This is a genomic window from Cytobacillus gottheilii (assembly GCF_001636345.1).
Classification (GTDB): domain Bacteria; phylum Bacillota; class Bacilli; order Bacillales; family Cytobacillaceae; genus Cytobacillus; species Cytobacillus gottheilii.
Genome location: NZ_KV440945.1, coordinates 1,493,003 through 1,606,928, shown reverse-complemented (window position 1 = coordinate 1,606,928; position 113,926 = coordinate 1,493,003). Strand labels below are relative to the sequence as shown.

128 protein-coding genes, 1 other RNA gene, 1 pseudogene and 2 other annotated features (2 of these 132 cut by a window edge) are annotated in these 113,926 nt (G+C 40.3%); of the genes and pseudogenes, 20 read left to right on the top strand and 110 right to left on the bottom strand.

Translation table 11 applies throughout. The annotated features are described in order from the left end of the window. From A6754_RS07675 to A6754_RS07585, 23 genes are all read right to left on the bottom strand, one after another. Nucleotides 1-356, bottom strand: partial view of a zonular occludens toxin domain-containing protein gene (locus A6754_RS07675; protein ID WP_066443303.1) — the 5' portion only. The gene continues 271 nt to the left of window position 1, outside the view; 356 of the gene's 627 nt are visible here — the first part of the coding sequence; the start codon lies at nt 354-356; its stop codon lies beyond the left edge, outside the window. Beyond that, on the bottom strand, nt 356-721 hold the full coding sequence (locus A6754_RS07670; protein WP_082851643.1) for a hypothetical protein: 366 nt from the start codon (nt 719-721) through the stop codon (nt 356-358). Before A6754_RS07670 ends, A6754_RS07675 begins: the two co-directional genes overlap by 1 nt. 65 nt (nt 722-786) lie before the next feature. Beyond that, complete coding sequence (locus tag A6754_RS22715) at nt 787-957, bottom strand: hypothetical protein (RefSeq protein WP_156495725.1); 171 nt, start codon at nt 955-957, stop codon at nt 787-789. Nucleotides 958-970: 13 nt separating this feature from the next. Beyond that, a complete protein-coding gene (locus A6754_RS07665; protein ID WP_066443302.1) occupies nt 971-1,375 on the bottom strand; it encodes a hypothetical protein in 405 nt (134 codons plus the stop codon). Beyond that, nucleotides 1,376-1,516 (bottom strand): hypothetical protein, encoded by a 141-nt coding sequence (locus A6754_RS22925; RefSeq protein ID WP_180320198.1) that lies wholly within the window; start codon nt 1,514-1,516, stop codon nt 1,376-1,378. It lies immediately after the preceding gene. Nucleotides 1,517-1,529: 13 nt separating this feature from the next. Further along, nucleotides 1,530-1,811, bottom strand: coding sequence for a hypothetical protein (locus tag A6754_RS07660; RefSeq protein WP_066443299.1), 282 nt, complete (start codon nt 1,809-1,811; stop codon nt 1,530-1,532). Next, nucleotides 1,812-2,261, bottom strand: a complete 450-nt coding sequence (locus A6754_RS07655; RefSeq protein WP_066443297.1) for a hypothetical protein — start codon at nt 2,259-2,261, stop codon at nt 1,812-1,814. After that, nucleotides 2,261-2,431, bottom strand: coding sequence for a hypothetical protein (locus A6754_RS22710; protein ID WP_156495723.1), 171 nt, complete (start codon nt 2,429-2,431; stop codon nt 2,261-2,263). Before A6754_RS22710 ends, A6754_RS07655 begins: the two co-directional genes overlap by 1 nt. A 2-nt stretch (nt 2,432-2,433) precedes the next feature. Then, entirely contained in the window at nt 2,434-4,173 is a 1,740-nt protein-coding gene (locus tag A6754_RS07650) for a fibronectin type III domain-containing protein (RefSeq protein ID WP_066443295.1), read from the bottom strand. Nucleotides 4,174-4,190: 17 nt separating this feature from the next. Then, nucleotides 4,191-5,510, bottom strand: a complete 1,320-nt coding sequence (locus A6754_RS07645) for a hypothetical protein (protein ID WP_066443293.1) — start codon at nt 5,508-5,510, stop codon at nt 4,191-4,193. 77 nt (nt 5,511-5,587) lie between these two features. Beyond that, nucleotides 5,588-5,779: a hypothetical protein gene (locus A6754_RS07640; protein ID WP_066443288.1), complete on the bottom strand. Its 192-nt coding sequence runs from the start codon at nt 5,777-5,779 to the stop codon at nt 5,588-5,590. 60 nt (nt 5,780-5,839) lie between these two features. Then, nucleotides 5,840-6,058: a hypothetical protein gene (locus A6754_RS07635; RefSeq protein ID WP_066443285.1), complete on the bottom strand. Its 219-nt coding sequence runs from the start codon at nt 6,056-6,058 to the stop codon at nt 5,840-5,842. Between the two features lie 178 nt (nt 6,059-6,236). Then, nucleotides 6,237-6,374, bottom strand: a complete 138-nt coding sequence (locus A6754_RS22920; RefSeq protein ID WP_180320197.1) for a hypothetical protein — start codon at nt 6,372-6,374, stop codon at nt 6,237-6,239. Between the two features lie 139 nt (nt 6,375-6,513). Beyond that, nucleotides 6,514-6,804, bottom strand: coding sequence for a hypothetical protein (locus tag A6754_RS07630; RefSeq protein ID WP_082851640.1), 291 nt, complete (start codon nt 6,802-6,804; stop codon nt 6,514-6,516). A 234-nt stretch (nt 6,805-7,038) separates the two neighbouring features. After that, nucleotides 7,039-7,341, bottom strand: coding sequence for a hypothetical protein (locus tag A6754_RS07625; RefSeq protein ID WP_066443284.1), 303 nt, complete (start codon nt 7,339-7,341; stop codon nt 7,039-7,041). A 29-nt stretch (nt 7,342-7,370) separates the two neighbouring features. Further along, nucleotides 7,371-7,880 carry a tyrosine-type recombinase/integrase gene (locus A6754_RS07620; protein ID WP_066443282.1) on the bottom strand — a complete coding sequence of 170 codons (510 nt, stop codon included), beginning with the start codon at nt 7,878-7,880 and terminating at the stop codon, nt 7,371-7,373. Between the two features lie 13 nt (nt 7,881-7,893). Continuing rightward, the gene (locus A6754_RS07615; RefSeq protein ID WP_066443280.1) at nt 7,894-8,313 is read right to left on the bottom strand and encodes a GIY-YIG nuclease family protein; all 420 of its coding nucleotides are present in this window, start codon (nt 8,311-8,313) and stop codon (nt 7,894-7,896) included. Between the two features lie 103 nt (nt 8,314-8,416). Continuing rightward, nucleotides 8,417-8,842, bottom strand: coding sequence for a TubC N-terminal docking domain-related protein (locus A6754_RS07610; RefSeq protein WP_066443278.1), 426 nt, complete (start codon nt 8,840-8,842; stop codon nt 8,417-8,419). Beyond that, nucleotides 8,842-11,193, bottom strand: a complete 2,352-nt coding sequence (locus tag A6754_RS07605; protein WP_066443276.1) for a phage/plasmid primase, P4 family — start codon at nt 11,191-11,193, stop codon at nt 8,842-8,844. Before A6754_RS07605 ends, A6754_RS07610 begins: the two co-directional genes overlap by 1 nt. A gap of 106 nt (nt 11,194-11,299) precedes the next feature. Beyond that, complete coding sequence (locus tag A6754_RS07600) at nt 11,300-11,545, bottom strand: hypothetical protein (RefSeq protein WP_066443274.1); 246 nt, start codon at nt 11,543-11,545, stop codon at nt 11,300-11,302. Between the two features lie 66 nt (nt 11,546-11,611). Further along, nucleotides 11,612-11,908, bottom strand: coding sequence for a hypothetical protein (locus tag A6754_RS07595; RefSeq protein WP_156495721.1), 297 nt, complete (start codon nt 11,906-11,908; stop codon nt 11,612-11,614). A gap of 68 nt (nt 11,909-11,976) precedes the next feature. Further along, nucleotides 11,977-12,291, bottom strand: a complete 315-nt coding sequence (locus A6754_RS07590) for a hypothetical protein (protein WP_066443270.1) — start codon at nt 12,289-12,291, stop codon at nt 11,977-11,979. Between the two features lie 26 nt (nt 12,292-12,317). Continuing rightward, nucleotides 12,318-12,548 (bottom strand): helix-turn-helix domain-containing protein, encoded by a 231-nt coding sequence (locus A6754_RS07585; protein ID WP_082851639.1) that lies wholly within the window; start codon nt 12,546-12,548, stop codon nt 12,318-12,320. Between the two features lie 129 nt (nt 12,549-12,677). On the opposite strand from A6754_RS07585, the gene A6754_RS07580 reads away from it, so the two are divergent. Next, nucleotides 12,678-13,004 carry a helix-turn-helix domain-containing protein gene (locus tag A6754_RS07580; RefSeq protein WP_066443266.1) on the top strand — a complete coding sequence of 109 codons (327 nt, stop codon included), beginning with the start codon at nt 12,678-12,680 and terminating at the stop codon, nt 13,002-13,004. Then, the gene (locus A6754_RS07575; protein ID WP_066443263.1) at nt 13,004-13,705 is read left to right on the top strand and encodes a restriction endonuclease; all 702 of its coding nucleotides are present in this window, start codon (nt 13,004-13,006) and stop codon (nt 13,703-13,705) included. Before A6754_RS07580 ends, A6754_RS07575 begins: the two co-directional genes overlap by 1 nt. An 83-nt stretch (nt 13,706-13,788) precedes the next feature. On the opposite strand, the gene A6754_RS22705 is transcribed toward A6754_RS07575, so the two are convergent. Continuing rightward, on the bottom strand, nt 13,789-13,935 hold the full coding sequence (locus A6754_RS22705; RefSeq protein WP_156495719.1) for a hypothetical protein: 147 nt from the start codon (nt 13,933-13,935) through the stop codon (nt 13,789-13,791). 125 nt (nt 13,936-14,060) lie between these two features. Between A6754_RS22705 and istA the strand changes: the two genes are divergently transcribed. The 3 genes from istA to A6754_RS07560 are packed head-to-tail and all read left to right on the top strand — an operon-like array spanning nt 14,061 to nt 16,577. Next, nucleotides 14,061-15,611: an IS21 family transposase gene (gene istA / locus A6754_RS07570; RefSeq protein ID WP_066442658.1), complete on the top strand. Its 1,551-nt coding sequence runs from the start codon at nt 14,061-14,063 to the stop codon at nt 15,609-15,611. Then, complete coding sequence (gene istB / locus A6754_RS07565; RefSeq protein WP_180320196.1) at nt 15,608-16,357, top strand: IS21-like element helper ATPase IstB; 750 nt, start codon at nt 15,608-15,610, stop codon at nt 16,355-16,357. The genes istA and istB overlap by 4 nt, the downstream gene beginning before the upstream one ends. 7 nt (nt 16,358-16,364) lie before the next feature. Beyond that, complete coding sequence (locus A6754_RS07560) at nt 16,365-16,577, top strand: hypothetical protein (protein WP_066443262.1); 213 nt, start codon at nt 16,365-16,367, stop codon at nt 16,575-16,577. Nucleotides 16,578-16,627: 50 nt separating this feature from the next. Here A6754_RS07560 and A6754_RS07555 read toward each other — a convergent pair whose 3' ends face one another. From A6754_RS07555 to A6754_RS07545, 3 genes are read right to left on the bottom strand one after another with little or no spacing between them, the layout of a single operon-like run. Next, a complete protein-coding gene (locus A6754_RS07555) occupies nt 16,628-17,395 on the bottom strand; it encodes a hypothetical protein (protein ID WP_066443261.1) in 768 nt (255 codons plus the stop codon). Between the two features lie 12 nt (nt 17,396-17,407). Continuing rightward, nucleotides 17,408-17,725, bottom strand: coding sequence for a hypothetical protein (locus tag A6754_RS07550; RefSeq protein ID WP_066443259.1), 318 nt, complete (start codon nt 17,723-17,725; stop codon nt 17,408-17,410). Then, nucleotides 17,700-18,953: a hypothetical protein gene (locus A6754_RS07545; RefSeq protein ID WP_066443257.1), complete on the bottom strand. Its 1,254-nt coding sequence runs from the start codon at nt 18,951-18,953 to the stop codon at nt 17,700-17,702. Before A6754_RS07545 ends, A6754_RS07550 begins: the two co-directional genes overlap by 26 nt. A gap of 227 nt (nt 18,954-19,180) precedes the next feature. Between A6754_RS07545 and A6754_RS07540 the strand changes: the two genes are divergently transcribed. Further along, nucleotides 19,181-20,266: a hypothetical protein gene (locus A6754_RS07540; protein ID WP_066443256.1), complete on the top strand. Its 1,086-nt coding sequence runs from the start codon at nt 19,181-19,183 to the stop codon at nt 20,264-20,266. Further along, complete coding sequence (locus A6754_RS07535; RefSeq protein WP_066443255.1) at nt 20,250-20,537, top strand: hypothetical protein; 288 nt, start codon at nt 20,250-20,252, stop codon at nt 20,535-20,537. The genes A6754_RS07540 and A6754_RS07535 overlap by 17 nt, the downstream gene beginning before the upstream one ends. Here A6754_RS07535 and A6754_RS22700 read toward each other — a convergent pair. Next, nucleotides 20,534-20,677, bottom strand: coding sequence for a hypothetical protein (locus tag A6754_RS22700; protein ID WP_156495717.1), 144 nt, complete (start codon nt 20,675-20,677; stop codon nt 20,534-20,536). The two genes, A6754_RS07535 and A6754_RS22700, sit on opposite strands and share 4 nt — an antisense overlap. Nucleotides 20,678-20,901: 224 nt before the next feature. On the opposite strand from A6754_RS22700, the gene A6754_RS07530 reads away from it, so the two are divergent. Further along, entirely contained in the window at nt 20,902-21,465 is a 564-nt protein-coding gene (locus A6754_RS07530; RefSeq protein WP_066443254.1) for an ImmA/IrrE family metallo-endopeptidase, read from the top strand. After that, nucleotides 21,419-22,972: a recombinase family protein gene (locus tag A6754_RS07525; protein WP_066443253.1), complete on the top strand. Its 1,554-nt coding sequence runs from the start codon at nt 21,419-21,421 to the stop codon at nt 22,970-22,972. The genes A6754_RS07530 and A6754_RS07525 overlap by 47 nt, the downstream gene beginning before the upstream one ends. A 50-nt stretch (nt 22,973-23,022) precedes the next feature. Here the strand turns inward: A6754_RS07525 and sigK are convergent. Further along, nucleotides 23,023-23,457 (bottom strand): annotated as a pseudogene (gene sigK, locus A6754_RS07520) (RNA polymerase sporulation sigma factor SigK); the annotation flags it as partial. A gap of 295 nt (nt 23,458-23,752) precedes the next feature. On the opposite strand from sigK, the gene A6754_RS22695 reads away from it, so the two are divergent. Then, nucleotides 23,753-23,920: a hypothetical protein gene (locus A6754_RS22695; protein WP_156495715.1), complete on the top strand. Its 168-nt coding sequence runs from the start codon at nt 23,753-23,755 to the stop codon at nt 23,918-23,920. 396 nt (nt 23,921-24,316) lie between these two features. Here A6754_RS22695 and A6754_RS22320 read toward each other — a convergent pair whose 3' ends face one another. The 6 genes from A6754_RS22320 to A6754_RS07495 all read right to left on the bottom strand — a co-directional run bounded on the left by A6754_RS22320 (nt 24,317) and on the right by A6754_RS07495 (nt 28,888). Beyond that, a complete protein-coding gene (locus A6754_RS22320; RefSeq protein WP_082851638.1) occupies nt 24,317-24,457 on the bottom strand; it encodes a YrzI family small protein in 141 nt (46 codons plus the stop codon). Between the two features lie 553 nt (nt 24,458-25,010). Beyond that, the gene (locus tag A6754_RS07515) at nt 25,011-25,268 is read right to left on the bottom strand and encodes a YrhC family protein (RefSeq protein WP_066443250.1); all 258 of its coding nucleotides are present in this window, start codon (nt 25,266-25,268) and stop codon (nt 25,011-25,013) included. A 179-nt stretch (nt 25,269-25,447) separates the two neighbouring features. After that, entirely contained in the window at nt 25,448-26,584 is a 1,137-nt protein-coding gene (locus A6754_RS07510) for a bifunctional cystathionine gamma-lyase/homocysteine desulfhydrase (RefSeq protein ID WP_066443248.1), read from the bottom strand. After that, on the bottom strand, nt 26,585-27,508 hold the full coding sequence (locus A6754_RS07505) for a PLP-dependent cysteine synthase family protein (RefSeq protein WP_066443246.1): 924 nt from the start codon (nt 27,506-27,508) through the stop codon (nt 26,585-26,587). 18 nt (nt 27,509-27,526) lie between these two features. Beyond that, a complete protein-coding gene (gene mtnN, locus A6754_RS07500) occupies nt 27,527-28,231 on the bottom strand; it encodes a 5'-methylthioadenosine/S-adenosylhomocysteine nucleosidase (RefSeq protein WP_066443245.1) in 705 nt (234 codons plus the stop codon). An 18-nt stretch (nt 28,232-28,249) separates the two neighbouring features. Then, nucleotides 28,250-28,888, bottom strand: a complete 639-nt coding sequence (locus A6754_RS07495) for a class I SAM-dependent methyltransferase (RefSeq protein WP_066443244.1) — start codon at nt 28,886-28,888, stop codon at nt 28,250-28,252. Between the two features lie 175 nt (nt 28,889-29,063). Here A6754_RS07495 and A6754_RS07490 point away from each other — a divergent pair, with 175 nt between their 5' ends. Beyond that, the gene (locus A6754_RS07490; protein WP_066443243.1) at nt 29,064-29,267 is read left to right on the top strand and encodes a DUF2536 family protein; all 204 of its coding nucleotides are present in this window, start codon (nt 29,064-29,066) and stop codon (nt 29,265-29,267) included. Between the two features lie 237 nt (nt 29,268-29,504). Here A6754_RS07490 and A6754_RS07485 read toward each other — a convergent pair whose 3' ends face one another. The 24 genes from A6754_RS07485 to A6754_RS07380 form a co-directional block, all read right to left on the bottom strand. After that, a complete protein-coding gene (locus A6754_RS07485; protein WP_066443242.1) occupies nt 29,505-30,191 on the bottom strand; it encodes a YrrS family protein in 687 nt (228 codons plus the stop codon). Between the two features lie 207 nt (nt 30,192-30,398). Beyond that, entirely contained in the window at nt 30,399-32,168 is a 1,770-nt protein-coding gene (locus A6754_RS07480; protein ID WP_066443238.1) for a peptidoglycan D,D-transpeptidase FtsI family protein, read from the bottom strand. Nucleotides 32,169-32,238: 70 nt separating this feature from the next. Further along, complete coding sequence (gene greA / locus A6754_RS07475; RefSeq protein WP_066443236.1) at nt 32,239-32,715, bottom strand: transcription elongation factor GreA; 477 nt, start codon at nt 32,713-32,715, stop codon at nt 32,239-32,241. A gap of 200 nt (nt 32,716-32,915) precedes the next feature. Then, complete coding sequence (udk, locus tag A6754_RS07470; RefSeq protein WP_066443235.1) at nt 32,916-33,551, bottom strand: uridine kinase; 636 nt, start codon at nt 33,549-33,551, stop codon at nt 32,916-32,918. A 3-nt stretch (nt 33,552-33,554) separates the two neighbouring features. Next, a complete protein-coding gene (locus A6754_RS07465; RefSeq protein ID WP_066443234.1) occupies nt 33,555-34,823 on the bottom strand; it encodes a peptidase U32 family protein in 1,269 nt (422 codons plus the stop codon). A 19-nt stretch (nt 34,824-34,842) separates the two neighbouring features. Further along, nucleotides 34,843-35,772 (bottom strand): peptidase U32 family protein, encoded by a 930-nt coding sequence (locus tag A6754_RS07460; protein ID WP_066443233.1) that lies wholly within the window; start codon nt 35,770-35,772, stop codon nt 34,843-34,845. Between the two features lie 5 nt (nt 35,773-35,777). After that, a complete protein-coding gene (locus A6754_RS07455; RefSeq protein WP_257297427.1) occupies nt 35,778-36,416 on the bottom strand; it encodes an O-methyltransferase in 639 nt (212 codons plus the stop codon). Between the two features lie 304 nt (nt 36,417-36,720). Then, nucleotides 36,721-37,983, bottom strand: coding sequence for a group II intron reverse transcriptase/maturase (ltrA, locus tag A6754_RS07450; protein WP_066441994.1), 1,263 nt, complete (start codon nt 37,981-37,983; stop codon nt 36,721-36,723). Between the two features lie 592 nt (nt 37,984-38,575). Next, nucleotides 38,576-39,709: an endolytic transglycosylase MltG gene (mltG, locus tag A6754_RS07445; RefSeq protein ID WP_066443232.1), complete on the bottom strand. Its 1,134-nt coding sequence runs from the start codon at nt 39,707-39,709 to the stop codon at nt 38,576-38,578. A gap of 243 nt (nt 39,710-39,952) precedes the next feature. After that, nucleotides 39,953-40,237, bottom strand: a complete 285-nt coding sequence (locus tag A6754_RS07440) for a DUF1292 domain-containing protein (protein ID WP_066443231.1) — start codon at nt 40,235-40,237, stop codon at nt 39,953-39,955. 14 nt (nt 40,238-40,251) lie between these two features. Further along, entirely contained in the window at nt 40,252-40,668 is a 417-nt protein-coding gene (ruvX, locus tag A6754_RS07435; protein ID WP_066443229.1) for a Holliday junction resolvase RuvX, read from the bottom strand. Nucleotides 40,669-40,670: 2 nt separating this feature from the next. Next, nucleotides 40,671-40,937 carry an IreB family regulatory phosphoprotein gene (locus A6754_RS07430; protein WP_066443228.1) on the bottom strand — a complete coding sequence of 89 codons (267 nt, stop codon included), beginning with the start codon at nt 40,935-40,937 and terminating at the stop codon, nt 40,671-40,673. Between the two features lie 113 nt (nt 40,938-41,050). Further along, on the bottom strand, nt 41,051-43,684 hold the full coding sequence (gene alaS, locus A6754_RS07425) for an alanine--tRNA ligase (protein WP_066443227.1): 2,634 nt from the start codon (nt 43,682-43,684) through the stop codon (nt 41,051-41,053). A gap of 318 nt (nt 43,685-44,002) precedes the next feature. Continuing rightward, nucleotides 44,003-45,085, bottom strand: coding sequence for an AI-2E family transporter (locus tag A6754_RS07420; protein WP_066443226.1), 1,083 nt, complete (start codon nt 45,083-45,085; stop codon nt 44,003-44,005). A gap of 424 nt (nt 45,086-45,509) precedes the next feature. Then, nucleotides 45,510-45,644, bottom strand: coding sequence for a YrzQ family protein (locus tag A6754_RS22315; RefSeq protein ID WP_082851637.1), 135 nt, complete (start codon nt 45,642-45,644; stop codon nt 45,510-45,512). 29 nt (nt 45,645-45,673) lie between these two features. Then, on the bottom strand, nt 45,674-45,865 hold the full coding sequence (locus tag A6754_RS07415) for a YrzR-like zinc ribbon domain (RefSeq protein ID WP_066443225.1): 192 nt from the start codon (nt 45,863-45,865) through the stop codon (nt 45,674-45,676). A gap of 20 nt (nt 45,866-45,885) precedes the next feature. Beyond that, nucleotides 45,886-46,380, bottom strand: a complete 495-nt coding sequence (locus A6754_RS07410; protein WP_306806918.1) for a PRC-barrel domain-containing protein — start codon at nt 46,378-46,380, stop codon at nt 45,886-45,888. Nucleotides 46,381-46,414: 34 nt separating this feature from the next. After that, on the bottom strand, nt 46,415-46,564 hold the full coding sequence (locus tag A6754_RS22690; protein WP_156495713.1) for a hypothetical protein: 150 nt from the start codon (nt 46,562-46,564) through the stop codon (nt 46,415-46,417). Between the two features lie 72 nt (nt 46,565-46,636). After that, nucleotides 46,637-49,051 (bottom strand): SF1B family DNA helicase RecD2, encoded by a 2,415-nt coding sequence (gene recD2, locus A6754_RS07405; RefSeq protein WP_066443224.1) that lies wholly within the window; start codon nt 49,049-49,051, stop codon nt 46,637-46,639. Between the two features lie 63 nt (nt 49,052-49,114). Beyond that, a complete protein-coding gene (locus tag A6754_RS07400; RefSeq protein WP_066443223.1) occupies nt 49,115-49,765 on the bottom strand; it encodes a tetratricopeptide repeat protein in 651 nt (216 codons plus the stop codon). 302 nt (nt 49,766-50,067) lie between these two features. Then, nucleotides 50,068-51,183, bottom strand: a complete 1,116-nt coding sequence (gene mnmA, locus A6754_RS07395; protein ID WP_066443222.1) for a tRNA 2-thiouridine(34) synthase MnmA — start codon at nt 51,181-51,183, stop codon at nt 50,068-50,070. 188 nt (nt 51,184-51,371) lie between these two features. Next, nucleotides 51,372-52,511, bottom strand: a complete 1,140-nt coding sequence (locus tag A6754_RS07390) for a cysteine desulfurase family protein (RefSeq protein WP_066443220.1) — start codon at nt 52,509-52,511, stop codon at nt 51,372-51,374. 97 nt (nt 52,512-52,608) lie between these two features. Further along, nucleotides 52,609-53,028, bottom strand: coding sequence for a cysteine metabolism transcriptional regulator CymR (cymR, locus tag A6754_RS07385; RefSeq protein WP_066443218.1), 420 nt, complete (start codon nt 53,026-53,028; stop codon nt 52,609-52,611). Continuing rightward, complete coding sequence (locus A6754_RS07380; RefSeq protein WP_066443217.1) at nt 53,025-53,699, bottom strand: YczE/YyaS/YitT family protein; 675 nt, start codon at nt 53,697-53,699, stop codon at nt 53,025-53,027. The genes cymR and A6754_RS07380 overlap by 4 nt, the downstream gene beginning before the upstream one ends. 168 nt (nt 53,700-53,867) lie before the next feature. Here A6754_RS07380 and A6754_RS07375 point away from each other — a divergent pair, with 168 nt between their 5' ends. Continuing rightward, nucleotides 53,868-55,130 (top strand): replication-associated recombination protein A, encoded by a 1,263-nt coding sequence (locus A6754_RS07375; protein WP_066443216.1) that lies wholly within the window; start codon nt 53,868-53,870, stop codon nt 55,128-55,130. A 117-nt stretch (nt 55,131-55,247) separates the two neighbouring features. Here A6754_RS07375 and A6754_RS07370 read toward each other — a convergent pair whose 3' ends face one another. From A6754_RS07370 to A6754_RS07350, 5 genes are read right to left on the bottom strand one after another with little or no spacing between them, the layout of a single operon-like run. Then, nucleotides 55,248-56,207, bottom strand: coding sequence for an ABC transporter permease (locus A6754_RS07370; RefSeq protein WP_066443215.1), 960 nt, complete (start codon nt 56,205-56,207; stop codon nt 55,248-55,250). 3 nt (nt 56,208-56,210) lie between these two features. After that, on the bottom strand, nt 56,211-57,125 hold the full coding sequence (locus A6754_RS07365; RefSeq protein ID WP_066451470.1) for an ABC transporter ATP-binding protein: 915 nt from the start codon (nt 57,123-57,125) through the stop codon (nt 56,211-56,213). Between the two features lie 13 nt (nt 57,126-57,138). Beyond that, a complete protein-coding gene (locus A6754_RS07360; protein ID WP_066443214.1) occupies nt 57,139-57,852 on the bottom strand; it encodes an ABC transporter ATP-binding protein in 714 nt (237 codons plus the stop codon). Next, a complete protein-coding gene (locus A6754_RS07355) occupies nt 57,849-58,217 on the bottom strand; it encodes a GntR family transcriptional regulator (RefSeq protein WP_066443213.1) in 369 nt (122 codons plus the stop codon). The genes A6754_RS07360 and A6754_RS07355 overlap by 4 nt, the downstream gene beginning before the upstream one ends. Nucleotides 58,218-58,222: 5 nt before the next feature. Further along, on the bottom strand, nt 58,223-59,008 hold the full coding sequence (locus A6754_RS07350) for a hypothetical protein (protein ID WP_066443212.1): 786 nt from the start codon (nt 59,006-59,008) through the stop codon (nt 58,223-58,225). A gap of 145 nt (nt 59,009-59,153) precedes the next feature. Here A6754_RS07350 and A6754_RS07345 point away from each other — a divergent pair, with 145 nt between their 5' ends. Beyond that, entirely contained in the window at nt 59,154-59,582 is a 429-nt protein-coding gene (locus A6754_RS07345) for a hypothetical protein (RefSeq protein WP_066443211.1), read from the top strand. A 277-nt stretch (nt 59,583-59,859) separates the two neighbouring features. Here the strand turns inward: A6754_RS07345 and A6754_RS07340 are convergent, their stop codons facing one another. After that, nucleotides 59,860-60,627: a tRNA threonylcarbamoyladenosine dehydratase gene (locus A6754_RS07340; RefSeq protein WP_066443210.1), complete on the bottom strand. Its 768-nt coding sequence runs from the start codon at nt 60,625-60,627 to the stop codon at nt 59,860-59,862. Nucleotides 60,628-61,031: 404 nt separating this feature from the next. On the opposite strand from A6754_RS07340, the gene A6754_RS07335 reads away from it, so the two are divergent. Further along, nucleotides 61,032-61,259 carry a hypothetical protein gene (locus tag A6754_RS07335; protein WP_066443209.1) on the top strand — a complete coding sequence of 76 codons (228 nt, stop codon included), beginning with the start codon at nt 61,032-61,034 and terminating at the stop codon, nt 61,257-61,259. A 57-nt stretch (nt 61,260-61,316) separates the two neighbouring features. Beyond that, nucleotides 61,317-63,911, top strand: coding sequence for a bifunctional acetaldehyde-CoA/alcohol dehydrogenase (gene adhE / locus A6754_RS07330; RefSeq protein ID WP_066443208.1), 2,595 nt, complete (start codon nt 61,317-61,319; stop codon nt 63,909-63,911). A 591-nt stretch (nt 63,912-64,502) separates the two neighbouring features. Here the strand turns inward: adhE and A6754_RS07320 are convergent. The 6 genes from A6754_RS07320 to A6754_RS22915 all read right to left on the bottom strand — a co-directional run bounded on the left by A6754_RS07320 (nt 64,503) and on the right by A6754_RS22915 (nt 70,945). Then, nucleotides 64,503-64,955, bottom strand: coding sequence for an AraC family transcriptional regulator (locus tag A6754_RS07320; RefSeq protein ID WP_066443206.1), 453 nt, complete (start codon nt 64,953-64,955; stop codon nt 64,503-64,505). Between the two features lie 176 nt (nt 64,956-65,131). Next, entirely contained in the window at nt 65,132-66,391 is a 1,260-nt protein-coding gene (ltrA, locus tag A6754_RS07315) for a group II intron reverse transcriptase/maturase (RefSeq protein ID WP_066443205.1), read from the bottom strand. Nucleotides 66,392-66,996: 605 nt separating this feature from the next. Continuing rightward, nucleotides 66,997-67,185: non-coding RNA, 6S RNA (gene ssrS, locus A6754_RS07310), on the bottom strand. Between the two features lie 62 nt (nt 67,186-67,247). Then, nucleotides 67,248-69,023: an aspartate--tRNA ligase gene (aspS, locus tag A6754_RS07305; protein WP_066443204.1), complete on the bottom strand. Its 1,776-nt coding sequence runs from the start codon at nt 69,021-69,023 to the stop codon at nt 67,248-67,250. Between the two features lie 11 nt (nt 69,024-69,034). Continuing rightward, the gene (hisS, locus tag A6754_RS07300) at nt 69,035-70,309 is read right to left on the bottom strand and encodes a histidine--tRNA ligase (RefSeq protein ID WP_066443203.1); all 1,275 of its coding nucleotides are present in this window, start codon (nt 70,307-70,309) and stop codon (nt 69,035-69,037) included. 72 nt (nt 70,310-70,381) lie between these two features. Next, nucleotides 70,382-70,618 (bottom strand) — a binding site (T-box leader). A 150-nt stretch (nt 70,619-70,768) separates the two neighbouring features. Next, a complete protein-coding gene (locus tag A6754_RS22915; protein ID WP_176215121.1) occupies nt 70,769-70,945 on the bottom strand; it encodes a hypothetical protein in 177 nt (58 codons plus the stop codon). A gap of 262 nt (nt 70,946-71,207) precedes the next feature. Here A6754_RS22915 and A6754_RS07295 point away from each other — a divergent pair, with 262 nt between their 5' ends. Beyond that, nucleotides 71,208-72,950 carry an N-acetylmuramoyl-L-alanine amidase family protein gene (locus A6754_RS07295; protein ID WP_066443202.1) on the top strand — a complete coding sequence of 581 codons (1,743 nt, stop codon included), beginning with the start codon at nt 71,208-71,210 and terminating at the stop codon, nt 72,948-72,950. A gap of 33 nt (nt 72,951-72,983) precedes the next feature. On the opposite strand, the gene dtd is transcribed toward A6754_RS07295, so the two are convergent. The 7 genes from dtd to A6754_RS07260 all read right to left on the bottom strand — a co-directional run bounded on the left by dtd (nt 72,984) and on the right by A6754_RS07260 (nt 82,263). Continuing rightward, nucleotides 72,984-73,424 (bottom strand): D-aminoacyl-tRNA deacylase, encoded by a 441-nt coding sequence (gene dtd / locus A6754_RS07290; protein WP_066443201.1) that lies wholly within the window; start codon nt 73,422-73,424, stop codon nt 72,984-72,986. Between the two features lie 17 nt (nt 73,425-73,441). Continuing rightward, the gene (locus A6754_RS07285) at nt 73,442-75,637 is read right to left on the bottom strand and encodes a RelA/SpoT family protein (protein WP_066443200.1); all 2,196 of its coding nucleotides are present in this window, start codon (nt 75,635-75,637) and stop codon (nt 73,442-73,444) included. Between the two features lie 399 nt (nt 75,638-76,036). Further along, nucleotides 76,037-76,549, bottom strand: a complete 513-nt coding sequence (locus tag A6754_RS07280) for an adenine phosphoribosyltransferase (protein WP_066443199.1) — start codon at nt 76,547-76,549, stop codon at nt 76,037-76,039. Beyond that, nucleotides 76,518-78,911, bottom strand: coding sequence for a single-stranded-DNA-specific exonuclease RecJ (gene recJ, locus A6754_RS07275; RefSeq protein WP_066443198.1), 2,394 nt, complete (start codon nt 78,909-78,911; stop codon nt 76,518-76,520). The genes A6754_RS07280 and recJ overlap by 32 nt, the downstream gene beginning before the upstream one ends. 81 nt (nt 78,912-78,992) lie before the next feature. After that, on the bottom strand, nt 78,993-79,316 hold the full coding sequence (locus tag A6754_RS07270; protein WP_066443197.1) for a LapA family protein: 324 nt from the start codon (nt 79,314-79,316) through the stop codon (nt 78,993-78,995). A 141-nt stretch (nt 79,317-79,457) separates the two neighbouring features. Beyond that, on the bottom strand, nt 79,458-81,719 hold the full coding sequence (secDF, locus tag A6754_RS07265) for a protein translocase subunit SecDF (RefSeq protein ID WP_066443196.1): 2,262 nt from the start codon (nt 81,717-81,719) through the stop codon (nt 79,458-79,460). A gap of 250 nt (nt 81,720-81,969) precedes the next feature. Then, nucleotides 81,970-82,263 (bottom strand): post-transcriptional regulator, encoded by a 294-nt coding sequence (locus tag A6754_RS07260; protein WP_066443195.1) that lies wholly within the window; start codon nt 82,261-82,263, stop codon nt 81,970-81,972. Between the two features lie 184 nt (nt 82,264-82,447). On the opposite strand from A6754_RS07260, the gene spoVB reads away from it, so the two are divergent. Continuing rightward, a complete protein-coding gene (gene spoVB, locus A6754_RS07255; RefSeq protein WP_066443194.1) occupies nt 82,448-84,007 on the top strand; it encodes a stage V sporulation protein B in 1,560 nt (519 codons plus the stop codon). 675 nt (nt 84,008-84,682) lie between these two features. Here the strand turns inward: spoVB and A6754_RS07250 are convergent. Further along, a complete protein-coding gene (locus A6754_RS07250; protein ID WP_066443193.1) occupies nt 84,683-85,333 on the bottom strand; it encodes a DUF421 domain-containing protein in 651 nt (216 codons plus the stop codon). A gap of 227 nt (nt 85,334-85,560) precedes the next feature. Between A6754_RS07250 and A6754_RS07245 the strand changes: the two genes are divergently transcribed. Continuing rightward, complete coding sequence (locus A6754_RS07245) at nt 85,561-85,953, top strand: TIGR04086 family membrane protein (RefSeq protein ID WP_066443192.1); 393 nt, start codon at nt 85,561-85,563, stop codon at nt 85,951-85,953. A 37-nt stretch (nt 85,954-85,990) separates the two neighbouring features. On the opposite strand, the gene yajC is transcribed toward A6754_RS07245, so the two are convergent. The 12 genes from yajC to A6754_RS07185 all read right to left on the bottom strand — a co-directional run bounded on the left by yajC (nt 85,991) and on the right by A6754_RS07185 (nt 96,103). Then, entirely contained in the window at nt 85,991-86,275 is a 285-nt protein-coding gene (yajC, locus tag A6754_RS07240; protein WP_066443191.1) for a preprotein translocase subunit YajC, read from the bottom strand. Nucleotides 86,276-86,299: 24 nt separating this feature from the next. After that, nucleotides 86,300-87,439, bottom strand: a complete 1,140-nt coding sequence (tgt, locus tag A6754_RS07235; protein WP_066443190.1) for a tRNA guanosine(34) transglycosylase Tgt — start codon at nt 87,437-87,439, stop codon at nt 86,300-86,302. Nucleotides 87,440-87,501: 62 nt separating this feature from the next. Then, nucleotides 87,502-88,530, bottom strand: a complete 1,029-nt coding sequence (queA, locus tag A6754_RS07230) for a tRNA preQ1(34) S-adenosylmethionine ribosyltransferase-isomerase QueA (protein WP_066443189.1) — start codon at nt 88,528-88,530, stop codon at nt 87,502-87,504. A 33-nt stretch (nt 88,531-88,563) separates the two neighbouring features. Further along, nucleotides 88,564-89,565, bottom strand: a complete 1,002-nt coding sequence (gene ruvB, locus A6754_RS07225) for a Holliday junction branch migration DNA helicase RuvB (protein WP_066443188.1) — start codon at nt 89,563-89,565, stop codon at nt 88,564-88,566. A 42-nt stretch (nt 89,566-89,607) separates the two neighbouring features. Continuing rightward, a complete protein-coding gene (ruvA, locus tag A6754_RS07220) occupies nt 89,608-90,219 on the bottom strand; it encodes a Holliday junction branch migration protein RuvA (protein WP_066443187.1) in 612 nt (203 codons plus the stop codon). Nucleotides 90,220-90,324: 105 nt separating this feature from the next. Continuing rightward, on the bottom strand, nt 90,325-90,684 hold the full coding sequence (mnhG, locus tag A6754_RS07215) for a monovalent cation/H(+) antiporter subunit G (RefSeq protein WP_306806938.1): 360 nt from the start codon (nt 90,682-90,684) through the stop codon (nt 90,325-90,327). After that, complete coding sequence (locus A6754_RS07210; protein WP_066443185.1) at nt 90,668-90,952, bottom strand: Na(+)/H(+) antiporter subunit F1; 285 nt, start codon at nt 90,950-90,952, stop codon at nt 90,668-90,670. Before A6754_RS07210 ends, mnhG begins: the two co-directional genes overlap by 17 nt. Then, nucleotides 90,949-91,428: a Na+/H+ antiporter subunit E gene (locus A6754_RS07205; protein ID WP_066443184.1), complete on the bottom strand. Its 480-nt coding sequence runs from the start codon at nt 91,426-91,428 to the stop codon at nt 90,949-90,951. Before A6754_RS07205 ends, A6754_RS07210 begins: the two co-directional genes overlap by 4 nt. A 31-nt stretch (nt 91,429-91,459) precedes the next feature. Then, a complete protein-coding gene (locus A6754_RS07200) occupies nt 91,460-92,938 on the bottom strand; it encodes a Na+/H+ antiporter subunit D (RefSeq protein WP_066443183.1) in 1,479 nt (492 codons plus the stop codon). Next, the gene (locus A6754_RS07195; protein ID WP_066443182.1) at nt 92,931-93,269 is read right to left on the bottom strand and encodes a Na(+)/H(+) antiporter subunit C; all 339 of its coding nucleotides are present in this window, start codon (nt 93,267-93,269) and stop codon (nt 92,931-92,933) included. The genes A6754_RS07200 and A6754_RS07195 overlap by 8 nt, the downstream gene beginning before the upstream one ends. Nucleotide 93,270: 1 nt before the next feature. Next, nucleotides 93,271-93,696, bottom strand: coding sequence for a Na(+)/H(+) antiporter subunit B (locus A6754_RS07190; protein ID WP_066443181.1), 426 nt, complete (start codon nt 93,694-93,696; stop codon nt 93,271-93,273). Then, on the bottom strand, nt 93,680-96,103 hold the full coding sequence (locus tag A6754_RS07185) for a Na+/H+ antiporter subunit A (protein ID WP_066443180.1): 2,424 nt from the start codon (nt 96,101-96,103) through the stop codon (nt 93,680-93,682). Before A6754_RS07185 ends, A6754_RS07190 begins: the two co-directional genes overlap by 17 nt. Before the next feature lie 261 nt (nt 96,104-96,364). Between A6754_RS07185 and A6754_RS07180 the strand changes: the two genes are divergently transcribed. After that, nucleotides 96,365-97,051, top strand: coding sequence for a universal stress protein (locus tag A6754_RS07180; RefSeq protein WP_066443179.1), 687 nt, complete (start codon nt 96,365-96,367; stop codon nt 97,049-97,051). 61 nt (nt 97,052-97,112) lie between these two features. Here the strand turns inward: A6754_RS07180 and A6754_RS07175 are convergent, their stop codons facing one another. The 5 genes from A6754_RS07175 to safA all read right to left on the bottom strand — a co-directional run bounded on the left by A6754_RS07175 (nt 97,113) and on the right by safA (nt 101,676). Then, nucleotides 97,113-97,664, bottom strand: a complete 552-nt coding sequence (locus tag A6754_RS07175; RefSeq protein ID WP_066443178.1) for a tyrosine-type recombinase/integrase — start codon at nt 97,662-97,664, stop codon at nt 97,113-97,115. 138 nt (nt 97,665-97,802) lie between these two features. Continuing rightward, the gene (locus A6754_RS07170; RefSeq protein ID WP_082851635.1) at nt 97,803-98,321 is read right to left on the bottom strand and encodes an intercompartmental signaling factor BofC; all 519 of its coding nucleotides are present in this window, start codon (nt 98,319-98,321) and stop codon (nt 97,803-97,805) included. A gap of 140 nt (nt 98,322-98,461) precedes the next feature. Next, nucleotides 98,462-99,115 (bottom strand): YhcN/YlaJ family sporulation lipoprotein, encoded by a 654-nt coding sequence (locus A6754_RS07165; protein WP_066443177.1) that lies wholly within the window; start codon nt 99,113-99,115, stop codon nt 98,462-98,464. 97 nt (nt 99,116-99,212) lie between these two features. After that, on the bottom strand, nt 99,213-100,220 hold the full coding sequence (locus A6754_RS07160; RefSeq protein ID WP_257297426.1) for a phosphotransferase: 1,008 nt from the start codon (nt 100,218-100,220) through the stop codon (nt 99,213-99,215). After that, nucleotides 100,180-101,676 (bottom strand): SafA/ExsA family spore coat assembly protein, encoded by a 1,497-nt coding sequence (gene safA, locus A6754_RS07155; RefSeq protein WP_066443176.1) that lies wholly within the window; start codon nt 101,674-101,676, stop codon nt 100,180-100,182. Before safA ends, A6754_RS07160 begins: the two co-directional genes overlap by 41 nt. A gap of 338 nt (nt 101,677-102,014) precedes the next feature. Between safA and A6754_RS07150 the strand changes: the two genes are divergently transcribed. Beyond that, nucleotides 102,015-102,551, top strand: a complete 537-nt coding sequence (locus A6754_RS07150; RefSeq protein WP_066443175.1) for a transcription repressor NadR — start codon at nt 102,015-102,017, stop codon at nt 102,549-102,551. Nucleotides 102,552-103,022: 471 nt separating this feature from the next. Here A6754_RS07150 and pheA read toward each other — a convergent pair whose 3' ends face one another. The 14 genes from pheA to mreC all read right to left on the bottom strand — a co-directional run. After that, nucleotides 103,023-103,886, bottom strand: a complete 864-nt coding sequence (pheA, locus tag A6754_RS07145) for a prephenate dehydratase (RefSeq protein ID WP_066443174.1) — start codon at nt 103,884-103,886, stop codon at nt 103,023-103,025. 74 nt (nt 103,887-103,960) lie between these two features. Beyond that, nucleotides 103,961-104,416 (bottom strand): transcriptional regulator ThrR, encoded by a 456-nt coding sequence (gene thrR / locus A6754_RS07140; RefSeq protein ID WP_066443173.1) that lies wholly within the window; start codon nt 104,414-104,416, stop codon nt 103,961-103,963. A gap of 28 nt (nt 104,417-104,444) precedes the next feature. Continuing rightward, nucleotides 104,445-105,737: a GTPase ObgE gene (gene obgE, locus A6754_RS07135; RefSeq protein ID WP_066443172.1), complete on the bottom strand. Its 1,293-nt coding sequence runs from the start codon at nt 105,735-105,737 to the stop codon at nt 104,445-104,447. Nucleotides 105,738-105,840: 103 nt separating this feature from the next. After that, nucleotides 105,841-106,401 carry a sporulation initiation phosphotransferase B gene (locus A6754_RS07130; RefSeq protein WP_066443171.1) on the bottom strand — a complete coding sequence of 187 codons (561 nt, stop codon included), beginning with the start codon at nt 106,399-106,401 and terminating at the stop codon, nt 105,841-105,843. Nucleotides 106,402-106,612: 211 nt separating this feature from the next. Next, entirely contained in the window at nt 106,613-106,906 is a 294-nt protein-coding gene (gene rpmA / locus A6754_RS07125) for a 50S ribosomal protein L27 (protein ID WP_066443170.1), read from the bottom strand. Next, nucleotides 106,907-107,251, bottom strand: a complete 345-nt coding sequence (locus A6754_RS07120; RefSeq protein WP_066443169.1) for a ribosomal-processing cysteine protease Prp — start codon at nt 107,249-107,251, stop codon at nt 106,907-106,909. Nucleotides 107,252-107,263: 12 nt separating this feature from the next. Then, a complete protein-coding gene (gene rplU / locus A6754_RS07115; RefSeq protein WP_066443168.1) occupies nt 107,264-107,572 on the bottom strand; it encodes a 50S ribosomal protein L21 in 309 nt (102 codons plus the stop codon). A gap of 12 nt (nt 107,573-107,584) precedes the next feature. After that, nucleotides 107,585-107,665 (bottom strand) — a sequence feature (ribosomal protein L21 leader region). 49 nt (nt 107,666-107,714) lie between these two features. Next, entirely contained in the window at nt 107,715-109,181 is a 1,467-nt protein-coding gene (locus tag A6754_RS07110; RefSeq protein ID WP_066443167.1) for an Rne/Rng family ribonuclease, read from the bottom strand. A 23-nt stretch (nt 109,182-109,204) separates the two neighbouring features. Next, nucleotides 109,205-110,071 carry a M50 family metallopeptidase gene (locus A6754_RS07105; RefSeq protein ID WP_066443166.1) on the bottom strand — a complete coding sequence of 289 codons (867 nt, stop codon included), beginning with the start codon at nt 110,069-110,071 and terminating at the stop codon, nt 109,205-109,207. After that, complete coding sequence (locus A6754_RS07100; protein WP_066443165.1) at nt 110,064-110,846, bottom strand: M23 family metallopeptidase; 783 nt, start codon at nt 110,844-110,846, stop codon at nt 110,064-110,066. The genes A6754_RS07105 and A6754_RS07100 overlap by 8 nt, the downstream gene beginning before the upstream one ends. Before the next feature lie 140 nt (nt 110,847-110,986). Beyond that, complete coding sequence (gene minD, locus A6754_RS07095) at nt 110,987-111,790, bottom strand: septum site-determining protein MinD (protein WP_066443164.1); 804 nt, start codon at nt 111,788-111,790, stop codon at nt 110,987-110,989. A gap of 1 nt (nt 111,791) precedes the next feature. After that, on the bottom strand, nt 111,792-112,469 hold the full coding sequence (gene minC, locus A6754_RS07090) for a septum site-determining protein MinC (RefSeq protein WP_066443163.1): 678 nt from the start codon (nt 112,467-112,469) through the stop codon (nt 111,792-111,794). 277 nt (nt 112,470-112,746) lie between these two features. Continuing rightward, nucleotides 112,747-113,262 carry a rod shape-determining protein MreD gene (gene mreD, locus A6754_RS07085; protein ID WP_066443162.1) on the bottom strand — a complete coding sequence of 172 codons (516 nt, stop codon included), beginning with the start codon at nt 113,260-113,262 and terminating at the stop codon, nt 112,747-112,749. Continuing rightward, a protein-coding gene (gene mreC / locus A6754_RS07080) for a rod shape-determining protein MreC (RefSeq protein WP_066443161.1) crosses the window boundary here: on the bottom strand, nt 113,259-113,926 show its 3' portion. Its footprint extends 232 nt past the window's final position; 668 of the gene's 900 nt are visible here — the last part of the coding sequence; its start codon lies off the right edge, out of view — the gene reads right to left on this strand; its stop codon occupies nt 113,259-113,261. Before mreC ends, mreD begins: the two co-directional genes overlap by 4 nt.

Sequence of the window (113,926 nt, the reverse complement as noted above, 5' to 3'; positions counted from 1 at the left end):
CTGAGTCGTGTATCAACAAAACCAATAGAAGGAGAACAATAGATTTGTATAGATTTCATTTTTCTTGTCAGCATCATCACATCATTGAGAATGTTCTGACCATAGTTATTCCAGTTTCGATTGCTAAAAGCTGTGTAGCACTCGTCCCAAACGCATATGCTGCCTTGCGCTTCAGCGACTTTGTACCAATCAGTGTAATGAGTCATCGGTGTTGAATCATCTAACTCATAGTTAGAAAACAGCTCGATTTTTCCACCTTCTCTTTCTACTTTCAGCTTCCACCAATGGGCCAGGGTAGAAGCGATCAATGTCTTACCAGCTCCAAGGCTTCCTTGTACAAAGAAATGATGTGCCATTATTTCTTCATCCCCTTTTCAGCAAGTAATATCGGCTTAGGCGGTTTTGGTATTAATGCTTCGATTGTATCCAAGTAATAATTAGGATCTGCAATATGCACTTTACCTTTTTCTAAGATGTAGTTATAAAGCTCCTTGTATGGACTTCCTTCTGGATGAATGTACTTGTTTTCTCCAAGTCTCTTTAATAGAATAAGAGCTTTCATTTGTGGTTCTCTTATATTCTGTGCTAAGCCTTGCATTTCTTCGATGACTTGCTTTATATCCGATATGTGAGCAACTTTCGGGAAAAGATCATCGTTTATGGCTTGCTGAAGCTTATCTGCGTTATTTACATTAGGTTGTATTTCGTTCATATTTTGCATTTAGTGACCAACTCCCCGTGAAAATAAAATTAAATGCGCTGTAGAGCGTTTCTCCGACACTAGTTTTAAAGTGAAAGTTGCTTTTCTTGGACGATTTCAATAATTTCTTTCATTTTCACGTCTGCTTCTTCAATGAAAGGATTGTCATAAGCTCCATCATGTTCTGCTAATGTGTTCATCCCTTTAATGATTCCATTTAATTCAAAAATCTTATAAAAGAGTTTCATATTATCCATTTTCAGATTCTCCTTATGCCTGGCATCCAGTAATGCCTAGTACGATAAATGCAACAAAAATTAGTGCGAACAAAAATATTTTCGTTCCATCCAGGTTGTTTGGTGGTACAGGCGGTTTGTATGCTGTCACTTGCTCCAGGACTGTACTGATTTCTAATTGCGCCAAACGTTGCGTTTCCGTTATGGATTTTGAAGGAGCTCGGTAAAAGAAGTTACGCCCTTCTTTTCCTGTTGTAATCTCACAATCTTCTAATGGTACTTTGTACAGTCCTGCAACGATCACAGCATCCTCATTTACTGCTGTCACTCGGTTTATATCACTGATTTTCTTTTCATCATCAAAGACAATTAATAGATCGCTGGTTTCAAAGATATACTCATCATCTTCTTCTTTCTTTCTTCTGAATAAGCTAACCAATTAAAACGCCGCCTTTCGCTGTTGTTTTGCTTTTTTCTTTGATTGTTTGCTCCAGACCTTCCATCCGATAAAAGCCACCGTTCCGACTCCTGCTGCTGTTCCAGCACCGACTACATACATATACATAAAAGCTTCTGCCATTTTCTGATCCTCCTTACCACCATTTCACGCCTTCTTTAACGCTAAAATACATTCTCATGAGTGATCTAAATATTAAAAGTGATCCTAACAACACGACACTGAGCAAAAGAGAGGAGACCGCCACTTGCCATGAAGTGGGCAAATCTCCTAAAACCGATAAATACTGTCCTATATTGATCCCCTGGGCACTGATCATCTGCACTTCTTGCAGTTTTTCAATTGCCAGGTCAAGCACCTCAATAGGCGGGGAAAATATCTTATTTATAAAGCTTTTAATCGTATCTATAATGTTCAATTAATCCCCTCCTACTCGAATTGAGGAAATAAGTTTAATGGCAGCCACTGCCGTACCAAACCAAATGCCGAAACTTAAAATAACGGCAAAACTATTCAGTTGAAAAATACTCGCATATTCAAACAACTCGCCAAGCATGCTTGAATATCCATGTCCTGCGCCTGATCTTGGAGTATAAGCAATACTGCCAAGAGAACGGGCAAAACCTACGATCAAAGACCACAAGACCTTTAAAGCTTCAAACAATACTAAAAAGAACTTAACCGCAAGAACTCCGATCATATAGATAAGGTAAAGAACGCCCTCGATCAATTGATAGATCACTTGAAAGAACGCTATTAAAATATCAACTAACCCTTGAAAAAGGAGTTTGATAAGAGATCCGATCCATACGATCACATCCCATATGACACCGAATAACTTAAAAAACGCATCACCGATAATTCCCATCAATAACGGCTCCTTCTTCCTCCGTCATTGCTGCTAAATGCTGTATTAATCAAGCCGATCAATTGCTCTGCAAATACAATAGACATTAGAAGAAAGAGAAGGGGAGCTAAATAAAGCAAATGCCCTTTAAACACGATTTCAAATATGTGCTGTATGAACTCAACATCCATCTTTATTTCTCCCTTCTATATCCTCTTGGCTCCCTGGTAGATTCTCTTGATTCAGTTTCAGCCTGTTTTCCTGCTTGTCCTTTTCCGAATGCGGACATTATCAAATTCCGCACTTTTGGTACAAATCTAAATGCAAGCATGAGCAGCACGAAAGGAGCAACCACTGCCAGGAGCATCATTCCAGATGAAACAAACTCATTCGTTGTGAATGGCATTTCCACATTACTTAATGGAGTTCCAGAACTCCCGTCATTTGATGGTGGTTTAGTAGCCGATCCTTCTTTTCCGGAATCAGAAACGGGAACAAGTGTGACTTTTGGATTTTTCCATATGTCATACTTCATATCTTCTTTTGGAATGACAAACTCTTTTAATGAAGCATCCACCGTTTGATATTCTTCACCATCGACAAGAATTTTCACTTTCCCTGTGGTTGGTTGTGTCCATTCATAAAGGAAATCACCATTATCGGTTTCTGTATAACCGCCCCCTACTATTTCTGGGGCAGGCTCTTCTCCGGTAGTAGCCTCAATAATCGTTCCTTCAGACTCTACTTCAGCATCATTAACAGTGGTTAATTTGTAGCTGTAAGTCGTTTCCGGCTCTACAGTCAGATCATTCCAATATGATCCGTTCGTTTCAAACATTGGAGAAAAATCATCTGTTTCTGCTGCGCTAACTTTTAAAGGTTGGAAAAATTCTAATACACTAGCTGTTTCTTCTTGTCCTTCGACTTTTCTATAAATTTTTACATGGTTAAAAAATTCACTTTCAGGATTTTTCCAAGAGAGATTTACTTTTTCATATGTGGTGGAAACATTTAAATCTTTCACTTCTGGTACTAGAGGAACATCATCAGTTGATACGACCATAGATATACCATCGGTTTCAACTCCATCAAGATCAACAGCTTTTATCGTTAGTGTGTAAGTTTCAGATGGATTCAAATTAGTAAAAGTGAAACTTTCATCAGAGTAATTTGATTTAGTTATTTCTCCATTTTTATAAATGTTTAAATGAGAAAAATTTGATTCAGTTGGATTTTTCCAATTCAACGTTATTTCTGTGGGAGTTGTTTTTATCAGGGATAAGTCGGTTATGTCTGATAGTACAACTAATTCTTCAGTTGTTAATTTATAAGGATTTGATTTAGTTCCTACGCCACTTAATTCAAGACCAGGACTCAGATATATAGCAGGACGAACACTTAAAGACTGTGTTGGTCCAACCCTAGTGTCAACGCCAGTAGTGAATATTGCCCTCAATGCATTAAGTGAAGTCAAAGTTTCCCTATCCCTTGACCAAAAACTGTAAATAGGATTAGGTAGTAAACCATTTCCGTACTCAACAGAATACTTCTTCCAGTCTGCTACAGATATTAATCCCACTTTTGCTGTAACGTTTGTAGTAGTTCCCTTTCTAGTGTCATAAATCGCCCAAGATTTGTTGGGAATGTATTCCGATATTCCTCCAAGGTTATTTAAAAACGTTCGGTTTAGGTAGTAACCGACATTCGATGTGTCTGTAGTGCTATATAAATTCCCACCACTCGAAAATCTTCGGTTTTCCAAGTAACCGTCATAAAATAAATAATCTGTTGATGGATTTAACACAACAAATAGATATCCATTCAGTTCTACATAGTCCCCTTGCTTAAAATCATAATTAGATGCACTGGCTGTAATAGGAATGATCAAAACTGCAGCAAGTATAAACAATGTTGCAATTAATTTTTTCTTCAATTTTCTCCCTTCTTTCTTCACTGTCCAGGTATCGGAAATGTATCATCTGAATCACCTGGTATTGGTGCACTGTCTCCTGGATCTGTCGGCATTGGAGCATTCCCTCCGTCATCACTTGGAAGTGGTGCTGTTCCCCCTTGATCGCCTGGAATCGGTGCGTTACCACTGCTGTCATCTGGTATCGGCGCTACTCCGTCACCAACGTCTGGTGGTGTGGGAGGAGATCCGATATTATCTTCTGGTGCTGCTGGTGCTGGATTATCAAAATCCTCTGGCACGTTTTCTAAAAATTCTTCTTGTGATGGGAAGGTATCAATCGGGTTATTGATTTCAAACCCATCTGTAGTGTCTGGAACTTCTTCTATTACAGGCGCTTCATCTTTGATTGTTCCAAAATCTGTGTCACCTAGTCCTGGTGCTTCGCTTCCAGTGGGAGCACTATTTTTAAAACCTCCGTCATTAACTCCAGATGGCAAGGAAGGAGCTGCCGGTTTGCTCGGTGCGCTTCCTAATAAATCAGCCATGTCCTGCTTGATTTTCGGAGCAATCGAATCTCGGAATGTATCAGCTACATCTTTCCAGTTTGGCGCAGGAGGTATAGCGTTCTTAATGTCTTCCAGACCGCCCATATATTCATCCCAGCCAGGACATTCAAATACTTGGCAGCTGTCACACGATCCTGAACCACTATCACCGCCTGATCCTCCATCCGGATCAGTTCCTCCAGGATCAGTTCCTCCGTCACTTCCAGATCCGTCATCCCCTCCAGGTTCTGTACCGCCACCATCTGAACCACCATCATTGGAGCCAGGAGGGAGATAACCAGAATCCCCATCACCGCCTGATCCATCTGGTGTGTCAGGTTTCGTTAGTTTCGGCTTTGTTCCTCCGAACGTATCACTCTTATACTGATTAGCATCTTCATTAAAGTCTGAAAGCTTAATCACATCACCTGGCGCACAAGAACCTTCTTTTAAATTGCTTGAACTCTCTCCCCGAACATGGGAAGCAACAACCTCACCAGCTGCATCTAAGTAATGAAATACGGTTGGGCCCTTACAAGTCATGTCCATCCAGATGAAAGAATTCTCCTTCACATCCCATGTAACCGTGGTAATGACCGAATCGTCTGTCATAGGAACACCAGATTTATATTGAGTCATTCTCACTTTCTTTGTTCCATGGCTTATGTAAAGCTGATAGGACATTTTCTTTTGGTAGTAATCAGAATCGGCAGGAGGGTAATATTCACGTGACATTTGATTAGCAGCTACTGGACTAACAAAAATCTGAAACAGCAGCAACATGACAAAAAGTGAACTTGCTAACTTTCGCACTATATTAAACACCTCACGTTTTGACTAAGAAAAAAGGGCAAGAGCGTGTACACTCTCCCCCTTCGGTGTGTTGCTTATTAAGCTTTGTTTCCGCCACGGAAAGCTCCTAGAATCAAAGTAATGATTTTTGGAACGAACTTGAATGCAAGTGCAAGAAGTACGAAACCAGCAACCAATCCTAAAAGAGTCATCCCTGCTGTGGCCATGTCATTTACTGTAAAAGGTAGTGAAATTCCTGTTAAATCTAACATTGAAGTATTCTCCTCCATTTTTTAGTCCTCCTAAAAGGAAATTTTTTTATAATATCGGGGGGCTCCCGAACATTAACATTAATAATGCTTTACTTCATATTCGTCATTGTCATCATCATCTTTACTCGCTGCTTGCCTAAAGGCATTCACGATAATAACTAAGAGCATTCCAGCAGCAATGACCGCCACTGCCAGCAGCACCATTGGAGAAACAGCTGATAAAAGCTGTTTTACATATCCCCAAAACTCTAGCATCCTAGCTTCCGTAAAAAAGTTCATAGATGGCAGCTGGTTCATTATGATCCCCTACTTTGCTTTACAGCCTTTATAATGACGGAGATCAATAACCCCATTGCGATAATGGCAACAATGATCATGACGAAATTCGCTGAGGTTCTTAATAAAAACCCGAAACTATCCCAAAAGAACGACCAATCCCATACACCCGACAAATTCACAAGTTACATCGCCCCTTTCAGCCTGTTTTTCTAAATTCCACAACTGTTAGCACCAGCGATATAAAAACCGCCCAGGTGATCAAAGAGGTCATAATGTCCGGGTTTCCAAGGAAGTAGCTGAAAGCACTCGCCATCAATCCGCCTATTTCATTCATCCTCGTCTATCCCTCCAGTTTGTTGCTGCAGTGTAGATCAAGGAGATAATAGGAAAAGCCAGGGCACAAGCTGATAGAAACAAAACATATGTAAGAATTATTTCAGCAGGAGTTTGCTCGAAAACTTCATACATGTTCGCTACCTCCTAATGATCCGACTTAAAAATTGAAAGATGATCAATGCCATTAGCAGCGTAGAAACGATCAATTCACCGAACGTTATCTCATGAATAATAGCAACTTTGCCTTTTTCATTTTCAATGACCGTCATTTCTCGCACATCAACGGGAACTACAACCTGTGGATTATCCTGAGAAGCAGAATTCACCGTTGTATCCTCGTCTATGGATGTCTGATCAACACCAGGAGCTTGATCTGTTGTTTCTTCACTTTGAGAAGAATCAATAGGTTGGCCCGTTTCTGGTTCCATTGAGATCACCTCTTAATCAAACTATAAAAGGTTCTAGCTGAAGATAATATCCCAAAAGAATTTTTGGGTTATATTAAAAAAATGACAGGAAGAAAATATCTCTCCTGTCATTTTAGTTAAAATTTATTCTTCAAATGATTTATTGGGTTACGATCTAATATCCAATCTTTTTCTCTGTAAAATAATTATCAAAAAAATAGCTTTGCCGCGTAATTTTAATAATATATATTTATATTAATATACCGCACGTTTTTGTCTTGTAATTTTAAATTTCCTTCCGTTCTTTGTTATTCCAGTTTCTAATGTTTCAATCCATTCTTTTAGATCATTTTCTGTATATCCAAGTTCATTTAATTGCTCTGGAAACTCAGAGTCAAACTTACGCAGCCACCGTTTCATTTTTAACAAAGCAATTCGACTATTCCCAAATCCATATACATGTCTTTCTGTTTTCGCTGTATATGGCTGTCTACCGCAATATTCCGTTAAATATATGTATTGCTTTCCTCCGGAGCGTACCTGGCTTAAATAGGCCATTTCTTTACCTCCAAATCTTTTAAATAATTTCAGTTTTTACTAACATCAAGAAATTTTAAGGTTACATTAACTGAGGAATGATTAAATAGATATTGTAATAGTTCAATATCCTGTGTTTGTTGATAGAAATGGTATGCAAACGTACTTCTCAAAGTTTCAGGACCAAAGGAAGATACTCCTGCTTCTGTAGCTACTTTCTTTAAAATCTTATAGGCTTGTACACGTTTAATTGGTCTATCACTTCTATATGATTTAAATACATATGCTTCGTCATTCATTCCTGCAGTATAAATTTCTATATCATTTTTTAACTTTTCATTTATAAAAATTCGCTTTATCTTAGATGAATTATTTTCTTTTATTACTATATGAGTTTGATTTTTTATATCTTTAACTTTTAAATTTAGTAGCAAACTAATCTTAACCCCAACATTTATACCTAAGACAAATAAGAACCATTCCCGTTTACCCTCTTTTAATAACTGAGTCTTCATTAGCTCAATTGTCTCTAAATCTTTTATAGGGGGTAATTTATTCACATTATTTCTCTCCTTATAAGTAAAATTTCTTAAGTGCAGCATCTAACCTAGTTTGAAATTTAGTGTTTAACTCTTTAATTTCAAGGTTATATGAATTGTCATATCTACTTGTTTTATATGTTATAACCTTATCAAAGTTTAGAAGTGGTTTTAGAGTATTTATCATATAAGTTTCATATAGTTCTCTTGATAAATCATCTTCTTCAAAAATAACTTCAACCCACTTAAAATTATGATAAATACCACTAGATGTTTTGGTTTTAGGATTTAGATGTAATTTAATACGAGTTCTTAAATCTCTTGTCTGCCCTACGTACATTAGAACATTTTCATCATTGTAAAATAGATATAAACCTGCCATATTGTTCGGTATGTTATAAATACCAGATACACTAAAGGATAAATCAACATTTGGAATTGTTATGTTTATCAATCCTTAAACCCCTTTTTCTAATATATTTTTTGCATTTATAATAACATTCTACTAAAAAAGGAATTTAAATGGTTATTTTTCCCTAGAAATAGGCTTATTATTTTTATAATAGTAGACTATCTACTCTTTTTCCTCCCATCCACTCAACAAACCCCACCGCCTGCTCAAAAGCCTTCTCAAACAAAACATCATGAACAACCGTTTTCGTCTTATAAGCTTCTGCCTGCCCTGGCAAATAGTTTTCTCTCCAGGCGCTTGCTCGGCTATATGGGAGCCTTTGAATGTACAGGAAGGCTCCACGGCCGTATCTGTATTCGTAAAGCTCCCCATGATCATAAACAAGGAAGCCGAGTTTTCTAGCAGCTGCGTTTTCTGCCTGGCGCTGGATCAACTCCTGTTTATGTTTTTTTATTTGTGCTTTCAAACGATCATCAAGGAATCCAGTTTCATAGACTAGTTTTGTTTTACCGTTTATTTCTTCTAGTTTTATATTTAAGTGATACATTGTGTTAAGAAGTTGATAAATCATTAAATCTCCTCCTCAATTACTGTAGAGTTACTTTTTGCATTCAAAGTTACCCTTAGTGAGCTGTTTTCTAGGTTAGTCTCAAAATTTTTCTCTATAGGAGGTAAACTAGAAATTGCGTCACTTTGGGTAACTGAGTAACTATTAGGTAACTTGTCCTTGTAATCAGCCAGGAGTCCGATGCCGAAAAAGAAGGTGCGGTTGCCTGTAGACTTTCGTTTTGAGAAGCCACGCATTTGCAGACGGCTGCTGAATGCACGCTGCTTCATCGGGTATTCTCCGTTTTCCTCGGCCCACTTCATATATGTCTTGTGGATCTCATTAACAGCAACTTTTGCTTCTGGCATGATTACACAGTTTTCATCAAGGAAGTTTGATAAGAGATCCATTTCTTCCTTATATTCGTCTGTGGCTGCCTTCACTTCGTCTGGTTCTCCAAGTCCTTCTTCCTGCCATTTCAGACAACCTTCAACTGCCCATCGTAAAATGCCTGGAAGCTCTGCTCTTAATTTCTCTGGCAGCTGCTTGTCCACTTCTTCACGTGGAATTGTATGTGTGAAAGGAATCAGTCTGATTCTTCGCCAGATCCCCTCGTCATCACCTTTAACAATTGGCTTATGATTTGTCGTGAAAAAGATCTTAAATTCAGGGATAAACTCGAAAAACTCTTTTCTTAAAAATCTGGCCGTAATCGGCTCACCGCCTGTTAGCTGTTTAATTAGCGCTTCGGATAGTTTCTGCCCGTCCTCTGACTCCACAGCTGAAACAAATCTTGCCCCATGCAGCCGGGCAATATCATTGTTAATACCGTTATCATTCATCTTGCTCGTAAATGTATCACTGTTCGTTTGCTTGCCGTAATCGCCTAATATATCTTTCACGATGTTTATAAAAGTGGATTTTCCGTTTCTGCCTGTGCCCCATAAGAAGAAGGCGACCTGTTCATTCGTATCTCCTGTAAGCGTGTAGCCCATTGCCTTCTGGAGAAAATCAATTAGATCTTGCTTCACATTGCCCTGTTCATCCTTCATAATGCTCTCCAGAAACCCAATCCATGTTGGACATTCTGCTTCTTTCAAGAAGTTAATATGAGTGTTTTTCGTCATATATAAAGCACGATTATGTGGCAGCAAGTCTCCTGTTTTCAGATCCACAACTCCATTCGCACAATTCAGCTTAAACCGATCTTTATTCAAATCGTCCTGGCTGATCGGGAGCATGGCTTCGGATCGAGCAATACTATTAAGAAAGACAGAGCTTTTTTCACTGGATTGCGCCCATTTGACAAGCTCATTTCTTCGGCTCATATCTTCTTCCTTGGCTGCTTCTGTAAAAATTTCACGAAACGTTTTTAAAGCAATGCGCTCAATTTGCTTCTTTTTATCCTCAATCCATGTCTTACCGTTCCATAGCAGCCATTCTTCAAATTCAATGCAAAAGCGTAAATTGCTGCCGTTTCGATGTACAAGTCTTTCCGCATTGCCGACTTCCGTTAAATTGAACTTTTTTTCCTTTGGTGCATCGGCTGCTTGCTTCACTGGAGGATTGGCTGGAGGTACTGTTTCTCCATACCTTTTCCCACTTGGAACTCGCTGCAAGGCGCTTTTATAAGTCGCTATGTACTCGTTATGATCGAGTGGCGGTAAAAACAAATACTTATTAATAAAGCTGGTGATCTCATGGATCTCGTCCTGGTCATAACCAAACTCAACAAGGCGGCAAGCGTGAGCATACATGGCATTATTCCGTCCGCCTTCATTCATTGGAACAGGAAAAGGCCTTCCATCTTTGTTCAGCTTTTTTAAACGTTCAAAGTAAATCGGCATTTCAGACAGCTCACCATCATGCAGCTGCACCCATTCCCTGCCCTTTGTATTATTGGATGGAAGAACAATTTGCCCCCGTTCGGCAATTCTATAATCACCGACACAACCGCAGGCCATTAATACAGTGGCATCCTGGCTTTTGATTCTGCCATTATCCTTAAAGAAGAATTGATAACCTCGAACCGTTTGAATGGCATGAAAGCTCAACTGATCCTTTTTCAAAGCTTTAAACAGCAGCTCCCCTTCCTGTGGATCGTCAATATCGACTACGATATAACCTTTAGGAATGACCAAGCCTGTCCACCCACCTTCATTAATCCAGGTGGATGATTCAGTATTTGATAAGCCAGGCTTGTCCATGTGCTGCCACCCTTTCATGAACGGCCGTTTGGCTGCTGTATACCTTTTGCTGTAATCCTGTTCTTTATTAAAATTTGAGTAGCCTAATAGTTTAATGGTCTTGATCTGACTGGAAGGAAACAGCCGAACCAAATCGACTGTTTCTGTTGTAATGGAATGTGCAAGCATCGGCTCTTTCCTTTCAAATTGAATTTTGATACAATAAAAGCACGATAATTTATTTATGTTTTTTATTTGGCAGTAGGTCGGCGAAACCTACTGCCATTTTTCTGTCTCATCGATCTTTTTTCTGTCGCATCTTCTCTTCAATTTCTTCGAGAATGGACCAACCGCAGCGATGAAATTCTTTTAATATTTGATCCACTTCTGCTTGTGTTTTTTTGGGCGGTGCGACAATATGGACGACTGTATTGCCTATTTCATAAGTTGCGTCATAAGCCTTCTGTTTCATAAGCAAATCACCTCTTGAAACATGTGTATGACGCAAGCCTTGAGGGACGACCCCTGTAATTGTTGACATTCTTTTCACCTTCCTTTTAAAACGCTGCTGTACGATAATTTATTTATATTTTTTAAATTGGTGTATTTACGATAATTTTCTCTCTTGTTCTACAGCATTTTTCGCAGTGCTGGCTAAAAATGTTGCTCGGCTGGCAAAATCAATTTCCACTCCCTTTATTTTCAGTTCCTTTATAACGGCAGTGAGCTTTTCCCTTCTCTCCCTTTTCACGGCCAGCTCCTCCAGCTTACTCATACCAAACTGTAATTCTTCCATTTCAAGTTTCGCAGATTCATAATCTTCATAACGCAGCGCATCAAGTAGATAAGCAGCAGTGCGCAGCAGGTTGCTATGCAAACGAGATTCTTCGACAGTTTTTTTCATTTTTATATTCCAGTCCTCCTTAAAAATGGTATGTTTAAAAGTAAGAATAATTTTCCAATCTGTCATTTTCATCTTCCGTAAAACCTTATGTGCATGGCTTCAAAAGCTAGCTTTCGATTATTGGAGTCAAGACTATCCATATCTGAAAGATTGAACTTGTTGCGCTCATTAAATAGATGTAGCGCTAAATTCAGCATGACTTTTTCAGAAGTAGACCACGGCCCAGCTACACGCTTTAACGACTGAATTTTTACCGTTTCATCACTTAAGTCGAAATACTTCGTGTTCAAGCAATTGTTTAACTTTGGATGATTCAAAAACAAATGCAGCATTGATCCCCAGTAGCGATCTTTCATTAGGTTGGGGGAAATAGTTGTTGTCATACAGATCTCTCCTTTTTATGTAACGTTTAGTTACTTTGATTTTCAAAAAAAATAGTCCAGCTAAAACCAATTACATTGGCGATTTTCTTAGAGACCTCAACACTCGGATTACGTGTTCCGTTTTCTATCATGGTGTAATAGGCTCTTTGAATACCAGATTCAGCTGCTACTTCTTCATGAGTTAATCCAATACTTTCTCTTTTATCTTTAAGCCATTTTCTCAATGGATTACCTCCTTTCGTAACGAAATGAAACATCTTAATTCTTATAATAGTATCGATTAGTTACTAAGTCAACAAATTTTTATAAATAAAGTATCTTTTTGTTACATATATTTTTAGTAACAGCACGTTACTGTAAAATTAAGCTTATAAGAGGTGAAGCGCATGTTAAAAGAACAATTAATTAAACTTAGAAAAGAAAATAACAAGACACAAGAGGATCTAGCAAAACTCCTAGGTGTAACTAGACCAGCATATACAGCTTACGAGTCTGGAAAAAGAAATCCAGATTATGAATCATTGATTAAGCTTTCTGAGTACTATGATGTTTCATTGGATTTCCTATTAACAGGGAAAGAAAAAGATGGTGAAACTGAAAAGGGGAACCTTTTCTTCTTTGATATGGAAGGATTATCAGAAGAAGAGATTGAGGATATAAAAAGACATATTGAGTATGTGAAGTGGAAGGCTTCACAGGGAAGGCAAGAATAATGACTGATAAACAGAAACAGGCTTTTGCTGGCCCACTTGCGGGTATGGCTGCTATTCTTGTAGTTATCTACCAAAATGAAATTCGTGCATTATTTCCTTTTTTTGAAAATATTATATTTCTAATAGGTCTTACACTATTTGTAGCACTATTGGTGTATGGCATTATTTTTAGTCTTTTACCAAATAAAAAAAATAAGAAAAAACAAGCTGCAGCAAAAAAATCAGCAACTACAAATAACAAAAAAAAGACAAATACAACAAAGAAGCAAGGTGGATCCCGTTCGGTTTCTAATTCTCTAAGATCTGACAGCGAAATTTTAAAACTTCCGATTGAAGTGATTGGTTGGAAAGAATTTGAGCGCTTATGCTATTTATACTATAAAGCTAAAGGATACAAACCCGAATTAACAAAAGAAGGGGCAGACGGCGGAGTTGATCTTATAGTATATGATCCTAAGCACAAAGCTAAAGTTGCAATTCAGATAAAACATTGGATCGATTCAGGAAGGCAAGTTTCTGTTAAGGAAATTAGAGAACTAGATTCGGCAAAGAAAAATCATAAGTGTGTTCTTGCTGATTTTATTTCGTCTACTGGTTACACAACTGCTGCTATGCTAGAAGCCGACAGAACGAAAATTAAATGTTATTCAGCTGACCGAATTGTAGCTTGGAAAGAAAAACAATTAAAAAAGAGCGTTTAAACTTGAAAAATCCCAAAAATATTTTGGGATTTTTTGTTCCAAGTAAATAACAAAAAACGTCTTTTTATCGAAAGACGTTCTAATCAATCTAACTCTCCGTATTTTTCCAAAAGGGTAAGTTTACTTTTTTCAAAAGTGTCACTATCAATAATCTGATTTAATTTTAATTGTTTTAAAGAATCATATAATCTTATATGATTACGGCCATTGAAATGTACCACCAATGACATTCTATTTACCACCTAGTGACAAGAAATGTACCAGCAAATGACAAGCTGTTTACCACTACATTGCCTTCTGTATAATTATTGAGCACACCTATTGGTGTGTCATTATTATTCAGGAGGTTTTTTGTATGATTCATTATCGAAAGATATTGGAATTACAGGATGAGGGTATTAGCCTTAGAGGTATTGCCTCAAGTACTGGCCATTCTCGTCAAAAAGTAACAGAGATCATCACCCTTGCCGAAAAGAAGGGCCTAGTCTGTCCGTTAGAGGAGGAAATGACGGATAAATGGATTGAAGAATTTCTTTTTCCTCAGAAAACATTGGAGGCTTCAGGTCGGCATCCCTTGAATTTTGACTATATTCATGAGGAGTTGGCAAAGCCCAATGTAACACTTTCACTTCTCCACCATGAATATGAAGCTGAATGTAGAGCGAATCAAAAGATCCCATACTCTTATCGAAGTTTCTTACGTCATTACAGTAATTATGCAGATAAATACAAAGCTACTTTGCGCATTCGCAGAAAACCAGGTGAAATCATGGAAGTCGATTGGGCGGGCTCCACAGCATTCATCATTGATAGAGATACTGGAGAAAAGGTAAAAGCCTATGTGTTCGTTGCGACCTTGCCGTGCAGCCAGTTATCATACGCAGAAGCAAGCCTGTCTATGGACTCTCATTCATGGATCACACTTCACAATAATGCCTATAGGTATTTCGGTGGTACGACTCAAATTGTCGTTCCAGACAACCTAAAAACAAGCGTTACTAAGCATACAACCCGCGAATTGATCTTAAATCCTGCTTATAAAGAGATGGCGGACTACTACAATACTGTTGTCATGCCAGCGAGGGTTCGTACCCCTAAAGATAAAGCCAGTGTAGAAGGGTCGGTTGGAGTGATTTCTACTTGGATAATCGCAGCATTAAGAAACATGCATTGCTTTACTATTGATGAATTGAACGAAGAGGTTAGGAAGAGATTAGACGAATTTAATAAAAGACCCTTTACTCGAAAAAAAGGGTCGCGTTTGTCTGCATTTGAAGAAGAAGAGAAATTTGCCCTTTCTCCCCTTCCGATAGAACCTTATAAAATGTCTGAATGGAAAAAGACAACTGTAGCACCTGACTATCATGTTTCCTTCGATAGCATGTTTTATTCCGTACCATACGAATATATCAATCGAGAAGTCGAAGTGAGAGTGTCTGATAAACTCTTAGAGGTGTTTTTTAACCATATGAGAATAGCCTCTCATAAACGATTATATGGTAAATTTGGTCAAACTACCACTGTTCACGATCATATGCCAGATAATCACAAGTTATTCGTTGATCAAACCCCAGAAGCTGCGATTGAATGGGCAGAAAACATTGGAGAATCAACGTTAAGTGTAATTCAATATCTTCTAGATACTTCACAAACAGAGAAGCTAGCCCTACAATCTATATTTTCTTTGAAGAAGTTTGAGCGTCGATACACGAAATATGAGATTGAACGTGCTTGTAAGATGGTAATCTCAATGACTAAAAGACCAACGGTCAAAAGTATTCAAACGCTACTGAAGACTAACAAGAAGAATGACGCAGAGCAAGAATTAAAACGGAAAACAGAAATCAACACAAATAATTTTGGCTTTACACGTGGAGCTTCTTACTATGGGGGAACGGATAAATGATGAATGAACAAACATTAACCAAATTAATCGAGATGAAATTAAGTGGAATGGCAGAAGCCTATAAGGAACAAGCAGCGAATAAAGAATTTCAAAAAATGACTTTTGAAGATCGATTTAGTTTACTTGTCGATTTAGAACATGCCCGCCGAAAGAGTAATAAGCTTCAACGGTTAATCAAAATGGCGACTTTTCTTAATTCCAATGCATGTATTGAAGACCTTGAATATCATGAAGATCGAAGGCTAAACAAAGAACTGATTTTGAAGTTGGCTAGTTGTAATTATATACTTGATAGTCATAACATTATATTAAAAGGACCTACTGGTTCAGGAAAGTCATTCTTAGCTACTGCCTTCGGAGTATCTGCCTGTCGCCAGTTTTTCAACGTTAAATATATTCGATTACCAGAATTACTGGATGAGCTGTCACTCGCTAAATTAGCAGCCGACGGAAGTTATCGGAAGAGCATAAAAAAATATACGAAAGTAGACCTCCTTATCCTAGATGAATGGCTATTAACAGATTTAACAACGGATGAAGCAGCAATCCTCTTGGAAATTACAGAGGCGCGTCATAAGGTGGGTTCCACTATATTCTGTTCACAGATTGATCCTAGTGGATGGCATTTAAAGCTAGGAAATGAAACGATTGCGGAAGCAATCTTAGATCGCATTATTCATGACTCCTATCAAATTCTACTAGATGGAGAAGTTTCTATGCGTGAGCGTCACGGGTTAGGAAGGTAACCTTGATATGGCCACATTAACCCCTAAAGAGATTCAGAAGATTGAAGAATACTATTATTGGGTGGGTTACAAAAACTGGATTCCTTTTCCAAAGGAACCAAATGAAAAGCTTTTAAAGGTATACGGTGAGGAACCTGTTCCTTATAGCTGGACTGAGCAAGATATATTTGAAGGGACTAGAAAGTTAATCTTCAATTATTTCATTAACCACTCTGAGTAGTAATTTAAAATAAAGCCCTACGGGACTACTAGAATGTTAATCTGTAGGGCTTATTGCGTACTGGTAAATACGTTGGCGTAGCCTGGTAAATTCCTTGGCGAAGAGTGGTAAAAAAGATGGCAAGGGTGGTAAAATCCCTTGGCTGTAATCAATCTTATATGATATGGAATCGATAAATCATCTGTAGAATAATCAGTATAGTCATCGTCAATTTCATCAATTAATGCAAAGTACTTTTGCTTTAACATTGTATAGAAATTTTTTTCTAAAAGGCTTTCTAATTCTTCAATGGTAAATCCTATGATAATTTTTTCATTATTGTTTGAGATTGCTAATTTTCTTCTTTTACCTTCAGCATTTATCCAAGGACTTTTATTTCTTCCACGACTAAAAGATTTATACGAACTAAATATTCCAAGTTTTGCTTTCTTAGATCTTAATAGTTCAACTAAATCCGTTACATCTCTAACACTTATAGACTCCTTATGATTTTTAGATTCACCAATAGCTCTTATTCCAATATGATTTTGTACAAAATTAGGCAACAAGCCATCTATAAATTCTATGATGTGGTCAATTTGATTGTCACCTTTATAAACATTTGGTTCAACATGCGCTATAAGAAACCTACCATAAACATAGGTCATTAAATCTTCCATTGAATCGCCTTTTTCCTTTTTAGTGCCTTTTTCCAAAGTATACTTCACTTCATTAACTAATTCCTGGAAATGAGCCTTTTCGCCTTCTTGAATGGGTTCCCAAATTTCTTCATCTTTAGCTTGGTTCATAAAACGTTTAGCTGAAATTGTGTCTTTCATAGTCGTTCCACCTTATAATGCTTTATGAGGGAGATCTTTTTTGAGAAAAGCTACTCTTATGTCCTGTGTGTTTAAGTTCTCTCCACAATCAGGGCATAAAAACTTGTTCTTTACAATAAAATCCCTTAGCTCTTTTTTGTTTACAAATTCAAAACCATGAACAAGCTCTGGATCCCCATTATTACAAAAAATAATAAATTTAGTATCTAACAATTTATCATGTGCTAAGCTTGTTAATATATCTTCTACCAGCTGAAGAGGAATTTTAGTTTTTCTTGCTAAATAATGTGGAGAAACAGTCGTTTCAGGCCTTAAAATCGTCAGCTCCAAGTTCAAATTCTTCAGTTTCAGAGTCGGTAAGGTTAGATTCAGCTTCCTCTTTATATTTATTAAGTTTTCGTAATACATTATCTATTACCTCCTTCTCTGCCCCTGATGTTGTATACTTTTTAAACGAATAATACTTATCTAATTTTTTTATTATGTAACCATATTCTTTAAAATTTTCCTTATGTATTAAGCCAAAGTTTAATACTTCACCATGTTCCCACATAAGCCTAATAATTTCTCCAGCCTCAGCATGACTCAGTGCCTTCCCTCTTGTATTTGCTTTAAACTGAGTAAGTCCCTTGTCAGTTTGTTGAAGAAAAATACTAAATGGAATGTCTTTTTGTATTCTTTTAAACTTTATTAACATTTCATTTTCATACAGGTTGGTTAAACCTCTTTCTAATCTCAGAAAGGAGTCCTCTCTATCTATTGTTGAATCCAATTCTTTTAATTTTTTCATAATTTCAGGAATAATTTCGTTAGAAAAAAGTTCTGTTTTCTCTTCTATTATAGGATTATTATGGTAAAAATATTCATCAGAAATCTTAGAAAGAGCATCTATTATCCATTTTGGCTCTTTTAGAGTAAACTGTAAGATATTGTTTCGGAAGAAATGAAGTATTATCCATGTTAAATCATCTATTTCTCTTCTTTTCCCTGTTTCTCCATAAATTGAAACAAGACCAGATGTAGGGTGCATTGATAAAATAATTGAATTTATTTCAAAATCAACCGTAATATAAGCTAAATAGACATGATCTCTTAATTTTACTCTCCCATCTAAGCTTTTATACTGTATCTGTGATGGAGCAGCAATGGTAAATAACACTTGATTCTTTTCTTCATATCTAATAACATCTACCAATTTAATCTCATTTAGATTTTCAATATTGATATCGTACAATGGTGTGATTTTTTTAACGTTTTCCTCATATAGAGAATTTAAGTTAATTTTGCTAAACACTTTTTCATCTTCAGGTTCATAGACAAATAATGAATTATTTCCCTCTAACTCAATATGACACAACCAAGTTAAAAAATAATCAAATGGTACTTGTTCAATCCTTAGATCCCTAATAATATTTTCTCTATATTCTATTTTTCTTCTTGCTCTTTTTACCATAAACAATTGATGTAATATCTCTAATCGGTTCGAATCAGCTCTATCCAAAAAATAGTCTATATTAATCATTTGTTGATCAGATAAACAATTATAATTGTCTAGCATATATATCATGACCTCCTAGGGAGTTTTTCTTAATTAGTTGATATTATCTAAGATTAATATTACAATTTCTAACAGAAATTTTAAAGTATTACTTTCCCTAGTAAGTATTATAAAACTCAAAGAAAGATTCAACTTAAATAAAAGTGAATTATCAATAAGGTAGATACCGGAGTACAATTTATGTATTATATGGTAAAATATTATTAGAAATTTTAGGGGGATACCATTTGGATCATTTAAAAAACATAGACAAACAGCTAAAAAAAATAGGGGTATCATATGATTCTTTCTTCGACAGTTTAAAAGATGCAAATAAATTATCGAACAAGAATTATGGTATCGGAAAACATATTAAAAGCTGCTGGTCTTTCTTTCATAGTTTTCTAAAAGAACTAAACACCTTAATAAGATGGATTATTACAATCCTAACAATAGGTATTCCGGTTCTTATTGGTTTTTTAAGAGCAGAGCAAATAGCAATTATTAGTGCTGTCCCGAATTCTACTTTTATTATTGCTGGAGTATTTATTTTTATTATATTTCTCTGGTGGATAGACAGAAGGACAATTATTGAAACAACAGAGCCAACGTCAGAATTGTTCCATATTGGTGCTTTTGAGAAATACAGAAACAAAGAATACAAAAGAAACTTCGACTTTTTTGAAAGAGAAGCATTTTCTTTTGAGGATCTTAGAAAAGAACTGGAAGAATCAAATAAAGAACATAAGACAGATGTAAGTTACTATCAGGATACATTAGAAGAAAAGGATAAATTATTAACTAAGTCAGTTTGGGAATTAGCTTACATAAGAGATCTGATTAACGAAGTTACGATCAAGCATTTTAACTTGGAAAAATTATTCCATGAAGTGTTACTTAGAATTTCAAGTCTTTCTCAAAATGGGTTGAACGAAAATGAATTAGATTTCCATCATTATTTTACGGTTCACAGGGTTGATCCGAAGGAGTTTGTATGTATATTTTCTAAACATATTCATGTACATCAGGTTGGAAAAAATTATCCTAGAAATGGTAGTAACCATCTAATCAAAACTGAAAATATAAAGCAAAATTATTATATGATTAAAGGAAAATTGATTAGTTTCGAAATAAAAGCTCCTAATAATGAAAAATGGATTGTAACTCTTTATCCTAAACCAAGACCCGTAGATATGGTGCAAACTGAGATAGACTATGATACTATGTATATAGAGGATATAATCTCTTTGTGGAAGAGTTTCGTAATATTAATTTCAAACAATCGTTCAATATTCAATTCGAGAGGAGAAAGTAAAAATGTCAAAAATGCATAGAAACAGTAGACAATTACACTCTTCGGTTGCAAAAACAATTATTAAAACACCAGTTTATACTACTTCTGCGAAGATACCAAAAATTGAATTACCAGACTTAAGTGCTTATACATCAGCGATGGAAAATTTCAACACATCTATTGATACTTCTGCTCTTCAACAACGCCTAACTGAAATTAATGACTTAATGAACGAGATTCAAAAATCAGTTAGTACTAATTACAGTAAAGAGAGAGAAGAATATAAGAACCGTACATTAGTAAACGCCTAGCCAGCATTATTGCTTGGCTTTTTTTTATTTGGCTTCTTCTTAGTATTATTTACACTATAAATGATTTCTTTTATAAGTGTATTTACTTTCAAGTTGGTCTTTCTTAATTCTTTTAACATATCATCTCTTCTTTGCCTCATATATATCTAACCTCCTTGGATATTTCATCTATATGTTCATATTTTCTCAATTAACCCCATTTTCTAAACATATTCAATGAAATAATTAAGATAAAATGAAATAAGGTTCCTTAACAATACTGTGCGTTGCAAAAGTTCTATTAAGCCCACATTCTCAAAAGTTTGTCATTTTTCTGTTGCTCAAACAGAACATATGTTTTTATAATGATATAGAGGTGATACATATGTCCTATACTTATAAACCATTCCCCTTAGAAAAAAGAATCTATAACCTTTATCGTACAATGCGAATAAATAAACCCGAAGACATTGAGGAAACAAGGATAGCTAGAGAATTAAGCATATTCCTAACTTTCAGTAACAAACGCAGCTATTCCCATGAAAACGGTAGATTCCAATTAATTAATATAGATAAAAACTTGGATGACTTTCAGCAGCGTGAAGTATTTTTCCATGAGCTATGTCATTTACTTCGCCATTCTGGCTACCAATATAAAATCATGCCTGATAGTTTCCGTGATCTCCAAGAATGGGATGCAAACCACTTTACCCGATACGCAGCTATTCCTTTTCACATGCTGCAGCTGCTAGATTGGAAAAGTCCAACACTAGTGAAAGACATGTCAAAAATGTTCAAAGTCTCCGAAGAAGTTTGCCAATATCGAGTGGATCACGTGCATAGAAATGCTAAATTAAAGAGTAACGCATATACATTAACTATGGATCGAGGTGAGGAACAGCATGAACAAAGTAGCCATGTATTTGAGGAAGTCACGTGCCGATATTGAAGCCGAATCACGTGGTGAAGGGGAAACACTCGCAAAGCATAAAAAGGCATTATTAAAGGTTGCTAGTGAGCTTCAACTAAATATAATAAAGATTTATGAAGAAATCGTTTCTGGTGAAAGTCTAATGCACCGTCCTGCCATGCTACAGCTGCTAAATGAAGTTGAAGCACATAAATATGATGCAGTCATTTGTATGGATATGGATCGTCTTGGCCGTGGCGGAATGAAGGAGCAAGGCTTGATCTTAGAAACGTTTAAAGAAGCCAACACAAAGATCATTACACCAAGAAAGACTTATGACCTTCATGATGAATGGGATGAAGAATATAGCGAGTTTGAAGCGTTTATGGCTCGTAAAGAATTAAAGATCATCACAAGACGTTTACAGCGTGGTCGCTTGGCTAGTGTTGAAGCAGGGAACTATATTGGTACAACACCACCCTATGGCTATAAAATTAAGCCTTTAAAAGATGGTAGATCACTAGAACCCCATGAAGAGCAATCTGCAGTTGTTAAAATGATTTTTGACTGGTACACCCATGATGATCCAGAAGTAAGAATAGGAGCTGCCATGATTGCCAATAAACTGAATGAGCTAGGCTATAAAACAGCCAAAGGAAACAAATGGTCAAATAGCTCCGTTCTAAGTGTAATCAAAAATGCTGTTTATGCCGGCCGAATACAATGGGGAAAAACGAAAACAACTAAATCATCTGATCCACAAAAAACGAAAGAAATAGCAACCAAACCAAAAGAACAATGGATTGATGTTGAAGGTAAGCACGATCCGATCATAACAATGGAGCTGTACCAGAAAGCACAGGAAGTCTTAAAAGGACGTTATCATGTTCCCTATCAGCTAGTAAATGGCATAACAAATCCCTTAGCTGGAATCGTTGTTTGTGATAAATGCGGAGCCAAGATGGTGTATCGTCCTTATACAACACAGAAGCCTCATATTAAGTGCTATAACAATCCTCGCTGTGATAACAAGGCAAGTAATTTTGAATTAGTAGAAAGACGGATTATAGAGTCATTAGAGCAATGGCTAGAAGCATATAAAGCTGATTGGGAAATGAGAGTAAATGAAGAAGGCGACGAATTGCAGCTGGCAGAAGTTAATCGAACAGCATTAATTAAACTTGAACGTGAATTAGTTGAAACAGAAAAGCAGCAGCACAAGTTACACGATTTACTGGAACGTGGAATCTATACGGAAAATGTTTTCTTAGAACGATCACGGCACTTATCACAACGTTCAGAAGAAATAAACGCTGCCATTGAATCAGCTAAGGAATCCCTAAGCCTGGAAGAAGAACGGCAGCAAGCCAAAGAAAAGATTATTCCCCAGGTGGAACATGTCTTGGATCTCTATTATAAAAGCGATGATCCCAAACGAAAAAACAGCCTTCTCAAGAGTGTTCTTGAAAAAGCTGTTTATCGGAAAGAGAAACACCAATGGCGTGATGACTTTCAGTTAGTTCTTTATCCAAAATTGAATCAGTGAACATTAGAAAACCCTGACATGGCACCGTTTTGTTAAAACAGATAACATGTTAGGGTTAATTCATTCCCTTCCTTATCCTGCCCAATCGGATCATGCAGCGAAACGTCTTTCTTCGTTTTCTTCAGCGCTCTCAGATGCATAAGAATTTCATTTTCAATACATCTGGCTGCGTATGTCGCAAGCTTTGTTCCTTTGCCTTCTGAATAGCTTTCAATGGCTTTGATTAAGCCGATCGTTCCAATTGAGATCAGGTCTTCAGAATCTTCACCTGTATTTTCAAATTTTTTCACAATATGGGCAACAAGCCGTAAGTTATGCTCAATCAGCATATTGCGCGCATGGGCATCGCCTTCTGCCATTAGCCGCAAATATTTTTTCTCATCTGCTGCTGACAGCGGCTGTGGAAAGGCATTGTTTTTTACGTATGAAACAAGGAAGATGATTTCCTTTACCATAAATCCGAGTGCTGTTAAAATTCCGGACATTTCTGCCACCCCCGCTTTCAAGACTTTTTCCTATACCTAATTCCTATGTGAGGGCGGAGTTGTTTTTGTCTGTCCTACTTCATATTTTAATTAGTATTATTTGGGTTTAACCTATTTCGTATAGTCATAGCGGACTTAAGAGCAATAATTTTCCGTTCAATAATTATTTAAAATAATATGCTGCATGCAGACAATCTGCATCGTATAATCACTAGGCTGAATTTTATGCCTCATTAGACAAACTCTCCCCTTTTTCTGTATGATTAAATTATCATAGTTGAAAGAGGTTAGAGACTTGCCTGCACAGAAAATTATCTTGGCTATTACGCTTATCATCATTGTTTTGGCTTCTACTGGAGAGCTTATTTTTAATGGATTTGCCCTAAGGCCGATTCTTATTATGGCTGCGGCGATCGCAATCGTGGCATTTTTGTGGTTTTTTCCGAGGGATAGAAAACAATAGTTAATTTTTTAAAAGGATCAGCACCCAGATGCTGATCCTTTTCTTCTATTCCACACTGACTTCGGCGGCGATAATGCAGCCAATTGATCCGCATATAACCAATCCCATCACGATTATAAACATGCCTCCACCCCTTATCACCATTTCTTACCTTTAATGTAGCATAGCTGATTCCTGGTGGATCAAAGGGGTTGTGAACATTTTGTTAATCCATGTGACTTTTCTTGGTTTTTCTTCGCCTGAAACCTAATGTGAAAATGAGTATATGCAATGACATGTATACCACTCCCTTTTGCCGTTAGGTGGAGTCCTTCTCCACATAGAATATTGCCAGCCTGCCTTGCATCATAAATAACATCTTATTCCCCGCCTTTCCTTGTATTTTTGTTCTTAAAATTAAAATCTGCCGTAAAGTGAGAATTGACGATCACGGTTTTCTTCCATAAGCTTGTGACACATTTCTTCGCGAAGAGCATCTTCAGTTGTCAGCTTGCGCTTATGAATGGTAACGGTGAAAAACAGAATATTTAGGGTCATGCATACCACCTCCTCTTTTTTTCTATCCTTGAGCCTATTTTTAGGCAGCAAAAAGCCGCAGGGCATACTGCTCCTGCGGCAAAAGGGCACAAAAATGCCGCAGGAAACGAATCTCCCTGCGGCATGGATAGACAAATTTAAATTAAGCGATCCAGTCCAAGTCGGTCGAATTCGTTACATATGAAGTTTGATTCAATTGTTCAATTACTACGTTTTTCATCATCATTTTCTTCGACCTCCTTTTAGAATTTTTCACTTACATTGGTAAGTATATCCACAAAAACCAATTTTGTAAACAATAATTTGAAAAATTATGCAAAAATGTTGTCTTGCCTACTGAACGGCCGTGAAACAGCAACCATTTCGTATGTATTTACTGTTTCGAATATCAGATATTCGCCGTTAAACAGATATATTCGCCTTCAAAAATTTTTATTCGCCGTTATTTTCATATATTCGCCGTAAGCGACCTTTTATTCGCCAAACTCAAAACATCACACACAGCATTACACCCCCAAAAAAAGCGCACAAAAAAAACGCCTCTCAGGCGTTTCTATTTCTTCATCAAATATTCGTCGCCGCCTTCAGTTTCTGCAAGTAAAGAACGGCATTTACGTGAGCGCACAAAAAAGAAGATCGCTCCTGCTAAAAAGAAGACAGATGCTGCTGTCATAATATGTGAATCAGCCAGCGCTTGTTCCGTTGGCAGAATCATTCCTAAATAAAAAAACGAGCCTACAGCCAGAAGGGAGATCGCAAATCGTTTGAAATCTAGCATTTTTTCATATAAACCTTTTGCATTTTGTTTCATCTCATCACCCCGTTGATGTGTATGTCTCTCTCTTAAAAACTATAAATCTACTTTAACATGCCTGACAGGGTGAGAGTATATGTAAATTATGTAAATAAGACTGGTGCGTTGCTGCACCCGCTCTTATCCCATACTGCTAAAAAAAGACTCCCCGTCAAGGAGAGTCTCAAGCATCAGTATTAATCTTCCAACGCATTCTTCAAATCTTCAATTAAATCTTCCGCATCTTCTAATCCAACCGAAATGCGCACAAGACCTTCTGTAATGCCCAGTTCCGCTCTGCGTTCTGCCGGAATCGATGCATGTGTCATTCGTGCTGGCACTGAAATTAAGCTTTCTACCGCACCAAGGCTTTCTGCGAGCGTGAAGTATTTAATCTTTTTCAGAAGCTTATCAGCATTTTCGCCGCTGCCGACATCAAAGGAAACCATTCCGCCAAAGCCGCCAGCCTGCTTTTTGGCAATCTCATGGTTTGGATGCTCTTCTAGGCCTGGATAGAATACCTTTTCAACAGCAGGGTGATTTTTTAAGAACTCTACAATATCATGTGTATTTTTCTCGGTTTCTTCCATGCGCACGCCTAGTGTTTTAATGCCGCGCATCAATAGCCAAGAATCCTGCGGTCCAAGTACGCCGCCAGTGGAATTTTGCACGAAATGCAGATCTTCGGCTAATTTTTCACTGTTCACAACAACAAGTCCTGCCACGACATCACTATGTCCGCCAATGTATTTCGTTGCACTGTGCAGTACGATATCAGCACCATTTTCGATTGGTGTCTGCCAGTAAGGAGTTGAGAATGTATTATCAACGATTGTCAGCAGATTATGCTTTTTCGCTTCTGCCACTGCCCCTTCGATATCTGTAATTTTCAAGAGCGGGTTTGTCGGTGTTTCTAAATATAATGCAACTGTATTCGATTGAACCGCCTTTTCGATATTGTCCAGATTGCTAGTATCCACAAACGTAGACTCAATCCCAAAGCGATTTAACACTTTTGACATGACACGGAAAGTACCGCCGTACACATCGTCTGTTAAAATGACATGATCGCCGCTCTTAAACAGCATCATCACAGCTGTAATGGCCGCCATTCCAGAACCAAAGGCAAATCCAGCATGGCCGCCTTCTAGATCTTTAATCAGTTCTTCTAACGCATGGCGAGTTGGGTTGCCTGTACGGGAATATTCAAATCCGCTATGCTTTCCTACGCTCTCCTGCTTGTAAGTGCTTACCTGGTAAATGGGAACAGATACAGCGCCAGTATGCGGGTCACCAGCGATACCGCCGTGAATCAGCCTTGTTTTTCTTTTCATTTAAATACCTCCATCGAAAATCTTTTTACTTAAGTATCGTTCACTGGCATCCGGGAAAATAACCACAATATTGGTTCCTTCCGGTGCCTTTTTCGCTTCCTCCAGGGCAGCATGAAAAGCGGCTCCTGAAGAACTTCCAACCAGTAACCCTTCCTTTTGTGCCAGCTCTTTTACTCGTGCGAACGCATCAATATCCAGAATGGTATGAATCTCGTTAAAATAGGCGGGATCCATGTAGTCCGGCAAAAACTCCATGCCAATTCCTTCTGTTTTGTGGGGACCAGATTCTCCTCCATTTAAAATAGAGCCTTCCGGTTCCACAATCACTGTTTTGATCTCTTGATTTTGCTCTTTTAAATAGCGGGCTGTTCCCATGAATGTGCCGCCGGTTCCTGCACCAGCTACGAAAATATCCAATTGGCCGTCCATCTGCTTATAAAGCTCTGGTCCAAGTGTTTTGTAGTAGGTGTCTGGGTTTGCCGGATTTGCGAATTGCTGCGGGCAGTAAGAACCAGGAATTTCTTTTAATAATTCCTTCGCCTTTCTGATGGCCCCAGCCATTCCTTCGCTTGTTGGCGTATGGATAATTTCCGCTCCAAGCGCTTTCATGATTTCCTGCTTTTCGATACTGAATTTCTCGGGCATGCAGACGATAACCTTTACTCCATGTTTGATGGCAGCAAGCGCTAAACCAATGCCCGTGTTGCCGGCAGTCGGCTCAATTACAGTGCCGCCTTTCTTCAGCTCTCCGCTGACAAAAGCCGCATGTAAAAGCTCCTGGCCAAGGCGGTCTTTCACACTGCCGCCCGGATTCATAAATTCGAGCTTCGCAAAAAGGCGGACAGCCTTTGGAAGCTCGAACTGGGTGATTTCAACGATAGGAGTATGGCCGATTAATTCATGAATGTTTTTATATACGTTCAAGCCAATCAATTCCTTTATTTAGCCATTATTTTTAATGGAAGAAGTGATGCTCATGACTAAGTTTGCTGAGTGCAATGCTGCTGTTTCAAGAAACTTGTCAAATGAAATATCAGATTCCTTGCCGGCGATATCGGATAGAGATCGAATCACGACAAATGGAATGTTAAATTGGTGACAAACCTGTGCAATTGCAGCTGCTTCCATTTCAACTGCCTGCAAATCTTCAAACTTTTCTCTCACTGCTTCTACACGGACAGGGTCGCTCATAAACGAATCTCCTGTTGCGATTAAGCCGCGCACCACCTGAATGTCGCCTGATTCTTTTGCACATTCCTCTGCAATTTTCACAAGCTTTTCATTTGCTGTAAAAGCTGCAGGCAGCTGTGGCACCTGACCATATTCATAGCCGAATGCTGTTACATCCACATCATGGTGTCTTACTTCTGAAGAGATCACGACATCGCCGACATTCAGTTCTGGGTTTAATCCGCCAGCAGAACCTGTATTGATCACATAATCCGGCTTGAAGCGGTCCAATAAAACGGTTGTAGACATTGCTGCATTCACTTTTCCAATACCTGAACGAAGCAGGATCACGTCTGCTCCATCCATCTCACCTGTTGTATATTCACAGCCTGCAATTGTTTCGACTGTTTGATTCGTTATTTTGTCTCGTAGGATCGTTACTTCTTCTTCCATTGCTCCGATAATTGCAATTTTCATTGTTTTTTTACCTCTTCCTTATTTTTTAACTCCTTCCATAATCCAGACAAAATCATTTACACGAGAAAATGTTACTGTAAAGTTGTTTTGTTCCATGAAGGCTTTTAAAACAGGGATGGTTGTGTAATATTCCCTTTGCAAGTCTTCAGCTAAATTATGGAAGCCGTTTTCCTGTGCAGAAGCAATTGCTTCCTTATATGCGTCCTCTGTCTCATACATCGTGTCCGCAAACACTATTTTACCACCAGAGGGAAGAAGTTTTCCATAATTGCTAATGGCATAGCCTTTCTCTTCATCTGTCAGATGGTGAAAAGCATAACTGCTGACAATCGTATCCACCTGTCCTTTAATCGCAAAGTGAAGGAAATCGCCATCGAGAATCTCAGCTTCGCCGGCTAGCTTGGTTTGTGCTACTTTTCTCATCGCAGGAGAAGGCTCGATCCCCGTAACAGTTAAACCATTGTCTAATAGCTTCCTTGTCAGATTCCCAGTGCCCGGGCCAAATTCCAGCACCCTTCCAGAAGAGCGTTTTGCGACTTCCTCTAATAAGGGATCATAATGCTTAAAGACTTCTTTATATTCAATATCATGCCCTGTAACGGTATCATCATAACTGTCTGCCCAATTTTCAAAAAGCTCAAGAAATTCTTTTCCCATTTTGTACTCACTCTCCATAAACTTATAATTCCTATGAGTATACTATGAATTAAAATAAAACTTGTTCCCAATGTACCATAGGAAGTGGCAACTTTCAATTATCAACCCTACTTTTCAAGAAATTTTTATTGTTATAAAATAAGCATAACATCACAACAGAGAGGATCTTAAACACATGAATATTCATTTTGATTATATTGAAGATAAAGTGGAATTTTTCGAGGCGGTCGACTTAAAAACACTGGAGGTCAAAATCAACGCCCAAATCGAGGAAAATAAACCTTTAATGCTGCGCGTTCACCATGTTGGCCATCAGATGCATGTGGATGAGAAAGGGAAAACGTTTTTTACGGCGGTTGTGCATTTTAAGGCGAAATAGCAAGAAAAGCAGAAGCTCCTTTCATAGGCACAACAAACTTAAGATGAGTCTAGACGAAAGGGCGTATTTTGACCTTTCCTCTGGCTTATCCTTTATGATCTCTAGTCCCAGTTCCTAGAGCTAGACATATAGAAAAGCTGAAATGCCCGATTAGCTTGGACAACTTGTGGAGCTAGTACGTCAAGCTAACATTAAACAGCAAAAACCACTCACATGAGTGGCTTTCCTCTTTTATTTCTATTGAATCTCTCTAAGCTCTTCCACCTTCACCGGCTTCCAGCCTTCACCGTCAATCCAATCAATATAAACACGGTAGTTTTCAGTTCGGTCTTTTGAGCGGACGGTTGCAACGGATTTATTGACACCGTTATTGCCGAGGAAGATTATAGTCATATTTTCTTCAGGAAGACCTGTTGCATAGGTGATGGCTTTCACACTTTCCTGCCAGTCCACTGAACTTGAGTCATATACCGCACTTGGGTGCTCTGTTTGCACAGTGCCTACTGGCTGCCACGCTGGATTTTCAATCGTGCGGATGATGTTGGAATCCTCACTGCCTTCTGTAACGACCTCCTGACTGGAATCAGCTGGTGCTACTTCATCGGAAGTCTGTTCTTCATTTTCTTCGTTTTCATTTCCAGACGTTTCTTGATCTTCTTGTGTTTCTTCATCTTCTGTATCAGCTGGCTCCGTTACATCCTCTGTGGTGTCGGCAGGTTCATTTTCATTGGTTTCTGTTGTCTGTTCTTCATTTTCAGCTCCGTTTGCTGCCTGGTTATCATTGTCATTTCCTGAAAAAACGGCATAGGAAACGATGATGATCAGCAATAATACAACGACAATTAAACTATTTAAAATGATGTTGGTTTTTTTACGCTTTGATCGTTTTCCATATCTGGAATATTCCTCTTGATTGCCTTTCATCGTGTTCTCCTCCCAAAAAGACATTCTTTATTAGAAAGTATGTGCATTTTTATAGACAGATTTGCTGAAAACCATTCTATCATGAATAGCAGGAAAACAAAAAGAATCCTATTCTTCTTCAGGCTAAAAGGGAGAATGGCACCAGCAGAAATCTCTTCATTCACCTATATATGACGGGTATGCCAGTCCAAAAGTTTCATTTTTTTCTCATCGATTGTTTTCCTGATCATAGGCATGCAGCTTTTCGACCATTTCGGCAAAGAGAGGATTCACTCCGCCTGAATTAGCCGGCACTCCAAGATTAACGGCTACAAGCGCATATTTCGGCTGTTCGTATGGAAAATATCCTGCAAACCATTTATTATGCAGTTCTACTCCGCCTGACATAGCACCTGTTTGCGCGGTTCCCGATTTTCCAGCTACAGCATATGGCAAGTTTTGAAACCATCTGCCTGTCCCTTCTTCATCAAGGACAACCTCCCTCAGCAGCTTTTGCATATTTATGGCTGTATAAGGTGATAGTGTATCACCCGCAAGTGACTTCTCCTTAAATTCCAGCAGTGATGTATGGTTCTTATATTCAACACCTGATGCAACACGAACCATTTCTTTTTTCCCGCCTCTAGCAATAGCCGCCATCATATTAGCAACCGCAAGCGGAGTTGCGCGAACCTCATGCTGGCCAATTCCTGTTAAACCGACGAAATTACTGTCTTCTCTCGCATCCTCTGATAAAAAGACTCTGCCTTTTTCTTCATCCTGCAGCTGATGGAAGTCTTCGAGATGATAGAGATCTCCATGCCAGCCAACTCCGCCTGTTAATGAGAGCTTTTCGGCGTACTCCTCCAATATATGCGGGTCGATCTCTTTTAATTCTTTTGCCAGTGTGGCAAATGTATTATTACAGCTTCTCGCAAAGCTATCATTAAAATGAAGCATTCCATGATCATAGTTTAAATCAGGATCACCTGTAATCGTTTTGCTGCAATCAAACAAACGGCTGGAGTCGTTCAGCTTATAATCGATGGCGGCAGCGGCTACGACCGTTTTAAAAACAGAGCCCATAATCTGCTGCTTGACCATAAGATTTTCGCTCCCGCCTGTTTCTTCATCAAAAGGATTATTTTTGTTAATCACTGGACGTGAGACCGATGCAAGCACGGAATTGGTTTCAATATCGATTAGTACTAAACCGCCTCTCTTTATTTCATGTTTGTCTGTTAGCTCTTCGGCCAGTTCTTGAATATCATGGTCAAGCGTCGTCCGAATATTGACGGGATAATATGGGTTTGCTGGCTCAACATATTTAACATCAATCCCAAACAATGGCCCTCCGATGGCATCCACATGATAAACAAGCTTTGAATTCCCTTCAGGCAGCAGAAATTCATCGAAGCTTTTCTCCATTCCCGTAACGCCCACCATCGTATCCTCAGAAAGCTGTTTGTCCGGATAACGCTGCTGGACGACCTCCTTGTTCATGCTGGTGATGCCAATTAATTGTTCTGCGGGATTATCCAGAAGATGATATTTCTTGTCTACGGCAAAAACACCAGGAATTTGCAGCTCATTGATTTGATCCATTTGCGCACTTGTCAGCTCTAAAGGTTTAGGTTCTCCATAAGCAATCGGCTCCTTTGCCTGCTCAACCGCATGTCTTAAGGCATATTCTGAGGCTCCTGTTATATCAGAAACCTGCTTCACATCCCACTCCATGTTTGCTAAAAAAGGAAATAGTATGAGTACTGGCTTGTATGTATGTGTAAGCGGGTTACCATGACGGTCTAAAAAATTGCCTCTGCCTGTATCTAAGACCATTTCCTGAGATCTCTGCTGCACGCTCGCTTCTAATAAGTTAATCCCATTCTCTGTGAAATTTTCAGTTTGAAGCAATTGGATCTGTGCAAGTCGTCCTAATAAAACAGACAGAAGGACCATACAAGCAGCTAAAATAAAAACAGCTCTTTTTCTCCACATAAAAAACACCTCGTCAAAAGTTTTGACGAGGTTTCGGTATTTCAAACTTATGAAGTTAAAATAAAACCGCTTACTTAATCGATACGATGCGGACGTTCATGTCACCGCCTGGTGTTTGAACAGTTACTTCATCTCCAACTTTGCGTCCAAGTAAGCTTTTTGCGATTGGAGAATCGTTTGAGATTTTCCCATCGAATGGATCTGCTTCAGCACTTCCCACGATTGTATATGTTTCTTCATCACCGTCTGGAAGCTCAACGAATGTCACAGAGCGGCCTAATGAAACGCCATCTGTGCTCATATCTTCTTCTTCAATTATTTTCGCGTTGCGGATCATATTTTCAAGCGTTGTGATTCTGCCTTCAACAAATGCTTGCTCCTCTTTTGCAGAATCATACTCAGAGTTTTCTGATAGATCACCGAAACTGCGGGCAATCTTAATTCTTTCAACTACTTCTTTACGCTTTACTGATTTTAATTGTTCTAATTCTTGTTCAAGCTTTTCTTTTCCTGCCTGTGTCATTGGAAATACTTTTTCTGTAGCCAAGATCTTCACTCCTTCTGTATTCACACACCCAAAGGGGCATTTGTGTCAAAATATATGTACACTGTTCACATTTTAGTTAAAATGCACAGGAGCGCGTCCTTTATAAAAGGGCGCGCATTATTTCATACATTATAAAGCATTAACACGATGTGTCAATCCTTTTAAGAAAATATGTTCCTTACATTTTCTATGCTATTGTTTCATAAAATAGACTTTTGTTCAAGAATTGTTTTGATTTTTGTGACCATTAAGTCAATCGCCACATGATTATGACCACCCTCAGGGATAATCACATCAGCATATCTTTTCGTCGGTTCAATAAATTGATTATGCATTGGTCGAACGACGTTAACATATTGTTCAATAACAGAATCCATTGAACGTCCACGCTCTTTAATGTCTCTAAACAAACGGCGAATTATGCGCAAATCTGCATCTGTATCAACAAAAAGCTTGATATCCATAAGATCGCGGAGGCGTTCGTCCTCTAAGACTAAAATACCTTCTAAAATAATAACATCCTTTGGTTCAACCATAATAAATTCATCTGATCTTGTGTGCATCGCATAATCATAGACTGGCTTAGCAATCTCCTCATGATTAAGCAATTTTTGAATATGTTCAATAAGCAGATCATTATCAAATGCAAGTGGATGATCATAATTGGTTTTTAACCGTTCCTCAAAAGGGAGATGTCCCTGATCTTTATAATAGTAATCCTGTTCAAGCAGCAGGATAGAGTGCCCTTTAAAGCTTTCATAGATAGATTTTGTAACGCTTGTTTTTCCAGAGCCTGAGCCCCCTGCTACACCGATAACAACTGGTTTGCGACTCATTTTTTAAATCTCCTTCCGCATCATGTTATTCGGGTAAACGGGCTGATCCACTTTGAAATGTACAATTTGCAATGGATGACGTGCTGCATCCAGTTCATTGCCTTTTTCGTCCCAAATTTTATCCACAACAACCTTGAAATTTTCGATTTCCGGACCAAAGAATTCAACCTCTTCACCCGGTTTAAAGAAGTTACGCTGCTGCAGTGTAACCACTTGTGTTTCTTCATTATAATCAAGAACAAGTCCGGCAAAATCAAAGTTCGTTTTCTTGCTATGATTGCCAAACATTTGCTCTTGAACCCCAGGTACGCCCTCAAAAAAGGCTGGAGCTGTTTCTCTGTTTGCACATTTATCAAGCTCTTTTAGCCACTCTGGCTTGATGACAAAGTTTTCTGGATCTGCACAGTAAGCGTCAATCACTTTGCGGTATACGCTGACAACTGTTGCAATATAGTGAATAGACTTCATTCTTCCTTCGATTTTTAAGCTGTCAATGCCCATCTCAATCATGCGCGGAATGGATTCAACCAGCTTCAAATCCTTAGGACTCATCGCAAATGCTTCATCTTCATCAGTGAAAAGCGGTACTTCTTTTTCATCCTCAAGCTGATATAAATCATAATCCCAGCGGCATGATTGACAGCAACCGCCGCGGTTGGAATCACGTGCTGTCATATGGTTGCTCAGCGTACAGCGTCCAGAATAAGCAATACACATTGCACCATGAATAAAGGTTTCAATCTCAATATCAACCTTTTCCTTCATTTCCTGAATGTCCTCTGCACCCGTTTCACGGGCAAGCACGACACGCTCTAAGCCTTCTTCTTTCCAGAATTGAACGGCTCTCCAGTTAGACAGTGACTGCTGAGTGCTTAAATGCACTTCAACATCCGGCGCTACACGGCGGCATGTTTCAATAATAAGCGGATCTGCAACAATAATGCCTGCCACTCCAGCTTCCTGTAATCCTTTTAAATAGTCTTCAAGACCATCAATGTTTTCATTATGTGCAAAAATGTTGGTAGTAACATAAATTTTCGCACCATACTTACGGGCAAATTCAACGCCCTCTTTCATTTCCTCAAACGTAAAGTTGCCTGCATTTGAGCGAAGGCCATATTCCTGACCGCCAATAAAAACAGCATCTGCTCCATAATGTACAGCGATTTTTAGTTTTTCCAGGTTTCCTGCTGGCGCAAGAAGCTCTGGCTTTTTCACAATGACACGCTTTCCGTCGACGATTTCTGAAACTCTATCACTCAAGGTCGTCATATGCTGCCTCCTTCTGCTATTAATAAACCGTTTCTTTAAAGAAAAAGCCTGTATCAAGCGATCTGTTTGCCGGCTGAATTTCTTCTACCTGCTGCAGAAGCTCGTCTTTTATATCTTCATATTCGTCTGGATCTTTGCTGCAGATATCAATCGCTTTGCGGTAAAGCCCAGTAATTGTCGTAATATACTCTTCACTTTTTAAAATTCCATCAATTTTAAAAGAATCAATGCCAGCTTCGATTAGCTCTTGAAGCTCATCAATGATGCAGATATCATTCGGACTCATGATATGTGTGCCATTTTCATCTTCAAAAATCGGATATTTATTTTCACGTTCTTTATCATGCAGGAACATATTATCTTCCTGTGTTCTATTTTCAACCTTTAAAGCTTTTCCTTGATACTCATAATAATTACCAAGCAGGGAGCGTTTTGATTGGAACATGGCTGTCATGCCATGAACTTGAACCTCAATTTCAACTTCCGCATGTTCTTTGATTTCAATAATGGCATCCATATTAATTTCCCGGGCAAGAACTGCTCGTTTTGATCCTTTTCTGCCCCAGTAGTTACATGTATACCAGTTCGTTGCAGTGGTTTCTGTATTCCAATGAAGCTTCATATTTGGCGCAGCTGCTTTCGCTGCCATCAGAACAGCCGGATCACCATAAATAACAGCATCTGCTTGTACCTCATTTAAAAAGGAGAGATACTCATCAAGTTCTGCTACACGGTCATTATGAAAAATAGCATTCATCGCTACATACACTTTTTTCCCATGTGCATGTGCAAGTTGTATTGCTTGTTTCACATCTTCTCTGGAAAATTCAGCTGGCAGCCGCAGACCATAACGCTGTTCTCCGATGACAAATGCATCTGCTCCGGCAGAAATTAACTCTTCAATATGCTGAACTGACTTAGGAGTCACTAACAATTCAGGCTTTTTCATATTATTCACCTCTTTTTACTGATTGCAATACCGTCACCTACAGGAAGAATTACTGTGTCGTAATCTTCATGTGACATAAGCCATTCGTTAAACGCATTTATTTTTTTCACTAAACTGCGGATACGCTTATTTTCAATCTCGTCTTCACACACTAGCCCTTTAAATAAAACATTGTCCGTGATAATAACACCATCGTCTTTTAAAAAAGGAGCATACATTTCAAAGAAACGCTGATATTGTCCTTTGGCCGCATCAATAAAAATAGCATCATACGGTCCGTGTTGCGCCACTTCCTGCTCCAGTTCAAGTGCATCGCCCGTCAGTTGAATGATTTGCTCTTCGCGTCCTGAACGCTGGATAAATTGCCCGGCAAGTTGGATTCGTTCTTCGTCTCTTTCTAATGTAACAATTTTGCTATCAGGTAAAGCCAGTGCCATTCGAAGTGCAGAATAGCCAATCGCCGTTCCAACCTCCAGGATGGACTTTGCCTGCTGAATTCTTAATAACTGAAGCAATGCTTCAATTCCGACCAATTCCATAATAGGAACGCCATTTTCCTCTGCATACTGTTCCATTTCCATCAGCAGAGGAGGGCGTTCGTTCGTTAATTTTTCTATATAAGTATGCAGCTTATCATTTTGCAAACTGCCCTCACCTCTTATTATCCATTTAGACATGAAAAAATAGCGTTCACTGGAGCATGTACAAAAGCAGCACTTTTGCAAAAAACGAGCCATTCGGCCCACACCGTGATTGACGCTATCGTCTACTCTATAAACACCTCAATTATTTTACCATAGTTTCCGAAAAGTGCAAGGGGCTGGTGATTCAAGGGACGTAGTTGAAAACCGCCTCGCCATGTAAACAATTGAGATAGGGGGAGGCGATTAACCTCCATTTATCCCTCTCACACCACCGTACGTACGGTTCCGTATACGGCGGTTCCGATTAAGTCGAACGCTGTAAGTCATATCTAGCAGAAATACTTTTTAACCCAAGGGAAAGCCAGTAGGCTTTCCCTAATGTTTTATGAAGAATTGGACTTTTGGATATCCTCCAATAAGCCTTTCTTGTATTTCCCCATTCATATGCTTTCCCTTTCGAAACACCTAGTTTAATAAGTTTCTTGACCTTCGTTTGGGGAAGTTTCCATTCCTTCCATCGAATCATTCTTAACCTTCGATTAAGCCATCCTTCGAGTTTTGCGATTACTGAACGGGTATCTGCTAAATGATAATAATTAACCCATCCCACTAGATATTGGTTAAGGTTATGAATCCTATCTTCCATGGCAATTGACCTTCGTCTGCTTGTAAGCTTTCTTATTTTATCTTTAAACCGTTTAACTGATTGGGGAGATATTCTCACCTTCGGTTTTAGATTACTTGTAAAACTGAACCCAAGAAATTTCCTTTTCCAAGGGCGGTCTACAGCACTTTTATCCTTGTTAACCTTCAGTTTAAGATTCCTCTCGATAAAATGGGTCATTGCCTTCATAACTCTTTCTCCAGCTCTTTTAGATTTCACATAGATATTACAATCATCGGCGTAGCGGACAAAGCGATGTCCTCTGCGCTCCAGTTCTTTATCCAGTTCATCCAACACAATATTCGAAAGTAAAGGGCTTAAAGGTCCACCTTGCGGTGTCCCCTCAAGGTTAGGACTGACAAGTCCGCCTTCCATAACACCAGAGGTTAAGAACCGTCTTATTAGTTTGAGGAGAGTACTATCCTTTATCCTCATGGCTAATTTACTCATTAATCTATCGTGGTTAACCTTGTCAAAGAACTTTTCAAGGTCAATGTCGACTACCCATCGATAACCCTCTTCTATATAGCTTTGGGCTAATTTAACAGCCTGGTGCGCTCGCCTGTTAGGGCGAAAGCCGAAGCTACATTCAGAGAAACTAGGGTCATACATTCTGGTAAGCACTTGGGTGATTGCTTGTTGAATGAAACGGTCTGTCACGGTTGGGATTCCCAGTTTCCTCTTCCCTTTGCCGTCTGGTTTCGGGATTTCGACTCGACGGACGGGGGATGGGATATAGGTTCCCTCGAAGAGGGATTTTCGCAGTTCGCTCCAGTTGAGCATAATATGTCCACGAAGAGCAGTGACGGGCATTTCGTCCACTCCATGTTTTCCCTTATTCTTTTCTACTCTTTTAATCGCATTAAGTAGGTTTTCCCGTGACATGATTCGTTCCATTAACATTGATATAACCTCCCGCGTAAATAGGTGTTCTGTTTGTGTCCTTTTCATTCTCCACCCTGTTTAATGACCCCCGCGGATTCACCGTTTCTTTCATTAAACAGGTACTATGTTTTCTGTTTCATCGAATGGAAAGATACGCCTAGTTCCTATTTTCCATAACCGGTTCAGCCCTTCCTTATCCTCTTAAGCGAATAAGTACTATGGCTTCTGCTGACGCCTGTCGTTCAACTTATCCTCACGGATAGGCTTACCGCATGAGTACGGCATATCGACAGGTTCTCCCCGGGTAAGAGTACAGACTTTCCTTCCATGTCTCCGCCTCATTTACTATGTGACACCTTTGGCAGTATGGACTTTGTCTTGTATTGCAGACTCACCCAATGTCATCTAGCCTCATATGAGATTCGTGTTCCTCAGAGCGGAAGTTTGCCGCCGACTTCCTTCAGATAGGAGGGTCACCCCGCATATCCTTGTCTTAAGCTACGGCTACTACTGCCTTCGCCGTTCGGGACTCGCACCCTAGAGCCTGCACCCATGCCGGGCACACAATTAGAAAAAGAAGGCCAATGCAGGCCTTCTTTTTCATTGTATTCTACTGATTCGTTATATGCTCTGCTTTTTTCTGATTGTGTTCATCTAATGTAGTAGAGAACAGCACTTCGCCTGTTCCTGTTGCCAGGAAGTACAGGTATTCAGTTTCTGCAGGATATAGTGCCGCTTCTATAGAGGAAACACCCGCATTTGCGATCGGTCCTGGTGTTAGTCCAGTATTTTGATACGTATTATATGGGGAATCAATCTCTAGATGTTCGTATAAAACTCGATCTAGATGCTCACCATGTGCATATAAAACGGTTGGGTCTGTCTGAAGCGGCATGCCCGTTTTCATTCGATTATAAAAGACACTCGAAATAGACTCTCTGTCTACTTGCTCTGTTGCTTCTTCTTCAATTAGTGATGCCATGGTCAATAGCTCATGTACCGTCATTTCCTGGGCACCCATTTCACCAGCGTATTCATTGATCACCGCATTTGTTTTATCCAGCATGACCGTGACAATTTCTTCTACTGTTGGATCTTCTTTATAAAATGGATAGGTGGCTGGGAATAAATAGCCTTCCAGCGGATAAAGGACATTCTCGCCTAAAATTTCATCTGTTAATAGATTAGGATACTTAGCCATTAACGATTCAATAAATGTCTCCTCGTTGAGCTGTTCAAATACAGCTTCACCTTCCTGGCCGATTTTTTCTCCAATAATGCCGGCAATCTGCTCAAGCTGCTTCCCTTCCGGTATAGTCATCTGGAAGACAACCTCGTCCATTACCGATCCTGTTTTTAAACTGCCAATAATTTCATCTAAAGTCATGGAAGGCTTCATATCATAAGTGCCTGCCATAAAGCCAGATTCATTTTTAAGTTTGACATAGTATTTAAATACACGGGCATCTTTAATAATTCCGTTATCCTCTAACACTTGGGCAATGCCTGTTACAGATGAACCAATTGGAATTTCGACTGGCTTTACAGTATTGTTCTCAGGATCAGCTGGTTTAATAGCTGAGTTAATATACAAATAGCCACCGCCAGCTATTCCTCCAATAATAAGGATTAATACAATCATTGTGATAAACACAATTTTTCTAACCACTTTTGCTTCACTTTGCCGTTCAGTCAGTTTTTGGCGAATAATCGATTTTTTATCTTTCGTTTCATTTGATGACAAACATTTTCCCTCCTACTCAGGCGGACATGTCCAGTTCATTTCATTTCAACATACCCTTCCTCATAAAATCGAGGATTTGCCCTTCTGCTCTCATATCTCGCATTATTATACTATATTTTCTGAGTGAAGTCGCAAAATATTACAATTAGTATGAATAAATTACAATTATCTCCAAAAATCTTGTTGTAAACACTTATTACATGCACAAAAAAACCTCCAGATAAAATCTGAAGGCTTTTCTTTTTATTCTTCTTCCTGCTCCGCTAAGAATGTGTTCAGCATCTCTTCAATAAGATCCCATTCTTCGTCCGTTTCGATCGGCTGAAGCTCGCCATCTGTATTGTCATCGCTAGGGATGAAGGCTGATGCATGAATTTCGATTTCTTCTTCATCATCTTCTTCGCCAATTGGATAGTATAATACATATGATTTTCCGAACTCGTCTGAGTTAAATGTAAATAGCACTTCGCAAAGCTGCTCGTTGCCTTCCTCGTCTACTACTGTAATATTTTTTTCACCGTGATCCATTTTCTTTCACCTCATTAATTTTGGCTATTCAAGAAGCCTTGTAAAATCATGACCGCAGCCATTTTGTCGATGACTTGCTTGCGTTTCTTTCGGCTGACATCTGCTTCTAAAAGCACGCGTTCTGCCGCCATTGTGGTCAGACGCTCGTCCCATAGGACAACAGGCAGACCGAAAAGTCTCTCAAGCTCGCTCCCGTAGAACTGGCTTGCTTCGCCGCGCGGGCCAACAGTGCCATTCATATTCTTCGGGAAGCCTACAACAATTTTACTGACTTCATGTTCTTTAATAATTTCACCAATACGATCAAATCCAAACTGCTTTTCTTCTTCATTGATCTTTATGGTTTCTAAGCCTTGCGCTGTCCATCCAAACGCATCGCTTATTGCGACGCCGACTGTTTTGGAGCCGACATCTAATCCCATCGTCCGCATGTTTATCCCTCTCGCTGCTGTTTCAAGTATGATTTGACAAGTTCTTCAATAATTTCATCCCGTTCCAGCTTGCGGATCACATTACGAGCGTCCTTATGGCGTGGAATATAGGCAGGATCTCCTGAAAGCAGATAACCGACGATCTGGTTGATGGGGTTGTACCCCTTTTCCTGAAGCGCTCCATACACTTGGAAAAGCACATCATTTACATCCTGTTCAATCGGTTCCTCAGGAAAGTTGAATCTCATTGTTTTATCAAATGAGCTCACGTTTTACACCTCGCTTTACCATTTGAGCGATATATTCGTCGCCACGCACAGAAATACCTTCTAGAGCATGACCACTGATGGTTACCTACATTCTACACTACTTTTGCCTGAGATCAAATTGATTTCACCCATTCAGCCGCAAATTGCAGTGCTTCTTCCAGCTTTTCAGGATCCTTGCCGCCTGCCTGTGCCATATCTGGACGGCCGCCGCCGCCACCGCCGCAGCGTGAAGCTACTTCTTTCACTAGCTTTCCGGCATGGTAGCCATTTTTAATCAGATCTTCTGTTACACCAGCAATCAAGTTTACTTTGCCCTCATTTGCGCTGCCTAAAACGACAATCGCTGAACCAAGCTTTTTCTTGAGATCATCTGCCATGTTGCGAAGATTGTTCATGTCAGAAGCTTGTACTTTTGCCGAAAGCAGTTTAACGCCATTGATTTCCTGCACCATGTCAACAAGACTTCCTGCTTCAATGTTCCCCAGCTTTGCCGCTAATGATTCATTTTCACGCTGAAGCTGTTTCATTTCACCTTGAAGAACGTCGATTCTGGACGGTACATCCTTAAGATTTGTTTTTAATTTCGAAGCTGCATCTTTCAGAGTCATGATTTGCTCATTCATCAGTGCATAAGCACCTTCACCTGTTACCGCTTCGATTCTGCGTGTTCCTGCGCCGATTCCGCTCTCTGATTGAATTTTAAATAAACCAATCACAGATGTGTTCGGAACATGGCAGCCGCCGCAAAGCTCAAGGCTGTAATCGCCGATTTGAACCACACGGACCACTTTGCCGTATTTTTCACCAAACAATGCCATCGCACCCATTGCTTTTGCTTCCTCAATGCCTTTATGCTCGATATTGACTGAAAGACTGTGCCAAATCTTTTCATTAACGATTTGCTCAATGTTTTCTAACTCTTCAGCCGTAATTTGCCCGAAGTGTGAAAAGTCAAAGCGAAGGCGATCTGGCTCAACTAAAGATCCAGCTTGATTGACATGTGCGCCTAAAACATCTTTTAATGCCTGATGAAGCAGGTGTGTTGCTGTGTGATTTTTAATAATCTTAGAGCGGTTAAACGCGTCCACAACAGCCTTCACAGAACTGTTCACCTTAAACGTTCCTCTTGAAACAACTGCACGGTGCAGGTTTTGTCCGTTTGGAGCCTTTTGAACGTCTTTTACATGAACAGTCACTCCGTCAGCCTCAAGTGTACCTCTATCAGCAATCTGTCCGCCGCTTTCAGCATAGAAAGGCGTTTGATCTAAAATAAATTGAACCTCGTCCCCTTCTGCTGCTTCATCTGCAAACTGTCCATCTTTAATAATTGCCAAAACATTTGCTTCGCTATAAAGATTTTCATAGCCGACAAACTCACTTTTCTCTTTATAGTCTCCAAGTACACCTTCCTGTACTTGCATGGAGTCAACATCCTGACGAGCAGAACGGGCGCGGTCACGCTGAAGTTCCATCTCATGCTCAAAGCCATCATGATCGATTGTCATGCCTTCTTCTTCAGCATACTCTTCTGTTAATTCAACCGGGAAGCCATATGTGTCATACAGACGGAACACGTCAGATCCCTGAATCACTGTGCTGCCTTTTTCTTTTTCACTTTTTATAACAGTCGAAAGAATTGCCAATCCTTCATTTAATGTTTCATGGAAACGCTCTTCTTCGTTTTTGATTACTTTTTGGATAAAGTCTTTTCCTTCTGTAACCTGTGGATAGAAATCCTTCATCACATCGCCGACAACGTCAACTAACTCAAACATGAACGGACGGTTAATTTGAATTTGCTTCGCGTAACGAACCGCTCTTCTTAGCAATCTTCTTAGTACATAGCCTCGGCCTTCATTGGATGGCAATGCTCCATCACCGATTGCAAACGCAACAGTACGAATATGGTCCGCAATAACCTTAAAGGCCACATCTGCCTCTTTGTTCTCGCCATATTTTACACCGGAAATTTCTTCAGTAGCATTGATGATCGGCATAAACAGGTCTGTATCAAAGTTTGTTGGCACATTTTGAACAACAGAAGCCATACGCTCAAGACCCATGCCTGTATCAATGTTTTTCTTTGGCAGCGGTGTGTATGTACCATCTGGATTATGGTTGAACTCAGAGAACACCAGGTTCCAAACTTCTAAATATCGTTCATTTTCTCCGCCTGGGTATAGTTCTGGATCATTCTCATCGTTTCCATACTCTGGACCGCGATCATAGAAGATCTCCGTGTTCGGACCGCTTGGGCCTTCTCCAATATCCCAGAAGTTCCCCTCTAAACGAATGATGCGCTCTTCAGGAACTCCGATTTTTTCACGCCAGATGCTGTAAGCCTCATCATCCTCCGGGTGAATGGTTACAGATAGCTTTTCTTCTTCAAATCCAATCCACTTTTCAGACGTTAAAAATTCCCATGCAAATTCAATCGCTTCTTCTTTAAAATAATCACCGATAGAAAAGTTCCCTAGCATTTCAAAGAACGTATGGTGACGAGCTGTTTTCCCAACGTTTTCGATGTCATTTGTACGAATTGATTTTTGCGCATTGGTAATACGCGGATTTTCAGGCACAACGCGGCCATCAAAATACTTTTTCAATGTTGCTACACCGCTGTTGATCCACAAAAGGGACGGATCCTCATGCGGTACAAGGGAAGCACTCGGTTCAATAGCATGCCCATTTTCTTTGAAATACTCTAAAAAGAGGCGGCGAATATCTGATCCTGATAAATTCTTCATCTTTATTCCTCCAAAAACAATAGTTGTAATCTTTTGAAAATACAAAAAGCCCTCATCCCAAAACAGGGACGAGGACTATACTCGCGGTACCACCCTGATAATAACAGAGCTGACTCTGCTATCTCTCAGATCCTTAACGCGGAAGACGGCAGGGATTAGCTGCATTCAGGATTAGCGTTCTGTTATCCTTCACCCAGGGATTCTTCCAGCCTTGGAATCCCCTCTCTAAAAAGTGGTCTATAACATACTTGTTCCATCAATATGTTGTTTGTATAAATACATTTATAAGCGCATTATAGCGATAAGAAAGGCGGTTTGTCAATGCTTCACAGGCTCTCGTTCCCTCTTTTTTGAAAAATGCTTTTTCGCATGCAAAAGGCTGACTTTTAAGACGGCCAGTATCGGAACAGCAATAATCAAACCCAGGATTCCGGCTGCCTCTCCCCCTGCTAAAAGCGCAAGCATGATCACGAGCGGATGCATATGAAGACTATGCCCCATAATGAAAGGAGAAAGAACATTTCCTTCAAGAAACTGCAGTACGAGCACAATCCCAATAGCAATCAGCACCATTTTTGTGGACATCGTTGCGGCAATAATGACAGCCGGAATGGCTCCGATAATCGGACCAAAATAAGGGATGACATTGGTTATGCCAATAATCAAACCTAAAAGCAGAGAATACTTAATCCCAAACAGCCAAAACAAAATGGCTGACAAGGATCCGATGACGATACAAACAAGCAGCTGACCTCGGATATAGCTGCCTAGTGACTTATCAACATCTTTTAAAAACAGCAAGCCTTCCTTCCGCCACCTGCGGGGAGTTAAATACCAAGCCGCTTTTTTGACAAGAGGATAATCTTTTAACAAGTAAAAAGAAATAAAAGGAATCAGCAGAAGCATCACAATGTCATTCACAAAATTCATCATCACAGCCAAAATTTTCGTCAGCAAGTTGTCTAATGCTTCCTCAGCCGCTGTAATGCCGCTATCAACTCTTGTCTGCAATCCTTCTGGCCACATTGACGTTTTCTCCTGAATCATCTGGACCCAACTTCGATATTGCTCACTAAATTGAGGAGCACTTTCCGTCAAATCCCTAAGCTGATGAATAAAGGCTGGAATCCCTTTGTATAAAGCAAATCCAATTCCACCGAAAAAAATAATATAAATAATACAAATGGCCACACCTCTGTGCATCCCTGTATCATGCAGCCGCTCCACAATCGGATGAAGCAAATATGTAATAAACGCACCGATAATGAAAGGAATCAATACAGCTAAAAAAATATCCAGCACCGGATGCCACAACGTCTTTAATTTTAAAAAAACAAAAATAACAATAAACAAAAGCAGCAAAAACCCTAATCGGTAAAACCACTTTATAGGGATATTCATTGAAGTCCGCCCCCTCACTGGATAGTGTGAGAGAGAAGAGGGAGAATCATACATTTATTTTGGAGGGGAGATGGTTTTCTGCGCTTATTGTTTCTGTCAGGGTGGATTTTTTGGAGTGGCGGGCACTTTTCGGCTTCTTTGTTCCCTTCAACACTGATTTTTCCAGCTGACAGTCACATTGCTCCTTCTTTTGTTTCTTTCACCATCGAATTTCACAGCTAGCGGACACTTTACTTCTTCTTTTGTTCCCTTCACCGCCGATTTTTTCGGCTGACGGGCACTTAACCTCTTCTTTTGTTCCCTTTAGCATCAATTTTCCCGGCTGACGAACACTTAGCTTCAAAGCGCTAAGAAAACGAAACACTCCAACATAATAAAAATAGGGATACCAATTCATCTGCGAATTAGTATCCCTATAACAATCTTAAAACAGTGCTTTTGTCATTTTCTTCTGTATTTTTTTCATATTTCTTGATGAGAACATTTTGTTTTTTTGAGTGGCATTGTAAACAGCATATCCAGCTCCGATAAGTGCTGCTGAGGTTAATATTTTGTTCATCTAACACACCTCGATCCGCTAAATTTTCGTCACGATGAATAGCGGCGCTCATCTTCAGCAAACAAGTCGTCAAGAGAACTTAATGATCCATCTTCTTCAACTTGATGGGTATTGATCATTCCTTTGGATAATGATAGCTCTATAAAGCATCCCCAGCAATAATACTGATTGATGCCAATTTTTCCGATATCCTTGCTTCCGCAATTTGGGCACTTTAACATAGACGTAAGACACCTCATTTTTATTTTACATTTACAATGATGGCGTCTTTTCCAATCGCAGGCGGCTCTTCTGTCTTAATGACATGTTTTCCTTCGAGCATATCTGAAAAAAAGCCATCGGTACATTCATACCCTACGATTGTGCCCACTTCTTCGGAAAAATATACATCCTCAAGCAAACCCAGCTTTTCGCCTTCTTTGGTCATCAGCATCTTGCCGGTTAAGCGATTATGGCTTTCACACGTGTATTCCCCGCCCTTTTGAATCGGCTTCATGACCGCAGGACTTGGAATCATCACACCATCCCAGCCAAATGAAGATACATCGTTAATATCAATTAGAAATGTTTTCTTTAAGAGAGCACCTTTTTTCAATAACAGACCCTTTACAAGTCCTTCCTGGGAAATAAATAAATCGCAAATACTGCCGAGTTTATCACCTGTGTTGGCGTTAAAAACGGTCAAGCCTTTTAAAAGGGAAAATGTCCTCAGGAGCGCTCCCGCCTTCCCGAACATCAGTATTCAAATCAAGTACATGCTACAGTTATTTTTATTTCTTATTGTAGCGCGGTTTATCAAAACGCTGATTTCGTTCTCCGCCATCAGCCAGCTCCTCTGAAAACTCATGTGAGCTGCCTTCTTTCATCTTATATGCCTCAATCTCTGCATAGGTAAGCTTGTTATCGTTTTTCTTTGGCATAACAGATCCCGCCTTCTTGTGTCAAATGGTAAAACTCCCCATAAAAAAACAGCCTAACTTAGACTGTTTCTATTAGCTATATTCTTTTTCCATAAAATCATACGGCGTTATATTTTCCATCCCAATCATTGGGTCAGCAGCCAGCAGAATTTCTTCGTAGGACAGATTTTCGTCGAGTTGAGGTGGAACTTCTCCGCCCTGCTCTATGATGCCGTCCTGTAATTTTTCCGTTAATCTTGTCAGTCTTGCCTGCTCATCTGCCCGTTCGACACCTATTCTGAGGGCGTCCTCTTCTCCGCATAATATTAAAAACTGTCTGCTTCGTGTAATAGCGGTGTATAACAGATTTCTCCGCAGCATTCTATAATAGCTTTTCACAACCGGCAAAATCACGATCGGAAACTCGCTTCCCTGTGATTTATGAACAGAGCAGCAGTATGCATGCGTGATCTGATTCAAGTCCTGTCTAGTATATGTTGCTTCGACTCCTTCAAAAGAAACGACAATCATATCCTGCTTTTCCGTATTTTCTTTTGCATAAAAGATGGAAACAATTTCACCCATATCGCCATTAAATACATGATTTTCAGGCTGATTCACAAGCTGAAGCACTTTATCGCCAATCCGATATGTTACATCACCAAAGGCCAGCTCCTTCCGCGATCCATCGGGATTGCTGTTGAAAATTTCCTGCAGCATCAAATTAAGCTTGTCAATTCCTGCAGGTCCTCTATACATTGGCGCCAGCACCTGAATGTCCTTGGCTGTATAGCCTTTTTTCTTCGCATTTAGAACTACTTTCTCAACAACTGCCCCAATTTGTCCTGGTCCGCATTTTATAAAAGAACGGTCAGGCTGTGGAGCGCTAATATTCGCCGGAAGCTGTCCTTTTTTCATTTCATGGGCTAGCTCGATAATGGAAGAGCCTTCAGCCTGACGGTAGATGTCCACTAAACGGACTGTAGGGAGCCTTTCTGACCTAAGAAGATCTTTTAGAACCTGACCAGGCCCCACAGATGGCAGCTGATCTTCATCACCTACTAAAATAACCTGCATATTCTCTGGCACAGCTTTAAACAGCTGATTCGCCAGCCAAATATCAACCATCGACGTTTCATCCACAATTAAAATTCTTCCCTCAAGCGGATTTTCATCATGGTGATCAAAGCCTTCACTGCCATTCCACCCGAGCAGACGATGAATCGTTACAGCGGGCAGTCCTGTAGATTCGGCCATTCGTTTAGCCGCTCTGCCTGTTGGTGCAGCAAGCAGAAACGGGAAGGTTTCTTCCTGCTTATAAGCGCCGGGATCAAGCGAGCAGCCATGCAGTTCGCCATACAGTTCCACAATTCCTTTAATGACAGTTGTTTTTCCCGTACCTGGACCACCGGTTAAAATTAGCATCGGACTCATCAGCGCCTTCTGGATCGCTTCCTTTTGCGAAGGAGCATACTGGACCCCAAGCCGTTCTTCAAGCTCACCTAATGCCATTAAAAACTCCGATTCAGGAAATTGCTGATCATATTGCGTCTGCTGCAGAATCCTTTTTATATTTGTCACAATTCCCTTTTCTGAAAAATACAAAGGCGGCAAATAGAGGCGCTGATCCTCCGCCATAATCTTGCCTTCTTCCCCAAGCTTCACAATTTCCTTGGAAATATCAGTGAACTCGATCTGGTCACGCTTATTATCCTCCAGCAGCTGCTTAACACTCGGCAGAAGGTCTCTGGCATACATAAACACATGTCCATTCTGCATGCTGCCGGTTTCAAGCATATAAAGGCATGCGGCTCTAATGCGATCAGGATGGCTGCCTGATATCCCGATCTGATATCCCAGCTCATCCGCGCGCGAAAAACCGATTCCTTCCACATCTTCAACAAGCTTGTATGGATTATTTTGAATCATATCAACCGTTTGTTCCTTATATGCCTGATAGATTCGCATTGATAGCTGCGGCCCAAAGCCATATTGATTTAGAGCAATCATGGCCTGCTCCAATCCCTGATGCTCCATTAACGTATCATAAACAAGCTTTGCTTTTTCGCCGGAAAGCTTGGGAACCCGATCAAGTATAGAAGGCTCATTCAGAATTTTAGAGATCGCATTCTCTCCAAGCTCCTCCACTATGCTTTCCGCCGTTTTAATGCCAATCCCTTTAAATAGCTCACTTGATAAATAATTGGCAACGCCCTGCTTTGTCTGCGGAATATCCTTGCGATAATGGGTAGCATGAAGCTGGACGCCAAATTTCGGATGCTCCTTCAGATCTCCGTAAAAAATATATGTCTCATGTTCATGAAGCTTTGGAAAATAGCCTGTGATCACAGCTTCTTTATCTTCATATGTATGGTTTGTATCTTCAACCCGCAAACGCAGCACCGTGTACATGTTTTGCTCGTTATGGAAAATCGTCACAAGATGCTTGCCTTTCATATATTTTTCTTCTGCACCGGAAAATAAGTTTAATGAGCCCTGCTCCTCCATTGATGGTCCCTCCCTTCAAAGGCTTTTTAACATCAGATTAAATGAGTGAGAATACCTCCAGCACTATTCCTTCTCGATCAATTTTTTCCCATAGCCTGCAAGGACATGATCAGGCTGAATTTCCAGTGCTTTATCGAAGTGTTCCAATGCTTCTTTTTCTTTTTCCTGAAAACCATATGCTACACCTAAATTGTAATATGCATCGGCATGCTCTTCATCCAGGCTGACGCACTTTTTAAATTGTGCAATGGCTTCTTCAATGAATTCCAGTCCTGCAAGACAAAGGCCATATTGGAAAAAGGCTTCCGCATCTTCTTCGTTTAATTCGGTGCTTCGCTGCAGATATGGCAGTGCAAGACGGGCCTGATCAAGCGCCATCAAAGACATGCCAAGCATGAAATAATTATCACCAGTATTTAAGCCTTTTTGCATCGCACGCTCAAACATGTTTTTAGCTTCTTCAAAGTTTTGCTCATCATAGTATAAGTTACCTGCGCTATAGTAAGCGGCAGCGGCATTTTCATCGAGGGCAATCGCCTTTTCGTAAAATTTCAGCGCTTTTTCAGGGTCGCCGACAGCTGCTAAGACGTTGCCAAAGTTTATGTATAGAACTGGATTATCCGGCTGCTCTTCAATGGCTTCCATAAAGGACTGTGCAGCTTCCTCCCATTTTCCTTCTTGCATATATTGAATACCTTGCTGATTTTTATCCATTGTTCAATCACTCCATTCACTGAAAGTATAGCATATTTTTATTTTAGGACGGAAGAAAGCCCTGAATTCAGTGATTCAGGGCTTGTTTTCAGCAATGTGTAAAAGTGATTTCCCTTTCCGGGGCGGCGGTGAGCCTCCTCAGCGCGAGCGCTGTGAGATCTCACCTTCCACTTCTCCTACCGGACATTGAGTAAGCTTCAAAGAATGAGCACCGCACGAAGAAAATGCGACAGCATTCTTGAGGTGTCTCGCTCCATTCGTTTCAATCACTTAGCATTTCTTTTATCTTTAAACGTTTTTGACTACCCAACATACGTAAGACGGTCTTCATTTTTGAAAACCTGGTCAATGGTTCCGCCGCCAAGGCAGACGTCGCCATCATAGAAAACAACCGCTTGTCCTGGTGTAATCGCGCGGATTGGTTCATGGAAGGTAACTTTAACAGTATTGTCGTCGGCGAGTTCTACTGTTACTTTATTGTCAGCCTGACGGTATCTGAATTTTGCTGTACATTCAAATGTCTGCGGCTGTTTTTCATCTGAAACCCAGCTCACGTTGACAGCTGTGATGCTGTCTGAATACAGCTTTTCATTATGGAAGCCTTGTCCCACATAAAGAACATTGCGCTTTAAGTCCTTACCGATCGCAAACCAAGGTTCACCTGCTCCGCCAATGCCTAGTCCATGGCGCTGACCGATTGTGTAGTACATCAATCCATCATGGCGTCCCACCACTTTACCGTCGAATGTTTCCATATTGCCCGGCTGTGCTGGCAGGTAGTTTCCGAGGAATTCTTTGAAATTGCGCTCGCCAATAAAGCAAATGCCCGTACTATCCTTTTTCGTTGCTGTTGCCAGCTCTGCTTTCGCCGCTAATTCTCTAACCTTTGACTTTTCGATGTCGCCAATCGGGAACATTACTTTTGAAAGCTGTTCTTGTGTCAGCTGGTTAAGGAAATAGGTTTGATCTTTATTTTCGTCAAGCCCTCTCAGCATTTTGTATTCACCATCACGGTATTCTACTCGTGCATAATGGCCTGTTGCTAAGTAATCGGCACCTAGGCTGACCGCATGCTCAAGAAACGCTTTGAATTTGATTTCCTTATTGCACATGACATCAGGATTTGGTGTTCTTCCAGCTTTGTATTCATCAAGAAAATACGTAAATACCTTTTCCCAATACTGCTTTTCAAAGTTTACCGCATAGTAAGGAATACCAATTTGGTTGCAGACTCTGATGACATCGTTATAATCTTCCGTTGCTGTACATACGCCAAATTCATCCGTATCATCCCAGTTTTTCATGAAAATACCGATGACGTCATAGCCTTGCTCTTTTAAAAGAAGTGCTGCCACAGAAGAATCAACACCGCCTGACATCCCGACAACTACTCGTGTATCTTTTGGATCTTTTTTCATGTTTTTCACCACGTTTCTGTTTTTCTTTTTATTTATGTTATCTTAAATGATTTCCACTCCATGGTACTCGCTTTCCGCGGGGCGGGTGGTGAGCCTCCACCCGCAGGAGTCTCGCACCATTCCGTTCCAATCACCAAGCATATCGTCATCCAAAGTTCTTACATATAGCAAGCATATGGAGTATCGCCTTATGTTAATCGCTTTATAATTTTGCTCGTTTCAAGTGCTGCTTTTTCAACCTGTTCCGCTGTGTTGAATAAGCCAAAACTAAAACGGATCGAATTTTGCAGACGATCGTCTCCTTTTCCAAACATCGCAACAAGCACATGTGATGGTTCAATCGAACCTGCTGTGCAGGCTGAACCGCTTGATGCCGCGATTCCGGCAAGGTCAAGGTTCACAAGCATCTGTTCTACATTTGTCCCAGGAAAGCTTAAGTTTAGTACATGTGGCATTGAATAATCAAGTGATCCGTTTCGGGTAAAATTCACTTCATTTTCATTGAGTTTTTGCACAAAAAGTTCCTGATAGCTTTTATACTGCTCTGTCTTCGCTTCCCGTTCTTCCTGCGCAACACGAATAGCCTCCAGAAAGCCTGCAATCGCAGGGACATTCTCGGTTCCTGCTCTGCGTTTTCGCTCTTGCTCACCGCCAAACAAACGAGATGACAGCATGACGTTTTTATGGGCATACAAAAAACCAATCCCTTTAGGTCCATTAAGCTTATGGGCCGTGACAGATAATAAATCGACCTGCAATTCCTTCACATCGATCTTCTGCAGTCCATAGGCTTGGACAGCATCTGTATGAAAAAGAGCCTGATGATCAGCAAGTAGCTCACCAATTTCTTTAATCGGCTGTATCGTGCCGATCTCATTGTTGGCGTACATAATGGTGACAAGAATGGTTTCGTCCGTTAGTGCATTTTTAACAGCTTCTGCTGAAACTCTTCCAGTCTCATCGACAGGCAAATACGTAACCGTAAAGCCTTGCTTTTCAAGCTGATGGCAGGCATGTAAAACCGCATGATGCTCGACCTCAGTTGTGATAATATGATTGCCTTTATCACGATAAGCATCTGCTGTTCCAAAAATCGCGTGATTATCGGCTTCGGTTCCGCCGCTTGTAAAAATAATTTCGTTTGCATTCGCACCAATGCTTTTCGCCATTACTGCCCGCGCTTCATCAATAATATGCCGCGCACTTCGTCCAAAATGATGAATGCTCGAAGGATTTCCGAACTCCTGTCCCATCACTTCCATCATTTTCTCAATCACTCTTGGATGCATCGGGCTTGTTGCCGCGTGATCTAAATATATATGTTCCATTAATTCACCTTCTGACTTTCGAATGATATCGCTGCAGACTTTTAGTCTTGATTCATTACTTCCTATGAAAGCCGTAAATTAGCTTTCGGGGATTATTTTAAATATAAAACATATAAGAATCCCCAGCATTATCATCTGTATGATTTGCCAAGTCTTCAATCGTAGTGTTGTCTAATACATCTTTGACCGCATCACGGATTCTGATCCATAGTTCGCGCTTTGCCGGTTCTTCATCTTCAATACCCTCAACAGGACTGATCGGGCCTTCCAGGACTCTAATAATATCTCCGGCGGTAATGTTTTGCGGTTCAGAGCCTAATATATAGCCGCCATATGCTCCTCTAATGCTCTTAACGAGTCCTGCATTGCGCAGCGGAGCAATGAGCTGCTCTAAATAATGCTCTGATAGATCATTGTTCTGGGCAATGACCTTTAACGAAATCGGCCCTTCCCCATGTTTTCTGGCAAGTTCAATCATAATGGTCAAGCCATAGCGGCCTTTAGTTGAAATTTTCATGGATTTACACCTCTATTTTCTTTATCTATAAAAGGCTGTTTTCGAAGCGAAGCCAAAAATAGATCTGTCAGCTTTTGACATTGCGGCAATGCTTTTCCTACAAGTGGACCTATACATAAACTAATAAAAACGGTTCCCCAAAAAACAGGACCGCCAAGCTGCCAGCCGACAATTAACACTAGTATTTCCATCACAGCACGCACTCTTCCGACCTTCCAGCCTGTCTTTGAAGTTAGTGCAATCATAAGACTATCGCGAGGACCTGCTCCCAGCTGGGCTGAAATATAAAGTCCCATTCCATAACAGTTAATCAGGATACCGGCTGCAAACATCAGAAGCTTTCCAGCCATACTTGAAGGTGTATCCATAAAAGGCAATAACATGTACATGTCGATAAACAAACCGACAAGAATCATATTCAAGTATGCACCGGCCTTGGGCATTTCCTTCGATATAAGAGCTGACACAATCAGCACAGCAACGCCCACAATAATGGACCAGCTTCCAATCGATAATCCGAATTGATAATAAAGACCAACATGCAGAACATCCCATGGTGAGGCTCCTAAATCAGCCAATATCACCAAATCAATTCCAAGACTCATTACGAGCAATCCTATCAAGTATACCGAAAATCTTGGACCGATCTGGCCTCTTCTCTTCATATTCATCCTCTTTTCCCATCTACATAAGTGATCTTATATATATTTAATTCCTTACTTTCTCTATAGACTTTTGTCATTATAGCATAATTGCAGGCATTATTCATTTATACAAAAGGACAGTTTATGATATGTTTAAAGCAGAAAATTCCCTGCACTATATTTGGAGTGATTGTTATGAGCATTAAACCGTTAGCCTTCAGAATGCGGCCTAAAACAATAGACGAAATCATTGGACAGGAGCATCTGGTTGGCGAAGGAAAAATTATAGATCGGATGGTAAAAGCCAAACAGCTTTCCTCCATGATATTATATGGACCTCCCGGCATTGGTAAAACGTCGATTGCGAGCGCCATTGCCGGCAGCACCCGGTTTGCCTTTCGCACACTAAATGCCGTTACCAATAATAAAAAAGATATGGAAATCGTTGCGGCTGAAGCCAAAATGTCCGGAAAAGTCATTCTTCTCCTTGATGAAGTCCATCGTCTTGATAAAGGCAAACAGGACTTTCTGCTACCATACCTTGAAAACGGCATGATTACATTAATTGGCGCCACAACCAGCAATCCCTATCATGCTATTAATCCGGCAATCCGAAGCAGATGCCAGATCTTCGAGTTAAAAGCGTTATCCATTGAAGATCTAAAGCTTGCCTTAACAAGAGCAATACATGATGAAGAACAAGGGCTAGGAAATAAAAACATCCAAATCGATGAGGATGCGCTCACTTTTTTTGCCACAAGTTCAAATGGAGATGTCCGCAGTGCCCTCAATGCTTTAGAGCTTGCTGCATTATCAACAGCAGCTGATAATGATGTCATCCATATTACGTTAGAGGTTGCAGAAGAATGCATGCAGAAAAAAAGCTTTCATCATGACAAAGATGGTGACGGACATTATGATGTGCTCTCCGGCTTTCAAAAATCGATTCGCGGCAGTGATGTCAATGCAGCTTTGCATTACTTGGGCAGACTAATCGAAGCCGGCGATCTGACCAGTATCGGTCGCAGGTTATTAGTCATTGCCTACGAAGACATCGGGCTCGCTTCCCCGCAGGCAGGAGCCAGAACATTAGCAGCGATCGAATCGGCCGAGCGGCTTGGTTTTCCCGAAGCACGCATTCCGCTTGCCAATGCGGTCATTGAGTTATGTCTATCACCGAAATCAAACTCAGCCATTTCAGCAATCGATAGTGCTTTAGGGGATATCCGCAGCGGAATAAGCGGCGATGTGCCAAACCATTTAAAGGATGCGCACTACAAAGGCGCAGCAGAGCTTGGACGCGGAATTGACTATAAATATCCGCATGATTATGAATCTGGATGGGTGAAACAGCAATATCTTCCAGACAAACTAAAGCATAAAAAATACTATGCTCCAAAACTGACAGGAAAATTTGAGCAGGCACTTGCGGCGATTTATCAGAAGCTGATGAAATAATTGGCGAAGATGACATGGTCTTACAGAATTTTTTAAAAGAATCATGTGCTCGCATTGTTACTTTTTGAATCTATAAAAAATGCTTAGAACCTCAATGGTCCTAAGCATTTTTTTCTGTTATGCAGCCACATCACGTTTCTTAAATGTATAGAAAGCAATGAACTGGAATAGCAAGAAATAAATAATGAGCATGATGACCGAGAAGCCCATTGTCATTCCGGCGATGAGCGGAGAGCCATCCAAGTATTGCATCAAATCAGTATTGGCAAACAAAATGTACTTCGCCCAATCATACCTCATCGCAACCAGGCTTGTCACCGTGCCGCCCATAAACATGAGGAAGAGGGAAAGGCCGATTGCCAGTGAACTGTTTCTGAACGCCGCTGAAATCATAAATGCCATCGTTGTCAGCATAAATAAATTAATCGAATTTAATCCATAGTAGGTTAGTAAATGAACAAACATACTCGTTTCAATTACCTGACCGTCCTGATAGCGCAAATATGGCGACACTTCACCAGGAGTTCCAAAGAGGATACCGCCCAAAATAGCAGAATAACTAAAGAGAAGCGCCAGCAGCATTAAGCTGAACAAAACAACTGTTACATATTTTGAAAGCAGAATTTTTTCCCGGCGGATCGGTCTGATAAGAAGCAGTTTGATTGTGCCCCAGTTAAATTCACTGGCAACAATACCTGCTGCAATTATAATTGAAAACATCCCAACAAACTCAATAACAAAAGATGCATCCTGAACAAAACTCCAGACAGAATAACTGTCATTAGGTGAAATATTATGCTCCAGTCGATATTCGCCAATGGCAATATCACTTTCATAACTGTGTCTCATTTCAGGTGTGAAAGTATCACCGTATTCTTCTAATTCTTTCGTCAGCGTTTCGTTCTGCATTTCAATGCCACGCTGCCAATCGCTATTATCCGGCACGGTTCCGCCGCTTTCCTGATACTTAATAAACGCAGCCATGACGGTGACAAAAAATAACAAGAGACCAATCATGACATAAGTGCCCGCACGTTTAAAAATTTTCATCCATTCATTTTTCAATAAGTTCAGCATTTTCTACTCCCCCTTTTTTGCTGTAATTTCAAGGAATCGATCTTCTAGTGTCTTACTTACTTCTTTTAATCCGTATATCTTTATATCGTTTTGAACGAGCATTGATATAATATTAGGCACCTCTTCTTTTAAAATAACAATTGAAATATTTTTATCGGAAAGAGCAATTGAACTTTCTGGATACTGTTGCTTTAATAGCTCAACCGCCGCATTGGCCGGCTCTGCTTCCAGCTCAAACTGTTTCTCACCTGTTTGTATAACATCATGAACAAGCTGTACATCCACAAGTTTTCCTTGCTGAATAATGCCAATGCGGTCACACATCATTTCCATCTCTGAAAGCAAATGACTTGAAACGATAACCGCCATGCCTTTTTCTCTTGCTAATTTCCGAATATGATCCCGGATCTCTCTAATACCAGAAGGATCTAATCCATTTGTAGGTTCATCCAGTATTAAGATTTTTGGATCATGCAATAAACATTGCGCTAATCCAAGACGCTGCCTCATCCCTAGTGAATAGGTTTTGACCTTATCATGAATCCGGTCTTTTAAACCGACAAACTCAACGGTTTCCATGATTTTTTCCTTCGTTACTCCTTTTGACATCCGACCGAAATGCACGAGGTTCTGATAGCCGCTCATAAATTTATACATTTCCGGGTTTTCAACAATGGCTCCCACATGCTGAATGGCTTCTTCAAAATTCGTCTTTACGCTGCTGCCTAGAATTTGAATATCACCTGAAGTGATGCCGATCAAACCAGCAATCATTCGAATCGTTGTTGTTTTTCCTGCTCCATTTGGCCCTAAGAATCCAAATACCTCGCCGCTTTTCACCTCAAAACTTAAGGAATCAATGATTTTTCTGCCTTTAATTACTTTTGAAACATTTTGAATCTCTACAAAATTTTCCATATCTTCACCTCTTTTATATTTCATTTCTTTTTGCACTGCTCTGAAAAATCACTTTCATCCACTCAATAATAGACAGGCCCTTCTCTTCTCTTAATGCCTCGACTTCTTCGTGTGCAATCAGTTCACCATTCTGTAAAACGAGCACCTCATCCAGCAGGGCTTCAATTTCAGCTATTTCATGAGTTGCAATCAGCAGAGTTTGTTTTTCAAAGTCGATAAACGTCAGCAGCCCTTTCACAATCGACTCTCGAACCATTGGGTCTAATCCAGAAAAAGGCTCATCCAGAAGCAAATATTCTGCATCCCTAGCTAAGGCTACTACAAGCTTTAACCTGCCACGGCTTCCCTTTGACAGATGCTTTATTTTTATATCTTTTTCCAATGACATAAAACTCAATAATTCATATGCCCTTGTTTGATCAAAGTCAGAAAACTGCGTGTCGTAAAATGAGATTAAATCCTTAGGTGTAAAAGAAGGATAGAGTGTATCCAATTCCGTTAAGTAAGCCACTGTTCCAGCCGTTTTTCGATCAGGTTTTTTCCCATTTACTGTGACATTACCTTCGGAGGGATAAGCGAGTCCTGCAATCAACTTTAAAGTCGTTGATTTTCCGCTTCCATTCGGACCAACTAATCCATAGATTTTTCCCTTTTCCAGTGCGAAAGACATGGAATGGATCGCTTTCTTTTTTCCGTACTTCTTGTAAACTTCTGCAAACTCAATCATGAACTCCCCTCCAAGTAGTCCTCTACCTTTTGAATCAATTGTTCAGGGGGAACGCCAAGCTCTTTCATACTATTGACAAAGGAATGAATGACTTCATCCTGCATTTCTCTTTTCAGAGCAGCAATAACACCGTGCTCTTCCGTTACAAAAGTTCCCTGACCACGTTTCGTCAACACTATTCCCGTCCTCTCCAATTCACTATAAGTCCTTTGGATTGTATTTGGATTCACTCCTGATTGGATCGCCATTTCCCGAACCGAAGGCAGCTTGCTTCCAGCCTGGAGATCTCCGCGAATAATCTGCTGCTGCACTTTACTGACAATTTGCATATAAATCGGCTTTGAAGCTTGAAACTGATCTCCCATCGTATTCACACCTCAACCTTCTTCTCCAGCATCCAAATGGAAAAAATAACAACTGCCATTAACAGGATTAGATAGAGTGCAATTTCTGTAAGTGAGATAAAAGGATTCGCTGTAAGCTCGGCTGAAAAAGACTGTTTTGAAAGTTCGTAGTTTAATGTTTTTAGGCTGGTCATATCAATGGCGCCAAGTTCCCATAAGGATTGATATATTGGGAGCTCATTAATCAGGGTTTCAATATAAAATAAGACAGCCCATAAACATATTAAAATCCCCCACCGCAATCCGCTGTTCCAGCCATATAATTTTAGCGAATGATATAAGGTCCAATAAAAAAATGTCCATATCCCTAAATAGAAGGAATAGACAATAATACTTAATGACACACCAGTCAGTATAAACATAGGCAGCTGATCTTTGGCAAAGAAATAAATGCCTATATCACTCTTTGTCGCCCATATCGCAATGATGAAAGCAATAATAATAGAAACCATCATAAACACAAACCCTATTAGAAACTTGGAAAAAAAGAGCTGATAACCGCTGTTCGGATTATGAAGCCATAACTGTGTTTTTGCTTCCACATTCAATGACAGCAGCAGGTAAATCGGCAAATAAAACGCATGTGCACTGAGAATCATGAACACCAGCACTTCAAAAACAATCATGTCATTCACATATTGAGATATGCTATAGCCAGCAGCCGCAACTGCAATGCTCAGCAGGATCCCCCATATAAACCAAATTCTCATTAATTTTGCTTCTTTGATTAAAAGTCCTTTAAAGGCCGTCACAAATATAAATGCCCCCTTTGCCGTATTCGTGTACTAGTCAAATAATACACTAATACATTTTTGAATGTCAATCCATTTTTTGTATGTTTTTAACAGCAGTAGGTGAAGGTAATAGTAGGCTGAATGAAAGAGGATGGTGGTTACCGTGACTGCAAAACAAAAATGGACCCATGAGGACGATGAATCGCTGAGAGAAACCGTGCTCGAATATACTGGGAATGGCGATCCAAAATCAGCTGCATTTAAAACAGCCGCAGCAAAGCTGAACCGTTCTGCCGCAGCCTGTTCCAATCGCTGGTTTCACTTAAACAAAGAGCAGGATGTACAGAAAAAAGACATTCATTTATCAGATATAATTGCATTTTTGGAGGAATTCCCTAAGTTGCTGAAGGAAAACGAAGAGTTGAAAAACATACAAGCTGAGTTGTCTGAGCAAAACGAATTCTTAAAGTCACAGCTTGAGGAGAAACGCAGCAAATATGAAGCTACCTTGGAGCAGCATGAAGAAATGACGAAGCTTTTTGAAGAGGCATCGAATTTGTTTGATGGAGAGATTAAACGGGTTGTACATTGAGATTTGAGGAAAATTAGTTGTAAAAGGCTGATTCGCTATCATTTTTGCTTAAAAGAGCGTGATTGAGAGCTGAATTCTGTTCTTTTTGAAGCTAACAATAGGGCTGTCCGCCGTCCAGAGAAAATATCCGCCGTTAAAATTTTTATCCGCCGTAAAAAAAATATATCCGCCGTTATTTTGATATATCCGCCAAAAACAGCTATTTATCCGCCAAACGCTACTTCACACCTTAGAAACTTGCATCTCCACAAACGAAAAAAAGCCCATTGCTGGACTTTTATTTCTCATCTTTTACTATTGAAATTTTAATATCGCTTAATAATTCCCTCACAACATAACTCGCCATGACCAGGCCAGCTACAGAAGGAACAAAGGCATTCGAAGATGGCGGCATTTTGGCTTTGCGGATTACAGCATCATCTTTGCCGACTTCCTTGCGTACATCCTCGCGAATCACAATTGGACTTTCATCGGAAAATACAACCGGAATTCCTTTGCGAATGCCTTCTTTTCTTAGGCGGGTACGGATCACTTTTGCAATTGGATCTGTATGTGTTTTTGAAATATCCGCAATCTGAAAACGGGTTGGATCCATCTTATTCGCAGCACCCATGCTTGAAATAACAGGGATATTGCGGCTTAAGCATTCTTTCATTAGGTGGATTTTATATGAAATCGTATCAGAAGCATCGACAACAAAATCCAAACCATATTCAAAAAATTGCTCATACGTTTCTTCAGTATAAAACATTTTTAGTGCGATGACTTCGCAATCCGGGTTAATATCTTTGATTCTTTCTTTCATCAAATCCGCTTTCGGCTGACCGACTGTTGATAATAAAGCAATAATTTGTCTATTCACATTGGTGATATCCACATCATCTTTATCAACAAGAATCAGTCTGCCGACACCAGAGCGGGCAAGCGCTTCCGCTGCAAACGTTCCTACTCCGCCAATTCCCAGTACGGCAACCGTACTATTTTTCATGATGTCTATACCTTCCTTGCCGATCGCAAGCTCATTTCTAGAAAACTGATGCAACATATTTATTCAACTCCAAACGATTGTAATCAACTTATATATTATCATTTACCCGATAATGAATATATCATACTTCTTTATAAATACAAGTAGTTCGATAGGAATATATTAGTTACACTCTTTCACTCCAGGTTAACGGCTTTAAACCTGGACCTCGCGTCATTGAAACCGACTAAAGAAAAATTGGAGGTATCAATTGATTATTTTCCAAATTCACTCAATCAATTCTAAGTTCTATCGATCTCTTCTTACTTTTTCCGATTAATTGATCTAAAAAGCAGTATACAACATAACTAATTTGTTAATAGAATAAATTTCCATAATTCATAATTTGTTCAACATTTCACAATCTTATTTCATCATGCATATGCTATTCTATATTCAGAAAAAGAAAAGGAGTGATTGATATGATGGTCTATGAGTGGATGCCTTTCACAACAGATCGTGAGGAGTATACGCAAACATCGTTTGAAGCAGTAATTGGTGATGCATTTGAATCAATGTTTTTTGCGGAGGATGATCCTATCCCAACTTATATTTGGACTGTCAATTATGTCGTCATTGTTAAAAGAAGCTCTAAAATCTTTACGGACATCACTTTCAAAAAAGTGCCCCGCAACCCTGTAAATGCATAGTTTATTTTTTAAATCTATCATGTGAAATATTTCACAATTTAATCGGAGGGTTTAATCATGGCTATTGATGAAAAACAACTAACAGAAAAAGCTTCAGTTTTAACAGAAGTTGACCAGCTTGCTGCCAATGGACTGCAGGCATTAAAAAATTTCAGCAGTTTTTCTCAAGAAAAAATCGATCGTATTGTCAAAGCAATGGCTCTTGCAGGACTTGACCAGCATATGCCGCTTGCCAAGCTTGCTGTAGAGGAAACCGGCAGAGGTGTCTATGAAGATAAAATTATTAAAAATATGTTTGCAACAGAATACATCTATCACAATATCAAATACGATAAAACGGTTGGCATCATCCATGAAAACAAACATGAAGGCATCTATGAAATTGCTGAACCGATCGGCGTTATTGCTGGAGTGACACCTGTTACGAATCCAACGTCAACAACCATGTTTAAAGCTCTCATCTCAATAAAAACAAGAAATCCAATTATATTTGCTTTTCATCCTTCTGCACAAAAATGCAGCAGTGAAGCGGCGCGTATTCTGCGGGATGCGGCCATACAGGCCGGTGCTCCCGAGCATTGTATTCAATGGATTGAAACACCATCTCTGGCTGCTACACAGCAATTAATGACACACCCTGATGTCTCACTTATCCTTGCAACCGGCGGATCCGGAATGGTCAAATCTGCGTACAGCTCAGGAAAGCCCGCTCTAGGCGTTGGGCCTGGAAACGTTCCTTGCTATATTGAAAAAACAGCTAATGTCAGACGGTCCATCAATGATTTAATTCTCTCCAAAACCTTTGACAACGGGATGATTTGTGCATCTGAGCAAGCGGTCATCATTGATAAAGAAATCTACAATGAAGTCAAAAATGAAATGATTGAAAATGGCTGTTATTTTGTTAATCCTGATGAGAAGAAGAAGCTTGAGAAACTTGTCATTAATAAACACACATGTGCTATCAATGCCGAAATTGTAGGGATGCCTGCAGCTGCAATCGCTGAAAAAGCCGGTTTCCATGTGCCAGAAGGAACAAAAATTCTGGTAGCCGAGCTAAAAGGTGTTGGCGCAGACTATCCATTATCCCGGGAAAAACTTAGCCCTGTTCTTGCCTGCTATAAAGTAAACAGCCTTGAAGAAGGATTAACACGATGTGAGGAAATGCTGGAATTTGGCGGTTTAGGGCATTCAGCCGTTCTTCATTCCAGCAGCGAGCATGTGCAGCGCTTATTTGGAACACGAATGAAGGCAGGCAGAATTATTTTAAATGCTCCATCCTCTCAAGGAGGAATTGGAGATATTTACAATGCTTACATGCCTTCATTGACGCTTGGCTGCGGTACGTACGGAGGAAACTCTGTATCTACGAATGTAGGAGCCGTACATCTTATCAATATTAAAAAAATGGCACAAAGGAATAATAATATGCAGTGGTTTAAAATCCCCCCAAAAGTTTATTTTGAAAAGAATTCAACTCAATATTTAGCAAAAATGCCAAAGATCTCGAAAGCCTTTATTGTGACAGACCCCGGCATGGTGAAGCTCGGCTATGTCGATAAAGTACTTTATTATCTGCGCAAGCGTCCAGACTATGTTCATTGTGAAATATTTTCTGATGTGGAGCCAGATCCTTCAATTGAAACGGTCATAAAAGGTGCTGAGCAGATGGCACAGTTTAATCCAGATGTGATTATCGCGCTTGGCGGCGGTTCAGCAATGGATGCAGCCAAAGGAATGTGGCTATTTTACGAGCATCCTGATACTGAATTTTTTGGGTTAAAGCAGAAGTTTTTAGATATCCGAAAAAGAATCGTCAAATATAAAAAACTCGGTGAGAGAGCACAATTTGTCGCGATACCCACAACATCTGGCACTGGCTCTGAAGTCACTTCCTTCTCTGTTATTACCGATAAAGAAGCAAATATTAAATACCCTTTGGCAGACTATGAGTTAACGCCTGACGTTGCCATCATTGATCCTCAATATGTTATGACCGTACCGAAGCATATTACGGCAGATACAGGCATGGACGTTTTAACACATGCCATCGAGGCTTATGTTTCCGTCATGGCAAATGATTACACAGACGGTCTAGCCATGAAAGCCATTCAGCTTGTCTTTGATTATTTGCCTAAAGCTTATCGTAATGGAGCAGATGAATTGGCAAGGGAAAAAATGCATAACGCCTCCACCATCGCCGGAATGGCATTTGCTAACGCCTTTTTAGGAATCAATCATAGCCTTGCCCACAAGCTTGGCGCAGAATTTCATATTGCACATGGCCGTGCCAATGCAATCCTCATGCCTCATGTAATTCGCTATAATGCAATCAAACCGAAAAAATTCACCGCATTCCCTAAATATGAACGCTTTGTTGCGGACGAACGCTATGCGGAAATTGCGAGAACACTAGGATTGCCTGCCCGAACAACAGAAGAAGGCGTAAATTCGCTGATTCAAGCTATCTGCGACTTGGCAAAAGTGCTGGAAATCCCAATGACCCTTCAAGGAAACGGCGTAAATAAAGAAATATTTGAAAGCAGAGTTGATTTCTTAGCAGAACGCGCATTTGAAGATCAGTGCACAACCGCTAATCCAAAACTCCCGCTGATTACGGAGCTCGCTGAGATTTATCGCCAGGCTTGGTAATAGATTAATAGCTGAAACCGGAGAAAATCTATTTGATTCTCCGGTTTTTTTGTGTTTATGAAGGAATTTGTTTTATTTTGAGCCTGGAATGCTTGTTTTTCATGAGAATGATCAAGGCAGATTTTGGTTTGCTATCAAATTTTCTGGGTTTCCTATCAAAGTTTGGGTTTATCCTATCAAATTTCCTGACTTTCCTATCAAATTTTTTGGGTTTCCTATCAAAAATCCTCGGGTTCCTATCAAAATCTCTCGGTTTCCTATCAAATTTCGAGTTTCCTATCAAAGTTTGGGTTTATCCTATCAAAATTCATGACTTTCCTATCAAAGTTTGGGTTTATCCTATCAAATTTCCTGACTTTCCTATCAAATTTTTTGGGTTTCCTATCAAAAATCCTCGGTTTCCTATCAAATTTCGAGTTTCCTATCAAAATTCCTCGGGTTCCTATCAAAGTTTTGGTTTATCCTATCAAAATTCCTGACTTTCCTATCAAATTTTTTGGGTTTCCTATCAAAATCTCTCGGTTTCCTATCAAATTTTCCGACTTTCCTATCAAAATTCTCAAGTTTCCTATCAAACCCAATAAACCCCCACTATTTAACAGGTACACAAATCTCACAGAGATGCCTCTCTACCTTTTCCTCGGAATATCGCTCAAATGCCGGCCTCTCCATGTCCACACGTAATCCATCTCGCGTAAGATCCATAAATATCTTGCCCCAGGCTGTCCCGATTGCTTCGGCTGTATGCTCAACTTCGTAAATAGCATATCTTCCTGGCAAAAGAACTCCCTCACAAACTGAATCATCCAAAAGCATTCCCTCAGCGATTACAATTCCCGCATCATATCTGCATTGTTCAAGCTGTGTCGTCCCCGGATCGTCATGGGATATTCCCACAATGACCCCTTCTCCCTGCATCAGCCCGTTTTCCCTTCCCCACTCTTTTATTCTCCTCATCGCTTCAAGATTCCCCATCCCATAAGGTCCAACATGCCGAATATACGCAATACGTGCTGCGGGCAAATTTTCAATTTTTCTTTTCATCCTTATTACCTCCATTTTGTTTGTACGTTCAAAATGAATGTAACAGCCATTAAAATGAATTTCACCATTAATTTTAAAATTTTTCCAATTCTTTTATAACAAATCGAGTAGGAGGGGGTGGCTAACCCCCGACCTCTCACACCACCGTACGTACCGTTCGGTATACGGCGGTTCAATTAAGTTTGACGTAGAAATTCATATCTTTGATATAGACTTTTGAGCCCTCGATTACTCCAATAAGAGTTATTGAGGGTTTTGTTTAGAACCGGACTAGAGGCTATTCTCCAATATCTCTTTCTGGAGTTTCCCCATTCGTATGCCTTTTGGTCTGGAACACCTAAGCCCTTGAGTTTTCTTACTCTTGTCCCCGGATTCTTCCATTGTTTCCATTCAATCATACGAAGTCTTCTCCTAATCCACTCATCAAATTCTTTAAATTTGCTAGGTGTATCGGCTAATGCAAAATATCCACACCATCCCGTTAGATATTGATTTAGTTTCTCAATTCTACCTTCCATGGAAATGGATTTGGAACGGGAGGTTAACTCTCGTATTTTAGCTTTAAGCCTTTTAATACTTTCGTTGGCTATTCGAACCTTCGGTTTCTTATTAATCGTAAAGCTAAAGCCAAGGAACTTTCGTTTCCACGGGCGGTCAACCGCTGATTTATCCCTGTTCACTTTGAGCTTTAATTTCTGCTCAATAAAACATGTAATCGAGTTCATCACACGTTCTCCAGCTTTCTTCGATTTCATGTAGATATTACAATCATCGGCGTAGCGGACAAACTTGTGACCTCTCCTTTCTAACTCTTTATCAAGCTTATCCAAAAGGATATTCGAAAGAAGAGGGCTCAGGGGGCCTCCTTGTGGTGTTCCTTCTTCTGCATCGTAGACTACACCATTTATCATGATTCCTGCTTGGAGATATTTCCGTATTAATTTCAAGACCAATCGGTCTTGGATTCTGCTTGCCAATATCCCCATCAACTTATCATGATTCACTTTGTCAAAGAACTTCTCCAAGTCCATATCAATCACCCACCTATAACCTTCACTTATGTATCCCCTTGCTTTACGAACAGCGTCATGGCCTCTTCGGCTTGGCCTGAACCCATAACTATGTTCTGAGAAGATTGGGTCAAAAAGTGGGGTTAAAACTTGGGCAATTGCCTGTTGAATGAACCGGTCTGTCACGGTCGGTATTCCTAGTAATCTTACTCCACCGTTCGGTTTCGGGATTTCGACTCGACGGACTGGGGTAGGCTGATAGGTACCCTTCCTTAAAGAGTCACATAGGGTGTTCCAGTTTTCATAGAGATGTCTTCGTAGGGATTTTACGGACATTCCATCTATGCCGTGACTTCCTTTGTTCTTCTCCACACTTTTAAGTGCTTCTATTAAGTTTTCCCGTGACAGAATCAGATTCATTAACATGTGATATTTCCTTTCGACGTGAACGTAGAAGTCTAATTATGTTATTCCTGCTCCTCCCTCATGAAGTCCCCTGTGGATTCACCACTTCCTCCTTCAAGTAAGTCCTTTCGGATTGTCTGCTTCTACACAGGAATTGTATGCCTAGTTCTCGTTCTTCCTAATTGTTCAGTCCTTCCCTTACCGTCTCGAGTAGGTAAGGTACTATGACCTCTGCTGACTTCTGGTTGTTCAGCTATCTATTTCTAGATAGGTTACCAAGTGTACTTGGCGTACCAACCAGACCTCCCCGGGTAAGAGTACAATCTTTCCCTCCATCTATCTGCTCCATTTACTCTGTACCACCTTCGGCAGTAAGGACTTTGTTTTGTCTGGCAAACTCATCCAATGATACCTAGCCTTGTATGAAGTTCGTGTTCCTCAGACCGGAGGTTTGCCGCTCGCTTCCTTCAGATTCCGCGTCGCCGCGGACACCCTTGCGTTAAGCTAACCACTACTACTGCCTTCGTGGCTCGGGACTTGCACCCTATAGATTGCACCCATGCCGGGCGCACCAGCAAAAAACCCCACACAATTAGCGCAGGGTTTCAATCACAATTATGAAGTTAAAGAGTCCCAATCATGCCGTCGCCTCATGTGCCTTCGTTTTGAACCCGCACTCAGCAGGTGGGTGTCCTGTTCCTGCATTTGCAAGTCCTCTAACATGGAGGCATTTACGCGGCTCGGAAACTCTGGACTCCCGAAGGAATAATGTTCGGTCAAAATTTCAGGTATTGCAACGAACACATCAGGACTCTTTATGAATTGAACTCATTATATCACGAAATGAAAGCTCTTACAATGAGTAAGGAATAGGCAATTATTCACTTTTTTTAAGATTTAAAGCTAAGTGTAAGTCATCTAACTGAGTCTCACTAACCTCACCTGGTGCATTCGTCAGCACACAGCTTGCACTTGCTGTTTTAGGGAATGCAATCGTATCGCGCAGATTAGTTCTGCCTGCAAGCAGCATCACCAAACGGTCAAGACCGAGTGCAATTCCGCCATGCGGAGGTGTTCCATATTCGAATGCTTCAAGCAGGAAGCCGAATTGCTCTCTTGCTTCTTCTTTTGAGAAGCCAAGCACTTCAAACATTTTTTCCTGGACTTCACGTTCGAATATACGAAGGGATCCGCCGCCAAGCTCGTAGCCATTTAAAACTAAGTCATATGCCTGTGCCTTCACCTGATCAGGATTGCTGTCCAATAAATGCAGATCTTCGCGCGCCGGCATTGTGAATGGATGGTGTGCTGCATAATAGCGGCCTTCATCCTCTGCATACTCAAGCAATGGCCAATCTGTTACCCATAAGAAATTGAATTTGCTTTGATCAATCAGATTCTGTTCTTTACCGATTTTTAAACGAAGTGCACCTAGTGCATCTGCAACCACGTTCTTTTTATCAGCTACGAATAAAAGTAGGTCTCCTGTTTCAACTGAAAGCGCCGATTTTAGCTCACTTTCTTCTTCAGGGCTGACAAACTTAGCAATTGGCCCTTTTAAACCTTCATCTTCCGCTTTCAGCCATGCAAGGCCTTTTGCGCCATATCTGGCAACGAATTCTGTTAGCGCATCGATATCTTTACGAGAGTAAGCTGATGCACCGTTTTTCACATTTATCGCTTTAACCTGCCCGCCAGATGAAACAGCTCCTGCGAATACTTTAAAACCAGATTCTTTCACAATAGCAGACACGTCTGTTAATTCCATTGCAAAGCGTGTGTCCGGCTTATCTGAGCCAAATCGGTCCATCGCCTCTTGGTATGGCATCCGGTTAAATGGTGTTTCAATCTGAATGCCTTTAACATCCTTCATGATTTTTGTCATCATTGATTCCATCATTGCAATAATATCATCCTGGCTCATGAAGCTTGTTTCGATGTCAAGCTGTGTAAATTCAGGCTGACGGTCTGCACGCAAGTCTTCATCACGGAAACAGCGGGCGATCTGGTAGTATTTTTCAAATCCGCCAACCATTAATAGCTGCTTGAAAATCTGCGGTGATTGCGGAAGTGCATAGAATTCGCCTGGATGTACACGGCTAGGCACTAAATAATCGCGAGCCCCTTCAGGTGTGCTTTTCGTTAAAATGGGTGTTTCTACATCAATGAATCCTTCTTCATCAAGGAAATTACGCATTGTTTTTGTGACTTGGTGGCGCATTTTTAATGTTTCAAAAATAGCTGGTCTGCGCATATCTAAGTATCGGTATTTCAGACGGATATCTTCAGACACATCTGTTTGATCTTCAATTACAAATGGAGGTGTTTTCGCTTCATTAATAATGTTCACAGTTGCAACTGAAATTTCAATTTCACCTGTTTTTAAATTTTCATTTACTGTGCCTTCCTGACGGGCAACAACCGTTCCTATCACATCAAGAACATATTCATTTCTGATTTTTTCTGCTGTTTCTAATGCTTCTTTTGAAACTTCCGGGTTAAACACGATTTGCACAATCCCCGTACGGTCACGAAGGTCGATAAAAATAAGTCCTCCAAGATCGCGTCGCTTTTGCACCCATCCTTTTAATGTAACAGTTTCGCCAATATGGCTGCTGTTGATATGACCACATTCATAAGTTCTGCCAAACATCTCTATTCCTCCTATTTGCCGCTAAGTTCTATAAATTTCTCGATAAATGAATCGAGATTGATTTCCGTTTGTTCACCTGTGTCCATGGATTTTAAATTGATTTTATTTTCTTTGAGCTCATCTTCTCCAAGAACAGCAACATATTTCGCATTAACTCGGTCTGCCGCTTTGAATTGCGCTTTAATTTTACGATCTAAATAATCTCGATCAGCCGAAAATCCAGCATTTCTAAGCTTCTGCAGCAGGCCAACTGTGTAATCCTTTGCTTCGTCTCCCAAAGCAACAAGATAACAATCTATGCTGTTCTTTAAATCCAGCTCTACCTTTTCAGCTGAAAGGGCTGCAATGAGTCTTTCAATACTGAATGCAAAACCAATACCAGGAGCTTCCGGTCCGCCAATGTCTTCTGTTAAGCCATTGTATCGGCCGCCGCCGCAAAGTGTTGTGATGGCGCCAAAGCCTTCTGCATCACTCATAATCTCAAATGCTGTGTGTGTGTAATAGTCTAATCCGCGCACTAGATTTGGATCCACCACAAACTCTATGTCAAGATCCTGTAAATATCTCTGAACTTTTTCAAAATAAGTTTTTGACTCTTCATTTAAATAATCCAAAATCGATGGAGCTGACTTCATCAGTTCATGCTCACGATCTTTTTTACAATCCAAAATCCTCATTGGATTTTTCTCTAGTCTGTTCTGACAGTCGCTGCAGAATTCTCCAATCCGCGGTTTGAAGTGTGCAATCAGTGCATCGCGGTGCGCGCCTCTGCTTTCTTTATCGCCCAGGCTGTTAATGACAAGCTTTAATTTTTTCAAGCCCATCTCTTTGTAAAAGGTCATTGCAAGTGCAATTACTTCTGCGTCTATTGCCGGATCAGAACTGCCGATTGCTTCAACACCAAATTGCACGAACTGGCGGAATCTGCCTGCCTGCGGGCGTTCATAACGGAACATTGGTCCCATATAATACAGTTTAATCGGCTGATTTGCGTAGCCAAACATCTTATTTTCAACATAAGAGCGCACTACAGCTGCTGTTCCCTCTGGACGAAGCGTTAAGCTGCGCTCGCCGCGGTCTTCAAAGGTATACATTTCCTTTTGCACAACATCTGTTGTATCGCCTACACCACGCAAAAACAGCTCTGTGTGTTCAAAAATGGGCGTTCTGATTTCCTGGTATTGAAATCTATCACAGATTTCCTTCGCCTTCTGTTCAATAAGCTGCCATTTCTCAACTTCTCCAGGTAAAATATCCTGCGTTCCTCTTGGTATGTGAATTGCCATAACGTATCCTCCTAAAACAATTGAATTCTATGTAAACACAAAAAACTCCCGTCCCTTGTATTCATTACAAATACAAGGGACGAGAGTTTTATTCCCGTGGTGCCACCCTAATTGAAGACAGTTTACCTGCTTCCACTTTTACAGTTAACGCCTGTGTACGTTCATTTCCTACTAGGCCAGATTGGCATTTCAGAACGAAGCCTACGAAGTGTTCTTTCATTAAATCAGTTTGGAGAAATGCTTTCAGCCTAAGGCATTTCCTCTCTTTCCAATTAGGATTTAACTACTCTTCTCCATCATCGGTTATATGAAAAGCGTAAGGCGCCTTGCTCAACCCCGATACCTCGAGTTCCTAGCGCCTGCAGCTAGACAATACGAAAAGCGTAAGCGCCTTTCAATGTGTGCTTATATTATTTACTTAATATTAAGGAGCAAAGCACATAATGTCAAGAGCGAAAATTACGAGCGCCCCATTTTCTTTTTTAATGTTTTCACATCTTTTAATGTGAGACCAAACTCAGAAGCAAGCTCCACCATGTTTGATTGCTGCTCTGATTGGATAAAATCATGAAAATCGACACCAAATAGTTTATTATTAGCTGATTGAACAGACATTCCTTTATCGCCAAATCTCATGATAGAAATCATCCTTTACATTTTTTGTATTCTCTAGTATTCCCTGCTAACTGAAAATTATTGTCTTGCTCTCTATTTTTACGAAAATTTTCTTAGAGGAAATTGCAATAAAATAACGAATTAGTATAATAGGCTGGTACTAATTACTAAAGCTGATTGATCTTACCTATGCTTGCTTATGCAAGCTGAAAACAACATGAAGAACATGTTATACTGTGTAAGGCTGGCATTTGGCATTTTTTTCTGTGAGAGGAGGATTTTTTTGTTAAAAAGAAAGGCTTCAACCGTGTTTTTTTGCTTTATCTTACTCTTAACTGCTTTTACTCCCGCTGTAAGCGCTGAAGCAGGAGGGGCGGCTATAAAAATTGCGGTTGATGAATTGAATGTAAGATCTGGTCCTGGATTAAGCTACCCGATTTTAGGAAAAGCGAGCCGGAACGAGGAATATCAGCTGCTTGGACAAGAAAATGAATGGCAGCAGATAAGCTATAAGGGAGATCAAGGATGGGTCGCTGACTGGCTTACGGCTGCAGCAGATGACCATTCATCATCTGTTAGTATTTCCATGAGCGGACAAGCGACTATCTCTGAAGATGGACTGCGGGTAAGAAGCGCCCCCGGGACAGACAACTCTGTAATCGGAACGGTACATAGAGGTGAAACCTATAGCATTAAACAAAGTAACGGAGATTGGACACAGCTTGAAACACCATTTGGTCTAGGATGGGTATTTAATGATTATCTGCAAATGGATTCAAGTGATCATGAAGAACCACCTGCAGCTGAAAAAACTGGCACGATTACAGGGAGTTCGGTGAATGTCCGATCAGACTCAACAACTGGTGGGGACATTCTTGGCAAGCTGGATCAAGGTTCGACTGTAAAAATTTTATCAGAGAAGAACGGCTGGGTTGAAATTTCATTTTCTGGCCAATCAGCATGGGTCAGCAGTGACTATGTCGAGGATCAAACAGCTTCCTCATCAGCCAACACAGGCGAGAGTGAGCCGACATCCGGGAATACAGCACTTATTAAAGCAGATTCGTTAACGGTAAGAGACACACCTTCCTTAAATGGAGACAGAATTGGTACAGTCACTAAAGGTGAGTCATTCACGATGCTAGAAGAAAGCAATGATTGGGTTAAAATTGAATACGATACAGGAGCCTTCGGTTGGGTTGCGGGCTGGTTTTTAGAAAAACAACATGCCAGCAGCACACAAACGGCAGGGAAGCCTTTAAGCGGCAGTACAGTATCTATTACACATGATGGCACGAATATACGTGCGTCCTCTTCAACTAATTCAGCTGTTGTTGAGAGAGCCAATGCCGGCCAGGTTTTTGAGGCGATTCGCTTAGAAAATGATTGGGTTGAGGTTAAACTCACCGATGGCAGCACAGGTTTTGTTGCAGGCTGGATTGTGAGTATGAATGGACAAGCAGCACAGATTGAAAAGCGCGGATCAGGATCAGTGAAGAATAAAACGATTGTGATCGATCCGGGACATGGCGGAAGAGATAATGGCACAACAGGAACAAGAGGGACATTAGAGAAAAAGCTGAATCTGCAGACTGCAGAGCTATTAGCTGCCAAGCTAAAATCCGCTGGTGCAAATGTCATTCTTACAAGAAACAGTGATACATATATTCCACTTGAAGCAAGGGTAAGAAGTTCCTCCGTAAATGGAGCAGATGCTTTTATCAGCATTCATTATGATAGCATTAATGACCGAAGTGTGCGCGGAATGACAACTTATTATTATTATGGCTTTCAGGAACAGCTTGCCAGTGATGTTCATACCGCAACCGCTGCGAGAACTCGTATAAAAGACCGAGGGCATCGTCAAGGTGATTATTATGTACTCAGAGAAAATACCCAAAAAGCCATCTTAATTGAACTAGGCTACCTAAGCAATCCAGCGGAAGAAATGGCTGTCAGCTCCCCGCAATATCAGGAAGCTGCAGCTGCAGGAATGTATGAAGGACTAGTGAGATATTTTAAGTAAAATATAAAAAAACAGCTCCCCTGAGCTGTTTTTTTATTTACTTTCAATAATTAGCGTTACAGGACCGTCGTTTGTCAGGCTTACATCCATCATGGCACCAAATGTACCTGTTTCGACCTTTAAGCCTTTTTCACGCAGATAAGAATTAAAGGTATCATAAAGGACAATTGCCTGATCTGGTTTAGCCGCATTCATAAAATTAGGTCTGCGTCCTTTTCGGCAATCTCCATATAAAGTAAACTGGGAAACAGACAAAATTTCTCCGCCAGCGTCTAAGATCGATAAATTCATTTTTCCATCTTGATCATCAAAGACTCTTAAGTTTGCTATTTTATCTGCAAGAAAAGCTGCATCCTCTTCCGTATCATCATGTGTGACACCAACTAAAAGGACAAACCCTTTTTCAATCCTGCCTACAACCTCATCTTCAACCGTAACCGAAGCCTGCTTGCTTCTCTGTACTACAACCTTCATAACAATACTCTCCCAGGTTAATTCATTATACGTCTAACAGCATAAACGTCTGGTATTTGTTTAATTCGATCAACCACTTTTTGCAGGTGGCTGACATTTTGAATGGCAATCGACATATCAATCGTAGCTGCCTTATTGCGATCTGATTTGCCGGTCACCGCTGAAATATTTGTCTTTGTTTCATTTACCGCCTGCAATACTTCATTCAATAGACCTCTGCGATCATAGCCGGTAATTTCAATCTCAACATTATATTCTTTCCTGTCGTTTAGGCCTGTTTCCCATTCAACCGGAATGAGGCGAGCCTGTGCGTCATCTGTTCGGATATTGGTGCAATCTGCACGGTGAACAGAGACACCTCTGCCTTTTGTGATAAAGCCAACAATCTCATCTCCAGGTACGGGATTACAGCAGCGCGATAACCGGATGAGCAGGTTATCAATGCCAGATACTCGCACACCTGATTCCCGTTTCCTTGCTGTTGGAAATGACTTTAATTCTGAAACAGCATTTGAAATATCGTTGTTTTGCTCAAGATCACGCTTCTTGCGCCACTTCTCTGTAAGACGGTTGGCGACTTGAAGAGCTGTGATGCCATTGTAGCCAACTGCAGCATACATATCCTCTTCATTGGCAAAATTGAACTTTTCAACGACTTTTTTAACATTTTCTGCTGTTAAAATTTCTTTTAAATCAAACTCCATATTGCGGATTTCTTTTTCAACGAGTTCTTTGCCTTTTTCAAAATTCTCATCTTTTCGCTGTTTCTTAAAGAATTGTCTGATTTTGTTTTTAGCCTGTGAAGATTGCGCCAGCTTCAGCCAATCCTTACTTGGCCCATACGAATGCTTAGATGTAAGAATCTCGATAATATCTCCGGTCTGCAGCTTATAGTCTAATGTCACCATTTTGCCGTTCACTTTGCTGCCGATTGTTTTATTGCCAATCTCAGAGTGAATTCGATACGCAAAATCGATCGGAACGGAGCCGGATGGAAGCTCAATTACATCTCCTTTTGGAGTGAAGACAAACACCATGTCCGAGAATAAATCCATTTTTAACGATTCCATAAATTCTTCAGCATTCACCGTATCATCCTGGAAGTCGAGAATTTCTCTGAACCATGTAAGTTTTTCTTCAAAAGAAGAATTTTCAGCCACTTTTTTGCCTTCTTTATACGCCCAGTGGGCAGCAATCCCGAACTCAGCGATGCGGTGCATTTCCATTGTGCGGATCTGCACTTCCAATGGATCGCCTTTTGGTCCAATCACCGTTGTATGAAGTGATTGGTACATATTTTGCTTTGGCATAGCAATATAATCTTTAAATCTTCCAGGCATCGGTTTCCAGCATGTATGAATAATCCCCAAAACCGCGTAGCAGTCCTTAATGCTGTTCACAACAATTCTTACAGCTAATAAGTCATAAATTTCATTAAACTGCTTGTTTTGCAGGGCCATTTTCCGATAAATGCTGTATATATGTTTCGGCCGGCCAGACATTTCAGATTTAATTGCTACCTCATCGAGCCGCTCCCGCATAATAGAAATGACTTCATCCAGATATTCTTCCCGCTCTGCCCGTTTCTTTTTCATCAGGTTCACAATTCGATAATATTGCTGCGGATTTAAATATCTTAGTGCAGTATCCTCAAGCTCCCATTTAATCTTTGAGATCCCTAAACGGTGGGCGAGAGGCGCAAAGATTTCAAGTGTTTCATTTGAAATGCGGCGCTGCTTTTCAGCCGGCAAATGCTTTAGTGTCCTCATATTATGAAGACGGTCAGCAAGCTTGATCAAGATGACACGAATATCCTGTGCCATCGCGACAAACATTTTACGATGATTTTCGGCCTGCTGTTCTTCCTGTGACTTGTATTTAATTTTCCCCAATTTTGTTACACCATCGACAAGCATGGCAACTTCATCATTAAATGCGTTCGATATATCTTCCAGTGTAATTTCTGTATCCTCAACAACATCATGTAAAAAACCTGCTGCCACTGTAGAAGGATCCATTTCTAAGTCAGCAAGAATGCCTGCTACCTGAATTGGATGAATGATATATGGTTCGCCTGATTTGCGATATTGTTCACGATGAGCATGCTTGGCAAAATCATAAGCCTCTTTTACGAATAACGTCTGCTCTTCATTCAAATATTGCTTTACCCTGTCGATGACTTGTTCGGCGGTCAGAACTTGATCATGCGCCATGGAATCACCTTTACCCCATAATTTTATTTCTGCTGCGTTTTTCGTTTATATAAACAGTGCCCTCCGGCAATAGCGATGAAAGCACCAAGAATGTATTCAAGTATCATTCTTGTGATGTTAATGTTACAAATTAGAATGATTGTTATTATTATCGAAAAAAAATGGACAAATGTAAAGTGGTTGGCTGTTATTTTTATGGAAAAACGAAAAAAATGTCGAACTTTGACTGAATTGATGTGCAAATTTGTTAGTATATCCATTTATTATATAAAATATATGGAGTTTTTTTGAAAATGAATCATTATTAGAAAAATAAAACATCTATTAAAAGGAAAGAACCGAAATCCTTTTATGTATAAAAAGAGCGCCATGTTAAAATAGCGCTCTTTTTTGGATTTATTAAAAGTCCATTAATGTTAATACGTCGTATTTCTCGAGTTTGCTTCTGCCATCGAGGTATGTTAATTCGATTAGGAAGGCAATACCTGCAACAATGCCGCCAAGTTCTTCAACAAGCTTGATTGTTGCTTCAATAGTGCCGCCAGTGGCCAGCAAGTCATCTGTGATTAATACGCGCTGACCTGGTTTAATTGCATCCTTGTGGATGGTTAAAACGTCTTTTCCGTATTCTAAACCATAATCAACCTTGACTGTTTCTCTTGGAAGTTTCCCTTCTTTACGAACTGGTGCGAAACCAACTCCTAAGGAATAAGCTACAGGGCAGCCGATAATAAAGCCGCGCGCCTCTGGGCCAACAACAAGATCAATGTTCTGCTTTTTTGCATATTCAACGATTTGGTCAGTTGCATATTTGTATGCCTCACCATTATCCATTAAAGTTGTAATATCTTTAAAACGAATTCCTGGTTTTGGCCAATCCTCAACGATTGTAATGTATTGTTTCAAGTCCATTCTTACCCATTTCCTCCTCGGATTCCACAGATCCTGAGATCACTTCATCAAACCAGCTCTTTAACTGGCCATAAGATGAGTATAGCAAATCGCTTTCAAGCTCATATGATGCCTGCTTTTGCCGGTATGTCTGTGAATCTGCCAAATCACGTTTATTGGCTGTATTTTGTAGAGAAATAACTCCACTCTTTATTGTAACAAAATCTAACTCAAAAAACACTGTTGAGATAAAATCTATTGAATCTCTGCTCCAGCCTTTGTGTTTGGCTAAATCGTTTCCGTGCTTTTTCAAGTCAAAAGGACCTTTTTTCGCCAAGAACGCATAAAACCATTTAAAATGATCCCGGTTCGGCATGGTACTAAAAAAATCACTATCCTGTTTATAAAATAAAGCATATATTCTGCCTGGCTGTTTGCCTTGTAATAACCCGGCAAGCAGATCCTTTGAAGGAGGCAGGTCCGCGAGAATAATAGGATCTTCAGACATGTTGGTCTTCATAGCATCTTCTAAAGTCGGAACATATGAAACATGGCCGCCATTAGCATATTGCTTAATAAAGTCCACGTTTTCTTCATTAAAAACAATCCAGTGATTCTCAGCCTGCTTAACACCTTCAGGCAGTTTGGCAGGATTTTTAATTCCTCTAATATCGAAAAGCTGCCATCCTTCAATAGCAACATCATGAATGAAGATCTGCGGCTTTTTAATATTGTTCCATTCATTAATGGAAAGCTCTCCAATCACATTAATGGATGCCTCTGGTGAAATCTGATCATAAAGATGTCCAAGACTGAACCCAATTCCATCCAAATGGGAAGAATCCTGTTCGAAAGTCATTTTTAAATGATTTTGATTGGCGCCAATTTTTCTGATCGCCTTTATGCCCGCTCTTTCAATAACAACCTTTGGTTTTGGATTGTCCATACCATATGGGGCCAGCATGTCCAGCTCTTGAATCGATGCTAAATCAATATCAGCAAGAGCTACTTGCTTATCCAATGTGGTAATTGGCACAAAGTCCTCTTCTGTCAGCTGATCATCTGCGAGTACTTTCAGCCGTTCTCTGAGTTCATTAACATCTGAGATATTTAATGTCATCCCAGCTGCCATGGGATGTCCGCCGAAATGAGGCAGAATATCTCTGCATTCTGAGAGATTCTTAAATAAATCAAAACCAGCAATGCTGCGGGCAGAACCCTTTGCCAGCCCTTTAACAGGATCGTAGCTCAACACGATGGCTGGCCGGTAAAATTTTTCAACCAGCTTGGAAGCGACAATTCCAATGACACCAGAATTCCAGCCTTCTTTTCCAACCACAATAACTGGATGGTCATCAATACCATAATTCGTCTCAACTTCTTCGATCGCCTTCTGAGCAATTTCATTCACGATGCTCTGACGGTCTTTATTCATATTATCAATCTCTTCGGCAATCGATTCTGCTTCAATTCGATCTTCTGTTAATAGCAATGCTACAGCCGGATCGGCACTATCTAGCCGTCCAGCAGCATTTAAACGCGGTGCAATAAAGAAACCAATTGTTTCTTCATTAATGGCACCAGCTTCAATGCTGCCTCGTTTCAGCAGCTCCTGCAGCCCAATAAACTTGGTTGCTCTTAATTTCTTGATCCCTTTTTTAGCAATCGTGCGGTTTTCTCCTTTAAGCGGGACCAAATCGGCAATCGTTCCAATTGCAGCAATTTCAAGCAGATGCTCAGGCAAATCCCCATATAAAGCATGAGCTACCTTAAATGCAACGCCAACCCCTGCCAGATCACGAAAAGGATAAACGCTATCTTCAAGCTTAGGATGAATAATCGCCAAAGCTTCAGGCAGTTCAGGTCCTGGTTCATGGTGGTCGGTAATAATTAAATCAAGTCCAAAATCTTTAGCCGCTTTCGCTTCATTTACAGCAGCAATACCTGTATCTACTGTAATGATCAGCTTAACACCAATATCAGCTGCGTATTCAAATGCAGGGATATTTGGACCATATCCTTCGGTAAAACGATTTGGAATATAATATTCTACCTGTGCTCCAAGATCACGAAGTACGGTCATCATTACGGTCGTACTCGTAACTCCATCAGCATCATAGTCACCAAATATAAGTATTTGTTCGCCATTGGCTATTGCCTCTTTTATTCTGGCAACTGCCAGATCCATTCCTTTCAGTAAAAAAGGATCATGAAAGCCCTGTTCTTTTTCAAATAAAAAATACCGTGCTTCTTCAACGGTATCTACTCCACGATTAACAAGTAAAGAAGCAACTAGAGGCGTTACCTTTAGTTCTTCCACTAATGTATTGACTTTTTCTTGATCTGATTGCCGGACTACCCAGCGTGTTTTTGATTTTAACATGCGCTCACCCCTCGGCTTTTTCATTATACAAGAGGGGTAAGCTTGTTTCAATACATATAGAATTGCCAAAAATGTATTCGTTTAGCTTTGTGTACTTTTTTGTGTGCTTTCTTTAGGCTTTTTCTCTGTCAGTAAAGAGTCGTTCTTAGTCACCTTTGGCTGTTCAGCCGCTTTTTCTTTCTTCAGATGCTTGATTTCTCTCTGCAGACTGTAAATCCGCACAATTCCAACTGAGCCAATTATCATTCCGCCCATTAAAACAGAGCCTAAAATCACAAGTATTAACGGCCATTCACTTTCTCCAAATAAATAATTAACTGTAACTGGGTCAACATTTATAACAGCAAAAATAGCGACAATTAATGCAAATACAATTCCCAGTAATAATGCCCATTGGTTTTTCACTATATATCCTCCTTTCCTGCACTCTTATCTATTTCATTTACCCGCTTCCGCTGATCGCTAAAACTCGTTCACTACGTTTAATATACTTCAGATATAGATAAAAATACCTCTGTCATCAGCAGACAGAGGTACCATAATCTATTAAACCTGAGGCTCGTCCGTTTCCTTTTTCTTTTCCTTAAAGGTGATCAATACACCCTTTTGCTTCAGCTCTTTGCCTTTCCAATCCAGCCAAATTTGAGCGGCTAGGAAAATGGAAGAATACGTACCGGCAATAAGGCCGACAAGCAAGGCAATATTGAAATTGCGGATTGCTTCGCTACCAAAGATGAGCAAGGCAACAACGGCAAGTATAACTGTGATAATGGTATTTAACGAGCGGCCTAATGTTTGTCTTAAACTTTTATTGACTACTTCTTTTAATTCAGCAAATTCTTTAATTTTACGCTTTTTAACCATATTTTCGCGTATTCGGTCAAAGGTTACAATCGTATCATTAATTGAATAACCGATAATGGTTAACACGGCAGCAATAAAGGTTAAATCCGCTTCTAACCTTGTTATGCTGAAAATGACAATAATGAAGAACGCATCATGAAGCAATGCAATGATAGACGCAACTGCCATTTTAATTTCAAATCGGATGGTTACATATAAAATAATCCCGATTGAAGCGATTCCCAATGCGATTAAGGCATTTCGGGCAATCTCTTTACCAACAGTCGGCGAAACGGTACTGATATTTGGTTCTGCACCAAATACCTCATTGAATTGCGCCTTTACTTCAGCAATTTCGTCTTGGCTGAGTACATCTGTCGTTCTGGCAACAGCAATATTATTATCTTCTCCTGAAATCACGATGTCATCTGTGCTGATTTGTACAGATTCGAGCTGTTCCTGGAATTCACTGGCTGTAATTTGCTGATCACCCAGCTGTTCAATTCTTGTTCCATTTGAGAAATCAATACTTAAGTTCAAACGGAAAATGCTTAACACAATAATTCCAGCAATAACCGTAATTGCCGAGAAGATATAGAACTTTTTACGCTGATTTACAAAATCAAATTTATCAAATTTTGATGGCAAATCGAGTGTATCATAATTTTCTGCAATGTCTTTAATCTCACTCTTTTTAACACCAAACCAGCCTGGCTTTTTATTAAACAAGTTGCTGTTCACCCATAAGCCCAGCAATAGTCTTGTTCCATACACGGATGTAATAAAGCTGACCAGTATACTTATGATTAAAGTTGTTGCAAAACCTTTAACTGAGCTTGTTCCATAAATAAACAAAACGCCAGCTGCAAGCAATGTTGTTAAGTTTGCATCAAATATGGTCGAAAGCGAGTTCTTTCCGCCTACTTGGAATGCAGTCTTAATCGAACGTCCAACTTTGATTTCCTCTTTAATTCTTTCATACGTAATAATATTGGCATCTACAGCCATCCCGACACCTAGTATAAGGGCGGCAATACCAGGCAGTGTCATAACTGCATTCAGCCAGTCAAAAATCAGAAGCGTGATAAAGAGATAAATGGTTAAGGTAATGGAAGCGATAATCCCAGGGAAGCGATAAAAAGCAATCATAAACAGGAAGATCGCTCCAATGCCGACAATCCCGCCGACAACCGTTTTCTCAAGAGCTTGCTCACCAAATTGAGCTCCTACCGATGTAGAGAACACTTCATTTAATTCAACCGGCAATGATCCAGAACTCAGAAGGTTTGCCAGTGTCTGAGCTTCATCTAATGTGAAGTTTCCTTCAATTGTAACAGTATTTGTGTTAAAGACCTGACTTACGTTAGGTGCAGAAAGGAACGCAGGATCCTCTTTTGTCACTTCTTCCTGGAAGCTATGCACGCCGTCTTCAAAATCCAGCCAAATAACAAGCTGATTATTTGGAGCCATTGCTACGATCTTTTCCGTTACTTCTTTAAACTTATTAGCATCTTTCAATTCAATCGAAACGTTAGGCTGACCATTTTCATCAAATGATTGTTTTGCTCCGCCCTCAACAAGGTCGGAACCATCCATCATCAGCTCATCGTTTACATCACGGAATGAAAGCTTTGCTTCTGTTGAAAGAATTTCACGGGCTTCATTTTGGTCCGTAACACCTGCAAGCTGAACACGAATACGATTATCGCCTTCAATTTGAATGCTCGGCTCGTTTACGCCCAATACGTTAATTCTTCGATCAAGTGACTGGACAGTGCTATTGAGGATATCCTGTGTCACTTCTTGTCCATCCTCTGTCTTTACCTCATACAGCACTTCAAATCCGCCCTGCAGATCAAGACCGAGTTTAATATTGTTTAAAATATCTTTCGATGTCACGCCGATCAAGCTTCCAAGCAATATAACGATCAGGAAGAATGAAAGGATTCTACTGCGTTTGACCATTATGTATAAATCCTCCTTAAATAGTGCCAAAAAAAGGCATTAAACCTATGATTCCAATATACCCATTATGAAACAGAAAAAGGAAGCTGTCAATTTGACTATTAACGGAAAAGAAGCATTAGCAGCGCATCAATACCCAGTAAAACACGATTCCTACCTTAAAGAGCTAGATCCCTTTTTGCAAGACTGGTTATGTAAGCATCTACTACTAGGAACACTTCCTTTTTAGAATAAATTTACGTTTATATTATTACTTAAAGAGGCTTTTCAGGTCTTCCTCACTAATAGATAAGTCACTTCCTCTTAAAGCCTCTACTGTTGAATAATTGATATATTCACCCGCTTTAACCGCCATAATATCTTCTATGATTTCGAATAATTTGACATCTTCTTTTGGTTTCTTCCATTTTTTCTTCGTGAGAAAAGACCAGAATTCATCTTCCTTCACATTGCCATAGCCATAAAACTGAATTTCATCGATCTTAACTTGCAATGCCGGACTAACGTGTTGACGAAAGGAATCATAAGGATGATTAGTTTTCAATATAGAAACGCCTCCATTTTATCATGCATAATAGCGAGATTATATGCTTTAAAAACCTAGCAGTGAAACCTTCCTATTGGGCAGCATTTAACAGTGTAAAAAAAAGCTTGTCATGCTTTGTCCACTCTCTTGCATATAGATAATTGTATAGCATTATATGTAATTTGAGAAGGCAGGGAGCAGAATGTCGAAATTTTTAAAAGGTACCATGATCCTGCTGGCAGCAGGCCTGGTCACTAGAGTTCTAGGATTTATTAATCGCATCGTTATTGCCCGTTCAATAGGGGCCGAGGGTGTTGGTTTATATATGATGGCATACCCGACTTTTATCCTTGCTGTCACCATAACCCAGCTAGGTCTTCCTGTAGCCATATCCAAACATGTAGCAGAAGCTGAAGCGGTGGGCGACGCACGAAAAACTAAAAAAATACTGGTTGTCTCTCTGGCCACAACCATCTCGTTATCACTAATCATTACGCCTGCTTTAATTATATTAGCTCCATATCTATCTGAAACACTTTTTACAGATCCAAGAACCCATTTGCCCTTGCTCGCAATTGCACCAGTTGTTCCTATTATAGCTGTTTCTTCTGTCATTCGCGGCTATTTTCAGGGAAAACAAAATATGAAGCCTGCTGCTTACTCCCAATTACTTGAGCAAGCAGTCCGTATTACATTGATTGCCGCTATGACAACAGCATTTCTCCCTTATGGAATTGAATATGCAGCAGCGGGAGCCATGCTTGCTTCAGTTGTGGGTGAGCTTGTTTCTTTAGCCTATCTATTAACCGCGTTCAAATTAAAAAAGAAATTTCGTGTTCGCAAGCAATTCTTTCAATTCATTCAATCGGGTAAATCAACCTTTAAAGAACTCATGAGTGTCGCATTGCCAACAACAGGAAGCCGCATGATCGGTTCACTTGCCTGGTTTTTTGAACCCATTGTTGTAGCACACAGCCTGGCATTAGCAGGAGTTGCAACCATTGCCGCAACCCAAAGCTATGGTGCCCTGACAGGTTTTGCCATGCCGCTATTAATGCTGCCATCTTTTATCACCCATGCCCTCTCAACATCATTGGTGCCTGCCCTTAGTGAGGCCTACTCAAAAAAGAATATGAAGCTTATTGAATATAGACTTCAGCAAGCTCTAAAATTTGTATTCATTTCAGGCGGCTTGGCTGTGGTCATCCTCTATGTTTTGGCAGAACAGCTTATGAATATAATTTACGATTCATCTACAGGAGCAGGCTTTATTAAATTAATGGCACCATTTTTCTTATTATACTTTTTCCAAGGCCCACTCCAGGCAGCATTACAAGCTTTGGATCATGCCCGCGCTGCCATGATTAACAGTCTGATAGGGGCTGTTGTTAAAATCGCTGTTATTTTCGCACTTGCCAGTCAGCCAGCCTTCGGAATTAATGGTGTGGCCATTGGCATGCTTGTAGGTTTTGTTCTTGTAACCCTGCTCCATATGGCGACAATCCTGAAAAAGATCTCTTTTACTTTTCATATCCGCGATTATATGAAAACATTTATCATTATGGGTCTATCAGGCTGGGCAGGCTACTATACTTACCCTTACTTACATGATTATTCCATGCTGATTTCTATCATCATCAGCATTTCTGTTATCGTAATGGTGTATTTCATTCTGCTGCTGCTCTTCGGTTTACTAAAAAAACACGAGCTGCGTCAGATTCCATGGATTGGCGGATTTCTATCCATTTTTGCATCGAAGTAGTGAAAGATGTTTTAGAGTTTGTACATTCGTTTAGGAGCACTGCAGACTTTCGTTTTCAGCATATGAAGAGTTTAGACCTAGCCCCCTTCCTTCCGCCAGTACCTGAAGAAGTCGAGGGACCTATTTTTTAAAGAAAGAAAACCCCAAACCATTAGACAGGAGCTCATTGATAATGGTTTGGGGTTATTTTATTTGGCTAAGTGTTTCTCCCTTTTCCACGACACCTTTTCCAGATACTGGACTTTAGAAGGGTGTTTCTCTCCTTTTCGCGACACTATTTTCCAGATACTGGACTTTAGAAGGGTGTTTCTCTCCTTTTCACGACACCATTTTCCAGATACTGGACTTTAGAGGGGTGTTTCTCTCCTTTTCGCGACACTATTTTCCAGATACTGGACTTTAGAGGGGTGTTTCTCTCCTTTTAACGACACCAATTCCCAGATACTGGACTTTAGAGGGGGGTTTCTCCCTTTTTCACGACACCAATTCCCAGATACTGGACTTTAGAAGGGTGTTTCTCTCCTTTTCACGACATCAATTTCCAGATACTGAACTTTAGAGGGGGGTTTCTCTCCTTTTCACACTCACAGAATTGTTCAGGGTAAGTTATTTCAGTTCCTGTATCTATTATTTCCTGCTGCCCCCTCCAGAAGCTTTTCTAACATTGCTCTAACATCATTTCTCAATTTCATTTTTTCTGTCTATATAAAAATGCCCGTTCTCAAAGCTGCAAAATGAAATTTCTTCTATGCTGTGGTAGCCTCTTTCTCCTAATTCCTTCAGCAGCCATTGGTCTGTTTTTTTGATGCTTTCAAGATGCTCATATTGAATGACTCCATCGAGAATGAGCGGCCAGGTCACACCGTTTTTAGCATCTTTTTTCGTAAAAACAGATAAATGGCCCGAAGATTCGAGTACTGCCAATTCAACATCTGATATAAGTGCTATGTCTTTGTCACGGAGTTGAAGGAGCAGATCGTCGAAATTATAATTTTGCTTTTTCATGGCGTACTCATCTATTTTCCCATTATTTATAATAATCGTTGGTTTCCCGTCCACTACATCTCTAAACTTCTTGCTTTTTAATGATATGTAAGCAAATGTAATCTGCAGCAGCAGCAGAATCAGCATAGGAAGCACGTTTTTAAATAGGGATGAATTTGTTTCTTCAAGTGCCGTTACCGCTAACTCTGCCAGCATGATTGAAACGACTACATCCAAGACACTTAGTTCACCGATTTCCCGCTTTCCCATCAATCGATAGATGACGGAAATTAACCCATACAAGAAGATCGTTCTGAAAATAATGACCATATACTCTTCCATTGAATGATCCCCCTTTAAAAACAGCTTTCTTTTTATTGTCAACGAACAAGAAAAATATATAAGTTTTATTTTTTCTTTTTTTAAGGATGAAGGAAAAAAGAAGATTTTGTTAGCGAAAAGTGATTTTTTGCTTCTAAATTCGGCTGCTTTGAATATGCTTGTACAAAGAGATTGTGCGAGACAGGCCATTGGCATTCACGCACAAAAAGCTTGCCAATAGAGGGGAGATGGTTAAAATAGAAGAATCAAAAAACTTGGGCAGTGCAGTGCTATTTGGAAATATCGCCATTTTTATTGTTGCAATAATCAGCAGTTTGTTTTTTTCGCTGCTACTTTCGTTCACCTCTTTACAGGAGGCATCACTTCAGCATGTCATTACCGCTGTATCATTTATAGCTTTATTTGCGGGAGGCTTTATTGCAGGAGGAAAAGGAAAGCAAAAAGGCTGGCTTCTTGGCGGGATAACAGGGCTGCTTTATTCCCTTATTATCTTTCTTTTTCAATATTTAGGTCATGATCGTCTTTTTGATATGGAACAAATCATCTATCATACATGTTACATCCTAATCTGTATGATGGGCGGTATTTTAGGGGTAAATGTGAAGGGAAAATCATCTTAATAGCAAAAAGCGGACCCAAAATGGATCCGCTTCTTTTTTATTTTGCTAGCATATCTCCAGCTGATACTTCCGTTACTTCGCGAATTGCTGCGCGATCGTATGTAAGTCTGCTGCCGTCACCGCATTTGATGACAATCTTATCTTCATCGATTGCATCAACAAAACCATGAAGACCACCAATTGTTACAACTTTATCTCCCTTTTTCAAATCAGTCTGCATTTGCTGAACCGCTTTTTGGCGCTTCTGCTGCGGACGAATTAACAGGAAGTAAAACAATACAAACATCAATAGCAATGGTGCTAATGTTCCTAAGATTTCCATTCTCTTTTCCCCTCCTTTCAAGCATTAAAAGTTTTTCGCGTTTGGTTTGTTAAATCCATATTGTTCAAAAAACTCTTCTCTAAAGTCCCCCAGTCGATCTTCTCTGATTGCCTGTCTGACCCCTTCCATTAATTTTAACAGAAAATAGAGATTATGATAAGTTGTAAGCCTTATCCCAAACGTTTCTTCACAGCGAATTAAGTGACGAATATAGGCACGGCTATAATTTTTGCATGTATAGCAATCACAGTTTGGATCAAGCGGTCCAAAATCTTTTGCATACTTCGCATTTTTAACAACTAATCGCCCTTCACTTGTCATTAACGTTCCATTTCTGGCGATACGGGTAGGCAATACACAGTCGAACATATCAATTCCGCGGATTGCTCCATCAATTAATGAATCCGGTGAGCCTACTCCCATTAAATACCTAGGCTTATTGTCAGGCAGCCATGGCGTTGTGAATTCAAGCACCCGGTTCATCACGTCTTTTGGCTCTCCAACTGACAAGCCTCCGACAGCATAACCCGGGAAGTCAAGTGATACAAGATCTTTAGCACTTTGCTTGCGCAGATCTTCAAACTCCCCGCCCTGCACGATGCCAAACAATCCTTGGTCATTTGGACGCTGATGAGCTGTTAAGCAGCGTTCTGCCCATCTGGATGTTCTCTCAACAGATTTCTTCATATATTCGTGTGTTGCAGGAAATGGCGGGCACTCATCAAAGGCCATCATAATATCTGAACCTAAAGCATTTTGGATTTCCATTGCCTTTTCTGGAGATAAAAATAGCTTGTCTCCATTTAAGTGATTTCGGAAGTGGACACCTTCCTCTTCAATTTTACGGAATTCACTTAAGCTGAAGACTTGGAATCCGCCTGAGTCTGTCAAAATAGCACGGTCCCAGTTCATAAATTTATGAAGCCCGCCTGCTTCTTGAATAATCTCATGACCAGGACGAAGCCATAAATGATACGTATTGCTCAGAATAATACCTGCTCCCATCTGAACTAAATCTTCAGGCGACATTGTTTTTACTGTAGCCAATGTCCCAACAGGCATAAAAACAGGTGTTTCAAACGAACCATGCGGCGTATGTACACGGCCTAGTCTGGCTCCAGTTTGTTTACAAGTTTTAATTAATTCATAACGAATGGCTGTCACTATTCTTTCTCCTTCCGAGAATTGTGTTGCTTCATTTCTTCATTCTATGTGCTAAACGTTTCTTATTTTATCAGCATTGCGTCGCCAAAGCTAAAGAAGCGATAGCGCTCCTCGACCGCTGTGTTGTAGGCATGCAGGACGTTCTCTCTTCCTGCCAGTGCACTAATTAACATGATCAGTGTTGATTTTGGCAGATGGAAATTGGTAATCATCCCATCGATCGCTTTAAATTCGAAGCCAGGGAAGATAAATATATCTGTCCAGCCGCTCGCAGCCTCAAATTGTCCATCATGGTCTCTTGCAATGGTCTCAAGTGTTCTAGTTGAAGTCGTTCCGACACTGATAATCTTTCCGCCTTGTTTGCGCACTTCATTCAGTAAATTAGCAGTACCTTCACTCATTTGATAATACTCGGCATGCATATCATGCTCTGTTAAATCTTCCACACTGACAGGTCTAAATGTCCCTAAACCAACATGCAATGTGATAAAAGCAATATGAACGCCCATGGCTCTTATTTCTTCCAGCAGTTCCTCTGTGAAGTGAAGTCCTGCAGTTGGTGCAGCAGCCGATCCGCGCTCTTTAGCAAATACGGTCTGATATCGTTCCTTATCATCAAGCTGTTCTTTTATATATGGAGGAAGGGGCATTTCACCCAGGCGATCGAGCACTTCATAAAAAATACCTTCGTAGCTGAATTCAAGAAGACGTCCGCCATGCTCAGCTTCACCAATGCATGTTGCCGACAGCAAACCATCCCCAAATGTAATCACTGTACCTTCTTTAACGCGTTTCGCCGGCTTTATCAGGGTTTCCCACTTGTCACCCTCTTGCTGTTTTAATAGAAGAACCTCAATCTTTGCACCAGTTCCTTCTTTTTCGCCAAACAGCCTTGCTGGCAGTACTCTTGTATCATTCAACACAAGAGCATCTCCCGCTTTAAAATGCTCTTTAATATGCTTAAATATATCGTGTTTGATTTCACCTGTTTCCTTATCAAGCACCATCAGTCTGCTGCTTGTCCGGTCTTCAAGCGGAGTTTGAGCGATCAGCTCCTCCGGCAAGTGAAAATCAAATAAATCTACCTTCATGTTGTCACCGTCTCCTGCTAATAATATATTCCCCTATTGTTCTGGCATTTCTAATTGGAAATGCTCGTAAACCAATCTTGTCGCTACTCTTCCGCGCGGTGTCCGCTGCAAGAAACCAATTTGCAGCAAATAAGGCTCATAAACATCTTCAATTGTGTGTGCTTCTTCCCCAATTGTGGCTGCAATTGTTTCTAAGCCAACTGGACCTCCGCGAAATTTCTCAATGAGCCCTATTAATAATTTATGGTCAATATGATCAAGTCCTAAACGGTCAACTTGCATCAATCCCAATGCTTCATCCGTTATCAGCAGATCTACAGTTCCATTGCTCCGGACCTGAGCAAAGTCTCTTACTCTGCGGAGCAGACGGTTCGCAATACGCGGAGTTCCCCTTGAACGGCGGGCAATTTCCATTGCAGCATGATCGTCAATGCCCGTTTCAAGCACTTCAGCTGTTCGCACGACTATTTGCTTCAGCTGTTCTTCCGTATAATACTCAAGCCTGCACATCACACCGAAGCGATCTCTTAATGGAGCTGATAAAGAGCCTGCTCTTGTTGTCGCTCCAACGAGTGTGAAGGGAGGCAAGTCAAGGCGTACAGAACGTGCACTTGGCCCTTTGCCGATGACAATGTCAAGACAAAAATCCTCCATTGCCGGATAGAGGACTTCTTCAATCGACCGGGGCAGGCGATGGATTTCATCAATAAACAATACATCTCCAGGCTCCAGCGCTGTTAAAATTGCGGCTAAATCCCCTGGACGTTCAATAGCCGGTCCAGCCGTCGTTCTCAAATTCACGCCCATTTCATTTGCTATAATCGCCGCAAGGGTCGTCTTCCCAAGACCTGGCGGGCCATATAATAAGACATGATCAAGTGTTTCCTGCCTTAACTTCGCTGCCTGGATAAACACTTCAAGATTCGCCTTCACTTTATCCTGGCCGATGTATTGCCGTATCGTCTGAGGGCGCAGACTTTGCTCAAAAGTAACATCAAGCATATCGGCTTCGCCCGAAATAATGCGGTCTTCCAACTCCATCACCTTCTTTATTCACTCAATATAGGAGCAGAGTATTTATTTTAAAAGCTTTTGCAGTGCAGCTTTTATATATTGGTCAGTTGTCAGTTTCTCAGCTTTCAGTGCAGGTGTAATTTTCTTCAATTCTCGATCAGAGTATCCTAAAGCCTTGAGCGCCAATAAAGCTTCTTCAAAGTCTGCTTCATGCTCACTGCTTTTCTCGATGCTCTCATGGTCACTAAATAGATTAGGGAAATAGTCTGGCACAAAGTCCTGCAGCTTTCCTTTTAAATCAAGGATTATTTGTCTGGCTGTCTTCTTACCTACACCTGGGAATTTCACCAAAAAGGCTTCATCTTCATTTTCAATGGCTGAAACCACTTGCTCTGGCTGTCCTGTTGCTAAAATAGCAAGCGCTCCTTTGGGCCCAATTCCAGTAACGTTAATCAGCTTTGTAAAGAGCGTTTTTTCTTCTTGTGAAGTAAATCCATAAAGAGCAAAGATATCTTCACGCACATAATGATATGTATGCACCTTAACTTCCTGCCCAGCCTTGCTTGAATAGCTGAATGGATTTGGTGTCAGGATTTGATAGCCAATGCCGCCATTTTCAACGACGATATATTCTGGCCCGATATAATCAATTTTGCCTTTAATATATTCGTACAAACTGTTCTCGCTCCTCTAAAATGCTGTATTTCATTGTACCATACTCTGCTGCTTAATGACACAGGCATATCCTGCATGCCCCTAAGCAACAGAGTGTACAAGTTACTATCCTTTTTCCTGCAGACGTTTTAACTCTTCCTTTAAATCGTCGCGTGCACTTACTTCTGCAAGCTCCACATCTGTGCGGTAAGCAGAGCGGCAGATTAAGTGAGCAGATACAGGTGCAGTTAGAAAGACAAAGAAAATTCCAAGCAGCAGTTTTATACTAAAATATCCTTCTTGAAAGATAAAAAAGACGAAAGTGCCGAGGAGTGTACAAAGCACGCCTAATGTGGAGCTTTTAGAAGCTGCGTGTGACCGTGTATAAACATCTGGCAAACGAACTAATCCAACTGCACTTAAAAAACTAATAATACAGCCAATGAGAATGAGAGTGACAGCAACTATTTCACTTAGAACGTTTATGCTCAATGACAACACCTCTTTCTAAATATCTGGCAAACGCAATCGTCCCGATAAAGGATAATATACCGATCAATAAGATCACTTCAAAAAAAGCCGTCGTTCTGAGCATAACAGAGATGATTGCTACCACTGCAATGAGATTGATGCCAATTGCATCAAGTGCCTGCACCTTATCAGGGATCGAAGGCCCTTTTATGAGCCGATAAACGGCTGCAATTATAGAAAGAACTAAAAAGAATATTGATATCAATAGAATCGTATAAATCATTTGCGAGTCACCTTCTTAATGGCCGTTTCAAACTTCTGCTTTGACCGGAGTACAGATTTTTTAGATTCCGGGATATCCATTGCATGCATATAAAACACTTTATTATCATTTGAAACTTCTATTACGACAGAACCCGGCGTTAAACTCAGCAATAGAGCCAATAGGGTAATTTCCAGATCTCCCTCTAATTCTGTGCGCAGTTTAAAAATACCAGGCGTAATATTAATTTTTGGTCTAGTTACTTGCCGAATCACTAAAATACTAGATGAAAGCAGTTCGCGCAAGAAAATAAAAAACAACTTTAAAACATTTAAAATGGTAATCAGATAAAACTGATCACGCAAATATTTCCGCAATATGAATATGACGACAATCCCGACTATATATCCTGATAAGAATGTGATGGCACTCCAATCATTTTGGAGAAAACTCCATAATATCGCTATAAATAAATTCGTCAGTACTTGCTTTGGCATCAGCTTCACCCCAATCCTTTAGCCTTCTATTTTATTCTCCAAATACAGCTTTGATATAGAGCTCAGGATTCATCAGTCCTTCTGCCGCTAGATTGACATACGAACTAATCCCTTCAGCACCGACTCCAAGCAGCACAGCTAATCCTGTTAAAAGAGCAATCGGCACCATTATACCCTTTGTAGACCCTTTTTCCATTTCTTCACTGAGATAGGTCTCTCCCCAAAACGCATTCATAAATATTTTCATAATTGAATATAAAACGAGCAGACTTGTCAGAAGTCCAATGCCTCCAAGCCAATAATACTCCGCTTCAAAGGTGCCTTGTGTGATAAACACCTTGCCTAAAAAGCCGCTTAACGGTGGAATACCTGCCAATGCTAATGCAGCTGTGAAAAACATCCAGCCTAAATACGGATGAGTGCGTATCAAACCGCTCATATCTTCAAGCTTACTCGTGCCTGTCAGAGAAATAATCGTTCCCCCAATGAGGAAGATGAGCGCTTTAATAATCATGTCATGAATCAGATAAAATACGGAACCTGTCATGCCTGCAATTGACATGGAGGCAAGTCCAGCCATAATAAAACCGACACCGATGATCACATTATAGGTTAAAATTTTCTTAATATCTCCATAGGCAACTGCTCCGATTGCACCTAGCACCATAGTAACAGCACCCAAAACTCCAATGAGAAGGTGGGTTATTTGCGGTTCATGATAAAACACAAGCGTAAACAAGCGGAAAATCGCATACATGCCCACCTTTGTCAGTAAACCTGCGAACACTGCAGCGATGGCAGTTGGCGGTGCACTATAGGACCCAGGAAGCCAGAAAAACAGCAGTAACCCGGCCTTTAAACTAAACACGATCAGAAATACGAGTGAAATGGCTGTCAGCATTCCGCCCTGACCTGCCTCTGCTACCTTGACAGAGAGATCAGCCAGATTTAGCGTTCCTACCACAGCATAAATATAAGCAACTCCAACTAAGAATAGAAACGATGAAATAAGATTGATCAGCACATATTTAACCGATTCTCTCAGCTGCTTTCTAGTGCCGCCTAATGACAGCAGAACATAGGACGAAATCAGCATGACTTCGAAGCAAACAAACAAATGAAAGAGATCGCCTGTTAAAAACGAGCCATTTACCCCGGTAATCAGAAATAAGAAAACAGGATAGAAATAATAGCTCTCCCTTTCTTCCCCAATTGTCTTAAAAGCAAATAACAAACATGACAGAGCAACAATACTTGTAGTTGTCAGCAAAAGACTTGAAAACATATCAGCAGCGTAAGTGATCCCGAAAGGCGCCTGCCAGCCTCCAATCTGCAGGGTTTGAATGCCATCTTGATCATTTTGAATCATAAGCAGCACTGCCACAGCTCCAGTAGCGGTTATGCTCGCTGCACTTACTATTTTTTGGAGGGTAATATTCTTTCTAAATAAAACCATCAAAAGTCCCATAACCAAAGGGATGACGACGGGCAAAATCAGCAGATTATTCATCCTCATTCCCCCTCATTTTCTCTGTGTTGTCTGTTCCTATAACCTTATAGGCACGGTAACTTAATACTAAAAACAAAGCCGTTGTAGCAAAATTAATAACGATCGCAGTTAAAATCAATGCCTGCGGTATAGGATCTGTAAATGTGATCTCTTCAAAGCCTAAAAGCGGCGGACCGCCAGCTTTTACTCCCCCCATTGTTAAAATGAGAAGATGAACACCATGACTTATAATAGAAGTCCCTAAAATAATTCGCAGCAGAGTTTTCGTTAAAATTAAATACGTTCCAATGGCAAAGAATAATCCAATTAAAATTGACATCAATGTTTCCATATTATCGATCCTCACTTATCGTCATGATGACCGTAACCGCCGTGCCAATAACAGCCATTGCAACTCCCACATCAAACAAAACTGCCGTTGCAAGCTCTGTCTTTCCGAATATTGGCAGATCAAAATAATCAAACGTATGAGATAGAAATGGCGCATCAAATAGAAAGGAACCAAGGCCTGTTCCAACGGCAATCAGAACACCAACCACAGCCACCTTTTTGAAATCGAGTGATATATTTTCACGGACTGTTTCAATATCATAACTAAGAAATAGCAGCGTTAGAGCGGCCGCAAAGCCCAAGCCGCCAATAAACCCGCCTCCCGGAAGATGATGACCGGAGAAAAAAAGGTTAATGGAGAAGGTGAAAATAATGACGACTGCCACCTTTGTGACACTTCTTAAAATTACATCATTCGGCTCCTTCATCTTTTTCCCTCCTTGCTAATCTTAATTTGATCAATGTATATACACCAAGGCCTACAATGGTCAGCACAAATATTTCAAGCATAGTATCAAGACCTCGGAAATCAACCAATATGGCATTAACAATATTTCTTGCCCCTGCAAGCTCATACGAATCTTCAAAATACGATGAAACTGGTTCAAACATTCTGCTGCTGTTCGCTGATATCGCAAACAAAGTAACGACAGTCCCTACACCGAGCGAAATAATTAAGTTTAATGGCTTGAATGGTATTCCTTTTTTCTCTTTTTCCTTTTTAAACTTCGGCAAATGGTAAAAGCATAGTAAAAACAGAGCGGTTGTAACCGTCTCTACAACAAGCTGTGTTAAAGCCAAATCTGGTGCTCTGAAAAGAACAAAGAAGATGGCAACCAAATAACCAAGTGCTCCTACGGCAATAATGGCAGTCAGGCGCGACTTTGCAAATAAGACGGTTAACGCCGCAGCAAGCATACTGCCCATAATGCCAACTTCATAAAAACTTACTGGTGCGTCATTTGAAACATCAATAGAAAATGCACCAGGCAGCAGAAGCGCACCTCCCCATACGAAAATCAAAAGCGAGAAGATGTAAATCATATAAGCTCGCAGAGAACCTGTCATATACTGATCCGTAATGGTTTTTGCTCCGCTTTCCATTTTTGCCAGACCACTATCATATAAGCGGTTAAGTGTAAAACTTTGCGGATAAACGCTGTATAATCCGATCCATTTTTTTAATAGTATATATAAAATGCTTCCAATCACGACAACACCAATTGTCATAAACAGTTCGGTATTCCATCCATGCCATGCGCTGATTTTCATCTCAATATCAACCGCAGTCACTTCCTCCGGCAATAAAGAAGCAAGTGCCGGCTTTAATAAATAATTGGCAAGGACATTTGGAAAAAAGAAAAAGATCACAACGAGCGAAGCCAAAATTGCAGGAGGAATCAGCATGCCAAGCGGTGCTTCATGTGCCGGCTTTTCAAGCATTTTGGGCTTATATTTCCCTCCGAACGTTTTAAAGACAAGTATCATACTATAAACAAATGTGAAAACACTTGCGATCCAAGCAATAACAGGAAATAATACTCCGATTGTTTCCATATTAAAAATCTCCAGCTGTGAGGCATTTACAACAGCCGTAAAAAACATTTCCTTACTCAAGAAACCGTTAAACGGCGGCAAGCCCGCCATTGCAAAGCTTCCGATTACAGCAAGTGTAAAAGAAATCGGCATAAAACTCAGTAAACCGCCCAGCTTACGGATATCACGTGTCCCTGTTTCATGGTCAATAATCCCAACAACCATGAATAAGGATCCTTTAAAGGTAGAATGATTGACTAAGTGAAACACAGCAGCAAGTGATGCGATCGCATACACTGACGATTCGTCATTATAGCCAAAATATAAAATAGCAGAGCCTATCCCGAGCAAGCTCATGATTAAACCGAGCTGACTGATGGTGGAATAAGCAAGCAGCGCTTTTAAATCTGTCTGCCTGACAGCATTAATAGAGCCATACAATAAGGTTAGTATTCCAATTCCTGACACAAGCCAAAACCATTCAGCTGTTCCGCCAAAAACTGGCGTAAAACGGGCAACTAAATAAATGCCTGCCTTAACCATCGTTGCTGAATGCAAATAAGCACTAATCGGTGTTGGTGCCTCCATTGCGTCGGGAAGCCAAATACTAAAAGGAAACTGAGCTGATTTTGTAAAAGCCCCAATTAAGATCAGGATCATTAAAGGGAAGAAAAGTTCATGTCCATGAATTAGATCCATTTGTGAAGCAATTTCCCGCATGCTATAAGTATCCGTTATGATGGAAAGCATAATAAAGCCCGCAAGCATGCTTAAACCGCCAAAAATTGTAATCAGCATTGATTTTTGTGCACCATAACGAGACCTTTGCCGCTGATACCAGTAGGCAATTAATAAGAACGAAGAAATGCTCGTTAACTCCCAGAATACGTAGATCACAAGGATATTATCCGAGAACACAAGACCCAGCATGGCACCCATAAACATCATTAGATACACATAGAAATTATGGAGAGCTTCCCGCTCCTTTGAGAGATAGAAAATCGAGTAAAAAATGACCAGTGATCCAATTCCTGTAATTAAGAGACCAAATACTAATGACAATCCATCCATATAAAGTTCAAAATTAATGTCATAAGTGGGGATCCATTGAACAAGATAGGTAAATGTTTTACCTGCTGATATGGAAGGAATATACGTTAATAAATAGATAAAAATCAGGAACGGTATAAACAATACGAACCAGCCTATATGAATTTTTTGATTGAACACTTTATAAAGAAAGGGAACAATAATTGCAGCAATAAATGGTACTAAAATGATAATGCTCAGCCATACCATATTTGTGTACCTCCTTTATACGAATTTTTTTTGAAAAAGCATGCCTGAAAAAAGAAAAATGTGTTATCTCTTGCTTACTCTGTTGCCATACTGTCTCGGCTTACTGCTGTTGAATGATTATTTTATCTTTTTAAAAAGGACTGCTTCAATTTTGTTTTTTACATTGACTGTGTGTGTGTCATAAGCTATAGTCATACATAGCCAATTTATTTAACTGATTTTTGATTACTTATTTCACATCTATTACGAGGTGAGCTTTAAATGAAGAAAATTAAAGGTCGTATGGACGAAAGCATCTTAGTCTGTGTCTATTATGGCCCGAATGGTGAACGACTCATACAGCGCGGCAGCAAGCTGGCAAATATGCTTGATTGCCCACTTTATATTTTGACGATTGACCCTAAACCATTTGATGAAATGGATGCTGAGAAATCTCACTACATTACGAGGTGGCAGCAGCTGGCAGAGCAGCAGGGTGCAGATGCCTTTATATTAAGAGACAATGAAAAAAAGCCTGTTTCAAAAGTGATTGCAGAAGTTGCAAGGGAACAGCATATCACACAGATTATTCTCGGCCAGACGGCACAAAGCCGCTGGGAGCAAATTGCAAAAGGATCAATCATTAATTCTTTGCTGCGCGAAATACCTTTTGTAGACCTTCATATTATCTCTGTTTCCCGTGATCTGAAAGATAATGAAGGTTTATTTGAAAAAGGCGTCCGGGCGTATCTTGTTAAAGACGGTGAGCAACACCGAGTCATTTTTAAACATACCAAAAATGTTGAATACGAAGGCATCTTTTTCAAGGACAGCTGTACTGACTTTAACAATGGGATTTTCAAATTTATGAAAAACAACGAAATGCTTCAAGTAAATGTGACTGAGGATATTGTGACCGATTTGACACATGTCGATATGAACACAACGCTTGAGGATAATGAAGATTAATTCCCAGCCTCCGCATCAAAATGCGGGGGTTTTCTTTATATTCACCCAAAGCTTATTTCACCTACAAATTGACATCGACTTTGATCATCTGTCCCTCATGTTTATCAATTCCAATATACTTTAAAGTCTCTGCAGAAGAATGATGCTGATAGATCCCTTTTATTATCGAGATGGCTATGCCTTTGCGGTAAGCATGGTATCCAAATGTTTTGCGCAGAGTATGAGTGCCAATCTTGCCGGGGATACCGACCTTTTTAGCTGCAGTATTAATGATTCTATATGCTTGCTGTCTTGTAATCGGCAAATCATTCTTTTTTGATTTGAATAAATAATCTTCACCTTGATAGGTAAACTGCGCCAGATAATTCTGTAATTCTCCACGGACGGAATTGTTCAAGTAAATCGTCTGTTGAGATTCTTCTAATTCTAAAAACTCTTTCGTCTCCTTACCATCGGAAACATCGCCAACTTTTAATGAAAGCAAGTCACTTATCCTAATTCCAGTATTAATTCCAAAAACAAAAAGAAGCAAATCTCTTTGTGACTGTTCCTTTAACTCTTTTTTTATTTCATTAATACTTTGAATATCCTTAATAGGATCGACGTACTCCACAGAATTTCCTCCTGTTTTCTAATGTTACTTAATTATATGTTAACAAATACTATGTAACATTACAAATGTTTAATCCGCAAAAAAAGACCAGGACATCTGTCACCGGTCGATTTATTGCGATTTGGGCCTGTCAATTAATCAATTTAAGACCTTGTCATCCGTTGAATAGGTTTTAAAGGTTTCAAGTACTTCTATATATCGATCTTTTGTCATGATCGGAATCCCTTTTTTCAACTGTTCACATTTATTGCTTTCAAGTCTCTGGATATCGATTTGAAAGAAGGATTGAATAATGTTTGTGCGCTGCGGTTTTCCGTTAAATATGGTGAGAATACCTTCATCTGTGATGCCAAAATAGCCATTTGCCTTTAGCAGCGGGGAAATATCGTCCGTCTGCTGCCTGAAAACAACGTATCCTTCATCCATATCTACTAACTTCCAATCTTCATATTTCGCCCAGAAATCTTCGGCTGCCCAAATGGTTTCCGTCACTGTTTCTTCACTTATTTCTCCGTCCAGATACACTCTTTCTAAAATCACTTTCATCTGCGGCGGAGATTCATTATTATCCATTGCCTGTGCGGACACCTCATGGGCCGCACCAATTCCAACAATCATCATAAATGCAGAAAGCAGTGATGCAGATATGCTTTTCATTTTGGTCACCTCGCCTATATATGCGACTTTAAATATCTTTGTTTATTACTAGTTTGACCAAAAATTTTATGCTTATTCCTATTTATTGGATAAAGAAAAAAGCAGAGAGAAAAACCCCTCTCTGCTGTTATATGTCTTACTTAATTATTCACATCTCTAAACAAGTTTTCCATATCCAAGTCAATTTGCTCGCGCATTCCGCCTTCTTTAAGATCATTGTTAAGAACCTTAATCCGGTTATATTGACTTTCATTCGTGAGGATATGGACTGAGCGATCGCCAATTAGGGGACGAACCGCCTGCTGAATACTTTTTTTCGTCTCAGCATCATTGTTACGATTTTCCAGCAATGCAGCTATGACAATGTCATTTTCATGTAATAAAGCTTGTGCATCTTTGACATTTTCTACATTTGAAGCTGCTTTGCTTATGTTTTCAGCAGTAGTGCCATCGTAAGATTGATAATAAGATGTTCGCGGAGTTCTGACTGGATCACCAAGGTGCTTATGGTAGTTACGATCAGCCCGGCTGTATGTGCCATCACGCTGATGGCCTCTCTCCTCACCAAGTGAATGATCCATCATTTCCACAATCGGCCCATCATTATCATTGTTTGTGAGCAAGCGTGCATTTCCGCGATCTTCATCTTCGTGGTGCTCATTTGAATAATACCCCATTGGCTGCGTTACTTCTGTATTTCGATCCTGAACAGCAGTATCTCCATTCGTTCCGCATGCTGTTAAACCAAGCGAGACAAGTGCTGCAAAGGGAATAAGAGCCCGTTTTTTATTCAAAATAAAAACCTCCTCGGATATCACAAGCCTGAGCGGTCTGCTCTTGTTTAGCTTGGCTGGTTCGAAGAGGTTTAATGCCTGCAGAAAACAGGAAGATCTATGAGCCTATTTCCATTTTTATATCATGAATAAATGTGCGCCTTTTCTCTAATTGATAAAAAGTCATATCAAGCACATTTTTTATTTTCACTCGATCATTGTACATTCTCCCGCGTATAAGCCGGTTCCATTCACGGAAAATATCTGTCGGGTAAATGAGTCCATACAAAAAGCCTTTTTCTGAAAGATAAGGCTTTAATATTTGTAAGGATTGCAATTCATGGAAGGACCAGCCGATCGATGGCAAGATCCGGTTGGCATATTGCAAATAATCAGCATAAGCATGGCCATTGCTGATTAAATCAAAATCCAATAAATATAGACGCCCATTTTTACCGCGAAGAAAATTATGAAATGCCACATCTCCATGCAGCACAACTTTTGGCTGTGTTTCAAACCACTCGAACGTCTCCTTCATTCCAGCTAATGACCATTTTGCCCACAGAATAAATTCTTCAAGTAGATCGCCATGAATAAACAATTTGAGCAGCGTACTATTTTGCTTAAAAACAGTCAAGCGGTCTGTCCACTTTGCCATTTGATTGAATGCAGGAAGCAAGGTTTTGTATCTTGGATATAATTTTGCAGTTGTTTCATGATAGTGATGCAGAAGTGACAATGCATCTTCTCTATTTTTAGATGTATTGTACGCAAAAGGCTGTTCTGCTGAAGGTATATAGTCCAGCAGCCCAAACAATTTCCCTTGAAAATATAGAGGTGCATCTTGTGCCAAGTCAACAAACTGATAGGTCTGATTAAAGCCCTCATGCTTTAGTGAAGATGTAAAGGTCTCTTGCAGCCTTAATCGATTTCCTGGAGAAAATCCTTTTAAGATATATTGTTTCTCATCTGTGCTGATTTTAAAAACATTTTTGCGGATCGGTCTTAGATCTGTTAAAACAAAAGGCAGTTGACCATTTAAATAGGTGAAGAGACGATTTATATCTAAATCGTCTCTTCGTCCGTTATCCTTCGAAGTCACTGCTTTCGTCAAAAGGACGACCAAATGCAGGTCCGCCCATTGGTCCATATCCGTATGGGTTCATCTGTCCTTGTGGAAATGCTCCATAAGGCTGGCCATATGGTACAGCTCCTGGGAATGCAGGCGCAGGTGCGAAAGGCTGCTGATATTGATGTGGAAATCCAGCAGGTGCTCCGCCTCCACATCCGCAGTCTGCTTCAGCTCCTTGTACTGAAGTAGGCATTAACGGCATTTGACTTTGTGACGGCATTAATGGCATTTGGTGTTGAGCTGGACTTAACGGCATTTGACTCTCCGTTGGCATTAATGGCATCTGAGCATAATTCGGCTCCTCCATTACCCCTTGCACTTGCGGCATCGGCGCATATTGCGGATAACCATGATGCATTGGAGGCGGACAGTAGCCTGGTCCTGGTCCCGGCATTACAGGTGAAATCGGATAAATCTGTGTTGGCGGGCATGGATAATAAGGCTGTTGATATGCAGGTGCTGTATATGTCGGCTGAAGCGGAAGCTGCTGACCATAATCCTCAACGCCCATTACTGGTGCTGGCATTTGTGCCTGTGATGGTGACAGCGGTAATTGATGCTGTGACATATACGGTGAAGATTCCTCATAGTTAGGACTTTCAACTCCTGGCATCATTCCATAAGGTGACTGTACTCCCTGAACTTGCGGGTATGGCATTTGCGCTTGAGGAAATCCTCCTTGATGCCCTGCTTGTGCTGCAGGTGCTCCCGGGTAAAATGGATTTTGGTTGTGATAAGGATTCATAGGCTGTTCGTAACCTCCTTGGTTTGTTGGCAAATTCATGCTTTCATGCATTTCAACAGGGCTTTCCTGTGGAAATAAATTTAATGGTTTTGGCGGCAGCTTTGGTTTTGTTGGTGCCGCGATTGGCTGTTCTACTGCCTTTGGCATAACTGGTTTTACTTGTTCAACAGGCTTTGTTTGTTCCACTGGCTTTGGCTGTACTGGTTTTGGCTGTGCAACAGGCTTCTGCTGAACAGGCTTTGGCTGCGGCATTGGTTTTGGCTGTGGAGCAGGCTGCTGCGTTTGTATATTGGCAAGGTTCATTAAATAATAATTATTAATATCGATATCTGGCATCATTGGCTTTGGCATTTTTGGCATATATGGTTTTTTAGGCTTTTCTTGCTTAAGCGGCGCCGGTTTCTGCGGCTGAACAGGCATTTCCTTTGGTGTTTCAGCTACAGGCTGTGTGATTGGCTTTTCTTTTGCAAATGGATGCTCTGCCTTTGGCATTTCCTTTTTGGAACCCATATGAATTTCTGGACCAATTGGCGCCTCTTTTTTAATCGTGCCGCCTGATGCAGGAACTTTTATTTTCATGCCGGGCATAATCATATCAGGATTACTGAGCTGTGTATTCATCTTTTTAAGCTCTTCAAAATTCACTCCGTACTTTTTGGCGATTTTCCAAAGGGTATCCCCTTTCTGTACGATATGGATTTTCACTCTGATTTCCCTCCTATGTGTAAAGTCATACCGCGTTTCCCGCTGATGATTTGTGCGGTCACACGGATTGTTGATCAAATCGGGCTTTTCAGTTATTTTCCAGCAGCTGTGGGCAAGCAGAATAATAACTGAATATCTGCGATAGTCCATATAGTGTATGAAGGAATGGGCAAATTGCTAACAATCTACACAGAAACTTATGATTTTTTTTATGAAAATATGATCTAATTTGAAAAAACATCATTTGTCTTTCAGCGGACAAATACTCATCCATTTAAATTCAGGTAAAAATTATGGTAAAATGGGACAATATGTGAGCGTTTGGGGGGAAACCTATTTTGAGCGAATCAAAGAAAATACTAGGTGAAGAAAGACGATCCTTACTGCTTGAGCTTTTACAAAAAGCCGGTCAGCCTATAACAGGAGGCGATCTGGCCACAAAAGCAAATGTCAGCAGGCAAGTGATTGTCGGTGATATTACCTTATTAAAAGCCCGAGGCGAGCCAATTATTGCAACAAGCCAAGGCTATATGTACTTGGCAAACAACATCCCTTCTCCCATTGCCGAGAGGATCATCGCCTGCTGTCATACACCAGAACGCGCCGAAGAGGAGCTCTGTCTTTTCGTTGATTATGGAGTGACTGTGAAAGATGTCAAAATTGAACATCCTGTATACGGAGACTTAACAGCTTCTATCATGGTTTCAAGCAGAAAAGAAGTCAATCAATTTATTAAAAAAATCAAAACCACACAAGCATCCTTCTTGTCAGAGCTGACTGATGGCTACCATATCCACACCATCTCGGCACCTTCAGAAAAAAATTTAGATGAAGCGGCAGAAGCCTTAAGAGAAGCAGGATTTTTGGTGGAATAAATACGGGTTAATGGAGAGGCGGGGTTTATTTCCTGCCTCTTTTTTCGTTTGGGGTGAGTGGGTGATTGCTTTTGCACTGGGAGTTGTGCGGGCTTTTGTTCTTCGCTTTGCAGGTGTTTATTTGGTGTGACGCGGGGGACAGTAGGGCCGGGTTCTTTGCTGACCGGAGGCTCTTTTTTTGGGGACTGTCGGGCTCTTTGGTGCTTCTTTAGTGCCCCCCGGCTCTCTTTTTTTGGTCTGACGGTCACTTTGGTCCTTCCTTAGTGCCCGGCGACTCGCTTTTTTCGGGCTCACGGGCACTTTGCCGCTTCTTTACTACCCGTCCACCCTCTCGTTTCACCATCACGGGCAGTTCCCGTCAAACCTACCTCCCCGTATCGCCTGACAGGTTTCTCCTGATTTCTTTCACCCCATTAAAAAAAGCTGTCCAGTCAAGAACTAGACAGCCTTTCCTAAAAAGATGAAGAAATTCTACGCCTCACTACTCCCTAAACTAAAATAAGGATAACTCCCCAATATATTTACTCTGCATCCAAGCGCCTCCAATTCAGCGGCAACTCCTGGAATTAACACTTCATCTTTCTGCATATCCACATCAATGATAAAGAAATAGTTTCCAAGTCCTGTTTTCATTGGTCTTGATTCAATTTTGGATAAATTCAGATTTCTCCAGGCGAATGCCGACAAAACCTGGTGAAGTGCACCAGCACGGTCTAATGGCAGAGTCACCATAATCGTTGTTTTATGACCTTTAAAAAGGGGTGTATCCGTATTGAGTTCCTGTTCCTCTTTTGAAACAACAATAAAACGGGTGTGGTTGTAATCAAAATCATGTATATCGGGTTGGGCGATGGCCAGTCCATATACTTCTGCCGCCAGTTCATTTGCAATTGCAGCAATCTTTAGCTCTGGATGATCTTTTATGTAAGAAGCAGCTGCTGCCGTAGATGTTGTATTCATCGATGGAATTCCTTTTAATTCTGTATGTAAAAATTTATGGCATTGTGCAATCGCATGCGAGTGACTGTAGACAGCCGTTGTTTCATTCCATTTATCCTGATGAAGTGGATGCACCATTAAATGCTGCCGAATCGGCGCAGTGATTTCCCCAATAATGGGTTTCTTCGCTTCATGAATTAGGTAATCCAAGGTTATATTAACAGAACCTTCTAATGCATTCTCAATTGGAATCACAGCCAGATCAACTTTTCCTTCATTTAAAGCATCAAAGCAGTCTGGAATGGTTTGAAGAGGGATTCTTGTTTCGTCTGGAAACAAACCTCTCACCGCAATATCGGTAAATGTTGCTTGTGGTCCTAAAAAGCCGATCTTCATGAAAACCTCTCCTTTGAATCTTATGTATATAAATATAAAGTTGTAAAAAAACAGGCACTCGGCAGGTGCGTACATTACGCACCTGAACTGAGTACCTCCACTTTATCAACAAACTCAAGTCTTCTTAAATTTGTCAGCAGTTCATCAATTTCAGTAGCCATCTCAGCCACATTTAATGATAAAGTTACATTTGCTCTTCCTAACAGCGGAATTGTCTGGTGGATGGTCAGAACATTACAGCCTGAATTCGCCACAACACTCAGCAAATGTGATAATGTGCCTGAACGATCTTCCAGATGGAAAAACAAAGTAATAATCCGTTCTTTTACAACCGTATGGAAAGGAAAAACGGTATCGCGGTACTTATAAAAAGCACTTCTGCTTAGGTCCACTTTTTGAACAGCTTCCCATACAGATTCCGCTTTCCCTCTCTCGATCATTTCCTTTGCCTCTAACGTTTTTTTCATCGCTTCAGGCAAGACATCTTCTCTTATTAAAAAGAATTTTTTATCAGACTTATCTTGTTTCATTTTTACACCTCGTCACATTCTGAAAAGGCTAGTCAACAAAATCAAATTCAAATTCCATGAGCTTAACAGTGTCTCCGTCTTTCGCACCTTTTTCACGAAGTGCATCGTCAATGCCCATTCCTCGCAGCTGACGTGCAAAACGGCGTACAGATTCCTCACGGCTGAAGTCGGTCATCTTGAAGAGCTTAACAACCGCATCTCCTTCTAAAATAAACGTTCCAGAAGAATCACGTGTGATCACAAACTCAGTTTGCTGTGATTCATGCTTGTAAAGAACGCGGTGAACGCCACTTTCCTCTTCCTGCTCCTCAATAAGCGGGAATTCAGGCGTTTGCTCAATTTTATCAGCCACGGCAAACAGCAAATCACGAAGACCTTTGCGTGTAACAGCCGAAATTGGGAAAATCGGATAATCTTCCTCCAGCTTTTCTTTAAACAGCTGCAGATTTTCCTCCGCTTCAGGCATGTCCATTTTGTTCGCTACAATAATTTGCGGTCTTTCTGTTAAACGCAAATTATATTCCTTTAATTCTTTGTTGATTGTCACATAGTCCTCGTAAGGATCTCTGCCTTCTGTTGCAGCCATATCAATGACATGGACAATAACTCTTGTTCTTTCGATATGACGAAGAAATTGGTGTCCAAGACCGACTCCTTCATGTGCTCCTTCAATTAACCCTGGAAGGTCAGCCATAACAAAGCTTCTTGCATCCTCTGTCTCGACCATTCCTAAGTTAGGCGCAATGGTAGTAAAGTGGTACTCAGCAATTTTCGGACGTGCAGATGACACGACTGAAAGCAAGGTTGATTTTCCTACACTTGGGAATCCAACTAAGCCAACATCCGCTAATAACTTCAGCTCAAGGATCACATCACGCTCCTGGCCTGGTTCTCCGTGCTCTGAAAGTTCAGGAGCCGGATTTGCAGGTGTAGCAAAACGCGAGTTACCTCTTCCGCCTCTTCCGCCTTTAGCAATAACGGCTCTTTGGCCATGCTCTGTTAAGTCTGCAATGACTTCATTTGTTTCTGCATCAGATACCACCGTACCGGGCGGAACCTTTACAACCATATCTTTTGCACCGCGGCCATGCTGATTTTTAGACATCCCATGCTCACCGCGTGTTGCTTTAAAGTGTCTTTGGTAGCGGAAATCCATTAAGGTGCGCAGGCCTTCTTCTACTTCAAAAACGACATTTGCTCCTTTACCGCCGTCACCGCCAGCTGGACCGCCTTTTGGCACATACTTTTCACGGCGGAATGCAACCATCCCGTTGCCTCCATCTCCGCCTTTTACATATATCTTAACCTGATCAACAAACATTGTTTAACTTCCTCCCGTCATGCAGATAATCTGCTTCTATAATGCCAGCTCTTTATAGCCTTAGCTTGTGCATGTTTGATGAAATGCTATTCGACGAGAATCACTACTTTTTATTTTCCATGCTAAAAAGCACGAAAACTTCCAATCCAAGCTCCATATCTGAAAACTCATGAAGATGTACGCTTAAAAAGTTCGGTATGCTTGTAAAAAACTCGTTTAACATACTTTTATCGACTATGATCCCGCTAAAATCAAAAAAGAATCGCGCTGCTTCGCTTTGGGGCTCTATTGAAACTGAAAGGTGATTTTCATAATAAGGTTTTACCGATGCATTGAGGCACTCAAAAAATGTGCTTGTCCATTGTGCCAGCGCTTTGTCATCCAGCTGTTTAATACAGCTGTTTCCATCAACCTCCAGCACATCATATTCGAGCTGAAAAAAGTGATTTTCCCAATTATAGGTGAGGAGCAATGATGCAAATAGAGGAATTTTTAAGTTTGAAAGCTTCGCCTCTTGCTGCGATTCCAACACAATCTCATCAATAATTTCTTTTGCCCGATCTATTTTATCCAGTGCCAGATTTCCTTTGATTAATTGAAGTTTGTTAAGCCAGTCATGACGTGCATGGCGCAGCACTTCAATCATATCCCATTCTTTATCCATAAGATACAGATACTCCTATACTAAGTAGTGACGAAATCATCCTTTTAGTAAGTATATCAAAAAAGCAACTGGACGTAATCTAATTTGAGCAAATAACATGACTGTAAAGTACATCTTTTCATTTTTTCATCATTTTTTTGGGACGACTCAAAGGAAAAGCTGTATATAAAACGAAAACTCTAACCATAAAGGTTAGAGTTTTCCTAATCGCTTATGCTTCTTGTGCTTGTGGATATACGCTCACTTGCTTGCGGTCACGTCCAAGACGCTCGAATTTAACAACACCGTCCACTTTCGCGAAAAGTGTGTCATCTCCACCTTTACCTACGTTTACACCTGGGTAAATCTTTGTTCCGCGCTGACGGTAAAGGATAGAACCGCCAGTTACGAATTGACCGTCCGCACGCTTAGCGCCAAGACGCTTAGAGATTGAATCACGGCCGTTCTTAGTAGAACCTACTCCTTTTTTAGAAGCGAACAACTGAAGATCTAATTTTAATAGCATTTATTCCACCTCCTGTTTTTTGAAGGTAATTCTTATATTCTGTCCGTAAGTCTCTTCAATACTCTGCAACGAGACAACCATTCCTTGTAGCAAAAGCTGAACTTTATCAAGTACATCTCCTGACAGGTCATCAGGAAGAGTGCAGTGAAGCAGTCCATCGGGATCATGGGAGATATCTGGTGTCACACCTGTCAGCTCGTGCACCGCATTAATTGCGCCGACCGAGACAGCAGAAACACCTGCACACACAATATCTTGACCTCTTTCGGCAAAAAAAGCATGGCCGCTGATGGCAAAGGATTGAATCTTACCGGTTTGATTACGATAAATCGTAATATCAATCATGTCAGAATCGCCTTATGCGTTGATCTTTTCAATAACAACTTTAGTGTAAGGCTGACGATGACCTTGCTTTTTGCGGTAGTTCTTTTTCGCTTTGTATTTGAATACAGTGATCTTCTTCGCACGGCCTTGTTTTTCAACTTTAGCCGTTACAGTAGCACCCTCAACAACCGGGCTTCCTACTTTCACACTTTCTCCACCTACAAAAAGAACCTTATCAAAAGTTACCGTTTCGCCTGCTTCGCCGTTAAGTTTTTCGATGTAGATTGCTTGACCTTCTTCTACACGTACTTGCTTACCGCCAGTTTCAATAATCGCGTACATAAATGCACCTCCTCATAAACTAAGACTCGCCATCTTCAGGTGGGAAGCGGAATGCTACCTCTTAACACCTGGTCTGTGCGGTTGTAGCACAGGTGCGCTACAAACATAACATGAAAATACTATCATATTATCAGGATATATGTCAATGTAAATTCTTTTTCAGATCAGAATAAGCACCCAATTGCTTAATCTCATATGAAGGGATTACATCTTCAGCAATTGAAAATAACAATTTCATTCCGAGCGTTTCTTCTAATCGCTGCTGATGAACTGCTTGTTCTCCCAAGAAAACATCCTTTACATCTTGTGTCAGTCTAATCAGCACTGCGTCATAATCACTGCCCCGATACTCCCATAGCTCCCTTTCTAATCGAAAAGCAATACTTTCCGCGCTTAGGACCCGTCCTGTTCCATGACAAACTCCACATGAGGAAGTAAGTACTTCCCGCAGAGAGTTTTTCGTCTTTTTTCTCGTCAGCTGCAATATGCCTAATGGAGTGAAGCCGATCAGCTTTGTTTGCCGTTCATCCTTCGCGAGCTCTTCTCCCATAACCTTTATAATTGATTTTTTATCGTTCTCATTTTGCATATCAATAAAATCAATTAAAATGATGCCCGCGAGATCGCGCAGCCTGATTTGTCTTGCCGCTTCTCTTGCTGCAAGCTCATTTGTTTTATAAACCGTATCCTGCCGATTTTGCTTGCCTGAGAACTTCCCGGTATTGACGTCAATAACTGTAAGCGCCTCAGCTTCATCAAAAATTAAATAGCTGCCCTGATTAAGCCAGACAATACGCTTGATCGCCTTCTCGATTTCACCTTCAAGACTATGAGAGGCTAGAATATTTTCTTTATCATGATAAAACGTAACAGGCAAAGATGTATAGCGGCCAAGCAATGTCTGTACAGAACGATCATCAGCCAGGATTTCGCCTGATTTCATTTTTTTCACTTCTTCAATCAAGCTTTGTAAAAAGACGTCTTCTTCAAATACAAGCCCAGGCTTTTTTCTGGAAGCAGCCAGTGCAGATATTTCTTTATATTGTTCTCGCAGGTTTTGAAGCTCTTCGAGAAGAGCAGATTCAGTCTGCTCTAGAGACGATGTTCTAAAAATGAGGCCCTCACGATCATTTTTTTCTCTCATCCCAAAGCTTCTCAGGCGGTGTCTGTCCGTTGGCTGGTCTATTTTTTTTGAAATAGCCACATAACGTCCTTCCGGCATATAGATCATGTGCTCTCCCGCCAGTTCGATTATACCGGTTAGTCTCGGCCCCTTTGTCCCGGCAGCATCCTTCTCGATCTGGACAAGCATTTTTTCACCCTGATGTACATATGACGAGATTGAACGGTTCTCTTTTACCGCCTTTTCCTGATCTTCATTCACAAAGGAACTAAGCTTCTCTTTATGAAGAAACCCGCTTTTCTCCTGACCAATGCCTATGAATGCAGCATTTAAGCCCGGAAGAACCTTTTCAGTCAGTCCTAAATAAATATTTCCCACAGCTGCCTGCTGCTTTGGCTGTTCAATCACAAGTTTTTCTACTACATGATCCTTAAGCAAAATATACCTTTTTTCCCTTGTGGTGCTGTTAATGATTAGCTTTTCCAATTCTAGGTTCCTCGCTTTATTCTTTAATACAGATAAACAATATCTCCTATTTTAGCAGTTACAAGCTTTTCAGAAAAATAAGCATGAAGAAGTTCGTTTTCATCAAGCGTCCCTTTTTCAAATCCATCCTGCTCAATCACGATCGGATGCTTGCAGCCGCGCTGAAATTGATCAAGCACATCAATCAATTTGTCTTGTTCGTCCACAACAATCGGCTTTAATATCCGTATATCTGTATGCTTTCCATAATAACGCTGCAGCAAAAAGCGCATAAATGTATATCTGGTTTGTTTCCATTCATAATATAGTGAAAATGCCAAAAAAGCAGCTACAATCCAAATATTTAAATTAAAAGGCCCAGTGAATAAAAAGAAGATCATAAATACTGCCAGGCTGCTGATTGACAGGTAGATTGTTTTTTTATGGGCAGCCGGAAACGGAAGCTTACTGGAATAAAACAAAAAAATGAGCTTTCCTCCATCAAGCGGCCAAATAGGAAGTAAATTAAAAACTAAGATCATTAAGTTATAGTGGACAAACAATTGAAAGACATCTGCTGACATCCATGAGACGCTATGTAATAAAGCAGCTCCGCCAATTAACCAGACATGCTGAAGCGGTCCTGCCAATATAACCATAAGTTCTTCGCGCAATGGACGATTGCCATGCTCATCCATTTCAGCAACACCGCCAAATGGGAGCAAGGCAATCCTTTTTATACGCCAATTATAATGAGCCGCAGCCGCAGCATGACCAAATTCGTGAACAATGATAATGCAAAGCAGAAGCAGCAATTCTCTGAAATGCCCAGTAGCAATGGCCAGTCCTATTACAACCCATAGGAGCGGATGTATATAAAGATATTTTACCAAGCTCAGTATTTTAATCAAATGGGATCACCTGAATAGGGTCGATGAAATCATCTCCCTTTTTAATCGCCAGGTAAAAGGAACCTTTCTCACCATTTTCAGACGCTGAAGCTGCTCCTACAGCAGTGCCCTTGTTTATATACTGTGAAAGCTTTACATCAATGCTTTCAAGATTGCCATACCATGACTCACTCCGGTCTGGATGCTGAATCACAACCGTATTGCCAAAGTCCTCTTTTAAACCAGCAAAGGACACGTATCCCTCACTCATGGCTTCCACACTTGCACCCTTTTCCGTTTCAAGGATCATTCTTTGTCCATTATCATCGAAATCTTCGACAATCTTAGCAGATGCAGGTAAGGCATAATCGGTGAGGTTCTGCTGTGTTTCTTCATTGTTTTCATCGTCTTTGACTGGCAATAACGCAAGCGGCTTGCCAAATTGATCTTCATACCAATCTGCAACGGCCGCAAACTGAAAATCCTTTTCCATTGTAGAGACGATAAATGTTTTTGCCGATGTTAAGGACGGAGTTTCGCTGCGAAACAAAATGGCCACAGCCAGAAATAAACATGCCGAAAAAAGAATTTTAAAGATGATCGCTTCTTTTTTAAAAAGAGGATGTCCATCTTTTAAGGGCGGATGATCATAATCCGGGATAGTACTGTAGCCGTAGCCGTTTTCCTGTTCTTCTTCCATCCACATAGGAGGTTTATGTCCTCTATTTGGGGTTCTTTCCATTTCTCTTTTCTTCTTAGCCATCTTCTTGCGAATTTCATCAGCTCTTGAGCTCATATCTATTCCACCACCATCATGGTATTTATTTCTACCATTTTATGAGTTGTCCAAATAGAGTATGACTGATGGGGAAGCTTTCCAAATAAAAAAACCGGGAATCCCCGGTTTAATTTCTTACAGTGCATACACACACATTATTATTTAACACCAAAAAACTTTTTAATTTTGGAAAACATGCCTGCCTGATCTTCTTCAAATGATTGAAGAGGAACAGATTCACCCAAAATGCGGCGCGCAATATTCCGGTAAGCAATAGAAGCTTTGCTATTCGGATTTAAAGCAATTGGCTCACCGTGATTTGAAGCCTTAATCACTTCATCATCATCAGCTACAATGCCAATCAGGTCAATGGAAAGATGGGTTGTAATTTCATCTACATCCAACATGTCGCCATTTTTCATCAGATGATTGCGAATACGATTGATAATAAGTCTCGGAGCGCTGATTCCTTCTTCTTTTTCCAATAAGCCGATAATTCTGTCCGCATCTCTTACAGCACTAACCTCAGGTGTTGTCACAACGATTGCATGATCCGCTCCGGCAACAGCATTTCGGTATCCCTGTTCAATTCCTGCAGGACAGTCGATTACGATATAATCATAATCCTGTTTTAATTCATCAATTAACACTTTCATTTGTTCTGGAGACACAGCGTTTTTATCACTCGTTTGTGCTGCTGGAAGCAAATAAAGCAAATCCTCAAAACGCTTATCTTTTACAAGCGCCTGATGAATTTTGCATCTGCCTTCGACGACGTCCACAAGGTCATATATAATGCGGTTTTCCAGTCCCATTACTACATCCAGATTGCGGAGGCCGATATCTGTATCAACTAGACATACTTTTTTGCCCTGCAAGGCTAAGGCAGTTCCAACATTTGCTGATGTCGTCGTTTTACCGACACCACCCTTACCGGATGTAATGACTATTGCTTCTCCCACACTAGAATCCCCCTTGCAATTTCGATAAATTTGGTCGAATATTCATTAAAGCTTGTAATCTATCAATTGTAATTTGATTGTTTTCATCTATATAAGCACATTCCATTTCGCGGCCATCTTCTCCAGGGTAATGATCAGGTGCACGATTTAAACATTCTTCAATTCTCAATTGTGAAGGCTTCATAACCGAAGCGGCGATCACAGCTTCCCGATTACCGCTGCAGCCTGCATGTGCAATCCCCTTCAAAGCTCCTAATATGTAAATATTCCCTCCCGCTTTCACGGTTCCGCCAGGATTCACGTCACCGATGAGCAGCAGGTCCCCGGAAACTTCAAGGACTTGTCCCGATCTTACAATTTTCGCGATGGACACAACTTCATGTGCAATTCGTTCAGCTTCTGCTTCTTGCTTTGTTATCACATTTGAATTAATCGTATCAACAACAAGATTCTTCTTCTGACGAATTAATTCTCTCAATTCTTCCTTCTGGTCAGCAGTTAAATAACGATTGCCAACTTGGACCATAACCGAAATTAATTTGTCACTCTGAGACTTGCTGCTTTCTGAAAGCTTCTGATCGAGCTCTTCTTTCAAGTCACTGTAGGAACATGTATCATCAAGATGCAGTGTTAGTCCTTCTTTTGTTCCTTTTATCGTTACATTTTGGTATTTTTTCATTTCAAGTTGTTCACCTCAAGAAAAAGCTCTCCGCATAAAAATCATATACTGGAAGGAAACAGAAAATATATAGTTGATATTCTATTTCTTCCTTTTTCGTTTTTATATGAATCTACTACCTCATGTAAAAAGCTTACAGATTTTCTCTATCTGAAATTATATTCGACAGAAAGCTCAGAAAATCCTTTCACCTAATAGATGATTCCTTAGGCTGATGACAATATTTTTCAACAGCCTAAAGAATATGAAACATCAATTACAGCGGATTATTGCTGTATTAATCAGATACACTTGCCATAAACTTTTCAAAATGCCTTTTTAATGGATAGCTGGCAATGATAATAAAGGCAGAGTTAAGCACAACTGTCGGCAAAAGACGCAAAGAAGCAAAGTCTGCAAACGACAGATCAGTCTGATTAATCACTACATTAATTTCATATACACCTATTTCAAGCAGAACAATCAACAGTAATGAAGCCAAGCTGACCATCACGATGTTTGTCTGCAGTATTCGCATTAATTTGGACATTAAGTAAGCAAAAATTGGAAAAGAAAACAAATAAATGCCTATCACGCCTGTATACACAATATCAAACAGCAATCCAAAGATTATTCCATAAATAATTCCATATTTACGCGAGCTGAACACAGTCAGAAATAAAATACTGATGATTAGAAAGCGCGGAACGGTAATTCTGTCGCTGCCAAACATTTCAGTCGGCAAATATTGCACAAAAATACTTTCAAAAACAAACAGAAAAAGAAACAAGAATGGAAGAAGATATTTTCTCACTCCTCTTCCTCCTCTTCTTCTAGCGTACTTTGCAATTCTTCTTGAATCTCAGCTGACATGCTTGTAATTTTAGCAACCATGACATGATTAATATCGTATAAGTCTGCACCAGTTTCCAGGTAAGCTGTTTGTGTCAAACCATATTCGGCGTTTTCGACTTCGACCACTTTCCCAATAATTAGCCCTTCAGGAAACACGCCGCCAAGACCTGAACTAATTACATTCTGACCTTCTTTTACCTCGGCATCATACGGAATTTTCGTCATCATTAACAGCTTTTTATCTTTATCATAGCCTTCAATTAAACCAAAAACTTTCTTATTGTCTTCTGCCTGAATTGCTGCAGAAATCCGGTTCGTTGGATCCATAGAGCTTAATAACTGTACGGTTGAAGTAAAGCTTTGGGCATTCTTAACCTTACCAATTAATCCATTTGCCGTAATAACCGCCATATCTGCTTGAATGCCGTCATTTTCCCCTCTATTAATAATCAGATTCTCATGATAACGGTCAGGGTTTCTTCCGATCACTGTCGCCTGGATCGGTTCATATTGACTGAGTGCATCTTCTTTCCCGACAATATCACGCAGTTCTGCATTGTCTTTTTTCAATCGCTGCACTTCAGCTTCAAGACTGGCAAGCTTGTCTAGCCGCGGCTTGAGTT

What these genes read in the sequence shown, in the direction of transcription:
- A6754_RS07335 (WP_066443209.1), top strand. Translation starts at nt 61,032, where the DNA reads ATGATGGTCTATGAGTGGATGCCTTTCACAACAGATCGTGAGGAGTAT.
- A6754_RS07560 (WP_066443262.1), top strand. Translation starts at nt 16,365, where the DNA reads ATGGCCACATTAACCCCTAAAGAGATTCAGAAGATTGAAGAATACTAT.
- A6754_RS07280 (WP_066443199.1), bottom strand. Translation starts at nt 76,549, where the DNA reads ATGGACTTGAAACAATACATTACAATCGTTGAGGATTGGCCAAAACCA.
- A6754_RS07635 (WP_066443285.1), bottom strand. Translation starts at nt 6,058, where the DNA reads ATGAACCAGCTGCCATCTATGAACTTTTTTACGGAAGCTAGGATGCTA.
- A6754_RS07495 (WP_066443244.1), bottom strand. Translation starts at nt 28,888, where the DNA reads ATGGGAAAAGAATTTCTTGAGCTTTTTGAAAATTGGGCAGACAGTTAT.
- A6754_RS07320 (WP_066443206.1), bottom strand. Translation starts at nt 64,955, where the DNA reads ATGAAAAGAAAAATTGAAAATTTGCCCGCAGCACGTATTGCGTATATT.
- A6754_RS07555 (WP_066443261.1), bottom strand. Translation starts at nt 17,395, where the DNA reads ATGAAAGACACAATTTCAGCTAAACGTTTTATGAACCAAGCTAAAGAT.
- rpmA (WP_066443170.1), bottom strand. Translation starts at nt 106,906, where the DNA reads ATGCTATTAAAATTAGATCTTCAGTTGTTCGCTTCTAAAAAAGGAGTA.
- A6754_RS07400 (WP_066443223.1), bottom strand. Translation starts at nt 49,765, where the DNA reads ATGGATAAAAATCAGCAAGGTATTCAATATATGCAAGAAGGAAAATGG.
- A6754_RS07180 (WP_066443179.1), top strand. Translation starts at nt 96,365, where the DNA reads ATGAAGAAAATTAAAGGTCGTATGGACGAAAGCATCTTAGTCTGTGTC.
- A6754_RS07530 (WP_066443254.1), top strand. Translation starts at nt 20,902, where the DNA reads ATGTCCTATACTTATAAACCATTCCCCTTAGAAAAAAGAATCTATAAC.
- A6754_RS07390 (WP_066443220.1), bottom strand. Translation starts at nt 52,511, where the DNA reads ATGGAACATATATATTTAGATCACGCGGCAACAAGCCCGATGCATCCA.
- yajC (WP_066443191.1), bottom strand. Translation starts at nt 86,275, where the DNA reads ATGGAAATCTTAGGAACATTAGCACCATTGCTATTGATGTTTGTATTG.
- A6754_RS07210 (WP_066443185.1), bottom strand. Translation starts at nt 90,952, where the DNA reads ATGATTTATACGATTCTATTGATATCAATATTCTTTTTAGTTCTTTCT.
- A6754_RS22705 (WP_156495719.1), bottom strand. Translation starts at nt 13,935, where the DNA reads ATGTCATTGGTGGTACATTTCAATGGCCGTAATCATATAAGATTATAT.
- ruvX (WP_066443229.1), bottom strand. Translation starts at nt 40,668, where the DNA reads ATGCGGACGATGGGATTAGATGTCGGCTCCAAAACAGTCGGCGTCGCA.
- recD2 (WP_066443224.1), bottom strand. Translation starts at nt 49,051, where the DNA reads ATGGAGGAGCAGGGCTCATTAAACTTATTTTCCGGTGCAGAAGAAAAA.
- A6754_RS22700 (WP_156495717.1), bottom strand. Translation starts at nt 20,677, where the DNA reads ATGAGGCAAAGAAGAGATGATATGTTAAAAGAATTAAGAAAGACCAAC.
- A6754_RS07670 (WP_082851643.1), bottom strand. Translation starts at nt 721, where the DNA reads ATGCAAAATATGAACGAAATACAACCTAATGTAAATAACGCAGATAAG.
- hisS (WP_066443203.1), bottom strand. Translation starts at nt 70,309, where the DNA reads ATGGCAATTCACATACCAAGAGGAACGCAGGATATTTTACCTGGAGAA.
- minC (WP_066443163.1), bottom strand. Translation starts at nt 112,469, where the DNA reads ATGAAAAAATACCAAAATGTAACGATAAAAGGAACAAAAGAAGGACTA.
- A6754_RS07360 (WP_066443214.1), bottom strand. Translation starts at nt 57,852, where the DNA reads ATGATTGAGTTTGCAGAAGTTTACAAGAAGTACGGAAAAAAGAAAGCG.
- A6754_RS07630 (WP_082851640.1), bottom strand. Translation starts at nt 6,804, where the DNA reads ATGGAACCAGAAACGGGCCAACCTATTGATTCTTCTCAAAGTGAAGAA.
- A6754_RS07190 (WP_066443181.1), bottom strand. Translation starts at nt 93,696, where the DNA reads ATGAAGGAGCCGAATGATGTAATTTTAAGAAGTGTCACAAAGGTGGCA.
- adhE (WP_066443208.1), top strand. Translation starts at nt 61,317, where the DNA reads ATGGCTATTGATGAAAAACAACTAACAGAAAAAGCTTCAGTTTTAACA.
- rplU (WP_066443168.1), bottom strand. Translation starts at nt 107,572, where the DNA reads ATGTACGCGATTATTGAAACTGGCGGTAAGCAAGTACGTGTAGAAGAA.
- mtnN (WP_066443245.1), bottom strand. Translation starts at nt 28,231, where the DNA reads ATGAAAATTGCAATTATCGGAGCAATGGAAGAAGAAGTAACGATCCTA.
- A6754_RS07610 (WP_066443278.1), bottom strand. Translation starts at nt 8,842, where the DNA reads ATGATTTATCAACTTCTTAACACAATGTATCACTTAAATATAAAACTA.
- A6754_RS07515 (WP_066443250.1), bottom strand. Translation starts at nt 25,268, where the DNA reads ATGAAACAAAATGCAAAAGGTTTATATGAAAAAATGCTAGATTTCAAA.
- pheA (WP_066443174.1), bottom strand. Translation starts at nt 103,886, where the DNA reads ATGAAGATCGGCTTTTTAGGACCACAAGCAACATTTACCGATATTGCG.
- A6754_RS07420 (WP_066443226.1), bottom strand. Translation starts at nt 45,085, where the DNA reads ATGAATATCCCTATAAAGTGGTTTTACCGATTAGGGTTTTTGCTGCTT.
- A6754_RS07465 (WP_066443234.1), bottom strand. Translation starts at nt 34,823, where the DNA reads ATGACGACCTTGAGTGATAGAGTTTCAGAAATCGTCGACGGAAAGCGT.
- A6754_RS07205 (WP_066443184.1), bottom strand. Translation starts at nt 91,428, where the DNA reads ATGCCAAAGCAAGTACTGACGAATTTATTTATAGCGATATTATGGAGT.
- A6754_RS22710 (WP_156495723.1), bottom strand. Translation starts at nt 2,431, where the DNA reads ATGGATGTTGAGTTCATACAGCACATATTTGAAATCGTGTTTAAAGGG.
- spoVB (WP_066443194.1), top strand. Translation starts at nt 82,448, where the DNA reads ATGTCGAAATTTTTAAAAGGTACCATGATCCTGCTGGCAGCAGGCCTG.
- ltrA (WP_066443205.1), bottom strand. Translation starts at nt 66,391, where the DNA reads ATGTTAATGAATCTGATTCTGTCACGGGAAAACTTAATAGAAGCACTT.
- udk (WP_066443235.1), bottom strand. Translation starts at nt 33,551, where the DNA reads ATGAGTCGCAAACCAGTTGTTATCGGTGTAGCAGGGGGCTCAGGCTCT.
- A6754_RS07625 (WP_066443284.1), bottom strand. Translation starts at nt 7,341, where the DNA reads ATGGCCTATTTAAGCCAGGTACGCTCCGGAGGAAAGCAATACATATAT.
- A6754_RS07480 (WP_066443238.1), bottom strand. Translation starts at nt 32,168, where the DNA reads ATGTGGAGAAAAAGAGCTGTTTTTATTTTAGCTGCTTGTATGGTCCTT.
- dtd (WP_066443201.1), bottom strand. Translation starts at nt 73,424, where the DNA reads ATGAAGGTTGTAGTACAGAGAAGCAAGCAGGCTTCGGTTACGGTTGAA.
- A6754_RS22315 (WP_082851637.1), bottom strand. Translation starts at nt 45,644, where the DNA reads ATGAACAAAATATTAACCTCAGCAGCACTTATCGGAGCTGGATATGCT.
- obgE (WP_066443172.1), bottom strand. Translation starts at nt 105,737, where the DNA reads ATGTTTGTTGATCAGGTTAAGATATATGTAAAAGGCGGAGATGGAGGC.
- A6754_RS07590 (WP_066443270.1), bottom strand. Translation starts at nt 12,291, where the DNA reads ATGACAACAACTATTTCCCCCAACCTAATGAAAGATCGCTACTGGGGA.
- A6754_RS07245 (WP_066443192.1), top strand. Translation starts at nt 85,561, where the DNA reads ATGGTTAAAATAGAAGAATCAAAAAACTTGGGCAGTGCAGTGCTATTT.
- A6754_RS07640 (WP_066443288.1), bottom strand. Translation starts at nt 5,779, where the DNA reads ATGGAGGAGAATACTTCAATGTTAGATTTAACAGGAATTTCACTACCT.
- A6754_RS07440 (WP_066443231.1), bottom strand. Translation starts at nt 40,237, where the DNA reads ATGGATCACGGTGAAAAAAATATTACAGTAGTAGACGAGGAAGGCAAC.
- A6754_RS07195 (WP_066443182.1), bottom strand. Translation starts at nt 93,269, where the DNA reads ATGGAAACATTGATGTCAATTTTAATTGGATTATTCTTTGCCATTGGA.
- recJ (WP_066443198.1), bottom strand. Translation starts at nt 78,911, where the DNA reads ATGTTAAAATCAAAAACACGCTGGGTAGTCCGGCAATCAGATCAAGAA.
- A6754_RS07170 (WP_082851635.1), bottom strand. Translation starts at nt 98,321, where the DNA reads ATGAAAAGCATATCTGCATCACTGCTTTCTGCATTTATGATGATTGTT.
- A6754_RS07250 (WP_066443193.1), bottom strand. Translation starts at nt 85,333, where the DNA reads ATGGAAGAGTATATGGTCATTATTTTCAGAACGATCTTCTTGTATGGG.
- A6754_RS07655 (WP_066443297.1), bottom strand. Translation starts at nt 2,261, where the DNA reads ATGGGAATTATCGGTGATGCGTTTTTTAAGTTATTCGGTGTCATATGG.
- A6754_RS07605 (WP_066443276.1), bottom strand. Translation starts at nt 11,193, where the DNA reads ATGCTTGCACATTCCATTACAACAGAAACAGTCGATTTGGTTCGGCTG.
- A6754_RS07545 (WP_066443257.1), bottom strand. Translation starts at nt 18,953, where the DNA reads ATGCTAGACAATTATAATTGTTTATCTGATCAACAAATGATTAATATA.
- A6754_RS07575 (WP_066443263.1), top strand. Translation starts at nt 13,004, where the DNA reads ATGACTGATAAACAGAAACAGGCTTTTGCTGGCCCACTTGCGGGTATG.
- A6754_RS07415 (WP_066443225.1), bottom strand. Translation starts at nt 45,865, where the DNA reads ATGTTAAAGTGCCCAAATTGCGGAAGCAAGGATATCGGAAAAATTGGC.
- A6754_RS22915 (WP_176215121.1), bottom strand. Translation starts at nt 70,945, where the DNA reads ATGAGATTTGGCGATAAAGGAATGTCTGTTCAATCAGCTAATAATAAA.
- alaS (WP_066443227.1), bottom strand. Translation starts at nt 43,684, where the DNA reads ATGAAGAATTTATCAGGATCAGATATTCGCCGCCTCTTTTTAGAGTAT.
- A6754_RS22920 (WP_180320197.1), bottom strand. Translation starts at nt 6,374, where the DNA reads ATGAATGAAATAGGCGGATTGATGGCGAGTGCTTTCAGCTACTTCCTT.
- A6754_RS07100 (WP_066443165.1), bottom strand. Translation starts at nt 110,846, where the DNA reads ATGAGCTCAAGAGCTGATGAAATTCGCAAGAAGATGGCTAAGAAGAAA.
- aspS (WP_066443204.1), bottom strand. Translation starts at nt 69,023, where the DNA reads ATGTTTGGCAGAACTTATGAATGTGGTCATATCAACAGCAGCCATATT.
- mnmA (WP_066443222.1), bottom strand. Translation starts at nt 51,183, where the DNA reads ATGAAAAAAGATCCAAAAGATACACGAGTAGTTGTCGGGATGTCAGGC.
- A6754_RS07120 (WP_066443169.1), bottom strand. Translation starts at nt 107,251, where the DNA reads ATGATTGATATTACGATTTATCGTAATCAAACCGGTAAGATTCAATCC.
- A6754_RS07185 (WP_066443180.1), bottom strand. Translation starts at nt 96,103, where the DNA reads ATGGTATGGCTGAGCATTATCATTTTAGTACCATTTATTGCTGCAATT.
- A6754_RS07380 (WP_066443217.1), bottom strand. Translation starts at nt 53,699, where the DNA reads ATGAATATGAAGAGAAGAGGCCAGATCGGTCCAAGATTTTCGGTATAC.
- secDF (WP_066443196.1), bottom strand. Translation starts at nt 81,719, where the DNA reads ATGGTCAAACGCAGTAGAATCCTTTCATTCTTCCTGATCGTTATATTG.
- A6754_RS22320 (WP_082851638.1), bottom strand. Translation starts at nt 24,457, where the DNA reads ATGACCCTAAATATTCTGTTTTTCACCGTTACCATTCATAAGCGCAAG.
- A6754_RS07375 (WP_066443216.1), top strand. Translation starts at nt 53,868, where the DNA reads ATGAGCATTAAACCGTTAGCCTTCAGAATGCGGCCTAAAACAATAGAC.
- istA (WP_066442658.1), top strand. Translation starts at nt 14,061, where the DNA reads ATGATTCATTATCGAAAGATATTGGAATTACAGGATGAGGGTATTAGC.
- A6754_RS07285 (WP_066443200.1), bottom strand. Translation starts at nt 75,637, where the DNA reads ATGGCGCATGATCAAGTTCTGACCGCCGAACAAGTCATCGACAGGGTA.
- ltrA (WP_066441994.1), bottom strand. Translation starts at nt 37,983, where the DNA reads ATGTTAATGGAACGAATCATGTCACGGGAAAACCTACTTAATGCGATT.
- A6754_RS07510 (WP_066443248.1), bottom strand. Translation starts at nt 26,584, where the DNA reads ATGAAAAGAAAAACAAGGCTGATTCACGGCGGTATCGCTGGTGACCCG.
- A6754_RS07370 (WP_066443215.1), bottom strand. Translation starts at nt 56,207, where the DNA reads ATGCTGAACTTATTGAAAAATGAATGGATGAAAATTTTTAAACGTGCG.
- A6754_RS07535 (WP_066443255.1), top strand. Translation starts at nt 20,250, where the DNA reads ATGTCAAAAATGCATAGAAACAGTAGACAATTACACTCTTCGGTTGCA.
- A6754_RS07485 (WP_066443242.1), bottom strand. Translation starts at nt 30,191, where the DNA reads ATGAAAGGCAATCAAGAGGAATATTCCAGATATGGAAAACGATCAAAG.
- A6754_RS22925 (WP_180320198.1), bottom strand. Translation starts at nt 1,516, where the DNA reads ATGGCAGAAGCTTTTATGTATATGTATGTAGTCGGTGCTGGAACAGCA.
- A6754_RS07490 (WP_066443243.1), top strand. Translation starts at nt 29,064, where the DNA reads ATGAATATTCATTTTGATTATATTGAAGATAAAGTGGAATTTTTCGAG.
- A6754_RS07410 (WP_306806918.1), bottom strand. Translation starts at nt 46,380, where the DNA reads ATGTTCGGGAAGGCGGGAGCGCTCCTGAGGACATTTTCCCTTTTAAAA.
- A6754_RS22715 (WP_156495725.1), bottom strand. Translation starts at nt 957, where the DNA reads ATGGATAATATGAAACTCTTTTATAAGATTTTTGAATTAAATGGAATC.
- A6754_RS07365 (WP_066451470.1), bottom strand. Translation starts at nt 57,125, where the DNA reads ATGGAAAATTTTGTAGAGATTCAAAATGTTTCAAAAGTAATTAAAGGC.
- A6754_RS07585 (WP_082851639.1), bottom strand. Translation starts at nt 12,548, where the DNA reads ATGTTTCATTTCGTTACGAAAGGAGGTAATCCATTGAGAAAATGGCTT.
- A6754_RS07200 (WP_066443183.1), bottom strand. Translation starts at nt 92,938, where the DNA reads ATGAATAATCTGCTGATTTTGCCCGTCGTCATCCCTTTGGTTATGGGA.
- queA (WP_066443189.1), bottom strand. Translation starts at nt 88,530, where the DNA reads ATGAAGGTAGATTTATTTGATTTTCACTTGCCGGAGGAGCTGATCGCT.
- thrR (WP_066443173.1), bottom strand. Translation starts at nt 104,416, where the DNA reads ATGAAACAAGATAAGTCTGATAAAAAATTCTTTTTAATAAGAGAAGAT.
- A6754_RS07580 (WP_066443266.1), top strand. Translation starts at nt 12,678, where the DNA reads ATGTTAAAAGAACAATTAATTAAACTTAGAAAAGAAAATAACAAGACA.
- A6754_RS07600 (WP_066443274.1), bottom strand. Translation starts at nt 11,545, where the DNA reads ATGTCAACAATTACAGGGGTCGTCCCTCAAGGCTTGCGTCATACACAT.
- A6754_RS22690 (WP_156495713.1), bottom strand. Translation starts at nt 46,564, where the DNA reads ATGCCAAAGAAAAACGATAACAAGCTTACCTATGCAGAGATTGAGGCA.
- A6754_RS07355 (WP_066443213.1), bottom strand. Translation starts at nt 58,217, where the DNA reads ATGGGAGATCAGTTTCAAGCTTCAAAGCCGATTTATATGCAAATTGTC.
- A6754_RS07460 (WP_066443233.1), bottom strand. Translation starts at nt 35,772, where the DNA reads ATGAAAAAGCCTGAATTGTTAGTGACTCCTAAGTCAGTTCAGCATATT.
- istB (WP_180320196.1), top strand. Translation starts at nt 15,608, where the DNA reads ATGATGAATGAACAAACATTAACCAAATTAATCGAGATGAAATTAAGT.
- A6754_RS07595 (WP_156495721.1), bottom strand. Translation starts at nt 11,908, where the DNA reads ATGAAAAAAACTGTCGAAGAATCTCGTTTGCATAGCAACCTGCTGCGC.
- A6754_RS07130 (WP_066443171.1), bottom strand. Translation starts at nt 106,401, where the DNA reads ATGGATAAAGAATGGGATATGATTGAAGTGCTGCGCCATGCACGTCAT.
- A6754_RS07525 (WP_066443253.1), top strand. Translation starts at nt 21,419, where the DNA reads ATGAACAAAGTAGCCATGTATTTGAGGAAGTCACGTGCCGATATTGAA.
- A6754_RS07340 (WP_066443210.1), bottom strand. Translation starts at nt 60,627, where the DNA reads ATGTTGCATCAGTTTTCTAGAAATGAGCTTGCGATCGGCAAGGAAGGT.
- cymR (WP_066443218.1), bottom strand. Translation starts at nt 53,028, where the DNA reads ATGAAAATTTCAACTAAAGGCCGCTATGGCTTGACCATTATGATTGAA.